This window comes from Chryseobacterium sp. 2VB (genome assembly GCF_005503635.1).
Taxonomy (GTDB): domain Bacteria; phylum Bacteroidota; class Bacteroidia; order Flavobacteriales; family Weeksellaceae; genus Chryseobacterium; species Chryseobacterium cupriresistens.
Genome location: NZ_SCNC01000013.1, coordinates 1 through 115,343 on the forward strand (window position 1 = coordinate 1; position 115,343 = coordinate 115,343).

A 115,343-nucleotide genomic window follows, 5' to 3' on the forward strand; every position below is an offset into this window, starting at 1 on the left:
CATACGATCTGCTCATGAGTCTCGTGGGCTCGGTGATGTGTATAAGACACAGGTATATCCCAGTGATATTGATGTTTTGTTATGAAATAACATTAACTATCCCAATACCGTAAATGCTATGAAAAACTTGACCACAATCAGGCTGATGCCCTTTGAACAACCGGACACTAACCTTATATTATGCAATCTATTCCAAACCAATAGATCATTGAATAATTGCCAAAAAACGATTCAATTCGTTAACGATCTAACAAAAACCAATTTTATTATATCATAATGATAAGCAATTGCCTTATTACCGAAAGGCAAAGCATGTTGTTATGAATCTCTGCTATCATTCAATAATTATCACGCCATGAAAAACTTAACCATTATTGGACTGACGCCTTTTGAAAAGCCGGACGTTACTCTTATATCCAGATTACACCAGGCGGGTGCATTCCCCGTTTTAAGTTTAGGAAATGAGATAACGGCTGCACAGGAAGCGTTACATCAACTTGATCAGATAGACGTACCATCTTATGGTATTTATTTTTCTGCAGACAACTTCGTCTCTCTTCAAATTCCTGAAAAGGTAAGATTTGCGATCCTTCCATTCGGAATGTCTAAGCCCTCTGCGCTGCCTGCAGTTTATCAGGTAACGAGTCTGGAAGAAGCAAGACAGGCTGAACAGGCGGGAGCAGAAGGAATCATTATCAAAGGAAATGAAGCAGGCGGATGGGTAGGCTATGAATCCACGTTTGTATTATTCCAGCGTGTGATCAAAGAAATCCAGAGCATTCCGGTGTGGGTACAGGGAGGAATAGGTCTCCATACCGCAGCGGCAACAAAAGCTTTGGGAGCAACAGGAATTGTACTGGACAGCCAGCTAGCGTTGTTCCCCGAAAGTGCAGTTCCTCAGGATCTGAAAGAAATATGCTCAAAACTGAATGGTACAGAAACTAAGGTGATTGCCAACCATCGCGTATTGGTGAGACCCAACTCACCTTCCTTACCCGAGAATGCAACTGCCGGAGATTTGAAACAATATTTTACAGGCCTGGATCTCAGCACTTGTTACATTCCAATGGGACAGGACATTTCGCTGGCCACAGATCTGTATGAAGATTTCAAAACACTGAAAAAACTTATTTTCGGTTTCAAAGAAGCCATGTATGGACATCTGAAGCAGGCAAAAGCACTCAAAGTAATTGATAAAGGAAACTCTTTAGCTCAGGAACTGGGACTGCAATACCCTATTGCTCAGGGTCCGATGACCCGTGTGAGTGACGTTCCTTCATTTGCCAACGCAGTAGCAGATGCCGGAGCTTTACCTTTTGTTGCTTTATCCTTATTAAAAGGAGAAGCTGCAAAGTCTCTGGTAATGGACACCCAAAAGCTGGCCGGAGAAAAAACATGGGGAGTAGGAATTTTAGGATTTGCCCCTCAGGAATTAAGAGATGAGCAAACCTCTTATATACTGGAAGCAAAACCTCCGGTAGTTTTAATTGCAGGGGGAAGACCCGCACAGGCCAAAGTATTTGAGAAAGCGGGAATAAAATCATTCTTACATGTTCCTTCCCCTGCTCTTCTGGATATTTTCCTTAAAGAAGGAGCTAAAAACTTTATTTTTGAAGGACGTGAATGCGGAGGCCACGTAGGTCCGCTGTCCAGTACGGTTCTTTGGGAAAAACAAATTGAACGTATTTTAAAAGAAGAGCATCCTGAAAACATCAGTGTATTTTTTGCAGGGGGAATTCATAACGCCTTTTCAACAGCATTTGTTTCCATCATGACAGCCCCTTTAGCTGCAAGAGGAGTAAAAATCGGGGTATTGATGGGTACAGCCTATCTGTATACTCATGAAGCTGTACAGACAGGAGCCATTCAGGAAGAATTTCAGTCCCAGGCTATGCAGGCAAAAGATACGGTCTTGCTGGAAACAGCTCCAGGACACGAAACCCGTTGTTTAAATACAGCATTTGCCCACCATTTCAATACCGAAAAAGCAAAACTTCTTGCTGCCGGAATGGATAAAAAACAAGTCTGGGAACAGCTTGAAAAATTAAATGTAGGCCGTTTACGTATTGCTGCTAAAGGCATAGAACGTCAGGGCGATAAGCTTGTCAATATTCCTAAAGAGGATCAGCTGGATTTGGGAATGTATATGATCGGACAGGTTGCCACCATGCAGAATCGTGTGATCTCATTGGCAGCACTTCATCAAAGCGTTGTAGACAATTACGAACATATTCAGAAGGCGGCATTACCGGAAGAACCCGTTTCTACGGAAAAACCGCTGGACATCGCCATCGTGGGAATGGAATGTATTTTCCCGGGAGCTAAAAACCTTGATGAGTACTGGAGAAACATCATTCTTGGAAAAGACAGTGTCACTGAAGTACCCGACGAAAGATGGAATAAGGAATTATACTACCATCCGGATTCTGACGGACCGGATGTATCCCACTCCAAATGGGGAGGATTTATTCCCAAAATTGATTTCGATCCGCTGGCATTCGGTATTCCACCACAATCTCTTGCCGCTATTGAACCTACTCAACTGTTAACTTTATTGGTTGCCAAGCGTGCCATGGAAGATGCAGGATATGGAGAAAAACACATCAACAGAGAAAACATTTCTGTCATTATAGGCGCTGAAGGAGGAAATGATCTTGCCAACAGCTATAGTTTCAGAGGATATTATAAGCAGGTTTTCGGAGAACTTCATGAAGAAGTAAAAGAAGCCTTCCCACATACTACTGAAGATTCTTTCCCGGGTATTCTGGCAAATGTAATCGCAGGTAGGATTACGAACAGATTAGACCTTGGTGGAAGAAACTTTACGGTAGATGCAGCATGTGCTTCTTCTTTGGCAGCCATTGATCTGGCATGTCAGGAACTTGTATTAGGAAAATCTGATATGGTTCTTGCCGGAGGTGCAGACTTACACAATGGAATTAACGATTATCTGATGTTCTCCAGCACGCATGCCCTATCCAGAAAAGGAAGATGTGCTACATTTGACAGCGATGCAGACGGTATTGCTCTTGGAGAAGGTATTGCTATCCTTGTTTTAAAAAGATATGAGGATGCCGTACGTGATGGAGATCGTATTTATTCAGTGATTAAAGGAGTTGGAGGATCCAGTGACGGAAAAGCATTGGGCTTGACTGCTCCAAGACAGATAGGTCAGGTAAGAGCATTAGAACGTGCTTACACCCAGGCAGGTATAAGCCCTGCATCTGTTGGATTAGTGGAAGCTCACGGTACAGGAACGGTGGTAGGTGATAAAACCGAATTAAGTGCACTGACTAATTTATTCAGCCGTTCAGGGGCATTACCCGGGCAGACTCATTTAGGATCTGTAAAAACACAGATTGGTCATACAAAATGTGCAGCAGGATTAGCAGGATTAATCAAAGCTTCTCTTGCAGTATATCACGGTGTAAAGCCACCTACCCTTCACCTTCAGCAGCCTAACGCGTATTACAATGCAGAAACCAGTCCGTTTGCATTCCATGCAGAAAGTGGATTATGGGCAGAGAAAAACCGTTATGCAGGAATCAGTGCTTTCGGATTTGGAGGAACAAACTTCCATACCGTTATTGCAAACCATCCAAAGCAGGATGATTCAATTGCCATGCAGTCATGGCCTTCAGAACTGTTTGTTTTCCGTGGAGATACGTATGAAGAAGCGAAAGAACAGTCCGGTCAGATTAAAACTTTATTAGAAATTAATGATGGTATTCCGTTACAGGATATTGCCTACAGCTTAAGCATCAGTTCAGAAAAGCCTATACAGTTCAGCATTGTGGCTGATACGGTTGAAGATCTGATGATGAAGGTTGAGCTGGTATTGCTAGGAATTGAGACTAAAGATACATTTACCGTGAATAAAAAAGAAGGTAAAGTAGCGTTCACATTCCCCGGACAAGGCAGCCAGAGAATCAATATGGCCCGTGACTTATTTGTCGTTTTCCCGGCCATGCGTAAGATTATTGATCATTATCCTGAGCTTGAAAAAGTGGTTTTCCCATCCAAAACGTTTAATGAGGCTGACTTAAAACAACAGAAAGAAACCATTAAAGATACCCGTTTGGCACAACCACTTTTAGGAATTGTAGACCTTGCATTGGCTCAATTCTTAGAATCATTGGGTATTATTCCAGATATGCTGGCAGGCCACAGCTACGGTGAAATTCCGGCTTTATGCTTTGCAGGAGTATTTGATGAAAATAAACTGGTAGATTTAAGTGTTCAGAGAGCTCAGTCTATTTTAAATTCTGTGGAAGGAGGAGATCCGGGTTCAATGCTGGCAGCAAGCGCTACAGCGGAACGTTTGCAACCGATTATTGCGAAAATAGAAGGATGTTATCCTGTCAACTTCAATGCGCCAACACAATGTGTGATCGCCGGAAATACGGATGCGATCAATAAACTGCTTGAGACACTTAAACAGGAAGGGATTTCTGCTAAAAAACTGGAAGTCGCCTGTGCATTCCACAGTCCGTTGTTAGCAAAATCCAAGGAATTATATGCTGAGGTATTGAAAGATATTCCTTTTGGGGAAATGCAGATTCCAGTGTGGTCCAATACCACAGCAGAAGTATATCCGGCAGATCCGGCAGAAATAAAAGAAAGACTTACTGATCACCTGGTACAGCCTGTAAGATTTGTAGAACAGCTGCAGGCCATGTACAATGACGGAGCAAGAATCTTCATTGAAGTAGGACCGGGAAAAGTTCTTACCGGATTAACCAAGTCCTGTCTGGAAAAAGATCAGCTGACCTTATATGTTGAAGACAACAGCCACAATAAATTCAGTCACCTGCTTTGTATGCTGGCACAATATTTAGGAACCGGCCGAAGCTTTAATATTGAAAAACTTTTTGATGGCCGAAACGTGAAGGTTATTGATCTAAACCAACCTGAGCTTTATAAGAAAAGTCCAGCCATCTGGCGTGTTAACGGGCAGACTGCCCATCCAACTCATGGTAATCTGCCATCTAATGGTGCATTACCACTCATAAACCCTATTCCCATGAACAATTTTACTACGAATCATCAGGCACCGGCAGCTGAAGCACAATCTACCGCTGAACGTATGCTGCAGGAATATTTAAACAGTATGAAATTAATGATACAGGCACAACGGGATGTGATGCTTTCCTTTATGGGACAGAACCCTCAGGCTTTTCCTGCTCCTGTATACCATTCACCAGCACCGGCTGCTGCACACCAACCTATATCTACGATTCCGGTTCAGCCAGTTCATCAGCAACCTGTAGCTGTAACTCCTGTAAAACAAGCTCCGTCAAGGGATATTAAATACCTATTACTACAGGTAGTAAGTGACAAAACAGGATATCCTCAGGAAATGCTGGGTATGGAAATGGATCTGGAAGCGGATTTAAGTATAGATTCTATTAAAAGAGTTGAAATCATCGGAACACTTCGTAACGAACTGGGAACTCTGGGCAACGGAAACACTAGCGAAGACACCGTTATGGAGCAGCTGGCAGGTATAAAAACATTAAGCGGATTAGTTTCATGGCTTACTGAATTCTCAGGTGCTGAAACAACTGCTGCCACAGAAAAAAATGGATCTGCGGCCGAATCAACAGCTTCAAAACCACAGGCTCAGCCGGCATTTTCTCTGGAAGACCTTCAAAATGCTATTTTGAATATCGTGAGCGAAAAAACAGGATATCCAAAAGAAATGCTGGGTCTGGATCTTGATCTGGAAGCAGATTTGAGTATAGACTCCATTAAACGTATGGAAATTATTGGTGATCTTAAAACCAAAATCGGTTTCGGTCAAAACCTGGAACAGGCAGATGATTTAATGGAAAAACTGGCAGCTATTAAAACACTTCGCGGTCTGGCAAGCTGGATCAGTGAAATGAATGGGGAAACCAACGAAGCAACTCAGGAAGTGAAAACAGAAAATACAGCAGAACCAGCTCAAAATGTATTGTCACGTCTTCGTTTTGACATCACGCCTACTGATCCTTCTTTAGTGCAAAACACAGAAGTATTGCAGGGAAAACGTTTTGCCATTACCCAGGATAACAGCACTCATACCTCCGCAATCAAAGAAGCTCTGGAAAAACACGGAGCCATCGTAGAAGTGGCAGATACAGAAAAAGATCTTTCCAACATTGACGGATTAATTATGCTGGACCTGTTCTCAGCAGCAGATAAACCAAGCATTATCGATCATGTAGATCTGATCAAGAAACTGGATTTTGATAAAGCAAAATGGGTATATCTTATTTCTGATATTCCTGCACATATTCAGGAAATCACAGATGTAAGTGTATTGCGCCATCATCAGGGATATCCGGGACTTTTCAAAAGTTTAGCCAGAGAATTTGACAATACAGCCTGCAGACTGATCAGCCTTAGCACGCCTCAGGAAGTGGATCAGATTGCTGAAATCACCTTAAAGGAAATCCTTACGAATGATAAACCAGCTGAAATCATTTACAAAAATGATCAGAGACATAAAATAGACATCATTCCTTCTCCATTATCAACAAGCTTACATGAAGCGCATATACAATTAGATCAGAAATCTGTGGTATTGGTACTCGGAGGTGCACAGGGGATCACCGCCGAACTGGTAAAACATATGTCTCAGGCTTATCCTTGCACCTATATTCTGGTAGGAAGATCGGCAGACCCGAGAAATGAGCTTTCGGCTAAAGACTTTGAGGGAATGAAAACCAAAGAAGAAATCAGAGGATTTCTGATCAGATCCGGACAATTCACTTCTCCGGCAGAGATTGAAAAAGAAACAACGAAAATTTTCAAAAACAATCAGATTCTTCGTACTATCCGTGATATGGAAGAACTTGGAAATACGATCATTTACCAATCGCTGGATCTTTGTGACGAAGAAGGTTTGAGCAGATTAATCAGCAATATCTATGAAAAATACGACCGCCTGGATGGAGTCATCCACGGAGCAGGTCTTTTAGAAGATAAATTATTCAAGCAAAAAACGACAAGCTCTTTCGGACGTGTATTTGATACCAAAGTAAAACCCCTACGTGTATTGGCAGAACAGCTTCGTTCAGATTGTCAGTTTGTAGTATTATTCTCAAGTATTGCTTCAGTATACGGTAACAAAGGTCAGACAGATTATGCGGCAGCCAACAGTGTACTGGATGATTACGCGAATGCTTTAAACAAAAGATTAAAAGGAAAAGTAATCTCTATCAACTGGGGACCATGGAAAGGAGCCGGAATGGTTTCTTCCACTCTGGAATCTGAGTACGAGCGCAGAGGTATTTCTATGATCCCGTTGGATGAAGGAAAAGAAATCTTCCTTAACGAAATTAAATACGGAACAGAAAGCCAGGTGCTGATCATGTCAGGAAATAATTGGTAAAACACTGTATAAACAAAGTATGAAAAAAACAGATGTTGCTGTAATTGGTTTATCCTGTGTCTTTCCCGGGGCACAGGATGCCAACACTTTCTGGCAGAATATTATCAATAAAGTTGATTCTACCGAACTCGCTCCGGCGGATCGGATAGATCCTGTTCATTTCAGTGATGCCACAAGTCCCGTTGACCGTTTTTACTGTCAGCGTGGAGGGTTTATCCCTGATTATACTTTCGATCCTACCGCATTTGGTATTTTGCCATTAGCCGTTGAAGGAACGGAACCTGACCATTTGCTTACCCTTGATCTGGTACAGAAAGCACTGGAAGATGCAGGTATATTTCAAAAGAATGCTTCTCTTGACAAAGCAGGAATTATCATTGGGAAAGGAAACTATACCGGTCCGGGAGCAACCCGTGCTATCGAAATTGTAAGAACCGGAGAACAGATTTCTTCATTACTGCAGGAATTGCTGCCTCACGTTTCTTCTTCCGATATTGAAAAGGTAAAGTATGCATTTCAGGAACGTAAAGGCCGTTTTGCAGCAGATACTGCGATGGGATTAATTCCCAATCTTGTTGCTTCACTTGTCGCCAACCGTTTCAATCTGGGAGGTGCTGCATTCACTGTAGATGCCGCTTGTGCATCCGCTTTAATTGCTGTAGACCATGCCGTACAGGAACTTCAGAGAGGCCGTTCCGACATCATGATCGCAGGAGGTGTACACACAGGACAGAACGCTGCCTTCTGGAGTATTTTTGCCCAGCTGGGAGCCATGTCCCGCCAGCAGCAGATCAAGCCGTTCAGTAGTGATGCTGATGGGTTGCTGATTGGTGAAGGCTGTGGTTTCGTTGTGTTAAAAAGACTGGAAGATGCCGTTCGCGATCAGGATAAGATTTATGCGGTCATTAAAGGCGTTGGCGTAAGCAGTGATGGTACCGGAACCAGCGTAATGAGTCCGTCCGTAAAAGGTCAGCTGAAAGCGTTGGAACAGGCATGGATCAATGCTGATTTAGATAAAAATAAAGTGGGATATCTTGAGGCTCACGGCACAGGAACACCGCTTGGAGATAAAACAGAACTTCAGACCTTGGCTCAATTCTTTGGAAAAGAAGAAACTGCTCCGGCTGCAGGTATCGGATCTGTGAAATCCAATATCGGGCATGCGATGCCGGCTGCAGGCATTGCAGGATTAATTAAAACCTGTCTTGCCTTACATCACGATACTTTACCACCAACCCTATATTGCGAAAATCCGACTTCGGAGATGCAGAACACAAGATTCGAACCGGTACAGGAAGCCAGAAACTGGTCAAAAACAGGGCTTCCAAAAGTAGCTGCGGTGAATGCTTTCGGATTCGGAGGAATCAATGCACACGTTGTTCTGGAAGGCTATGATATGCCGAAAAAAGATAAGGTGCTAATTCTGGCAAGACCAACACACGAAGAATTGCTTTCCGCATTACAAAATAATGAAACAACCATTGGTGAAGGAAATTTCAGGGTTGCGATATTTGATCCTACGCCTGCAAGACTGGAAAAAGCCATTAAAATTGTTTCCAAAAATATCATCTGGAAAAACAAACAGGATATCTGGTACACTTCTGCCCCATTATTAAAAGATGGCGGTAAAGTAGCCTTTGTATTCCCAGGATTAGATGGTCTGGCAAAAGGTGAGGTAGAAACGGTAAGCCGTTATTTCGGGTTATCAGCACCTATCGAAACAGAAGGTGAAGGGCTTCTAACCGATGCCTTAAACATTTTCAACAACTGCAGTATCCTTGATAATTCACTGAAAAAACTGGGAATTATTCCGGATATGAATGCAGGGCACAGTTTAGGAGAATGGCTGGCCGGTTACTCTTCGGAATTAGCGGAAGCCAATTCTGTAAAAGCCTTAATTGATGTACTGAATCCTGAAACTTTTGAATTAAAAGATTCCAGATTCATCGCTATAGGTGCCGGAATTGAGGTAGTACAGCCTTTTATTTCAGAAATTTCAGACTTATATATTTCCAATGACAACTGCCCTAATCAGGTGATTCTTTGCGGAAGCAATACTGCTCTGGATGAGTTGGTTCCCTTGTTAAAAGCAAAACAGATCTTCCATCAGGTTCTGCCGTTCCAGTCTGGATTCCACTCTCCTTTTATTGCAGATAAGCTGGATGTGATCCTTGCGGGAATGGAAAAAGCACAGTTCCAGCAGACGAAAATCCCATTGTGGTCTGCCACCACTTTAGAACCTTATCCTGCAGATCAGGCAGCGATCAGAAAACTGAGTGCCGAACATTTGGTAGAACCTGTCCGTTTCCGTGAACTGACAGACAAATTATACGAAGAAGGCGCAAGAGTCTTCATTCAGGTCGGTACAGGAGGACTGATCGGGTTTATTGATGATACGTTAAAAGGAAAAGCATTCAGTACGATTGCTTCCAGCGTTCCTACCCGTTCTGCATTGGCTCAATTACAAAGAGTAGTTGCTTCATTATTTGTAGAAGGAAAAACAATTGCCCTTGACTTTTTAGAGATTCAAAATCATTCGAAAAGACCGTCAGGAAAAGGTATTAAACTGGAATTAGGTTCACCTATCATCCGTAATTTTAAAGAGGTGAAAGCGTTGGCTCAGTCTTTTGACACGCCAAAACAATATGCCGCAACAGCTTCAGCTATTGCCACAAAAAGCGGACATCCTCTGGTACAGGCATTCCAGGATAACGTTGCCGATATGATCCGTATGCAGGAAGAAGTATTGACTTTATTCCAGAACCGTCCGGAAATCACTATCCAAAGACCTGCACCTGTAGTTCAGGCTGCTCCACAACCCGTAAGAAGTACAAATTTTACAAAAGATTTATATGTAACGCTGGAAAGTCATCCTTACCTGATCGACCACAGCTTATTGAGACAGCCTAAAGGATGGGCTCATGTAGCAGATATGGAACCGGTAATCCCGATGACGATGATCTTTGAACAGCTTGCAGAAATTGCAGAAGCAGAAATTCCGGGAACATTGGTTCATAAAATCATGAATGTAAGTGTATTCCAATGGATGAATGTTGCCAAACCATTCGAAAAAACCGTAAAAGGAGAATGGCGTTCACCGAATCATGCCTATCTTGACATTGAAAACTTTGCCAACGCAGAAGTAGTCTTAAAATCGGGTCCTGTTCCAACACCTGACTTCAATCTTTCCATCGGTAATCTTTTACCTATCGAAAGAACCCCTGAAGAAATCTACGACATGCACATGTTCCATGGAGACCAATATCAGGGAATTACAGAAGTTTCTGCCGTAGGAGATAAAGGAATCATCGGGAAGATAAAAGGAAACGGAGGTAAAGGTTCATTGCTTGACAATGCAGGACAGCTGTTCGGACTTTGGCTGCAGCTTACTTTGGTGAAAGACCGTATTGCATTCCCTGTAAAAATCAGAGATATTGAATTCTTCGGAGATATGCATGATCAGGAAGGTATTTTTGAATGTACCTGCATGCTGACTGAATTGAATGATGAATTCGCCATCGCAGACATTATCCTGAAAAGAGACGGAAAAATATGGTGCGCGATTACCGGATGGCAAAACAGAAGACTGGAAATTGATGCCGCTTTATGGAATGTTTCCATGTCACCACTGCACAACCGCCTTTCGGAAGAAATTGCTCCTGATGTATTCTTCTTCCACCAAGCCTATACCAGAGTTGCTTCATGGGATTTTATCCTGAAAAGATATTTCAACCAAACGGAAAAACAACATCATCAGCAATTGTTACCTAACAAAAAGAAAAATTGGATGGTAAGCCGTGTGGCGGTGAAAGATGCCGTAAGAAATCTTCTTCGAAAAGAAAAAAATCATGCCTGCTTCCCGATCACGTTTGAAATCCGTTCCGATGAAGTGGGGAAACCTCACCTTATCAGTGATTTTACAGATAACATCCATATTTCTCTGGCTCATAAAGGAAAAGAAGCTGTTGGGATCGCGAGATATGGAAAATCTGTAGGAATTGATATGGAACTGATGGAAGAACGCAGTTCAGGATTCTACGACATGGTATTTACCGACAAAGAATTAACCTTATTAAAAGACCGAGATCAGGCAGAATGGACCACCCGTTTCTGGGTAGCCAAAGAAGCTTATGGAAAGTTCCTGGGAACAGGACTGAAAGGAAATCCTAAAGCCTTCGAAGTCGAAGAAATAAAAGACGATCACCTGTGGATCAACAATATTGAAATCAAAACTATTAAACATAAAAATTATATTATCGGATGGACACTGTAAACGCAACATTAAAAATGAACCACGAAGAACTTTTTACTTTATTAAAAGGTTTTATTACTGAAGTGATAGGTGCTGAATTTGTAGAAGAGATGGATATTACTCCTGAAAGTTCATTCACCAAAGATCTTGAAATGGACAGTATTGAAATTGTCTCTTTCTCTGAAAAGATCAAGGCACATTTTGGCGATCAGATCGACTTTACAGGTTGGTTATCCTCTATGGATCTTGACCAGCTGATCAATCTTGACCTTAGTATGATCATCAATTATATCTACGAATGCCAATAATCACTGTCAATAACAGACAAGTTCATATACAGGAACTCAACAAAGGAGCCGAACAAACCGTGGTACTCATCCACGGTATGTTCAGTAACCTGTCCATTTATTATTTTAATATTGCCCCAATTCTGGCAAAACATTTCCATGTGGTGATGTACGATCTGAAAAGCCACGGTATGAGTGAGCGTTTTCTGGATGGCTACGACCTTGATAACATGTCTTCCGATCTGATAGGTTTAATAGATCATCTTCAACTGGAAAAAGTACACCTTGTCGGATACAGCTTCGGAGGTCTTATCGCTTTAAAAACAGCTTTGGAATATCCTGACCGCGTGAATCAGCTTGTGGTGATGGAAGCTCCGGATCCTCAGGATGAAAAAGCGCGTAACATCATTGATGAATACAGCAAAGAGTTTCTTGAGCATTACGTGGCCAATTTTACAGATACCACCAAAGTACAGATGGGCAAAAGACAAATGGAGAAGAACCACCGTATGTATGAATTTCTGTTTAACCAGACCAGCATTAAAGCAGATATGATCAGGGAAAAACATTTCCTGGGTGAAACCGACTTCAGCAAACTGACAGCTTCTACTCTATTGCTTTATGGCGCTGATTCCAATTGCAGACCTACCGGTGAGTGGCTGCAATCTAAAATCAACCAGTCTGAACTTGAATTAATTCCGGGTGATCACAATATTCCTATCCAGGAACCTCAGCGCATTGCTGAAACGATCGCTCAATTTTTATTTAAAATTTTAACACAAAACCATGGCTAAATTTGCATTTATAGTTCCACCACTCACAGGTCATGTCAACCCTACTCTAAGCATCGGTGCTACTTTGCTGGAAAGAGGACATGAGGTAGCCTGGATCAGCCTTGACCCGACTTTAGAGGCTAAACTTCCCGAGGGAGGAAAATTATTACTGATCCAATACGATCAGACCGACGAAGAAAAAAAAGAAAGTGAACAATATCTAGATATTATTTCCAAAAAAGTAGTGTATGGTATAGACAGCGTTAAGTTTCTGTACGAAGAGGTTCTTATCCCGCTGAACAGACATTGTTATAATGGTATTGTTTCATTATTAAAAATAGAGCAGCCCGATTTGGTTATCGGAGATCATCAGTTATTTGCTGCCCCGGTTGCTGCAAAAATGCTTGGAATTCCTTGTGCCACTTCCGTTACCGCTCCGGCAGCCATCAAAATTATGAATGAGCTTCCAAAAGTACACGAATGGGAAGTGAATCAGATCATCGATCTGCAGAAAGAACTGGGTTTCCAGGAAGAACGTTCTCTGGCGACGTCAGACCTTCTGACCCTGGTTTTGACTTCCGGTTATTTCTTTGGGGAAATGGAAGATCTGCCGTCCCAATACCAGTTCACAGGTCCGGTTCTTACGGAAAGACGTGTTTCATGTGAATTCGACTGGGAGAGATTAAAAAGCAAAGGCAATAAAAAGATCCTGGTAAGTATTGGCACTACCTTCGATCACGATCATAAAAAAGCATTTTTCCAAAAGGTTATTGATGCCTTCAAAGATGAAGATTTAACCGTTGTAGTCGTTTCTGATCCACAGCTTTTCGAGCAGTGGCCAGATAACTTTATGGTATATCAACAGGTTCCTCAGCTGGATCTGCTGCCTCATCTGGATGGTGTAGTTTGCCATGGTGGTCATAATACCGTTTCTGAAACATTATCCAATGGTATTCCTTTGGTTGTGATTCCGATTGCCTATGATCAATCGCACGTTGCAGGACGTGTAGTGCGTACAGAAGCGGGTGAGCGTCTTAATTTTAACAGATTTAAAGCCAATCACCTGAGAGAAGCTGTACAACAGATTTTAAATACTCCAAGCTACCGTGAAGCAGCCCAGAAAGTAGGTCAGTCTTTTGTGGAAGCAGGAGGCTCAGCTACAGCAGCTACCTTATTGGAACAGGCTCTATCAAAGGCTTCAAAACCTGAAAAACCGTCTAAATTTTTATTCGTTGTTCCGCCGTTTTTCGGACATGTGAGCCCTACTTTAAGTGTGGGAGCAAGTCTGATTGCCCGCGGACATGAAGTAAAATGGTTCGGGATTACCCCTTTAGACAGCAAACATATTCCTGAAGGAGGTTCTTATTTCTATCCTGAAGAAGATCTTATCCCATATCAGGAAGAAATTGCCCGTATTTTGAAAAGACAGGATGACGGACCCGCATGCTCTGGACCTGAAGTAATGAAACTGGCACTGGAAGAAACCTATGTTCCTTTCGCTAAAATGATGATGCCGGGATTAACCAGACTGACAGAAAGCTGGATGCCGGATGTCATCGTGAACGACTGTATTACTTTCGGAGGCGCTCTTTTCGCTCATAAATATCATATTCCTTGTGTAACAACAACACCTGTTCCACCGGATGTGATGGGAGACACAGAAAAAAGTGCCCCTAAAATCTGGGAATGGCAGCAAAACCTCATCAAAGACCTTCAGAAAGAAGTAGGCATTCATGAGGAAGGAATTTACATCCATTCTCACAAACTGAATATGGTATTTACCTCCCAGGCTTTCGCCGGATTTGAAACCGTTCCGCCTCATATGAAATTTGTAGGGCCGGTAAAAGGCCGTCCGAATGATGCTCCGTTTGACTGGGATAAGCTGAATGCATCCACCACTCCAAAAATCTTTGTATCATTGGGAACGCTGCTGGTAGACATCAGAAAAGCTTTTTTTGAAAAAATCATTGCAGCATTTAAAGATCAGCCGGTGACCGTGATTGCTGCTACTCCACCGGAAATTTTTGAAGAATGGCCGGATAACTTTATCGTGAACAGCTTTGTGCCACAATCGGCCGTGATGCAGCGAATGGATATGGTGATCTGCCACGGTGGTTTCAATACGGTAAATGATACTTTCCGTAACGGATTGCCCATGCTGATCACACCTATTGCTTATGATCATTTCCATATTGCCAAACTGATCGAACAGGCAGGCTGCGGAATCAGCATCCGGTACAAAAGACTCCGCGTAGAGGCCCTTCGTGAAACCGTTTTTGAATTATTGGAAAATCCTAAATACAGAACTGCCGCTCAGGAAGTAAGAAATACATTCACCCTTGCCGGAGGAAATGACAAAGCGGTAGAGCTGTTAGAAAATTTTGTAAACGAACATTCAACATTAGCTTCTGTGTAGCCTATGAATCAACCTATGAAAAGAAGATTGCTATTTGGTGAGCGTATGTTACTGGGAGACGGAACAGAACCTTTTAACGCGGTCATTCCGTTCAGACTGAGAGGAACTTTTACCTTAAAAGAGATCCAGCAGGCTCTGGCCCGGATTCAAAACAAACACCCTTGGCTAAGAGCATTGATCAGCCATGATGAAAAAAATATTCCATGGTTTAATGTTCCTGAAAAAACGGTTTCTATTCCTGTAAGAATCGTCACCAGACAAAGTGAAGATCAGTGGCAGGAAGAATCCAGGAAAGAATGGAACACTATTTTTAATTACGAAAAATTACCCCTGATCCGGTTTGTCTGGATCAAAGGGGAAGACGTTTCTGACATGTTATTTGCGTTCCACCATTGTCTTTGTGATGGTGGTTCTGCAATGGCCTTCCTGAAAGAGTTTTTAATGGCTCTGGACAACACGGCTGCCGATATCGGGATAGAAAATCCTATTTTAGGAATTGAAGATGTGGTTCCTGCCCATATTCTGAACAGCCGCAGACAAAAACTGAAAGCCAGATTTATAGGTAGGCTGGCTGCTACCGCGATCAAATGGATTCCTACAGGCAAAAAAGCTGTAGAAAGACAGAGTGATTACCTCATCCATTGGAAGCTGAATGAAACGGTAAGCAAAGAATTAATCACTTACTGCAAATCCCGGGGGGTAACGGTAAATACATTTTTAAGTGCGGCGGTATTGCAGGCATTTAAAAAAGTAAGAGCAGAAAAGTCCTTCAATAAAGTTTCCTGTCCGGTAGACATCAGACGTTTTGCAGGACAGATCAAAGAAGATCATATTTTCGCTTTCGGGCTGATGATCGTCGTTTCTTCTGATGAAAACCTAAGCTTTGAGGATAATCTCCGTGTTATGCAGAAATCTGTGGAAAAAAAGACCTCAAAACTGAATCCCTATATCACCATGATGGTCATGGAATCCGGGCATGATGCCCTGAGTAATTTCACCAGGCTGTTGAAGAACGGAAAATCCTCCAACGATTGTATGTTTTCCAATCTGGGACGCATTCAGATTCCTCATGAGTACCAGGAGTTTACGGTAGATACGATTTTCAGTCCGTCAGTAATCGGACCGCTGGGAAATACAAGTACAATGGTAACCTCAACGTACCGGGGTGAAATGGATTTTTCATTCATGGGAAGCGAAGGATATTTACCTTACACAGATGCACTGGCAGTTCGTGAAGAGGTAATGCGGATCATTCATTCTCAACTAAAACAAATGGCAGTATCATGATCAAAAGACCCTTAATGATGGTGGAAAGGATCATGTATGTAGATCCGGAAACACCTTTAAATTGTATTTATACCGCAAGAATTAAGGGAGAAATTCCTGAAGAAAATTTTAAAGCGGCTTTAATAAGAATCCAGCAGAAGCATCCTATTCTAAGAACGAATATTGATCATAACATCGGAAACTATCCTTATTTTATGGGACAGAAAGATATTGAACCTATTCCGCTTCGCATTGTAGAACGTACAACAGACGATGACTGGTTCAAAGAATCCGAAAAACGATGGTTTAAACTTTTTGAAACACCCAAAAAACCATTGGCCGAAGTAGTATGGGTAAAAGGACAGGATACTTCCGAAATCCTTTGGGTCATGCCTCACTGCATATCCGATGGAACCACCGGAGTAACCTTACTGCGTGAACTCCTGAGTTTGCTGGACAATCCTTATGCTCCATTAATTCCTTATGTTGCTTTTGAATCTGTTGATGATTTTCTGCCTTCGGATTTTAATACAGCAATCAAAAAATATAAGGCCGGCCTTTACCTTCTGTTCGCCAGAATATTCTTTTCCATGCAGCGAAAAAGTAAAAAAAGAAACCAGGGAAAAAGCTATACCATTCACTGGAAAATGACTCAGGAAGAAACCAGGCTTATCACTGAAAAATGTAAAGCCAACCAGATTTCTGTGCATGCTTTGCTGTGTTCTTCCGTGATGCAGGCCTTCCGTGATGTTCAGGGAGACCGTGCCAAAGGTAAAGTGATCAGCCCGGTAGATGTGCGTCATTTTATTCCGGAAATTAAAGAAGATCATTTATTTGCTTTTGCCCCAACCGTGGAGCTTTCCATCAGGAAAAACAGCAATGATGTGATGGACAATGCCAGGCTGATCAAAAAAGACCTTACTGCGAAAATCAATAAGATGGAAGCCCGTGAGCTCCTGTGGATGGGAGAACATATGCATCCTGTTGTAGGGCGGATGATCAATATGCTGAAATCCAGCGAAGGCGGACATGACATTACATTATCCAATATGGGCAAGATCAATATCCCGAATAATTATAAAAACTTCAGCCTGGAAACGATTTTTAGTCCTACCGTGGCTTTCCCATGGCTGAACTCAAATACCTTAGTCACCAGTACGTACAACCAGCAGATGGACTTCACTTTCATGTCCAATGAAAATTTTCTTCCCAAAGAGGAAGCTCATCTGATAAAAGATAAAGCCATTGAGCTATTGACAACTTCTTTATGAAATTTAAAATAAAGCCTCCGAAGCCCAGACTGATAAAGAAAACCACCCTCAAACGCTTTCTCATAAAGCGTACGATTTATTACGTCCTTCCGAATGTGTTTTTTAATTTCATTATTGCTTACGCCAGTTTCAAGGAATTGGGCTACACCCATTTTTTTTCAGGAACCCAAAATCTTGCCCGTCTCACCCTGCCGATGGCCATCTTCCTTCCGGTGGTTCTTACCATAGACATCATCAAAAGAGTAACGAATGCTGCCAGCCAGGAAGCCATAGAGTTTACAGTAGACGAGCAGCTCAACATCAAAAAGCTGATGACCAGACTGAGCATCCTACATGGATTGATTACGGGATTATTGGTATTGTCGCTGCTGTTTATAGGACAGTATAATTTTTCAAAAGATTACAAACTGGATGCAACGGCAATGGCTGTTGTGGTGGGAACGCTGGCCGGAATTCTGTCTGTGGTTTTTGTATACTTACCCGTATGGAGGTTAAGAAAATGGATGTGCAAAGTAACATCAGTCCCAGCTGATTTAAACACATAATTTCCCAATACAAAACATACATCATTGTCTATCATTGAATTAACAATGAAAAAAAAATATAACAATACCCGGTTGATCAGACGGTCACCGGGTATTTTCATGGATGCTCAACTTAATTTTTTCCTTTAAAACTTACTATTTGGTAAATTTTTTATATTTATATAATAATTTACAAGAATTTTTCTTGAACAGAATGGTTAATAATGTATGTACAAAATCACGGATCAGTTAAAAAATATAGGATTCAGTATCAATCGTTTAGATTTTATTATCGCCCGAAATAACAACAAAAGAGAATTCAATACCCTGGAATATTTTTGTATTTATATTATTCTGGAAAATATCCAGCTAACGGTAGAGAATGTTCCATACCCTTTAAAAAGAGGAAGTATTGCCTTCGTAGGGCCGCAAAAGAAAATAGTTTTTGGTGAAACCAAAAGATCAGATGTGTATTCAATTGCTTTTTCATCCAGTTTTTATGAAAGATCAACCAAAGACAGTCTTTTTATCAATTCTCAGCTTTTTTATAATTATAATTCCGACATATTTATAGCACCTTTCCTGAATGTAGAACAGATGAGAGTGGTTTTTCTGGAGCGGATGGAAAGTTTTAGGAAAAAAGATGAAAGCTTATATATAGCGGCTGCCCATAATGCTATAGAACGACTGATGCTGGATGCCCTTCTGCATATTCCTACTGAAGAAATCAAAAAGGAAATCAAATTTGACTATATGTATTATGTCAACCGGTTCAAAGTTCTGCTGCAAAGAGATTACAAAAAGGCAAAGAAAGTAGCTTATTATGCGGAAGAACTTAATATCTCCTCAAGGAAACTGACTGAGATGACAGAGTATGTACTGGGCAAAACAGCTAAACACATCATCATTGAAAAGCTCATTATCGAATGCAAAAAAGCCCTGCGTTTCTCAAACTCCACCATCTCTGAAATATCTTATGATCTGGGTTTCAGCAATGAAGGAAACTTTACTAATTTTATTAAAAAACATACGGGAAAAAATCCCTCCGAAATGAAATAATTTGTATATTTACATAAGTAACCTTTTGGGGAAAAATATAGGTTATATGCTTGCAAAGTATATTTTATTCATTTTGCTTTATTTTGCTTTTACAAAATCATTTGCACAGGCAGCAGACGGTTTGAGGCTTAACGTTAGGCTTTATCCCGTACAGATGCTTGCTGTAGGCACAGGATTTTCGGACCAAGGGAACGAGTCTTCCTTCCGGGAAGTTCAGTCTGTAACCATCTCAAGTCCGTCCGGATTTCAGCTGAAAGCACAATATGATGAATATCGTGACGCCTCCGGTAATTCCGAAAGCAGCAGGGAAAGATCTGGTGATTACCCTCTTATCAGCCATCACAAAGGAGTGGTTCAGGAGAGATATATCATCGATCATGAGTTAGAAAATGCAATGGAAGATTTAAGCTCCAACAGCAGTGACGAGCAGAATTTTTTAACATTAACTCTAATTTCTCAGTAAAAAATAAAGCAAGGATTAAAAAAATTACTATGCAGAGAATAACAATTCTGCAATTTATTCATTCCCTATATATTAAGTAAAATTAATGTTTAAGATTAATTAAACATTCTTTTTACTTTATGGTGATTTTATCAGCATTTAAAAGATACTTTTTATGTAATTATTCATAAAAAGTATTGATCAGTGCGCGCTTATTTCTCCGTAAAAATTCACAAATAATAAGTATTTTTTCACAAAGATCCTGATGTTCTTTGTATTTACCTTTGCAACCGCAATTTTAAAAACAATTAATACAAAAAAACATCCTTAACCTTATGAAAAATTTGATCTTAGCTTCTTTTGCTATCCTAGGATTCTCAACATTACAAGCACAACAGAATGTAACGCTGAATGTAAGACTGAAGCCTATCCAAACTCTTGTTGTTAACAACGCTCAAAAAATCGTTAATTTAGACTACGTAACTAAAGATGACTATGCTGACGGTGTATCTTCTCTTAACGCAGATCACTTAAGCATTTACAGCACAGGAGGATTCCAGGTAAAAGTAAAAGGTGGAAATGATGTATTACAGCAGGGAGGTAAAAACATCCAGGCTAACACGATCCAGATTATTGCAAGCGCAGGCTCTGAAGCTGTAAACGGCGCTCAATATGCTCAGAATGTACATTTATCAGCTAACGAAGCTACTTTGGTAACTTCTTCTACCGGAGGGGTAGACAAAAAAATCAATATTGAATATAAAGGTGCAGGAGCTAATACTTACCTGGATAACTATATCGCAGGACAAGATCCTACCGTATACACTACTGAGCTGACGTATACGATTATTTCTCAATAATAGCTATCATTATGTAATGATAAAGTGTTGTACCTACCCCAGCACTTTATCAACATTTAAAAACTAATCTCCTTCATGAGCAGACTCTCTCTTTTCCTTTTCAGTCTTCTTTTCCTATCATCTTTTCATGGATACGCACAAACAGGAGTTTCGGTTTCACCGCCAAGACTGTATTTTGAATCGGGAAACGGAAACAGCAATACCCAGACAATAACGGTAACGAATGTAAGTGCCAAGAACTCTCTGGACCTTGCGGTAAGCCTTGGAGACTGGGAGTATGACAAAAAAGGTGAGAATGTAACGTATCCCGCCAATACCCTTCCCGCTTCCTGCGCAAGTTGGGTTTCGGTCAAAAAAGAAGATAATTACTTTACTTTGGCTCCGGGAGAAAAAAAAGATATTGAGATTACCATTACGGTTCCTAATGCACTTTCAGACCAACTGGCTGCCCATACGGCCGTTTTATATGTAAGCCAGATGAATCCGGTAGATGATGTGGATCATAAAGGCGCCAACATCAAGGTAAGCATCCGCTCAGGAATCAAATTATTCCACAAGCTGCCTGCCGCCAAAACGAAAAAACTTGAAATCCAGAATCTGGTATACGGAAAAACAACCAATACCATCAACCTCTTTTTTGAAAATCAGGGCGATGTATGGGGTGACGGAAAAATATACACTGACTTTGTGAATACCCAAACCGGAAAAAAAGTATCACTGGATCCCGTTATCTTTTACTCCATGCCCGGAAATAAAAGAGAAATGGATATCCCTCTTCCGGCAAGCCTTGAAAAAGGAAAGTATACCGCTTCGGTAATGATTGATTACGGAGACAACAACAATCTGGAATTAGGAGAATTAAGTTTCAGCTATGAATAGTAAAAAATTCTTCTGTTTCTTTCTGCTGATCTCTCTGAACTGCTTCTCACAGGTCAATTACAATTCCTGGATAAACAGCTACTTACAAATTAATTCCTACAGCGGAAATACCAATCCGGATGCCTACACCTTTACCCTGGCCGGTAATGGAGCATTTAATATTCCTTACTGGAAAATATCCATGAGGCTGAAACAGCCTATCACTTCTACAGACGGAAATTATACGATGCCTGCCAACAAGATATCATTTCAGCCGGTTTCCACTTCAGGACAGGCTTATCCGGGACCCGTACCCACCATTCCGCAGATCGGAATGCCGCTGAATACTTTTCTTCAGGCCAACCAGGAAGTCTTTTTAATTCCACAGTCCAATGCAGCACTGTACAATCAGCCGCCACAGCCCAACGGCTATTATAACCTGCAGGTAAAATATAGCCTGACCGTTATGGGAGGATCCTATCTTGGAAGCTACCCTTCCTGGACCAGATTCAATGTTCCGGTACAGTTTACGGCGTATGACCGGTACAACAATATTATTGGCAGGGCTGATCATAATTTTCAGATTCACATCGGACCGCTCAGCGGAACTCCGACCGATGTCCCTGAAATGTCGCTTCAGTTTTCAGCAAAAGCGGTCAACGGATCACTGGAATTCAAAAGTATGCCGGATTATGTCAACGGAGTAAGTGTCACTTATTCCAATGGACTGATTGTAAAAAGCAATACCAATTACCAGATCAAATTACGTTCTCTTCAGGGGCAGTTCAGCTCACCAACCGGAAACTACATTGCTTTAGGAACCGTAAAAATGAATCTCATCCCCGTTTCCGGAAACAATGGGAATGTATATCCTATCCTGCTGAGTGCTTCTCCACAGCTTATTGCGACAGGAGGCTCCACGGGAAACTCCAGCCTGTATTACGATATCCGATATTCCACCAAAGCCAATGATGAAAGACTGATTAATGCCAAATCGGAAGAATATTCCACCACCCTTCAATACGAGATTATCCCCCAATAACCATGCTTCAAGACCTGTTCAAAAAAATCTTTTTCATTTTTTTGATTTCGTTTCAGATATGGATTCCGGCGCAAAGCAGTTCCGGGATAAGTCTTGATATCCGTAATGAATCCAGAACAGATAAAACAGGCATTCTGGATCTGATCATTGTCCTTAACAATCAAAGCACAAATGATTTCAAAGGAAAAATAAACATTACGATTCCTCAAGGTTTCAGGAATATTTCGGGCAACAGTCTTCAGGTCGAAATGAAATCCGGTGAACATCTTTTCATTCCGGTAAAAATCGTAGTCAGCAATAATGCCGTTTCAGGAGAATCACGTCTGGGTTTCCGTCTTTCTGACCAGCAGAATAAAACAATGGCGGAAAAAGAAATACCTTACACCGTTACTGAAAATAATGCCATGCGCATCACGGCAGAAACCCCTCTGATTTATGTGAATAAAGCTACCGATTCGGTAGAAGTAAGGGCAAGAGTTTCCAATCTTGGGAACAGAAAACAGCATGTAACGGTTGTATTTAAAATTCCGGAAGCTGAACAGGGGAACGCTTTTATCGAGAAAACAGGAAGTATTGGCGTACAGAAAGATTCAGTCTTTGTGTTCCGTTTTCTGCCTTCCCGAATCAGATCCCGAAGCACTCAGATTTCCGTTAATATTGCAGGTTTCAGAGAGCCGGACAGAGAGATATTCGGCAACACTACGGTATCTGTGCAAAATGTTTCTTCGGTACAACGTTATGAAGATATGGAATCCACCGCTTTTTCCAACTTTACCAGGAATACCATCACAGCAAGTTACAGGCATGCCGGGGAAAACCTGGACATGTATCAATTGGTAGGTTCCGGAGGTTTCAACCTTCCTTCAGGATATATTTTCATCCGGGGGAATATCTATACCATGAAGAATCAGAGCGATCCTATTGTCAATAATACCTATCTGACCTATCACAGGGAAAACAGTGAATTCACGATCGGAAATATTAATAAATTACTGGAACTTTCCATGTTTGGAAGAGGGCTCGAATATGCCTACATTTCTCCTGATAAAGACAAAAAAATTGAAGCAGGTTTCGTAGACCAGACCTACAGCCTGATCGAAAGAAATTCTTTTCTGAAATATGGTTATGGATTTTATACCAGAGGAACCCTGGGAGCTCAAAACGCTTCCCGCAATATCTCAGGAACCTATATTTTCAGGGACGATCCTTATGAAAAAGCCAGACATCATGTAGCCGGAACAGACCTTCAGTATGCTTTCGGTAAAGACTGGAGAACCAATACCAAGGTGTATGGCGGACTGAGTTTCTACGAAAACAACCAGCCCACCAAGCCTTCTTTAGCTTTGGAATCCCAATATTCCGGAATGATCAAAAAGATCAATCTGAACGGAAATTATTTCTACAGCACAGATTATTATCCCGGAAACCGAAGAGGAATTTTGCAGATCCAGCAGAATTTCTCTACCATGATTTTCAAAGATCATTATGTGTATGCCAACATTACAGCTTCCCATTTTTCACCTAAGTTCTACTATTACGACAACACCCTGAATTCGAGCAATCTAAGACTGGATACGGGAATCAACTTCCCTAAAAAAGGGAATTTCGGGATGGGACTTGGCTACCAGTATCAGGAAGAAAACTCCAATTCTTATAATAATTTCTTCAATGCCCAGCCTTACGAGAACACAAAACAGCTTAAAGCCCAGCGTTTTACGGAATACCTTACCTGGCTGAGCCCTGATAAGCAACACTCCTCCATCTTAAGCATGGAAACAGGATTGGCACAATATCCGGACAACGACAAACAGCAGTTTCAGATGAAAGCAAGCGGAACTTACAGCTACAAATGGCTTACCGTGAACGGGATCTATCAGCATGGAAGTTATTTCCTCTCCGAATATGCTTTTTCAAAAATGATGAATCAGAGCACTCCCTACAAAAAGCTTTCCCTTTCTGCTTTTGTCAATAAAAATTTCTTCAACCGTCAGCTGAATGTCACCTCAGGGGTCTCTTATACGGATGATGTTCTGTACGGAAAATCGCCTTCCGGCTTTATGAACCTGAAGTATTCAAGGGAAAAGTACGCTCTATATCTGAACTCTTCCTACTTCAGTTATACTGCAGGAAGCTTCACCAATAATCTGTTGACCGTAGAAGCCGGTGTGACCGTCAACCTTAGAAACAGTACCCTTGATCCGGGTAAAAAAGGTGATATCAAAGCATTTGTTTATTATGACCTGAACGAAAACAATATCTATGATGAAGGCGACAAAGAAGCAGCAGGCTATCTCATTATGCTCAACAATATTTCATTTAAAACCGACCCGTCAGGTTCTATCAGCTACCGTTCTATCCCTTACGGAAAGTATGCCCTGAAACAGGTGATCCAGCAAGGCTGGTATTACGATGAAACCGAATTTACAGTAGACAAACACCACTACTCTTTTGAGATCCCTCTTCATCAAAACGGAACGACCCAGGGAAAAATAACCTATGATTTTGACACCAAAACAGCAGTAGATTTCACGCCCAAAGTCGGTGGTGTTCTCTTCAATATTTACCGCAACGAACAGTTAGTACATCATATCATCACCGACGACAACGGGGAATTTGCATCCTTCCTGCCCTCCGGAAATTACAGGATTGAACTGAACAAAAACTCTCTGCCATCCAATACCTATTGCGAACGCTCTACTGATACTTTCAAAGTAGAAGCCGGGAAAATAGTACAACTGGAGCCTTTTGTGATTAAGGTAAGGGAAAAGGTGATTAGGGTGAAGAAGTTTGGGAGTTAAAGCAATGAAATATAACTCATTACACCCCCTGCGTTATTAAGAAATATGTCTGAAGTACCTATTGAGTAGGAAAATAGTTTCAAAATATCAATCCGTTTTTCAAATAATTTTCTATCTTTGATAGTATCATATGATATTATCAAAGAGATGAAACCTCCCTATTCCATTACAGACAACATTTTATTCTTAGTGGCTTCTATATCTGAAAAAATAGGAGAAATCAATGCTTCCCATCTGTACAAACCTGTCACTGAATTAAGAAAGAAAAACAGAATTAAAACCATTCAGGCTTCATTGGAAATTGAAGGGAATACCATTACTGAAGAGCAGATAACTGCTTTATTGGAAAATAAAAGAGTCATTGCACCCCAAAAAGATATTCTCGAGGTTCAGAATGCGATAAAAGTTTATGAAGAAATCAATCAACTAAATCCTTATCACCTGAAAGACTTAGAAAAAGCGCATTCCATTCTGATGAAAGGACTGGTTGCCCATCCTGGTCAATTAAGAACCACTAATGTAGGCATCATTAAAGGTTCAAAAGTAGAACATATAGCACCGGGAGGCGCCATGGTAAAAGGATTGATGAAAGACCTCTTTGCTTATCTGAAAAAAGACAAAGACCTTATTTTAATTAAAAGCTGTGTCTTCCACTATGAGTTTGAATTTATACATCCTTTTACAGACGGCAATGGAAGAATGGGCAGACTCTGGCAGACCTTAATTCTGATGCAACAATATCCTGTATTTGAATATCTGCCTGTAGAAGCCCTCATCAAGCAAAAACAGACTGAATATTACAATACATTATCAGAATCTGATAAAAAAGGAAATTCTACCCCATTTATAGAATTTATGCTGAGTATTATTCTCGAATCTCTACAGGAACTTTTACAATCTCAAAATAAAACATTGTATACAGAAGACAGAATTTTATTATTTAAAGAGAAAGTAAAACAAAATACGTTCAGTAGGAAAGACTATATGCAAAACTTCAGAAATATTTCTGCCCCAACTGCAAGCAGAGACCTGAAATGGGCGATTGAACAGTGCATTTTATTAAAATCCGGAGAACAGAGGTTGACAGAATATTGGTTTAAAGAATAATGAAGCAAAATGAATTTAAACACTATAAATCCTCCAAACTCTTAAATATTGAGTATAAAATAATTGAAATTTTAACAGTAGAAAAATAGAAATTACTTGTCTTATTTCTTCGTTTGAGGAGCTCGGAATCTTATCTTTGCCGAACTAAACCAATAACAGAGAAAATTCCTAATGGCATTTAACGAAAATTCCAGAGTTAAAATTCCTGCCCTTCTTCATCTTATGAAGTTGGGTTATAAGTATATTCCATTTTCAGAACAGAATCGTAGAGATGAAACTAATATTTTTGAAGACATTTTTGTAGAAAGTCTTTTGCGCATCAATCCGGATGTGTCCAAAGAAGAGGTATTACGTATCCTTGATGAAATTACTTTAGAATTAGACTATGAAGATTTAGGAAGAAAGTTCTTTCAAAGACTTACTGCTAACTCTGGTATTAAACTGATAGACTTTAAAAATTTCAACAATAATAGTTTCCATGTAACAGCTGAACTAACAGCTAAAAATGGAGACGAAGAATTCAGACCGGATATTACGATTTTGATAAATGGGATGCCACTGGCTTTTGTTGAAGTAAAAAAACCACATAACAAGCAAGGTGTACTTGATGAAAGAACTCGTATAAATACTCGTTTCAAGAACAAGCACTTTAGACGTTTTGCCAATATTACCCAATTGATGGTCTTTTCCAATAACATGGAATATGAAGATGGTATTGTAGAACCTGTTTTTGGAGCTTTTTATGCAACAGCAGCTTATTCCGATTTGCACTTCAACTATTTCCGTGAAGATGAAGAATTTCCGGTTAAACAAAAGTTTGGAATAATTTCAGATTCTGAAGAGAATACCATTCTAAAAGACAATAATTTATTAGTCATAAAACATAGCCCTGAATTTAAAGTTAATAAGGAGCTTTATACGCCAACACATCGTATCCTCACCTCTTTATTTAGTAGAGAGCGTCTGGCTTTTATACTTCGCTATGCCATTGCTTATGTAGAAGAAGAAAGTGGTTTGCAAAAACATATTATGCGTTATCCGCAGATTTTTGCAACTATGGCGATTACTCAAAAATTAAGTGAAGGAAAAAACAAAGGAATTATCTGGCATACACAGGGTTCAGGAAAAACAGCATTGGCATTTTTTAATGTTAAACACCTGACTGATTATTACCAGAAACAAAATACTATCCCAAAGTTCTATTTTATTGTAGATAGAATTGATTTATTGATTCAGGCTTCTACAGAATTTTCTAATCGTGGATTAAAAGTTAATCAGGTTAATTCCCGTCAGGAATTTATTAAAGATTTGCAGGTTGTAGGTGCCATCCATAATGATAGTGGACAAGCAGAAATTACAGTAGTCAATATTCAGAAGTTTAGTGAAGATTCAACGATTATTAAACTACCGGATTATGATATCAATACTCAACGTGTCTATTTTTTGGATGAAGCTCACAGAAGTTACAATCCAAAAGGTAACTACCTTGCCAATCTTATCAATTCTGACAGAAATGCTGTAATTATAGCATTAACAGGAACTCCATTGCTAAGAGAAGTTACAAAGGAGTATGATTCTAAACTACTCTTTGGAAACTATATTCACAAATACTATTACAACCGTTCCATTGCAGACGGCTACACCTTACGTTTGATTCGTGAAGAAATCGAAGGAAGCTTTAAGATGGAAATGAAGGAAGTAATGGAGCAGATCAAATTGCTGAAAGGAGACATCAAAATATCGGATGTATATGCCGAAAGACCATTTGCACAAGGATTACTTAATTATATAACTAAAGATCTCATAGAATTCAGAGATCGCTGGAAAGATGAATCTTTGGGAGGAATGGTTGTTTGCGATTCTTCTAAACAGGCTAAAATGTTGTTCCAATTATTTGAAGAACAATATGGCAAACAGGAAACAGATGCAGATAAACTACCATTAGTTGCAGAAGCATCCGCTCCTTATGGTAAACGTAAAAAAGATAAACTAACCGCTGCATTGATTCTGCATGATGAAAATGATAAATCTACTCGTAAAGAATTGATAAAAGCATACAAAGGAGGAAAAGTAGATATCCTTTTTGTATACAATATGCTATTGACTGGTTTTGATGCCAAGAGATTAAAAAAACTTTATTTAGCGCGTGTTATTCAGGATCATAATTTATTGCAGACATTGACTCGGGTAAACCGCCCGTATAAAAACTATCAATATGGGTATGTAGTTGATTTTGCTGACATATCAAAAGCTTTTGACCGTACCAATCAACTGTATTTTAAAGAATTGCAGGATGAGCTTGGTGATGAAATGGAAATGTATTCTAATCTGTTCAAATCAGAAGAGGAAATCAGAGAGGAGATTGACAATATCAAAGAAACTCTTTTCCATTATGATACTGAAAACAGGGAAATATTCTCACAGCAAATAGCTCAGCTGACCGACAAAAAAGAATTGTTGCAGTTGGTAAAAGCCTTACGCACTGCAAAAGAATTAAAAAACCTGATAGCATTGCAAGATTTACAGGGACTGGGAGAACTCATAGACTTTGAAATTCTAAACCGCTTATTAATTGAAGCACAAAATCGCTTAGATAATCTCAATCTTCTTGAAAATCTTGCTAATGCTGAAGAAACTCAAAACCTTTTGAATATTGCATTGGAGGATATTGTTTTCCAATTTATTAAAGTAGGAGAAGAAGAACTAAAACTGGCAGATGAACTGAAAGATCAGCTTCGCAAAACACGTGAAGCCCTGCAAAATAATTTTGACCAGAACGATCCAGTTTTTGTAAGTTTAAGAGAAGAACTGGAACGTATTTTCAAGAAAAAAAATCTCACCGAAACAACGCAAGCCGAAATGGTAGAAAACTTACCTTTGCTTCGTAAAATATATGATGAAGCCAAAGAGCTGAACCGTAAAAATGCATTATTGAAAGCCAAGTATAACAACGATGAAAAATACGTCCGCATCCACAAACGCCTGACCGAAAAAGGCAAGCTTAATGCTAAAGAAATACAACTTCACAGGGCACTAATACAGATAAAAAATGAAGTAGATACCAGACTTGAAGGACAGGAGGATTATTTAAATAATGAAGCGCTATTCGAACGTTATTTGGTTCGATTGGTTGCTCAAAAATTCGTAATAGAAGAAAAATTAAATTTAGACACTGATACCAGGCAAAATATCAGTAACCTTATTGGAAAAGAATATTTTCAGCTGTATAACAACAGAATATAAAAATGACGCAGGATATAACATACAAAGCTAAAACCGAACAACTAATTGACAACCTAAAAAGTGTCTGTGCTAACTTTGGTCTTGGAAATGACGGTAACGAGTTCAAGATCATATCACAGATGTTTTTGTATAAATTTATAAATGATAAGTTCCATTACGAACTAAAAAAAAAGCAACAAGAACTAGGTAAAGATATTGATTCTGAACTATTAGTTGATTTGTTAGATGAAAATGTTGCTAGATTAAAACCCCATCAGTTAATTGCACATTTACATAATAATCAAAATAGTGATGATTTTGCTAAAACATTTGATGAAACATTAAGAGGTATTAGTATAGAGAATGCAGATATATATTCCATAAAATCATATTCCGGAGCTAAGGATTTGCTTTTTAATGATTTAAGCGAGTTTATCACTGACCGTTCAGAGCGTGATAACTTTTGTAGAGCCTTAATTAACAAATTATTTGAATTTAGTTTTGAAGAAAGTTTTGAAGACTATTTCAGTGAAAAATACGATTTCTTTAAAGACATATTTGAGTACCTAATCAAAGATTATAACTCTGATTCAGGAGGTAAGTATGCTGAATACTATACGCCAAATGCTGTTTCCCGTATTATTGCTAATATTTTGGTTCCAGAGCCCGTTAAGCAAGCAAAATGCTATGATCCAAGCGTAGGTTCAGGCTCTTTATTAATGTCTTTAGCTCATAAAATAGGAGAGAACAGATGTACTATTTATTCTGAAGATATTTCTCAGAAATCCAGTACTATGTTACGATTGAATCTAATTCTTAATGATCTCATACATAGTATACCTAATGTAATTAAAACCAATACCATATCTCAACCATTTTATTTGAATAAACTAAAATTTGATTACATTGTATCTAACCCGCCTTTTAAACTCGATTTTTCAGATTTCAGAGATGATTTGGAAAAAGATACTTTTAAAGAACGTTTTTTTGCAGGTATTCCTAATGTACCAAAAACAAAAAAGGAATCTATGGCTATCTATCTGTTGTTTATCCAACATATTATGCACAGTCTGAATGATAGAGGAAAGGCAGCTATTGTAGTTCCTACCGGATTTATTACAGCACAAAGTGGTATAGAAAAGAAAATACGTGAACGCTTAATAGATAAAGGCTGGTTAAGAGGCGTGGTAAGTATGCCTAGTAACATTTTTGCCAGCACAGGTACCAATGTATCGGTATTATTTATAGATAAAAAAGCCGATAGCAAACATATTGTCCTTATGGATGCCAGCAAGCTAGGTGATACTGTAAAAGAAGGCAAAAACCAACGTACCGTGCTAACACGTGAAGAAGAAGCGAACATAATAGAGACTTTTAACAACAAGGTACCTGTAGAAGACCTTTCTGTAATTGTAACCAAAGAACAGATAATAGAAAAAAATTATTCTTTCTCAGCGGGACAATATTTTGAAGTAAAGATTGAATATATAGATATTAGCCCAAAAGAATTTGCTAAAAAAATGAATGACTTTGAAAACCGATTGACCTCATTATTTAGACGAGGAAATGAATTAGATGTCGAAATTCAGAATCAGTTAAAAACATTGAAATATGAGTAATTGGAAACAGATTTCTATTGGAGAATTCATTGATTTTAATCCTCATGAATCTATAAAAAAAGGCTCCATTACAAGGAAAATTGGAATGGATAAGCTAGGTATATTTCAAAGAAAAATTAATGGATCTGAGAATCTAGAATATTCTACTGGACCAAAATTCCGTAACAAGGATACATTAGTCGCTAAAATTACACCCTGTCTTGAAAATGGAAAAACAGCGTATGTTGACAATTTAAACGAAGATGAAGTTGCATTCGGCTCTTCTGAGTTTATTGTACTAAGAGAAAATGAAAACTCTGATTCTAAATTCATTTATTATTTAGCAAGAAGTCCTTTATTTAGAGAACGTGCTATCAGCTGTATGGAAGGTACCTCTGGAAGAAAAAGAGTAAATGAAGGTGCTTTAAAAAGACAAGAGATATTAGTACCCACAACAAAAACAGAACAACAGAGAATTGCCTCTGTTTTATCTGCTCTAGATGATAAAATAGAGCTCAATAACATCATCAATACAGAACTGGAACAAATGGCCAAAACGTTATATGATTATTGGTTTTTACAATTTGATTTTCCTAATGAAGATGGAAAACCTTACAAATTTTCAGGCGGAAAAATGGTATATAATGAAGTATTGAAAAGGGAAATTCCAGAAGGTTGGAATGTCAAGAAGCTTGAGGAAATATCTAATATTATAAATGGTTACGCCTTTAAAAGTGAATGGTATGATATTAAAGGGGTTAAAATAATTAGAACCAAAAACTTTAATAATGGATATATTTTTTTAGACGATATAGTTTATATATCCGAAGAGAGGGCAAAAGAATTTTCAAAATATGAATTAAACAGCTTTGATTTTTTAATGGTAATGGTAGGCGCTTCAACTGGAAAGTTTTCTGTTGTTAATTCTAATATTCTTCCTGCCTTACAAAACCAAAATATGTGGAAATTTAAATCGAAGGATGGAAATCAGTTTTTTTTAAATTTATTATTACAAAACGTAATTACAGAACTTGAAAATACAACTAATGGTAGTGCACGAGGATTTTTTCAAAAAGATACATTCTTAAATAAATACATAATCTATCCTGATGAGAAATTTCTTACAAATTTTTCAAAAAAAGTATCAAACTTATATCTTAAAATTGATAATAATCTAAGGGAGAACCAAGAACTCGCTTCTTTACGAGACTGGCTATTACCTATGCTAATGAACGGACAAGTAAAAGTAGAAGATTAACAATACAAAAAAGCTCAACATTTCTGTTGAGCTTTTCAATTATAATATTGTAGGTTTATTTTTTCTCAATCAACCTCTCCAGTCTACCCATCATCTCATCCTTCTCCTTCAGCATCCTTTCATAAAGAGCAATCTTTTCATCATGCAACTGAACTATTTTTTCAATAGGGTGAAAATTAATTGTACCATAATTAAATGAATTACTGAAAGCGTGCTCTCCAAACGTATTAGAAATAATATTCACCGCCTGCTCCTCATCAAAATTCTGAAACGCTTCCACCGGAATTTTCAATACTTCAGAAATTCTTTTCAGTAGAGGGTCTTCAATAATTTCTTTCTGTTCCAGCAGAGAAATTTTCTTCTGGTTCCAGTCGTCGCCAAGATCAAGAGCCAGTGCTTCCTGCTTGATGCCCAGCATTTCTCTGAATCGTTTTACATTGCGTCCCTGATGTATTTTATGTTCCATGATAATTCAACATTTATGAGGTTTAAATATAGAAAAATATTTATAAAAACACCCCTTAAAAAACAGCTTAATTACAATCTCTGTTCTTTACAATGATGCTGTGAAACGGGCCTCCTCTCCTATTTCGTCATTTCCGTTTTTATGCCCGCTTTTTTTCATCAAAAAGTTAGAAAAAACAAACGCTGTTATCTGGTTTTCACTTTCTGACGAACATGCGTTAAAAATCTTACAATCCCCTGTTTTTCTATGCCTGGCACTCGCTATATTTGATCCTACAAACCAAAAAACACAATATTATGGCACTAGACAATTTAATCAGTTTAAGTTTTACCACTGAAGAACTAACCAAACTTGATCAGGCATTGCAAACTATCGATACGGTCTTATCAGGAAAAACCATCAATCTTACTCCCGAGGAAAGACAACAATACGGAAGTATTGCGGAACAGAACAAACTCTTCGTCAATAAAGCCAAAATCTACATGGAGCAATATCCCCAATATGTTCCCAACTTTTTAGATAAAGTGGAATTCGATAAGGATTATCTGGGAAGAGAACAGGTAGAACAACGCCTGCAAATCATGAGCTCATTAACAGAACAGCTGTCTGATACTAAAGTTTTGCTGGATCACGATAATTACCACAATGCCATCACCTTCTATAGAAACATGAAATTCCTTTCAGGAGAAAATGTTCCGGGAACGAATACCATTTATGAAGATCTGAAGCAGTTTTTCGTAACCACAACCCCTTCTACCCCTCCGGTAACTCCCTCTGATGACGTAAAGAACTAACAGCAATTGGTTATACAAATATCAACAGGCGGTTCTAAAGTTCAAACGCCCATTTCTACAAGTGTATGTACCCCCTTACCCAAGGGGGTATTATCATTTAAAAACTGTCTGCAGGTTATTAATGAAGTGTCTTCAGCTTATTCTGAAATGCCTGCAGACACTTAACCAACTTGTTGCCGTTATTTTAAGAACGGCTGTTGATATATGGACAACCTGTTGCAAGGGCTTATCTATCCGGTTGTGGATATTTAAAAAGTAACTGTGGATACTTGTATAAGTGCCTGTAGCAATAGGTGATAGTGGCTGGAAATATTTTTAAGTTTTCATATAATGTTATTAGAATAGATTTTACAGAAAAATTTACATTTTCCCGTAAGCGGAAACCGGAGATTTTTATTATTATTGCCAGTTGTAAACAAATGTTATGAAACCTGTCATCATTAAAACACTCAACTAATAATGAACACCTTTGGAAAAACGATACGTCTATTTCTGGTAGATGGTACTCCTAATAGTCTCACCACTGCAGAACTCAGTAACTGGACAGGCATAGGCATAAAAGTCCCACGTATTAAAGTAAGAGAATTCAGTACCCGCCCGGAATTTAGAAAGCCTGGTGTATATATACTGATTGGCAAAGGAGATAATAATGAAGACGCAGCCTATATTGGAGAAGCAGAAATAATTGCAGACCGCCTTGCTCACCATATTGCTAACAAAGATTTCTGGAATGAAGTTTTGTTTTTCGGTAGTAAAGATCAGTATTTAAATAAAGCCGGTGTTAAATATTTAGAAAACCGTCTTCATCAGTTGGCTTTAAGTGCGGAACGATATACAATTAATCAAAATACCCCTACCCGGCCAGAGCTGTCTGAAGCAGAGCAGGCGGAACTTGAGGAGTTTTTATCCAATATTAAAATACTTACCGCTGCTCTGGGACATAAAATATTTGAATCCTTGGAAGAAACAATGGAACAGGGCGAAAACAACCAATTGGTTTTATTTTGTAAAAATGGAGCTGGTGCATGGGCGAAGGGCAGCCCTTCCACAGAAGGTTTTATTGTATATAAAGATTCTCTTCTGATCATAGCAGAACAGCCATCACTACCTGATGGTATAGTATCTGAGCGAAGAAAAATGTTGGCTGAAGGAATAATAGAAACAGAAAACGGATTTTATAAGCTGACTAAAGACTATATCTTTACTTCTTCCTCAAGAGCTGCGGCTGCTACATTAGCAAGATCAGCAAGTGGCCCCCTGGAATGGAAAACGGAAGAAGGAATTCAATTAAAACATCTGGAAATATAAAATATAACCTTTGACTAAACCCATACAAATACTGTTTTTATAAGCAGTATTTTTTTATTTATGGATTTACGGAAACCCACAATTAAAATCAGATTTTAATATGTATTTTTAGAGCAAAATCCAATTTTCACTTATACTAAAATCATAAAAACAACACTTAAGCATGAAAATAAAAAATATTCAGCAATACCGAAGCATTTATAAAAATGAAGTAAGAAAAATGCCTGACAGGGACGAAAATTTTATTGGCAACTTCTTTACTGATCAGCATTCACGGAAAACAAAAGGATGGTTCGATTTATATTTTGGAGATACGGATGGCAGCAGTACCGCTCAAAATGGCGTAAAAAATAAGCTGAAATCATTTTTGGACATGGCAAAGGACGGCCAGGCCGTTTACGAATTTTTGCAAAATGCAGTAGATGCCGGTGGTACCCAATTTCTGATGTTTTACAAAAAGGATGAAGCTACCGATAATGATTATTTGCTGGTGATTAATAATGGAGAAATGTTTAATCCGGCAAGCATACGTTCTATCCTTAATATTGGTTCATCAACAAAAGCAAATACCTCAGATAAAATTGGACAATTCGGTATCGGTTTTAAACTCGCACACAGATTGGTGGGAAAAGATGATGCTCTGGATGAACTAGTCAATCATCTTAATGGACCCATTTTATACAGTTGGAAAAACAATGAAATACTTAACTTCCGTACAAATGTTATTGTTGAAGACCTTAAATATAATGTTGATGTTGCGGAAAATATTAATCTTGAAAATACTACCCCCTGGCTATTTAAAATTCTGTTAACTACTTTTCCTTGTGCCTACGGAGAAATCCCTACAATCTGGGAAGGACAAAAAGCTAATTTATCCCCTTTTGGACAAGAAGATTTATCAATCCTTAGTAACTGGCTTAAAGAAGAACATGTTTCCCGGTATTTAAAAAATAACTTTGAGGAAGGAGCTCTATTTTTAATGAAGCTTGGGGATGGAAAATTAAACGAACTGAGAGAAGAACCCAATCTTAATCTTGGTGTAAAATTTTCCTTAGCTGTGCTAAAACAAACCTCTAATGAAGGAAAGGCTTTACAGACAGCCGTAATCAATGGTGAAGAGGTACATCATCCGGATCTCCAGTTTCATAAGTTTACGATTACAAAAAATCCCGAGGATATTGATGATTATTCATTTATACGTTTCAAAAAGAACTTCTCAGAATTATCTGATAATGAAAAAGAGACCATTAATACCGAAAGTGAAATAGAAATTCTTTTTGGCTTCAGAAAATTTAATCAAATAGGAAATTATTTCAAAGGATCTCCAAGTTTCTATCTCTATTTCCCGGTAAGCCAGGAAGTACATAATTTCAATTTTATCTTCCATTCCAATGCTCTTTATAAAGGATCGAGCCGCGTATTTCTTCAGTCCGGAGGAGGAATTGGCCTAAATGAAAGATTATTTAGCAAAGTGATAGAACGTATTGAGATTGAACTAAAAACTCTTTTTGTTTCAAATCAAAAATATTTCTTCGACCTGTATGCTTCTTTTTTAACCTCAGGCGAAACACACAATAATGAAAGCAGATGGATTACAGAGTGTTTCACACAACCCCTCAACCAATTACTTAGTAAACTTGTTCCAGTTAAAAACTACAATGATGAAACCTGCCTTATTGACTTGTCTTCCAACAGAAATCAGCAGGTATATATACTGGACAGCAAAATAAGATTTGAAGGTAACCATCAGTATTTTTATTTTGATGATAATGAAGAAAATGGTGATATTGTTTATAAAGCAGTTGAAAAGCTTGCTCTCAAAAGATACAACATTTTTGATATTCTTCAAAATGACTCTTCTTATATAGAAATTAACCGATGGCTGGAAAAAGATGAAGACAGAATATCTGTTTTTTATCATGAAATTACACTAAAAACCAACGGCTTATCTGGTTTGAGTGAAGTTCAAAAAACTAATTTAATCCGGATAAAATGGATAAAATTTACAGATCATTTAATCCGCTCTATCGAAGAAATCGGAGACTATCCTTACATTTTATTAAATGACAGAACATACGAGGCTAAAGAGATTTTTAATAAGGCTGGTATCGTAACAAGTTCATCTAATATCGGCAGCTTTATCGAAAGATTCAGAACCAATTTTCAGCAAAATGAGCTTAAACAGTTTTTGTATACGAACCTTACAAAAAACTTCAGCAATCATGTTTCAGATGAAAAACTTGATTCATTAACTAACGAAGAAAAGTTTATGCTATTCGAAGTGTTCAGGAAATTGGACGATACACCGGGAGAAAGAATCAGGCATTTGAAGATTTATAAAAACAATCTTGGTATTTACCAGCCCTTTGGCAAAATGCTGAATCTGCAAGGAGGTCTGGCGGGTTTATTATCAATAGATACCAATCAGCTACAAGGGATTGAAAATATTAACATCCTTTTAAATTACCTGAAAACAGATCCTGCCAATCTTTATGAGAGAATTTACTACCCTCAATGGAGCGACGTATTGAACCACCTTTCAGTAAATACTATTCATGCAGAAAAGATAAAAGGAGAAATAGAGTATGCTTTTAAACATTCTAACTGGGATGAAAAGGAAAAAAAACTTTTATCAGATTATGATGAAATTATTTTCGGAAAGAAAATCATCCGTTCAAGGTATATTTTTATTCCCAAAAAGAAAATAGAAAATCTTCCTTTTTATCAGGAAAACTTATTGAAATATTTTGGAGCTTATATTCCTGATGAAGAAGCATCCTCTCTTTTTTCTTCTAATCTGCCATTTGGTTATAAATCAGAATTAAAAGATCCTGAATTGCTGCTGAATGATCTTTCCAAGGAAGAAATTATGAATATTCTTGAGCTTGCAAAAGTTCTGGAACTAGACTTCTTTGAGTATAATACAATCATATCCAATGGTAAGAATTATGATATTGTATCAGGCTATATTACACAACAGTTTTATAGTGAAAAAAATAAAATCATTGATTTTTTTAATCAGCAAAAAGATTCCTGCTACAGACAGCTACCTGAAGAGCTGAATTCATACAGCTCCCTGGTTCATTTAAAAGAACAAAAATTTAATACAGAGATTACTGATTTCTTTGTAAAACATAAAGATATAGATACGGTAGCTACAGAGGCAATGGATATTATAGTTTCATTTGATGAAGATTCAAGGGTAAAACTATTTGAGTCAATGCATAAAATTGAGCTTAATAGCTCTGTATCAGATGAAATAAACCAAAAGCATTTATTATTTCTGCAAAGTCTTAATAATCTTATTGATGTAGATTCTATGCAGAATAAAATTTATATTATTTCTGAGAGTCAACACATACCTTTAAAAGATGTATTGCCACAAATACCCAATCTTCTGATAAATTACAGGTTGATTACCTTTTCCGATATTTTTTCTGAAGAAATAGAGAACAATAAATCGGTAGGAATATTTTATGATAAGTTCATAAATGGTACGGCTAAAGATCAGTCATTCTTTAAGAAATTATTCAAATTAGATTCTATAGAAGATTTGACAAGTTTAAAACCTTTATTTCTGAATCAATTAAAAGATGAAAATGAAATCAATACGATCTATCAGCTTTATTTTTTACTGTTTTCAAATGTTTTTTCTGAAAAAGAAATATCATCTCTATATATTTTGAATGCAGATAATGAATACTCTTTTTTAGGTTCATCGTATTTCCAGTTCAGTGAAGAAAACAACAGATTTTTTATTCCCGGTAATTTGATTCACGAATCGTTCAATAATGAACCGCTTCTTTTACATGACATTATTACTACTTCATTGAATATTGAATTTACATTATCTTCAAAATTTCATCTCACCAAAAGTTCTGATTTTACTTTATTAAAAAAAGAGCTTCCGATCATCGAAAAAATAGCTTTTTTATATAATGCTTTCTTAAATACCACAGGAGATTTACAATATATAAATGAGGAGTTGGTGACTGATTATCTGGAAATAAGTTCAGAACAAAAATTATTAAATAGTTTGTCAACACACGAAAACAATGACTTTGTAAAAGCTATTCACTTCTGGAGTGCTGAAGATGATAATAAGCAGGATTTTCTGAAAAAAATAGGGTTTAGGTTTGATGATGATCCTACGGTACAATTAATCAACAGAATTAAAGCTAGTTCGAACAATTTTTCGGATATTAATGTATTTAGCTTTACTGAAGAGGAACTTAACTTACTGTATGGTTATCTTGTAAAAAATCAAATAAAGTTTGATCTTAATAATGAAAACGTTATAAAGATTGCAATGCAGCTACACTCTGCTTTTGCTCAAAATCTAAATAAAAAAATTGCTTTAATTTATTCTGGTTCAAAGCATATTATATTTGATGATACGGAAGATATTTGGCCTTTTAATTATGATATTATAGATCAGGTATTTGAAAATACAGATGATGATCTTTTGTCAACTTTTCTTACAGAGTATAAAATTATCTATAAAGAAATTGCCGATGATGTCTTAACAGATAATGAAATAGACATTTCTTATAATATTGTAGACGAGTCTACGGAAATTCTAAACGGCTACTTTTATACTGAATGGAAAAAAGACATAAAAAATATTGAAATCTATCAGGCCAATGAGTTAGAATATGCGATCAAAGTAAAGATCAATCATCAGACTGTAAAACTCTGTACTGTAAAATATACTAATAATACATGGCTAGAGCAAAAGGGAAATACATTGCATATTTATTACACTACGGATAAATCCTTAAAATATATAGTAGATTACTACAGTTCTGCTCAATATGACAGGTATGCAAATTATAATTTAAAAAGTGCACTTAAAAAGCTGGAAGAGAGCTACAACACAGTAAATGCTACAATATCAGAAGCTTTAAAAAATTTAGATCATATAGACATCAAAGAAATATTACAAACTCAAATAGAAAAAGAAGAGCGAAAGCTGGAAAGAGAAAGTATCATTACAGAGATTAAAGAAAATATCAAATATTCTAAAGACTGGTTCTTAAAATATCTGGAATATCTTAATACAGTTAATGAAAAAAACTCCTCTTCTGAGAATAAAACCTTACGCTTCAAGGAATTTAGCAAGACTACTAAAGCCAAATTTTACAAATTATCTGCATGTAATTCTGCAATCCCTGAAAATATAGATGAGTCTAAAGATGTTACTATAAAATTCTATTATGGAAAGAATACAAAAACAGCTAAAATAAGTAGTATTTCTCAAAAAAATCAGAGGGTACTTATTCACATTGATGAAGCTTTACCTAACGAAATATTTGCATCTTTCTTTATGGCTGAAATTACCTATCAACCCACTATCGATCTGTTGCAAAGGCTGCGTAATGCTTTCACACATTTAGATACCTGGGATAATATTGAAACAGAATTTCCTGCTATTCAATATATTTACGGTCCTCCGGGAACAGGAAAAACGACAACATTAAAGGATAAGATTAAAACGCTTTACAAGGAAAACCCGGATGTCAAAATACTTGTATTGGCTCCTACCAACAAAGCATGTGATGTTTTAGCAGAGAAGCTGTATGAAGATAAGTTCAGAAAATTTATCCGTTTATCCGGGCCTACTTCAGAAACCCTACCAGAGTCTTTTTATAGTAATGAATTAAATCGTGATGAGCTTTACAAAGGTAATGTCATTATTTCCACAATACACAGACATTCTTATTTCAAAATCAGCACAGAGCACTCATGGTTGTTTATGTATGACCTTGAAGAATTCTGGGATTACATCATTATTGATGAAGCATCAATGATTAATCTTCCGTATATAACTTTCAGCGCTATCATTACAAGCCAAAAGAATACCTCCTCTGAACTTATTATTGCCGGAGATCCTAAGCAGATCCCTCCTGTGCCTGAGCTAAGTGATAATGAAAGAGAAGAAATAGATATTGAAACAGAAAATATCTATTCCATGTTTGGCCTAAGAAGTTTCAATAAGGGTGATCAAAAAGAAGAAATCCGTGATATTGATACTGTAAAAAACTTAATGATTCAGTATAGAAGTGTCCCTGAAATAGGAAATCTCTTCAGTCAATTTTCTTATGAAGGAAGTGTTTCATCCGAAAGAACTTCAGAAAGCAAAAGAGAGCTACCTGCAAAAATAGCACAAATTCTAGATTCTCCGATTACTTTTCTTGATATTCCATTAGAAAAAGACAATCAGTTATTCAGTATCAACAAATTGATTTACAGCTCTTACCACTTATATTCCTGTATTTTAATCAATGAATTTATTCAATATTTTGATCGTTGTAATGATAAAAATGAAAAATGGACAATTGGAATTATTTCACCTTATAAAGCACAGGCCGTGTTATGTAATAGATTAAATGCCGGGCTCACTTTAAAAACAGACATTCAGGTAATTGCTGATACTGTACATGGGTTCCAGGGAGATGAATGTGATATTATTTTCTATATCTCAAATCCGAGCAGCTATCTACAGTCTCCTCATCCGAAATCATTACTGGCTAACGATTTTATTTATAATGTGGCTGTAAGTAGGGCGAGAGATTATTTGATTATTGTTAATCCTTTTAATACCTTACAACGTAATCATCACATTAACAAAATAAAAAGCATTGCAGCTGATTTTTTTATGGAACCGGTAAAGATTAAGAGTTCTTCAAATATTGAAAATATCCTATTTAACAACAGCTCTTATATTGATGATAATACTTTTATAACTAATCATGATGATGTAAATATATATGCAACAGATATTTATAAATATTTTATAAAGAAAAATTCAGTTTCTATTGATTTTCAGATTTCAACTAATTCAAAATAGAAATCAATATTGTAAAATCAGTGATAGAAATTTATATGATATTTTTATCACTGATTTTTATTTCTTTATCCATTCCAAACTCCTACGCCCCTCATAATACTTTAACACCCTTTATACCCTCTCCCCCGATAAATTTTCGTTCTTTTGCAAAAAGTTTTAATTTTTACCCAACCGCATGTCTAAGTTTGATGAAATCCGGTATTTCAATGATCAGGAAGTGAATGAGAGATTACAGAGCATCGCCCGTGATCCCATGATGAAAGCCTTTATGAATTTTACTTTTCCTGATACGGATGAGCAGGTTTGGCTGGAACAGTTTAAGAATGTTCATTCCATCAGTGACTTTCAGCATCAGTTTGTTGCCTTTGCCGTTCGCCAGATCCTTGCAAAAAGTTCTGACGGTTTAACGACTTCTGGCTTTGATAAGCTGGATAAAAGCACTTCTTACCTTTTCATCTCAAACCACAGGGATATCGTTCTGGATACTTCACTGCTTAATCTGGTATTGCTGGAAGGCGGTTATGTAATGACGGCTTCTGCCATCGGAGATAATCTTGTGCGTAAGAATTTCTTAAATGTACTGGCCAAGTTGAACCGTAACTTTCTGGTACAAAGAGGTCTACCGCTTCGTGAACAGTTGACAAGTTCACAGACGATGTCTGAGTATATTAAAGAGCTGCTCCTTCAGGAAAACCGTTCTGTATGGATTGCCCAGCGTGAAGGCCGTACCAAAAATGGTAACGATTCTACCCAGCAGGGTGTTTTGAAAATGCTTGCCATGGCAGCCGGAGATCAGCCACTGACAGAGTATTTTAAATCCTTAAAGATTGTTCCTATCTCTATCTCCTACGAGTATGATCCTACAGATTCGTTAAAAATGCCTCAGCTGCTTGCACAGCACAGGGATGAGGAATACATTAAAGGGAAAAATGAAGATTTCACCAATATCATCAGCGGAATTCTGGGCCAAAAGAAACGCATTCACCTTCATGCAGGTGATGTTCTGGATAAAGAACTGGATGAAATTGCAGCGACCATTGACAACAAAAACAAACAGCTGCAGGCCATTGCACAGGTAATCGACCGTTCTATCATCAGTAATTATAAGCTTTGGCCAACCAAGTACATTGCCTATGATCTGCTTCACAACACCAATACTTACGCTTCCGAATATACGGAGCAGGAAAAACAGTTATTTGTCCGCAGGCTTGAAATGCGTATTGATCCTTCAGATCCTGTTTCCAGAGAGTATTTCTTAGCGATGTATGCCAATCCTTTGGTAAATAAACTGAAGCTTGAAGAAGAATCTGAAAACTAGTTGAGGATAAAATAAAGATAAAAAACCACTGTATTGAGCAGTGGTTTTTGTTTTATCCTATCAGATTTTTATCTGGTTTGCGACATAGAGTCTACTTCCATAATTGCATCTGCAAATGCTTTTGGAGCTTCCTGCGGTAAATTATGTCCAATTCCGCCCGTTAAGGTATGATGTGCATATTTACCTGTATATTTTGAAGCATAACTTTCCGGTGCGGGAAATGCAGCTCCGTTGGCATCACCTTCCAGAGTAACCGTTGGAACTGTAATAGATGGAGATTTTGCCAGCCTGGCTTCAAGTGCATCATATTGTTTTTCTCCTTTTGCTAATCCCAGACGCCAGCGGTAATTGTGGATCACGATATCTACATGATCAGGATTGTCGAATGCTTTGGCAGAACGCTCGTAGGTCTGGTCATCAAAAACCCATTTTGGTGAAGCCGTTTTCCAGATCAGTTTATTAAAGGTTAAAGTATTGGCTTTATACCCCTTATATCCTCTTTCCGTTGAAAAATAATACTGATACCACCATAACAGCTCAGCGTTCGGAGGCAAAGGTTTTTCATTGGCCTTGGGACTTCCAATTAAATAGCCACTTACCGCTACCAGTCCGGTGCATCGTTCAGGCCACAGGGCAGCCATGATATCTGCAGTTCTGGCTCCCCAGTCGAAACCGCCAACGATAGCCTTATCGATTTTCAGAGCATCCATAAAAGCAATGATATCCAATGCAACAGCACTCTGCTGACCGTTGCGTTTTGTATCCGGTGAGATAAAGGTAGTGGTTCCATAGCCTCTTAAATAAGGGACTAAGACACGGTATCCTTTTTCAGCAAGTATAGCGGAGGACTCTTCAAAACTATGGATATCATAGGGCCATCCATGAAGAAGGATAACCGGTTTTCCATTGGCCGGACCTACTTCTGCATATCCAACGTTCAACAACCCGGCTCTGATGTTCTTTGTATTCTGAAATGCGGAGGTAACGGATGTTTCCAGATCTTTTTCACCCGTGGTATACGTCTGTGCATGTAAAGACAGTAATCCTGCTCCCATAAAAATAATCAGGGACAAAACGGATTGTATTTTTTTACTGAAGTTCAATGTAGTATTCATAATAGTGATGTTTTGTGATGGTAAAATTATGGTAAAGCCAAGCCGGAAGTAAGTGAAAATACGTTAACAAGGTCATATTAAACGGTGAGTCCTGAATTTCGGGCGGTAAACCGGACACGAGAAAAAACAACAGCGCTATATATTATGATGTTAATGGACAAAAACATTATTCATCACCATAATTTTTTTCTAAAAGCACTATCTTCGTATCTGAAAAAATTGACAAAATGAAGAAATTCCTATTGCTGGCTTCGGCTGTATTCGTTCTCCATTCATGTGTGGTAAGAACAGCTACTAAAGTGGTTTCCGGAGCGGTAAATTTAAGTTACAAAGCGGTAAAGGGAACCGTTAACGGAATCAGCTGGGCAGTGAGCAAAGCAAAGGGGAAAATTGATGAAGACCGTCTGGATGGTACCTGGAAAGTAGTGGGCGTTTACCGTGGTTCTTTTGAAGATTTTTCAAAAGATCAGAATCCTGACGGATCATTTACTTCGGAATGTACGGAAGGTTTTGATCAGATTGTTTTCAAGGCTAAGAAATCCAAATTCAAGCCCGTGCATTGCAGCACACAGGATGAAGATTGGGTAAAATATTCAATGGAATTCGGAAAAAATCCTTCAACGAAGGAAAAGGAGAATTATATCGAATACAATTCCAGTAATTATATTTCCGTTATCGATGTAACCAATAAAACAATGGTTCTGGAAGGCAATCTGATGCCTAAACTGGGATTTTCCGGTGGTAAGTTATATCTTCTTGAAAAAGTAAAATAGAACTAAGGGCTGCATTTTTGCAGCTGCAGTTTCTGTTCACTGTTTAAACCTTCAAAACGATGCATGATCTTACTCCTTTCTTCGAAACAGCAATATATCCTTTGTTTGATCTTACCGGTGAGGAAAAAGAAATACTCCTGGCTGAAGCAAAAATACAGCATTTGGAAAGCAACAGTTATGTCATACGGGAAAACTCAAAGGCTGACAGTCTTCTTTTTCTCCAAAAAGGCGTTGTCAGAAGCTTTTATGTGAAAGACCACCGGGAGATCAATACCGAATTTTTCTTTGAGCATGATTTTTTTACAGCACTGACAAGCTATCTGACCGGCGAAAAAACATCTCTTAATTTTCAATGTCTGGAAGCTTCAGAAATTATTGTTCTTCCCAAAATATTGACAGACAATCTTTTAAAAGATCCGAAATGGCATCAGTTCATGAATCAGATCCTCACGAAAGAGTTTATTAAAAAATGCCGCCGTGAAAGCTCTTTCCTGCTTCAGGATTCTTATGAACGGTATCTTTATTTTCTTGAACAGTTTCCGCATTCTGAAACCAGAATTCCTCTTTTCCATATTGCTTCTTATCTGGGGATGAGTCCTGAAACCTTAAGCAGGATCCGAAGTAAAAAAATAAAGCAAATTGATTTAAGTCAAGTAAACAGAATCTGATTTTCTTCACTTTTGTCTAAATATTTTAATAATGGACAAAAGAGTACAATTTGATTTTGAAGTGTATTTTACCAATGGGGGAAGCCTTAAAGGGGAAGAATTCAGACTTGACATTGCAGGAGATCATATTACAGACCAGGAACTGATTGATTATATTATTGATGATCTCCGGCTTCTTATGGCTGGTAAAGTCAATATCCTGAATAAGCAGATCATTAACGAACCCCATAAAAGAAAGACTGTACAACAAAAACCTCCTGTGGAACGGCTGATCGATCTGAGCCATACCATTGAGGAAGGACTTATTACTTATAAAGGGCTTCCCGCTCCTCACATCTGTGATTATCTGAGCAGAACGGAATCTCAGAAATTGTATGAGGAAGGAACTTCGTTTCAAATTGGTAAGATTGAAATGGTTACGAATACAGGAACTTATATCGACTGTCCTTTCCACAGGTTTGAAAACGGAAAGGATACCGCTGAGATGGAACTGGAAAAACTGGCTGAATTAGAGGCGGTAGTAATCCGGATTCCTTATACGGAAACATTGGAAATTACAGACCTGCATCTCAGAAACCGGGAAATCAGAAATAAAGCGGTACTTATCCATACGGGATGGGATAGCCATTGGAATACGGAGACGTATTACGAAAATCATCCTTACCTTACGCAAAGCGCGGCAGAATATCTTAAAGACTGCCAGGTAAAACTTGTAGGGATTGACTCTCATAATATTGATGACACAACAGGCAAAAACCGTCCCGTACACACCATTCTTCTGGGCGCTGAAATAGTAATTGCGGAGCATCTTTGTCGTTTGGAACAGCTTCCTGATGAAGGTTTTACCTTTACGGCTGCCCCTCCAAAATTCAAGGGAGCCGGAACTTTTCCGGTAAGGGCTTTTGCTTCAGTACAACAAAACTTATAAAGAGCTTACTTGAAAACAACTCAGGCAATTGACGATGAAAGTTATTTTAGAAACTGCTCAGCAATAAAATACCCGCTTCCCACCACCAGTAGTGGCAGTGCTATTGAAATCAGGATTAAAGGCCAGGCAAAAATTCTGAAATAGGTATATAAACCTACTGAGGAAGGATCCTCAGGATCGTAGATCACAGTCTCTGTTTCTCCAATGGCCCAGGCCGAGGGATTGGTTCCTTCCGCCAGTTCAAAAGTATGTTCCATATTATTTTGGGACCGGAAGGTAAAGACCGGACTGAATACGGTTCCCTCTGATTCATATTCCCTTAATGAGGTAACGGTTGCCGTTGCCTTTTCTGCTTTTTTTAAGAATGAAAGAGTATTTTTAAAGCTCATTAATGCTGCTGCAAACAGAATGATTCCTGCTGCAAGGATGATATAATATTGCCACATAGCTTTCGTTTTTTTTCTGTTCATCGTATTGCATCCTGAAAACAAATCTTTTGATTATCTTTCTTGTTTTCAGATTGATATCCCGAAGATACAAAGATTTATCACATCATTATTTAACCCTTAAAAAACAATCTGTTATCTGGTTTCAATATCTACAATTTTCTTTCCATCCTTACCCAGATAATGAAGAACCAACTTCTCATATACTTTATAACCGTCATCAATATTGGTAAAAATTATAATTCCCTTCCCTGAGCCGGGTATGATGATGGCAATACATTGTGTTCCCTGATCAGCTCCGCCGTGGGATAAGGCATAATCACCGTTTCCAAGGTCGTATATCTCGAACCCCAATCCAAAATATTTTTGATCTTTTACTTTGACCTGTTTTTTGATCATTTCCTGAAAAACATCCGGTTTCAGATTTTTCTTATTCATGACACTGACCATAAAGTTGCCGTAATCTTCAACCGTAGTATAAAGATCATCAGCCGCATTGGCCGTTTTGTTTTTTTCGGTTGGATAAGGTTTACCATCTTTATCATATCCTATAGCCAATCTTGATTCGTCGGTATTCTGATCCCAGATATAATGGGTATCATTCATCCCGAATGGCTGAAAAACAAGTTCTTTTGCCAGCTGATCCAGTGATTTTCCAAGCTTTTTTTCCAGTGCTTTCCGAAGGTATTCAAAACCTTCTCCTGAGTATTGGTATCTGGTGCCGGGATCAAACTGAAAGTTCAGTTTCTTATCTGCATTCATCCATCTCCAGTTCGGAAAACCTGTCTGGTGGCTCAGGATCATTCTGGTGGTTAATTTTTTATGCCTTGAATCGTTGGCAATATCTGGATCTGTCCAATAGGCATCAAGAGGTTCATCAAGCTTCCATTTCCCAAGACTTACCAATCGTAATACAACCATTGCCGTAACAGATTTTGTAAGTGATGCGACATTAAACAAGGCATTATCAGGTGCTGCAATCCCTTTCCTGATCTCACCGAAAACTTTCACCTGCTGCAACTTTCCTCCTTCTATAATTCCTAATCCCAGGGCAGGAATATTATTTTCTTTCAGCCAGCTTTGCATGGACTGATCGTTATCAAACATCGTTTCACTATCAGTAGTCTGCTTCGGATGATGATTAAAACTCAATGAATTTTTAAGCTTCCACTCACCATTTTCCAGTATCCATAAATGGGTAAATTTTGCTTCCCCAACCAGTTTTTCAGCATGATTTACTATCTTCTCATAAAAAAGGTGGTCTCCATTCTGAATGGCAGCGTAGATCTTTCCGTCTTTATACATGGGATAGATTTCTGTGCTTTTATTAATAAGCACTCTTTTTATCTGATAGGTCTCCGGGGATTTGCATAATCCGTTTTTAAAATCAATGATAAATTTTTCCCTGTCCTCAAAGCCGCCTTTATCGTGATAAAATTCAAACTTTTCGCTTAACAGGTTTTCCATCAGTTTAATGTTGCAGGTATTGTAGCCCACAGAAAAAAACAGGCTGTCTTTCGACATAATGGTTTTATACAGAGGATCTGTTTTTTCTGTTTGTGCCTGCGTGATATTCATCAACAGCATAAAAAAAGGAAGGATGAATTTTGAAGACTTTGTCATTGTTATTTTTTTTGACAAAGATTCTACTTCATTTTCTTTTTTGGGTAAAAAAGAACCCGACAAAAACCCGACAAAGTCCTGACAGGTTTTATATCATACTGAATTTCAGCCTGAAATAGAGTTTTTTATTCTTATCTATCTCGGCTGCATTCCGAAGGATAATAAATACATTGGAGAGAACAATCAGGATCATCAGGATCAGGGTAAACTGTTTTCCGAACTTTAAAAAGATGCCGAGCATAAAGGTAATAGGTGCCATCACTGTCCAGATCATCTGAACGGAAATAATCTGTCTGGCCAGACTGTTTCTCTGCTTCATACTATGCATGAGAATAAGCGGCACAAAAATATTCAGTGGCGGTAAAAGGGTAAACATTAACGAGGAAAGGTTAATGATTTTAATGTATGAATAATTGATTGGAGCTTCCTCTTCTTTTACTTCAATTTCAACCTCATCTGTTTCTGAAATTATTTGTGGTTGATCCTGCTGCAATTCAATCTCTTCTATTCCTAAAGCCTGTGCCAGTGCTCTGAGGGTATGTCCTTTGGGTTCTGTTCCCGATTCTATACGTTGAATGGTTCTCACAGAAATTTTTGATTGTTCTGACAGCTCTTCCTGGGTCAGGCTCTTTTGTTCTCTTATGGCTTTTAGCTTGGACATTGTTGAGGGTATTCGGAAAATATTTTAGCTAATTTACTGTTTTCATTATTAAAATCTTTTCTTACATCCGCTGATGTTTAAATTATTATTCATATAAAAAATAAGTGTATTTTTATTTAAAAATAACTTTCTATTTTTCAGTCATTTATAAACTTTAACACCAGATCAGTTTATGGAAAATACACTATCCAAATCCGAAATCAGGAAGAATATTGCCACTTATCTCATTCTTACCCTGCTTTTCTGTCTTCCTGTTTATTATATGTGTATCAGCACCGGAAAACTTGGCGGCGGAATAATCTCTTATGCAACCATTGTCATGTGGTGTCCCGCTATTGCTGCATTTCTTACCTGCCGTATCCGGAATATCCCCATTTCTTCTCTGGGATGGAAGTGGGAACCGACAAAGTACCAGATAATGGCCTATTGTATTCCCGTTCTTTATAGTTTGGTACCTTACCTCATCATCTGGATCAGTGGTGCCGGCGGCTTTTATAATCATGAGTTTGTAGCGGAAATTGGCAAAGGAATGGGCTGGAATCTTCCAGATGGTCTCACGATCATCCTGTATATTATTCTGATGAGCAGTTTTGGTATGGTACGTTCGGTAGGCTCTGCACTGGGAGAAGAGATAGGCTGGCGTGGTCTTCTGACGCCTCAATTGGCCAAGATCAATTCCTATACTGCTACTTCTCTCTGGATGGGTGTGATATGGTCGATCTATCATTATCCTCTTCTGCTTTTCTCCAATTATAATACAGGCGGCCCCAAATGGCTGGCTCTTACTTGTTTTACGGTAATGATATTTGCCGCTTGTTTCATCTTTACATGGTTAAGATTGAAATCCGGAAGTTTATGGACAGGTGTTATTTTACATGCCAGTCACAACCTTTTTATACAGTCTATTTTTACACCTCTTACTGTAGATACAGGAAACACCAACTATTATATTGATGAGTTTGGTATTGCCCTGCCCATTGCTACAGCTGTGGTTGCTTATTTCTTCTGGAGGAAGAGAAAAGAACTCGATGAAGATCATCCATTTTCAGCATAATATGTTTATTAAAAAGACAGCCTTTTATTGAAAGGGCTGTCTTTTAATATATTAATTCTGAAAAATCTATTCCGGATTAATTACTTCAATAAGGCGGATTCTGCTGAGCAAACTTTGAAATATTTCCTGAGTATCTCTGCTCTCACCTAACGAAATACTTAATCCTTCCCCTTCTTTATCTTCATTTTTAAGACCTATTCTACCTGCTTTTTGTCCTTCACTATTACTTATTTCTTCAACCAATATTTCGTTGTCTTCAAACCATGATTTAATTTTTGCTACCGCTGAATTAGTATTCTTTGATGTTCTTTGTAAAACTAACTGCTCCGGATTTCCTAAGAATCCTTTAGCGTTCTTATTCAATACAAACTGTACGAGAAATTTAAACTGATGCCTGTCAGGTCTCGCATACCATCTGGCCTGGCTGTATCCGCCCAAATGATGACGAACGGGTATCTCATTTGGTATATTATTGTTGGCAAATACTTTTGTATTCATTATTTCATGATTGAAAGTAAGATCAGTTTTTATATTTCCGCCCTCTGCCCTATATTTTTCTGCCCATTCACTTATTCCTTTAAACTCTGTTTCTCCCATTGTTCTGTAGAATGTCATCGTCTGGAGATCAGGACTGCCTTCTGTTCCATTTCTCAATAAACCAAGTCTTTGGTTCATAAATTCTTTACTTTTACTTCCGCTATCCCATCTTCTTTCATGAAATTTTTTGATAAAAAACAATTGCTGCATATCCCGATATACGGAAGCTGTAATGACCTTGGAATTCATAATGATATTAACTTCATATCTCTCCTTTTCACTGACATCCCCGTACTTTTCCTTTCTTTCCTTTTCATATTTGTCACTTTCCCATTGATCATGGTTGAATTTATAGTCTCCTTCAGATAGATAATCTGCATTATAAATATCAAGTACCAGAATGATATCTTTTATATCTCCTCCCATCAGTTCCAGGGTTTCCAGCATCTTTCTTTCGCTTTCCCTGTTTCCGATGAAATAGGTATTGAAAACTTCTTTCACAGTCATTATTTTTATCTGTCCGTTTTTCAGCCTGACTCCTATCCTGGCTTTTTCATTTGTTCCTTTTGCACTGAAAAACAAATTGTTGTATTTTTCTATAATGCTCATAATAGTTTTTATTTAAGGTTATTTATTTGATTTCTGGAGTTTACACCAATATTAATAACACAAATTTCCGCGGAAACATCGGGACTTACTAAAGGGGAAAAACCTATTTTCAAAAATTCAGGGTTTACCCGTATTCCCGGATGATGTATTTGTTTATTTAACTAAATAAACTCTGAACTATAATAAAGACTCTTGATTAAAAATTCACTCATAAGAGAATTCCCTTATTTTTTAAAATTCCGTTTTTTCCCTTAATGAAGATTTATTCTGATTACTGAAATTTGTATCAGACAAAAGAGATCAACAATCTCATAGTCAACATTTAGTTAAAAAAATAGTAACCCATTAAAACCAGAATATGGCAGAAACAGTAAACACCCAGACTACAGATGCAGTAACGCAGACTAACGTTACGGTACTTGGTGAGTCTCCAGCACAGGCTATGAGTATGCTTTACCAGATGGCCACCCATGCCAGTGGAATTTCCATTCAGAATTCTGTGACAAACCAGCAGAACTTGAACCAGCTCAACCCTGCGATTGTTGCAGATGCCATTAAAATTTTAAAAGGATAATTTAAAACCTTACCATCATGAGTGAAAACAACAGTGAAACCCAACAATCCCAGGCGGCCAATGCTACCACTCCGGCGGAGAAAGCTGTAGTATTTGTGAACAGTGAGGTACTGGCTCCGCCTAAAGCTTCTCCAGTGACCGGAGTAACCAAAGTAATGATAGAACAGTCTACAGGAATGATGGTTCAGGATTTACAGTCTTTTTTAAAAGGATTTGAGCAGGTAGGTCTTATTGCATTGAGCAGACTGGCCAATAATCTACTGACCTATGGAACCACTTTCGGGCCGGCGCCGGGGAGTAAAGAAACCTCTGTTCAAATGGCTGAAAATATTCAGGGCCAGGATGCAGGAAAAGGAAATGAAATGATGAAAGACTTATTCAAAATGGTAAGTGATTATGCTGAGGTAAAGGCAAAAATTTCCAATACGATCTATAATGTCAACGCGCTTCCTGTCTCAGAAGCACTTCCTTCTCCCCCATCCTATACGGAAGTTTCTGCAGAGACAGAAGATCCTGAAAAAAAAAACGGGTAGATCCGGTTCCGGAAGAGACCTCCTCAGAAAAAGAAAGTATGAGAAGAAGCTTTATAACGGCTGATCATGGGGGAAAATTAGTATTAAAGTCGGTTAAACTGACCCAGCCACTTGTAAAACCAGAGATCAAAGAAGCGGTAATTCCTTCGGTCGAAACTGAAGGTGATCCCAGGAAAAAAACAATAATAGCCCAGCTCATTGAAAAAATTAAAATAAATAAAAGATGAATTATTCCTCAGTAACCAAACCCGCCAAGATTTTAAATCTGGAAAGCTTAGATGATTTAAATGAAAGACTTTATCTGCTTAAAATCAATGAAATCAGTTATCTGGACACCAAAAGTTCAGAACCTAAAAAGACGGAGCACAATTCGGAACGATTTGTATTTAATCTTCAGACATCGGACATTAATATTCAGCCGTCTTTACGACTGGTTAACTGCATCGGCAGAGGAGGCAAAAGGTACAACCATTTTCAGTCTTTTGTAGTGGAACCTAAAGATAAATCAACAGGAATTGCCGTAATCATGGTCAAGCTGGATGATCCAAAGGTATTTTACTGCAATGTAAGAATCCTGCCTCTTACGACCCTGAACGAAATTGCAGTTCCTGATTATGATTCAAAACTTCTCACGATCAATCTGGAAAGATCAAAATGTGTACTGAAAGCAGATATTACGATCACACCTTCCAATACGGGTGAAGCTCAGTACTCCGTGCATGATGTGGATGTAAGTGCCATTTCCGAACTGGTTACCCAGGATGAGATGGTTGCCTTAAAAAGAGAACTGGAATTTCAGGCCTCCAAGCTCATTGCCCATTATTTTCAGGAAATCCTGAGTATCATAGTAAATGAAGCTCCATCCGGCAGTAAATCTCTGATTATTCCGGATGATTATACCCTGACCCTTCCTCCACATCAGTTAAAAGAAATGCTGACTGCCAGTGCTATTTCTGCATGTATTGCTTTAGAAATTACAGGTTATAACGTTGTTAAAGACCTCAACCGGGATTGGAAATCTGCGTCTGCATTTATTAACTATCTGCTGTAACAAGACATTTTCTTTTTTTACAGTAGTATAAAACAATAAGTATGCGTAAAAGAATCCGCAAGAAAGCTCCTGCTCCCCAACCTCCGGTACCTGTAACGGAACCTGAGATGGTGGAAAAAGAAATCATGCCTTTTGTTTTAAGACATGAAGATGAAATTATCAGTTATATCAGGGACAAAGCTGTCAAAGAGACCATGAAGTCTCTTGCACCTCTCCTGGAAAAACTGGAAGAAGCTGTAAAACAGCATGAAGCAGCTCCTGCTCCTGTTGCTGCTCCACCACCTGAAACCCCTGTCATGAATTATGAAGAACAGCTGAAAAAGCTGCAGGAAGCCTCTACAGCAAAGGTAAAGGAGAAAGAACTTAAAATAATGGAGCGGATGAATAAGCTGAATACAAGATTAGGTAATATCAAACCTTAGAACCACCAAAACGAATTAATATGAACGAAATTGATACAATCGTTACCGGAATGTCTACCGCAGTACCTCAGGCTATTTCCGCACAGGTAAGCGCACATTCCACAGGACAGATGCAAATCAATTCTGCATTGAATCAGCAACGGAATGCTATGACCGGGATCAGCCATTATGTGATGGGATTAAAAAAAATGAGTCCCAAAAATATAAAAATAAAGGAATTGGAGTCATTTAGAAAACAGCGTTTCTAATTCCTGTTCCACACAACTACGGATGCGGTTTATTCTTCTGCAAAGATGAAATCCGGTGCCCTCAGCATATATACAATCAGGTCAACATTTATTTTTGCACCGCCTTTCAGATGCTGTCAATGTACAAAAACAATCATTCAGAATCCATCGTTAGCCCAAAGGAATCCGGCATTGACGGTATACCTGCAGCAGGAATTTATTTTTAAGACAGATATTAAAAATAAGACCGCATCCTTTTTAGAAAAAATATGCTTTAAACTCGCGCAGATTTTACAGATAGGGGTTTCAGCCATTGTATTCAGAGCCACCCTTCAGAGCCAATTTATTCATAACCTGTCTATACCAATGTTTTTGAAACGCATTGATCTGCAGGATCTGTGGTGAGTTTAAAACCCCAGATATAAACTAGTTTACTTCAATAATTTATTAACCGAGATCCGATCTCAAAAAAAACAATTACAATTATGCCAGTTAATGAACAAATCACAGACGCAGTAACACAATCGAACGTAAAAGTAGTAGGAGAATCTCCTGCAATGGCACTAGCCAACGTGTATCAATCTGCAGCCCATTCTACAGGAATCATGTTTGAAAATGCGGTAAACACGCAAAATCAGCAGAATATTTTAGGTCAGGCGGCAACCACTCAGGGAATCCTGCAGATCTATAGCCTGGACACTGTAGCAGACGCAGTTTCTATGGCTAAGATTCTTAAGCCTTAATTTTTAAACTTTTTGATAAAAGTAATCATCTCAGCCGGAAAGCCCGGTTGTTTTTAACCTAATAAATCATCATCATTATGCCAGTTAATGAACAAATCACAGACGCAGTAACGCAATCCAACGTAAAAGTAGTGGCAGAATCTCCTGCAATGGCGTTAAGTAATGTGTATCAATCTGCTGCACATTCTACAGGAATTATGTTTGAAAATGCGACCAACGCTCAAAATCAGCATAATATTGTTACCCAGGCAGCTACTACACAGGGTGTAACTCAAATCTACAGCAAAGATACCATCGCTGATGCGCTTTCTATTGCTAAAATTCTTAAACCTTAATCAGATTTTGCCTACCGCAAAATAAATTAACCCGCCGGAAAACCCGGTAATTTTAACCCAAATAAACAATAATCATTATGCCAGTAAACGAAAAAATCACAGACGCAGTAACGCAATCCAACGTAAAAGTAGTAGCAGAATCTCCTGCAATGGCTCTAAGTAACGTATATCAGTCAGCAGCACATTCTACAGGAATCATGTTTGAAAATGCAATCAACACTCAAAACCAGCAGAATATTGTTACCCAGGCAGCCACTACACAGGGAGTCACTCAAATTTACAGTCTGGATACGATAGCCGATGCGGTTTCTATTGCTAAAATCCTTACTCCGTAATCACTTTTTACGAAACTATTATAATCAATTATCCGGACAGCCGGAAACTCCGGTTGTTTTTTAACCTCAATAAACAATAATCATTATGCCAGTAAACGAACAAATCACAGACGCGGTAACGCAATCCAACGTAAAAGTAGTAGCAGAATCTCCTGCAATGGCGATGGCCAACGTATACCAATCAGCAGCTCATTCTACGGGAATTCTTTTTGAAAATGCAGTGAATACCCAGAACCAGCAAAACATTGTTACTCAGGCGGCAACGACACAAGGTATTGCTCAGATTTACAGCCTGGATACTGTGGCAGATGCAGTTTCAATCGCTAAAATCCTTAATCCTTAATTTGTTTTTGCGAATAGCTTAAATACCATTATCCGAACAACCGGGAATTCCGGTTGTTTTTAACCCAAATAAACAATAATCATTATGCCAGTAAACGAACAAATCACAGACGCGGTAACGCAATCGAACGTAAAAGTAGTAGGAGAATCTCCTGCAATGGCACTAGCCAACGTGTATCAATCTGCAGCACATTCTACAGGAATTATGTTTGAAAATGCAGTGAATGCACAAAACCAGCAGAACATCTTAGGTCAGGCAGCCACTACACAGGGCGTTATCCAGATCTACAGCCTGGACACTGTGGCAGATGCAGTTTCTATTGCTAAAATATTACATCCTAAATTATAGTGTTTTTTTAGATTTCTTGTGATCAGGGAGTACTTTGAAGTGCTCCCTGATTCTTTTTGGATCAGACTATTTATCGAACAATATAATTTCATCCGGATCTATTACCTTATTCTGTACGGCATAAATAACAAGTCCGGCCATATTTTTCACGCCGGTTTTAATCATGAGATTAGTCTTGTGGGTTTCTACTGTTTTGGGTGAAATAAACAGAGAATCTGCAATTTCTTTGGTACTCAGCTGCTGGCAGACCAGTCTTAAAACATCAATTTCCCTGTCTGTCAGTTCATTTTTGGAGAACGCGTGAAACCCCGGCAGTTTATTGGAAAGCTGAGTTCTCATCACATCGATCTGATCATTGGAAAAGTAATGCCCTGTATGATAAACCGCCTTCATAACGGATAATAATTCTTCCAGTTCAATTTCTTTAGGCAAAAAAGCATGAGCTCCAAGCTTCAGCATCTGCCCCATGAATGAGCGGCGGTAGAAGCTGGTAAGAACAATAATTTTTGTTTCACTTTCTTTTTGGGCCAGTTCGGCCAGTACTTCAAGACCGTCACCGTTGGCCATCCTCAGATCCAGAATCAAGATATCTAAAGAAACAGAATCCTTTTCTTGAAGAAACTGATATCCTCCCGTTGAGGTAAGTACAACCTGATAATCTCCATTGTTTTCAATATAATTTTTCAAAAGCTGTACAAACAGCAGATCATCATCTACAATTCCGATTTTAATTTTTGAGTGTTCCATGTTTATTTTTTATTGTATTGCCATACAGGCAATGAATTTTGTGCCTTTTTCAGGCTGGGTTTTAAGTTTATAGATGGCTTTAATTTTTTGAGCTCTGGACTGAATATTCTTCAGCCCGATCCCTCCTGACTGGTTTTCAATAGCGAACCCACGGCCGTTATCCTCTATGGTTAATATTAAATAGTTCAGAGAGATTCTCAGTGAGACATCTACTCTGGTAGCTTCAGCATGTTTTAAAATATTGGTGATCAGTTCCTGAACAATTCTGAAAAGATTTAGTTTTACAGGGTTGCTGATCGGAGTTCTGATCGTCATATGACTGAAAACGACCTCTATATTTTTATTGATCTGATCAAGATAATCTGCAATTAAATCTACCAGGTCCACCTCATCAAGATCTGGCGGCGTGAGATTATGAGATAATTCCCGTATGAACTGCATGGATTTTTTTAAATCATGATTCAGTTCTTCCGGTTTTTTATCATTGATATTCAAACGGATAAGATTCAATTGTGAGATAATATTATCATGAAGTTCTTCTGCCAGCCTTTCTCTGTCATGTTCCTGTACCAGCAGCATATTTTCCCGATATTCTTTTTGGGTGTTCCGGACCAGCTTTGAGACTTTCTGTTTATTTTTCTTTATACTTTTCAAGTAATTAATTACCAATAATGTAATGAATAATGTTGTTAAAAAAAACAGTCCAATACCAATCCAAATCCATAGAACTATCTGATCCTGATTTTCCCAACGCCCCATCCCAGATTAATAAAAGCAAGATAAAAAGACAATAGCAGAATGCCTCTAAAAAGCCAGACAGGAGCTACCCAGTTCAGATGATTGCTGATTAAGAAATTAAAGGTAGTGGAGATGATACATTCTATAGAGAAAAACAGAAAAACGATGATGTTCACAATAAACAGATCTCTGTTTACCCTACCTTCCCTGATAATTTTCATAAAATAAGAGGCCGCATAACTACAAATAATAATACTGGTGATAATGTTGAAATAAAAAGTAACCTTTTTATCATTCTGAACATACAGCACATTGGTAATCAGCACCAGTACAGCATAACAGTAAATCATCCACCTTAATTGACGGGAAAGCCGGATATAATTGCTGTAAATCACAGTAAGGATCATCAAACCAAAAAACTGGCTCAATATATAATTATAAGTATTGAGTGTATTTAATTTCATCAGCCGGCCTGTTAAATCCGACAACTCCAGCATCAGTTCCCCTGAGAGAAGTATAATCACGGGAAGTTTTGTTTTGATCTCTTCCTTTATCAATACAATCAATCCGGTACATAGGACGAGATTAATTATAATTTGCAGATACAGGGATAAGCTGTTATACGAAAACACGGGTGCTTTGCTTCAGAAGTTGATAATCATTAAGAGTATCAATAATAGTAAAGGGAGGTCTTGGGGTGGAATAATTTTCAGCGGTCTCGCTCATATGATTTACCGCCAGGCTTTTCACAGTAATGATTTCGATATGATAAGGGAAATCAGAATCTTTTTTTTCCAGATCATCAGTAAGCCCGAAGAAGCTGGTGCAGGTCTGTCCTGCGGTAATTCCAATATTTTTATAATCTGAAAACGGAATGGAAATCAATTGAAAAATATCTTCTGTTTTCTGAGCCTGCAGCCAGGAAGTCCCGAACATATTCCATCTGAAGTTACGGTTAATGGCTGATTCAGCAGTAATGGGAGGAACATCTATCACCATATCATTGCTGCTTTCTATTTTTGATTCACTGAATTCTACTAAGAAATCTTTAACAAGAATGGTATTGAAATGAGCATCTTTATCACTTTTAGAATCGATCAGGAAAAATTTCAGCTTACCTTCATGAATACCCACATAGGCATGAATCATTTGGGTTTCCGTAGTTCCCAGATTTTTTTTCCATAGTTCAATGTCTTCGCCTGAAACGCTGAAGTGGGTTCCCTGATTCAAATAATTCAAAATTTCTGCTCCATTGGTATCAATTCCATTTTTGTAAGAATCAATAAGATTTTTCCATTTTCTGATAGCTTCAAAGATGTTTTCAGTAGTCATGATAATATTTATTTGTGAATGATAATTATTTTATGAGTTGAAATTTACAAAAAAAACAGACTGATCTATTTTTTAAATCACATTCAGGTGGAAAATAAAATATAATTTGAGAAAAAAATACTTTTTCTTCTATCTCTGATAAAATTAAACCGGAAACACCACTTATCTTTGTACCGGAAACCTTCTCTTTTTAAATAACAACTGTCATGATTCCATTCCACGAGCTACTATTTTTCATACTGGCTGCACTCATTTTAGTCATCAGCCCCGGTCCTAATATGATTTATCTGATATCAAAGTCGATAACACAGGGGAAAAAGTCCGGATTTATCTCATTAGCCGGAGTCGTATGTGGATTTTTATTCCATATCATCATGGTTTCATTTGGTCTTACCGCTGTTTTACTGGCTGTTCCACTCGCGTATACCGTTCTTAAAACCCTGGGAACGGTCTATCTTTTATATCTTGCTTATCAGGCTATTAAACCCAAAAGCAAAAATATTTTTGATGTTGACAAAAATGTTGCTCATGATAGTCCCAAAAAGCTTTTCACCATTGGTTTTTTAACGAATGTACTGAATCCGAAAGTGGCTGTTTTTTACCTGTCTTTCTTTCCTCAGTTCATCAAACCAGAGTATGGCTCAATATTGACCCAAAGTCTGGAACTAGGGATCATTCAGGTTCTGATCAGCTTCAGCATCAACTTTATCATTGTATTAACAGCTGCAAAAGTTGCTGTATTCTTTTCCAATAATCCGGTGTGGATAAAGGTCCAAAAATGGTTTATGGCCAGCGTATTAACGTATTTAGCCATAAAAATGGCATTTTCAAAAGCAAAATAAAATCCGGAACAGGTTTCCTTCTGTTCCGAATTCCGATGTATATTCATATAAAATCTGACGTAAAGAAAGCATTATGATTATGCACCGCGAATTTGAGATTAAAATCCGGGATGTAAAACCGTGAAAATACGTAATTTTGCTGTTCCGTATTATCCTCATCACAACAGGTTTAAAGATGAAACAGACCATTCCCACCTATGATTTAAATGGTATTACCCATCATCAGTTCCATATCAAAAGGATGGATAAACAGCCTTATGATTCTGGGGATATTCTTCTGGACAAAGGTATACACCGGGACAGTCATTATATTTTCACCTGTATGGAGAGCGGTCATGTGAGAATGATGGTTGACTTTAAAACTATTGAAGCGAAAGAATCCACTATTTTCTGTGTATTACCGGGACAGGTACATCAGGGACTTCTTATGAAAGAGGTGTGCGGATGGTTTGTAGCGGTAAAAGCAGAACTTGTTCCGGATACAGTTCGTTCTTTTTTTGATGAATCTTTGGGTGAAATACAGCCGCTGTCTGTGGATAAGAACCTTGTCAAAAACCTCAATACGACAGCCGGCTTACTTCATGTCTCATATACAAACGAAATGCTTTCCACTAAAGAAGGATTTCTCATTGTTCAATCACTTCTTAATGCCTTTCTCGGAATGTTTGCCCAGTTGTATTCTCAGAAAAATACTTATCCGGCTTCAGAGGAAAACCGTGCTTTACAATTAACCCGTGCATTCAGGGCTCTCATTCGGAAAAATTTCAAAACCATGAAAAGTCCATCAGAATATGCAGAAATTTTGAACATTACAAGAGGATATTTAACGGAAACGGTTCGTGAGGTCACAGGAAAGCCAGCACAACACTGGATTCATCAGGAAATTTTAATTGAAGCCAAAAGATTGCTGGTCTTTACCAATCTGAGTGTAAAAGAAGTAGCTTATGAACTGGGATACAGTGATCATACCTATTTCAGCCGTTTATTTTCCAAACTTGAAGATCAATCTCCATCAGAATTCCGAAATCAGCACCAATAAATATTCAACCACGAATAATCCAATTAATTCCCCGAAACCGCTATCGGTATTTTCTGATTTTGCAACGTCCTTTGCAATAAAAATGATTTATGCCGAGCCTACCAAAATGGATCAATGACACCGTAGAAAATGTCTGGTCCTCAAAATTCAAAGAATGCACCGTTAACCATATAGAACAGATCACCAATGATCTTCGACTGATACGCTTTGAAACAGAATTAGAGAATGTTCCTTATGAACCTGCCTATGCCATTGGAATAAGAATCAACGACAGGGATTTCAGGAATTATTCTCCTTTTAATTTTAACAAAGAAGCAGGAACTTTCGATGTTTTGTTTCATTTGCATGACATGTCTGCTGCAGGAAGTCATTTTGTAACCCAACTGAGAGAAGGAGATTCCATAAAACTTTTAATGCCCAGAGGAAAACAATTCTTTACTCCCGGTGCCCGGATTCATTTTTCTCTGGGAGATGAAACATCATTGGGAAGTTCTCTTTCGATCAAGGAAGCGGTGGAGGAATCGGGTTCTTTGTTCATTTGTCTTCATGAGCTTGATGATTGTTCTGCTCTTGAAAAGCTTAATTTATATGGCTATCACTGTCCTAAAAACAATACCATGAGAATGATTGAAGCTTTGAATGATTTTCTGCAAGAAGAAAAAGAATCCATCTCTGATGATGAGGTTATTTTTTATGTCACAGGAAACGGAGGACGAATGTCTCTGATCAGGAAATTCCTTAAAGCCAGAGGTGTTTCCCCGAAGTGCATCAAATCACAAGCCTACTGGATTGAAGGGAAAAAAGGACTGTAAAAATGGATCAACAAAAGTGTTTCTACTTTAATAATGAAACTTTATCTGCTAATAAAACACCATTATTACCAGATAAAGTTATCATTTTCCGTTACCAAAAAAATAAGGTGCAAATTATTTATACTTCTTTCCTAATTCCCTCACCTTACTAAGCCATTGAGACCGCTGCTCCTCTTTAGAATTCCTGATAATACCTACATAAGTCACTTTCACCGGTTTTACCCCACAGTATTCAAGTATGGATTTTTTAAGCTGATTGACACTGGGTCTGCCAAAAAACAGACGGTAATACCATCCAGGTTGGTCTAATGTGGTAATAATGTGGGCTGTTTTACCTTTTAAAAGCTTGTCCCACCACACAGAATTTTCACGATATTTATAGGCCATTCCCGGTAAAAAAAGACGGTCTATAAATCCTTTCATTATGGCAGGAAATCCTCCCCACCAAACCGGATGTACCCAAACGAGATGATCTGCCCACTGAATAATTTCCCAGGCTTTGATCAGATCCGGCTCAAGCTCCATTCTTTTCTGATATCCAAACTGTAAATTGGGATTAAAGTTGAGATCCCGTATTACGATTTCCCGCACTTCTGCTCCTGTTTCTGAGGCTCCCAACCTGTAAGCTTCTGTTACCCCAAAATTGAAGGAATCTTTATTGGGATGCCCATTGATAATGGCTATTTTTTTCATGATTTCACATTAATATTGATAGAATCGTAGGCATTAAGCTGTTCCATTAATGATAAAGGCTCATGCAGCTGATGGCTGAAATACACCTTGTTTTCATGAGGATTTCTCAACAGTTCTTCGGTGTGCAGAACAGCAGATAAAGCGGTTAATTCTGCCTGTCCTTTTTCACTCTGCAAACTCAGTCTCTTTTGTCCTGACGGATCATCGACTACAATTTCAAAGACCGCCTGATCTCCGTTACCACTGGATCCAAAAATCATTTTTCTTTCTTTTAAAGACAGAATATTGTAGATTCTTAGATATTGAAATGCTCCCAGCAGCCAGGTTATGAATTTTGAATTGTAGGTCATCTTCACACTCACATCGGAAATTCTTTCCACTTTGTTGAGAATATACAGATCCGGCACATCAAAATTATAGGCACTTCTCGGCCCGATTCCATAAGAAAAATTGAAGGTTTCCGTATTAAGAAAATGTCGTATAGAAACCGGTTTATCGTTCTTATAATGCACAAAAGGAACGGCTACATTTTCTGCCATAAAGTGAGCTGAACTCTCACCTGCAAGATCCTTTACGGAATAATAGACAAACAGTTTTACTTCATCAATATCTCCTGAGTCTGAAAGAATATTAGCCAATCCCGGGACAATCCCGCCCATCCAGCCTGAACTGAAAACAATTCTGCTGTTAACATCTGATTTACCGGCAATATCATAAGCCTTCACCAAAGCCGGAGTAGGTTTTGTAATATCAAGATAGTCTATGTGGTGATTAATCGCAAAACGAAGTACATGATCTTCTTTATCATTCACGGAAAGGATAATGAGTTGTATTTTTTTCTCAATGATCACTTTAAAAGAGGAAGGATCTGTAACATCGATTTTCAGGTCTTTATCTGTTTCCCCCCCTTTTCTTCCTCCGATAAAAACAGTAAGATGAGGATTTCTTGATTTCAGAATCCGGGAAATTGTTTTACCTACCAATCCATTTCCTCCAATTATCAGAATATTTTGCTCCATAACTTTTTTTGACAAAAGTAGAGCGCTGCTGTTTCAATAAGCAGGACAAATGTCTAAAAAGAAATTTCCTTTCTGATGCGGCTCAGGTGACGTTGCGTAATGCCGAGATAGGAAGCCAGGTACTGCAAAGGAATGTTTTGAATATAATCAGGATGATTCTTTAACAGTGTTTGATAGCGCTGGGCTGCGCTGTCTCTCTGCAGCTGAAAAAACCGTGATTCCAGTTCAAGATATTCCTGCTCTGCAATGATTTTTAAAAACTTTGTCCAGTTAAGACTGTTCTGAACCAGCTCATCTACCGCATCTTTTTTAAGAATAATCAACTCAGCATCAGTAATAGCCTGCATACTTTCTTTGCTTGGGCATCCGGAAACAAATGAGGAATAGGCAGCGATCATATGATTGGGAAACCTGAAGCAATATGTCATATCTTTTCCTTCATCAGAAGTGTAAAAGGAACGAAAGATACCAGACTTCACCAAGCCTACTTCCTTACAAAGCTCTCCTTCCTGTATGAAATAATCATTTTTGCTGATATGCCTGAATTCGGAATGCTTCAGAAATTCTTCAATTTCATTTTCTGAAAACAGATTAAAGCTTCGAAAATAGTCACGTTCCATGATATCAAATAAGTTTCAGCGAAAATAAATAAAATACTTCTTTGTAAACGCAGCATTTTCATTTTTATAAAATTCTATTTTAAGAAAGCAAAGACGGAGACTATCTCAAAAGTGAAATAATTTGGCTTTTGTCATTGACTATGTCGAATCTTCGACTTCTGACGAAGGAAAAATCTCATTAATAATCAGAATCGTGAGATTCTTCACTACATTCCTGAACTGCGTTCGCAGACTTTCAGTCTGTGTTCAGAATGACACTTTTAGACTTGGGATAGCCTCTTTTTAAGCGAATATATAGTCATACAGATTTCAATTGAAAACAAAAAAATCATCTCAGGACGAGATGATCTACCGTTTTGAATTTACTTGAGTTATTTATGAAGATATGAATGATGTTTGTTGTAACAAAGATAGGTGAACCTTATTTTTTATGCATCAGTGGAATCCCTGTAATTATATCCGTAAAAATACGGTTGTATAAAACGAAAAGCCCTGCAGGAAATACCTTACAGGACTTTTGGATTATCTAACAATATTCAGTTTAATGTTTATCATTCAAGGTTTAAAGTAATGATTGTCACCTGCTTTCACCTTTGAATCTTTATTAAAGAGGGCTTACCAGTTGAAGGAACCATTCTTTAACTTCTCCATCCAGGTGTGGAGCAAGCTTTTCTTCACAAGTTTTATGGTAGTCATTCAGCCATGCGATTTCGCTTTCTGAAAGGATTTCTTTTACCACTGTATCTTTGAAGAACGGGCAGAATGTTAATGTTTCAAATTCATAGAATGTTCCGTGAATTGTTTTTTCTGCTTCTTTTACTGCAATCAGGTTTTCATGACGAATTCCATAATGACCCTCCAGATAGTAACCCGGTTCATTTGAACAAACCATTCCCGGAAGAAGTTCCTGAGGGTTCAGATCTTTTCTGATGTTTTGCGGTCCTTCGTGTACATTCATGAAGCTTCCTACCCCATGTCCTGTACCGTGGTTGAAGTCTTTTCCTTCCATCCATAGCGGTAGTCTTGCAATAGCATCCAGGTGTACTCCTTTTGTTCCTTTCGGGAATTTCACCATAGATAAACGGATCAATCCCTGTAGCACCAATGTCGAATTTCTTTTAAACTCTTCCGAAGGGGTTCCTAAGGCAAAAGTTCTCGTAATATCTGTAGTTCCTTCAAGGTACTGGCCTCCTGAATCTACCAGGATTGTTTCCTCGTTGGTCACTTCTTTGCTTCCTTCTTTTTTGGCAGAATAGTGCATGATAGCACCGTTATCTTTATATCCTACGATAGAACCAAAGCTTTCTCCGACAAAGTTTTCACCTTCTGCACGGAATTCTCTCAGTTTTTGTCCGATAGAATACTCATTCATGGCTTCTTTTCCTGCGTTGTGCGTTAGCCAATAAAGGAATTTCACCATGGCTACTCCGTCTCTTACCATTACTGTTCTGAAACCTTCCAGCTCAGCCTCATTTTTCTGGGCTTTCATAAGATTCCCCGGAACCGGAGCTTTGATAAACTGATTGTCTGATTTTAATGTTTCAAAAATCTGTTGGTTGCTGTTCGGAGAAACCAGAACTTTTTCGTTTTTGAAAGTCTTCAGATAATTGTAAAATTCTTCGTAAGGCATCATTTTCACAAAGGAATCATCCATTTGTTTTCTCGCAGCCACTTCCATCTTTTCTAATCCTGTGAACAGAACAGCGTCGTTTTTAGTAATCACAATGTATCCTAAGAATACAGGATTACTTTCTACATCACTTCCTCTCAGGTTCAGTGTCCACGCTACATCATCAAGACTTGAGATAATGTGTACGGTAGCTTCCTGCTCTTCCATTTTCTGACGGATCGCAGCAATTTTATCGGATACTGATTTACCGGCTCTTTCTACCGGATGCACAAAAATCGGGTTAGCAGATGGAGTTCCTCTGTCTTTCCATACTTCTTTTAAAAGCGGAATATCTGACAGCGTAATATTTTTGGAGTTGAATTTTTGGGAAAGCAGTTCCCAGTTGGCATGAGAGGCTGCAACAGCATTTACTGCCACTTTACCACCTGAAGGAATTTCTGAAATAATCCAATCGATATAATTAGGAGTTCCTTCCATTCCATCTTTGAAAAGATCAATTCCGGAACCTTCCAGCTCTATAGCAGCTTGTGTAAAGTATCTTCCGTCCGTCCAAAGTCCGCCTTTATCTTTGGTAATCACCACAAAACCGGCAGAACCTAAGAAACCTGACAGCCAAGCTCTCTCCTGCCATTCTTCAGGAAGGTATTCGCTCATATGCGGATCTGCAGAATATACTATAAATGCATCAACATTATTTTTCTGCATTTCTTCACGAAGCGCAGCAACTTTTTCCTTTGAAGTCATTCTTTTTATTTTTAACCACCGAAAGTTACAAAAAATTTGATGTCTGAAAGGTAAATCTACCCGCTATTTTACTTTATAATTCTTTATTGTCAAAGAGGTCAGTAAAAAACCAACCACTAAATATATTTCATAAAATACATCATTTTTAAGTAAAAAAAACTACCACATTATCAAAATAATAAATTTTTGGAAAGATTATTGCTACATTTTATTGCATGAAACAGCAAAACTACAATAACCACAGGAAATTTTATCCGCCACATCATTTTATTTATCTTCCATTGCTTATGATATTGGAGATTTTAGGAATTTACAAAATCTGGGATGACCCCGGAAATCAGCTGATCTGGATACTGTTTTCTGTCGTGATTTTTTTGCTTTTTTATCTGGCACTGATGACAAGGCAGCATTATGCACTGGGACTTCAAAACCGGATGGTTATACTGGAGTTTAAACAGCGTTATTTCGAAATTTTCAATAAAAGGTCTGATGAAACTGCTGAAAAACTGAAATTCGATCAGATTGCTGCATTGAGATTTACGTATGATGATGAATTCAAAGAGCTTTTATACAGGGCGCTTCATGAAAACATCTCAGGAGATGAAATTAAAAGGTCTATCAAAAAATGGAGAGCTGACCGACTCAGAATTTAACACACCTACAAAATATATACCTATGAAAAAATGGAGCTTTTACAGTATTATACTGTTAAGTATACTGACATTAACAAGTTGTGAAGCCGTAGAAACAATTTTTAAGGCAGGAATGTGGTGGGGAATAATCTTAGTCTGTGTGATAGTAGGGATTATTTTACTGATTTTTTCGAAGGGTAAAAACTCTTAACCATGTTTTATGGAGAAGAATACAGATTTGGAGATCATTTCTCACCTTAAGCCTTCAAAAATTGTTAAAATAATGAAGGATCCGGAAGCTTCTGCAAAGGCGGTACATCTCGTATATACCACCGATGCGGAAACCGCCGGAATTACCCGTAAGAAAACCGGAAAGAAATATTCCTATTATAAAGACGGCGAAAAAATAAAGGATAAAGAAGAAATTACCCGGATCAATAAACTGGTGATTCCGCCTGCCTGGGAAAATGTATGGATCTGTGCTCTTGACAATGGCCATCTTCAGGCCACAGGTTTCGATGTAAAAAAAAGAAAACAATACCGCTACCATCCTCTGTGGAGTGCTTTAAGAAATCATACAAAATTTTACAGAATGCTTCAGTTCGGGTATGCATTACCGGACATCCGTCTGCATATAGAACAGGATCTTGCCCTGAGAAATTTTGAGAAGCGAAAAATCCTTGCCTTAATTGTAAGCCTTATGCAAAGAACCAATATCCGTATCGGGAATAATGTATATGAAAAATTATACGGTTCTTTTGGTCTGACCACATTAAAGGATAAGCATGTAAAGGTAAAAGGACAAAAAATTTCTTTTTCTTTTAAAGGAAAGAAAGGTATCATGCATCAAATCGATCTCAGGAGTCCAAGGTTGGCAAGGCTTATTCAGAAATGCAAGGATATTCCCGGGAAAGAGCTTTTTCAGTATTTTGATGATGAAGGAAACCGTCATTCTGTAGATTCCGGGATGGTGAATGAGTATATCAAAGAGATCAGTGGTGAAGATTTTACAGCAAAGGATTTCAGAACATGGTCCGGAACCGTAAGTGCTCTGATCGCTTTTAAAGAAATCGGGTATGCGGAAAATGACAGTGAATATAAAAAGAAGGTAAAAGAAGCCCTGGACATCGTGGCAGAAAACCTGGGAAATACATCGGCTGTCTGCAGAAAGTATTATGTTCATCCTTTGGTCATCAACCTTTATGAGAATAATACCATCAAAAAATATCTTGATGAACTGGAAGTGATAGAAGAAAATGACGGAAAAGCCGATCTTACAAAAGAGGAAAGACTGGTGCTGAAGATTCTGGAAAATGAAAAGATGTAAGGGAGACCAATCAATAGTGAATGGTAAATTTACTTCGCAGTGAATTTTTTATTCTGAACTTCAGCATCATTGACTATTCACTTACGCAGCAAAAATTGACCATTGACATTACACAAATTCGATTCTTTATATCAAACTGAAATCCTGCTGTTATTCAAAAACTGAATCCTGTATTCCTTTGGGGTAATTCCTGCAATTTTTTTGAAAAAGCTGGGTAAAATGGGATGCGGTATGAAAATTCAGTTCGTAGGCAATCTCTGCAATATCTTTACTGGAATGAAGTAATGCTTTGCTGTAATTGATATCAATCTCATTGATCCATTGTTTTGGAGATTTCTGAGTAACTCCTTTGACACATTTATTCAGATAACTTTCTGTAACAGACAATTTATCGGCATAGAAAGCCACTCTCTTTTCTCCGACATGGTATTTGAACAAAAGATCCCGGAACTGCAGGGACAGCTCCATGGGGCGTGTTGCAGATTTGTGATGGGTATCAGAATCCGTACTCAGCATTTTGATCAGAATCAGATGAAGTATTGTCACAGCGACATCATTCACATTGAGATTATTCAACCATAATTCCTGTTCCATTATCGGAAGAAGCTGTGTGATGGTTCCGTAGGTCAGGCTATCCAGATTAAGGAAAGGGGTCATGAAAAGATACTGCTTTTATGTTTTGGCAGTTCCTGTTCAGACAGAATATTATTTTCATAAGCAAGGAAGAAACCTTCAATATCTTCTGATAATTCAACAGTTGCGGTAATTGTTCCTTGCTTAATAAAGATCACGCCTCCTTTTTCCGCATGATATTCTTTATTTTCAAGATACTGTCTGATATGCCCATTGGTAACGAAAATAATAAAATTGAATGTGGTACGATACGGAATCACCGGCATCAGAATACCTTTAAGATAATTTCTCTCCAACTCTTTATTTTCAGTATCGCCCAGTCTGATTTTATCTCCGGCTGTAGGACCTAATATATTGGCGTATTGTTTTCTGTCTACGTGTAAGCTCATCTTAATGATTTTTAAAGTTTAACTCTTCAACTTTTGCAAGGCTTACTTTTTTCTGTTCTTCAGAATCTACCTGCCCATCGACAAGATTATTGAAGCCCATTGCTTTTTTGGTTCCTCCTATTTCTACCAATTCCACTTCTTTTTCTTCCCCCGGCTCAAAACGTACTGCAGTACTTGCTACAATATTCAGTCTCTTTCCGAAAGCTTTTTCGCGGTCAAAGCTCATCGCTTTATTAACTTCAAAAAAATGGAAGTGTGAACCTACCTGAATAGGCCTGTCTCCGGTATTGGTTACTTTTATTTTTACAGTTTCTCTGCCTTCATTGCAGATAATTGTTCCTTCTTTTACAAAAATTTCTCCTGGTATCATAATCAGTAGTATTAGCGGATTGGATTGTGTACGGTTACCAGTTTTGTCCCATCCGGGAAGGTTGCTTCAATCTGAACATCGTGGATCATTTCTGAAACGCCTGGCATCACATCTTCTTTGGTCAGAAGGTTGGCTCCTTCCTGCATCAGTTCGGCTACTTTTTTCCCGTCTCTTGCGCCTTCAAGCAGAAAGTGGCTGATCAGAGCGATGGATTCCGGGTAGTTTAATTTAAGGCCTCTTGCCTTTCTTTTCAGAGCGAGTTCGCCTGCCAGAAACAGCATAAGCTTTTCCGTTTCTCTCGGTGTTAAGTGCATAATATTTTTTATTTAAAATTGGACAAACAATATCCGTTTCACCTCTACGTAAAGGCAAACAGAAATGTTCAAAAATGTAAAATGGGAAATGATGTTTTCAGATCTGTATTGACATAAATACAAACCACAACGGATCATTAAAAATTAAGAAAAGGGATTAGCAGCCCGCTACCTGCAGACAGTGATACAGGATATATCTTGGTGACGTAATATAAACGCGGTTTTGAACAGCCGCAACCTGTGTATTGTAAGTGTAACCTGCAAAGAAATAGTGCAGCCAATGCTGTGCAAGTATTGAGTAATCAAATTTTACTTTCTCCCAGTCGTTGGAATCCTGCACATCCTGCACATCCTGCACATCTGAAAAACTATAGAGTTCAGGCTGAGTCTGCTGATCAGATTTCTGCTGTAAAAGATGAATTTTTGAAAGGATATGAGAATATGGCTGAGTTTTCCCTTTATGTGCAAAAAGACCTGCACACAACGCTGAGAAAAATATCACAAAAGAGAAAAATAAGACTATTTTTTCATACCTGATAATAATGATGTAAAATTAGAACAATCTGATCCTCCGGCTATCAAAAAATTATTTAAAATGTTCAAAATCGCAACAAAAGTGAATTTATATAATTTTAACATTGTAACATAAACTCTTTATTTACAGTCATTAACAGCAATTCTTAAACTATGACAAATGTTTTATTGTCTTAATTCCTATAATTATAACAAAATGGTGTATTTTTTTCTAAAACCTAAAGAATTCTGAAAATACATCAAGATTTAATAAAAATTTATCTCAGAAAAAGCATAAATAATAGTATCAGATCTGTTTTCTGGTTTATCTGACAAAAAAAGACGGCATTTTTTCTTTCCTTATAATTATCGTAAATTTGTATACACATCTTATTAATTTAATAAAATAATAAAACGTAATATGTCAAAAGCAATTTCGCAAGTACCATTAGCGGTAAACGAGCCTGTAAACTCATACGAACCGGGATCTCCGGAAGTTAAAAGCCTTATCGACACTTATAAAAAAATGTGGGCTGAAAAGGTAGAAATCCCAATGATTATCAATGGAAAAGAAGTAAAAACTGAAACAAAAGTACAGCTTCAGTCTCCACAGGATCATTCTCATGATTTTGGATTCTACTATCAGGGTGGTATGCAGCATGTGGATGACGCTATCAACGCGGCATTGGCAGCTAAAAAAGAGTGGAATGAACTAGGCTGGGAACAGCGTGCAGCAATTTTCTTAAAGGCAGCCGATCTTTTGGCAGGACCTTACAGAGATGTGATTAATGCAGCAACAATGATCGGGCAGTCTAAAAACGTACACCAGGCTGAAATTGATTCTGCTTGTGAGTTCATCGACTTCCTAAGATTCAACGTAGAGTTCATGACAGAAATGTATGCTGAGCAGCCGGTTTCTGATAACGGAATCTGGAACCGCGTTGAATACAGACCATTAGAAGGGTTCTGTTTTGCAGTAACTCCATTCAACTTTACAGCGATTTCCGGAAACCTTCCTACTTGTATGGCCATGTTAGGAAACGTAGTGGTTTGGAAACCTTCTGACAAGCAGGTATATTCTGCAAAAGTAATTATGGATGTATTAACAGAAGCGGGTCTTCCTGCAGGGGTTATCAACATGATCTTTACAGATGGAAAAGAAACTGCTGAAAAAGTATTGGCTCACCCGGATTTTGCAGGTCTTCACTTCACTGGTTCTACAAAAGTATTCCAGGGAATGTGGAAAATGATCGGTGATAATATCCACAACTACAGAACATATCCAAGAATCGTTGGAGAAACTGGTGGTAAAGACTTCGTTATTGCTCACCCGTCTGCTAACGTGGAAGCTGTAGCTACTGCATTGGTAAGAGGTGCTTTCGAATACCAGGGACAAAAATGTTCTGCAGCTTCAAGAGCTTATATCCCTAAGTCTCTTTGGGCTGATGTGAAAAAAGTAATGGAAGTTCAGATGAGCACTATCAAAATCGGTTCGCCGGAAGATACTTCTAACTTTGTCAACGCTGTAATCGACAAGAATTCTTTCGAAAAATGTAAAGGATATATCGACAGAGCGAACGCTTCAGGTGAAGCTACTGTTGCAATCGGTGGGAAATATGATGATTCTAAAGGATGGTTCGTACACCCAACAGTAATTGAAACTACAAATCCTCATTACGAAAGTATGGTTGAAGAGATCTTCGGACCAATCTTATCGATCTACGTATATGAAGATCAGGACTGGAAAGAGACCCTTAAACTTGTAGATTCAACATCTCCTTATTCATTGACCGGTTCTGTGTTCTCACAAGACCGTTACGCAATCGCTGAAGCTTACAAAGCTTTAGAAAACGCATCAGGTAACTTCTACATCAATGATAAACCAACGGGTGCCGTAGTAGGACAGCAGCCTTTCGGTGGCGGTAGAGCTTCAGGAACAAATGATAAAGCAGGTTCTAAAATGAACCTTCTAAGATGGGTTTCTGTAAGAAGCGTAAAAGAAACTTTTGTTTCTCCTAAAAACTACAAATATCCATACCTGGGATAATTAATAAATAATGAGTAATGGCCAATGAGTAATTTGTTGTCTGTTCCTTGAATACAGCCCCGGAATTTCGGTTTCGGGGCTTTTTTGTGGTGATAGGCGGATGCGAGGTTCGGGAAGCGAGTTGCGGGGATTAGAGTTCAAGGTTTAAAGTTATGGGGATCCAGAAATACACTTTTACTCCTCCGATACTCAATACTCGATATTCAATACTCAATTCCCCACAACTCTCCAACACTCTAACTCCTAATACCTAACTCCTCATCCCTACAATCCGCTACCTGCTACCTAACATCTTTTAACAAACTTTACCTATATTTTACGATTTTCAATGTCCTGTTAGGAATAATTATTGATTTTCTGTTATTATACACCCCAAAATAAAATAATATGAAAAAGTTATTGCTAACAGCTGTCGGAATAGGAATATTTGCAGTGAGCTGTGGAACCAAAGAATCGACAATGTCAACAAGTAGCAGAGATTCAGCAACAGTAGACAGTACCCAAAAAAGTATACCGCCTACAACTACTGATACGATGACTACAAAAAGGACGAATCCTGATACAATCATGATCAAAAGGGATTCTATGGCAACGTCTCCTGTCAAATAACATGTATATACGTTTAATTTAAAATGGAAAATCTGCAGATGAAAGCGCTGCAGATTTTTTTATTGGATAACCATAAATATTGGATATTGAAATTTTGGCTTGAAAAGACGTTTATTCCAGGTTTTTGACTACAGCCGGTGATTATATATTATTTCTAACGGCGGGCTAAGCCCACCTCTATTGAATCCGGAATTTAAAGAACATCTTTTATCTTTTATCTTTTATCTTTTATCTTTTAATCCTTATATTTGATTAACATCAACAATCAAAATTAACTATTATGAGAAAATTATGGATAGGAGCAGTTCTTGGACTTCTTTTCCTTGGAAGCTGTGCTCAAAACAAAGAAAAAAGAGAGGAATATAAAGATGCTCACAATAAAGATTCCTTAAGAAACAGAATGGGAGATTCTGCTGTAGCGAATTCAATCCCTTCCCCGGATTCTTCAAAAGTAAAAACCGACAGTACGAAAGTTAAATAAAATCACAAATCCACAGACGTCTGTGGATTTGCACTTAAAAAAACTTGACTGAAAAAAAACCGGGCAATCAACCCCGATTATAGGATATGGCAGATATTCTGGTCAGAATATTTCCTTAAAAAGTTTAAAAAATGGGAATGGCAGTTTCTCTTATAATGATCTTAGTTCAAAAATGAAATAAAAGTGATAAGCTGTAACAGAATTGTTGTATACTTTGAAACTGCCACAAAGATATAATAGCAAAGGGTTCCTTTAAAATAATAGGTTGTTCATTTTCGTGAAAATAGCAATATAGAATTGAATAAAATGCCCGTTTTTAATCATTTTCGGGAAAATGACTATTTTTTATCTGACCGGGTTTCACTATCCAGATATTTAATGTAAGCTGATGGAGAATAATCTGTGACCGCCTTGAAGACTGCAGCAAATTTGCTGTGGGAAGAAAATCCGCATTCATCAGCAAGGATACTTATTTTATACTGTCTGTACTTCTCATCATTGATCAGTTTGTCTACAATATAGTTGATTCTTAAACGATTGATATACGTTTTAAAATCTGCATTTTTATGCTGATTGATCACGTAAGAAAGATATTTTGTATTGGTGTTCAATTCTCCGGCGAGAAAAGATAGGGACATGCCTTTATTGTTATAGAGATTACCTTTTTCAAAATCCTCAAGCAGTTCCAGCAGTTTTGATTCTGTTTCCGGGGTCATCAGAGAGTCATTTCTTCTTCGGTCTGTCTCGGAGTCTTTTTCATCAATTTCTTCCACAAAAATATTGGAAAACTCAAAATCACCAGATTGTTGTAAAGGATAGTGTGTCCTGTTACCGATCATGTTCAACTGGGTTCTGATAATATTTCTAAGCTTTGACCGCTGTTTTTTCTGTTTTCTCCTAATAAAAAGAAACAGCCCAACCAATGAAAGGGACAGAATGACAATAGCTGCATTCTTCACTCCATTCATCTGCGTATTTTTTTTCGTAGCTTTTCCTTTGGGATTTTCAAAATCTTTTATGGCAAAACTCTGGTTGCGCGCTGCAATACTGTCATAGGCACGTACATATTTTACCGCATATAAAGAAGCCTTGAAATTGTCCCCAACTCCTTCATAATAATCATTAATATTGGAATAAACTGCTTTTTTAAGTTTAAGACTTCGGGAAGTATCGGCAATTTTTTCTGCTTTTTTAAGATACAGTTCAGCATCTTTCCAGTTTTTCTGCTTCAAACGGATTCCTCCCAGGCCATTATAAACTAATCCCAGCGTACAGCTTCCTTTCTTTAGCAATCCTTCCGCTTTTCGATAGTAATCTTCAGAGACAGAATAATTATTGAGCTTGAAATAGACATCTCCCAATAGTTGATAAGATGCCGCTGCGGTTCTGTTTTCATTATAACTATTGATCTTTTCAAAATATTTCAGGGAGGATTCGATATGTTGTATAGCGTTAGGATAATTCCCCATCTCCATTTCATAAAAAGCCATTTCCTGATTCAGCAGTCCTGCGGCTTCATTACTTTTCTGAAAATCGGTGATCCGGGCTGAAGCCTGCAGTCCTTTTATAATATATTTTTTGGATCTTTCGTATAACCCTACCTGTCTATATTGTCTCGCAAGTAATCGGGTTACTACAGCCATCCATTCAGGATCATTAGTCAGATTGATTACCGAATGGGCATTTTCACTGTAACAGATTGCTTTTTTAAGTTCACCGGCATGATGGTACAGCTCTGAAGAAAGGATAAGACATTTTATTTTCTCTGATGGCTTTTGTGCCTTCATATAGAGGGAATCTGCTGTTTTGATGGCTTTGGGTAAATCTTTATAGGCTGTAACAGAAGAAGTCCTTTCACAGATAAGATCAAAGCTATTTTTTTTCTGGGCAAATATGGGAATTGCTGTTGCCAGCAAAAACAAAAATTTCAAAAGACTTTTAGGCATAGAAAAACAAATTATTATTTTCATTTTATAATAATTCATCATTGATTTCACGGAGTGTCTTTTTGTTTTTTACAAAACTAGTGATATTTTATTTTTTATTAAAACATTATATTGAAATTTAATCATTTAACCAAAAACACCAATTTACATTAATTTTAATAATAAGACAGAAATAATATATGGTTTTCTTTAATATAAACTGATTTCTGTTTTAAAACCAAAATTCCTGTATAATTATTTTTAATATGGACGGCTCAGGTGTCTTCATATTTATTACATTTGCAGGGAATAAAAAGTTTTTATGAAAAAAATAGCCATACTTTCCTCAATCTTTATAGGAGTCCTTGCATGGGCACAGGGAATTAAATTTGAAGAAGGCAATTTTGCCTCCATTCTTGCCAAAGCAAAAAAAGAAAAAAAACTGGTCTTCATTGATGCATATGCTTCATGGTGCGGACCTTGTAAACTGATGGTTAAAAATATTTTCCCGCTTCAGTCTGTAGGCGATTACTATAATTCCCACTTTATCAATGCGAAAATTGATATGGAAAAAGGAGAAGGAATTGAGCTGGCCAAAAAATATAATGTAAAAGCATTTCCTACTTACCTGTTTATCGACGGAAACGGTGAAGCTGTGCACAGAACTTTAGGATATGTGGAAGAAAAAGACTTTATCCAGTTTGCGAAAGACGCTGAAGATCCCAATAAAAGACTAACCTCTTTGAAGCAGCAGTTTGAAAAGGGAGAAAAAAATCCTGAGTTTTTAAAGAATCTTGCCGGACTTACCATGTATAATGACGCCGAGTTTGCCGGAAAAGTTCTTAACCGTTACTTTCAGCAGAAAACAATTTTAGATCAGGAAGATATCCAAATGCTTCTTTCAGGAGTACAGACTACAGACAGTCCTTTATACAAAATTTTCCAGGATAAAAAAGCTGATATCGTTAAGTTCTTCCCGGAAGATAAATATGAAAAGTTTGAGAAAAATATCAAGCTGAATACTATTTCTAAAAAAGCTTATAATCCGGATACTAAAAAATGGGATGACAGCTATTTTATGGCCGAAGCACAGAAATTTCTAAGCAAAGAAGAGGCTGACAAGATCTTAAAAAGAATGAAAGCTAACAGAGCTTTAAAGAATAAAGATATTCCTGAGTATGAAAAGCTGATCCTTGATATCTACAAAGATTATTCTGCAGCAGGTTCTGAAGAACTGAACTCTCTTGCATGGAACTTCTTTGAGAATGTGAGCAATAAAGCTTCTCTGGAAAAAGCCATTGCATGGGCACAGGAATCTGTAAAGAAAGACCAGAACTTTGCCAATACAGATACTTTAGCCAATCTTTACAATAAGGTAGGTGATAAGAAAAATGCAAAAATATGGGCTGAAAAGTCTATTGAACTGGCCAAAAGTACAGGACAGGATTCTACAGACACGGAAAAATTACTGAAAAGTCTTTAATTGATTAAGGTCTATCATAAAAAACGCAGAACAGAGTTCTGCGTTTTTTTATGATGTATAAAACCACCCCGTCAAAAATCCTTTGAATTTCCGCCCCCTTCCAAAATATAGAAATTGAGCACTTGAGTTGTGGTATAATTGAAAATAAAGCTTCTCTTAGTATTCAAACAGAACACTGCCCCAGGTAAATCCGCTTCCGAAAGCAGAAAGAAGGACAAGGTCGCCTCTTTTTATTTTTCCCTGCTCAATTGCTTCGCTTAAAGCAATCGGAATAGAAGCTGCTGTTGTGTTTCCGTATCTCTGGATGTTGTTGAAGACTTTCTCATCCGGTAATCCGAATTTTTCCTGTACAAACTGGGCAATTCTCAGATTCGCCTGGTGCGGAATAAACATATCAAGATCTTCAACCGTCTTTCCGGCTTTGTTCAAAGCTTCCATCATGGTTTCGGGGAATCTTGTTACCGCATGCTTGAATACGAAGTTTCCGTTCATGATCGGATATACTTCTTTGTTCGTTACATTTTCAGGATCTTTTCTCATTCTGTCGCTCCATCCGAATTTTGAACCCGGGAACTGGGTACAAAGATCGTCAGCATATTTTCCTTCAGAATGCATATTCATCGCTAAAATATCTCCTGCATTTTCATCTTCTGATGCAGAAAGAACAATGGCTCCTGCCCCGTCTCCAAAAATAACAGACACACCTCTTCCCTCATCAGAAAAGTCCAATCCGAAAGAATGAACTTCTGCTCCTACCACAAGAATATTTTTATAAGTACCGGATTTGATGAATGCATTAGCCACACTCATAGAATATACAAATCCTGAACATTGATTTCTTACATCCAATGCTCCGATCGTATCACATCCCAGCATGTCCTGAAGCAGGACACCACATCCCGGAAAATAATAATCCGGTGAAAGCGTTGCAAAAACAATGTAATCAATATCTTTTGAGGTAAGACCAGCATTGAGGATGGCTTTTTCTGCAGCTTTAAAACCTAGATAAGCGCTGGTTTCCTGAGAGTCATATCTGTTTTTTCTGTGTCTTCTTTCCTTGATACCTGTTCTTTCCGTAATCCATTCGTCATTGGTAGTCATTAGTTTTGCTAAATCATCATTGGTAACAACGTTATCTGGAACATAAAATCCCACCCCTTTTATGGTACTTTTAATCATATAGTTTTTTAATTTTGGCAAAGATAAAACTTATTTAACACATAGTTTTTCAAAATATTAGTATTTTTACTTTATGCCAATTGATACGATATACAGAACCTCCCAGTGCGAATGGGTAGATGTAGAGGCTCCTACTTTAGAAGACCTGAAATTTCTTCATGAAAGATATGAAATCAACAACCTTCTTCTGGAAGATACGATGGACCCTAATCACCTTCCGAAATATGAAGAAGACGGGAATGTAAAATTCTTTTTACTCCGTGAAAGTACAGAGCTGGAAAGAAAGAATTTGAATACCATCAGTGATATCAGTACCAAGATTGGGATTTTTCTGGTTGAAAATACCATTATTACCATCCACAGGATGAAAACCAGAAGTATCACAGAGACCAAGAAAAAAGTCTCCCTGATTCAGGAAGATGTTACTCCTCAGCAAATCACCCTGATGATTGCTATCCTGATTATGAAAAGTTTTGATGATGAATCTTTAAGTCTGTTCGAAACGATGGACAATATAGAGAATGAAATTTTTCTTAAAAACACGAATCATACGAGCCAGATCCGCCGTCTCTACAAACTGAAACGAAAATCGGGCTTGAATTCCCGCGTGCTGGTAATCTCTACGGATGCTATTGATAAATTTAAACTACTGAATTTACAGGACTCAGAAATTGTCGATTTAAAAGATAAGCATAAGGATGTCGTTGCCGATTTTGATCATTTAAACATTCAGATTACCAACCTTATTTCCATGTTCCTGGCACTTTCGGACCAAAAAGCCAACCAGGTGATGAAGGTGTTGGCCATTTATTCTGTTTACTTTTTACCGATCACTTTCATTGCCGGGGTATATGGGATGAATTTCGATAATATGCCTGAGCTTCATCATAAGTATGGATATTTTGTAACATTGGGAGCGATGGCTACGGTTGTGATCAGTACATTTATTTATGTAAGGCGAAAACAGTGGTGATTCATTTTTATATCAATACAAAGGCACAAAGATTTTGATCATCTAATTGATGATCTTTGTCTTTTACCGGCACATCCTCAAAACAAAATACCATGACTACCGAAAACCTCAACAAAATTCTGGAAGATCCCTCTCTTTCACAGGCATCCAAAGATAAATTGCTTGCCTTACACGGGAATATAGCTGCCAAAGAATTCTCTGATCTTCTGGATCAGTCCGGTAATCAGTATATAGAGTTTGTACAGGAAGGTGGCGGTGTATGGGGAAGCGCATTGGTAGGCTATCTTTATGGTCTGGAAATATTCGGGATCCGTTTTCTGAAAGTAGCAGGAACGAGTGCCGGAGCTATTAACACCATGCTTATCGCAGCCTGCAAAACCAAAGAAGAGCCTAAAAGTGAGCTGATTAAGGATATTCTTTTCAGCTGGAATTTTGCAGATTTTATGGATGGGAAAACGTATGTAAAGACGACCCTTCATGCAATGCTGAACAACAAAGATTTTTTTAAGATCAATGCCATCATTGCGGTCATTCTTTTCATTATTCTGCTGAGCATTCCTTTTCTGGCTCCTCCCACAACCATACTGAACGCCAAACTAATGTTCCTGATTCCATTGATTCCGGCTGTCATTCTCTTTTTCTGTATTAAAAAGCTTTATAATAATTTCAGAAAGGAAAACAGCGGACTGAATCCCGGAAATGTTTTTCAGAATACCATGCAGAATGCGCTGGCCCAATTTGGAATACAAACAGTTGCCGATCTCAATAAAAAATTCATTCAGAAAGAAAAAGGCCTCAATCTCAGCTACCGTTATGGGAACGGGCAGGAATATTATCAGATAGCTTTGCAAAGCATCGAAAAGATTAGAATAAAAAATCAGGAACACATTGACCAGACCCGATACAGAATTTTCTATGAAAGTGCCGTCAATAATGATTATTATAAAAACAATCCGTTTTATCTTCTTACCTCAGAATATGTGGTTATTACCACTGATATCAATGCTAAAATTAAGGTAGAACTTCCTACGATGGCCAATCTCTACTGGTCCGAAGAGGAACTGAAACACATCAGTCCGGCTGAATTTGCAAGAGCCTCTATGGCGGTACCCTTTTTCTTTGAACCTTTCCAGAAACAAATTAACACAAACGATGATTCTGTAAAATATGCCTGGAGGTATTGGATGAATACCCAACCTGAAAATATAAACCCAGCAGGAGTTTTCATTGATGGCGGCAGTATCTCCAACTTCCCTATTGACCTTTTTCACGCTGATGAAGTTTTTTATCCGAGAATGCCTCTTTTTGGGGTACAGCTAACCAGTGATTCTGCCATTCTTTCTGAAAAGGGAAAAACCAGTGAAGAAATCCTTACAACACCGTTCAGCTACGCAGGAAATATCATCAGCACTCTGAAAGGGTTTAACGATAAGACATTCCTTACCAAACATACTTTTTATAAGCTATACAGTATACAAACCGTTAACTGCGGCACCAGCAGTTGGCTGAACTTCTTTATGAAAAGAGAAGAAAAGGAAGAACTCTTCAACAGAGGTTTTCAGGCTGCCCTTGATTTTCTCAACACATTTGATTGGGAAAAGTACAAATATGAAAGAATGATGCTTACGATGAAGGAGAAAAAAATACTCAAAGAAGAGGATACTCCTACGGTGGGGTAAAGATTTTAGCTTTTTAAATTTAATCAACATTATAAATAAAATACAATGATGAAATACATCTGCCAATGCTGCGGAGAAGAGAAAGAAGACTGGCCTGCGATAGCCTATAATGCTCCTTATTTCTATTACTGCTTATCGGAAAAGGAGTTAAAAAATACTGAACTTACCTCAGATTTATGTGTTGTTGAAGATCCTGAAGATACCCATAGATTTATCCGTACTGTTCTGGTACAGGAAGTCACAGATGACTGTAGAGATCTGGATTATGGAATCTGGGTTTCACTGAGTGAAAAGAGCTTCAATGAATATGTTGAAAACTATAATAACAAGGAATTTGAAGCTGAATATTTCGGATGGCTTTCCACCTATCTTCCTGATTATGAGTTTGAGGAAAGTATTCCTACAACTGTAGTAGTAAATAATTCTATCGGGCGTCCTTTTGTTTATCCTCACCAAAGCTATGAGCATCCGTTTGTATACGACTTTTATAATGGCATTACAAAAGAAGAAGCAAAGAAAAGAATAAACAGGGTTTTAAATAAAGAATAAATGAACTGGATTATCAGAAGTACAAAAAAGGTAAAATTCCATACCAATCTTCATGAGGTTTTGAAACCTATATGGAATGATCTTACCATTTATAAATGGATTTTGACGGATTTAGATTTTATATCTGATCAGACTCTTCCCATTAATTTTGATGAAGATTATTTTGTGTTGGATCATCCGGAATTTGGACAGCTCTATCAAAGCAATACTCAGATCATTTGGGGGATCATTTCAGCCGTTCCAAATACTATTGAACCCGATACTTCAGCCTTTTCTATCTTATCTGTTGAAGATACAAGTGTTTGGGAACCTGATCATTTTTTAATTCAGGAAAGCATTTTAGAAATTATTGCTTTTGACAGTGGATATACCCTTGTGAAATTTAAAGATATAAATCTTTCAGATACATTTAAAAAATATTTCCAGGAGCAGGCAATAGATCTGCAGAAGTTCAACAAGAAATATAGAACTGGAGCATGAAAAAATTGATCTCAGAAAAGTTTCACATTATTATTTTGATAGCCACTGTAATTTTTATCATATTTTGTTTAATTAGTGCCCATTTAGGAATAAACAATATACTCAAAAGCCCAAAATACACCATTGGAGAAGCTATATCAGACTGGCATCACAAAAATAATAATGGTGTAGGAATAGATTACAAATATGATGTTAATGGTATTATCTATTCTAAAACAGCCAATTTTTCTTATAAGAAAGGAGATAAATTTCTGATCATTTTTGATTCTATAAAACCCGATAATTCAGCGATACTTGACATCTATTCTATTGAAAACTACCTTATAGATGTAAAAGTTCCTTCAAAAGGCTGGAAATATCAGGATGTTCCCTTTAATATTGACAGTAATACCATAAAAAAATATGTACAGGACTGGAATGTGGAGCCTTTTGAATACATACAAAAGTAAGCTGAACCTGTTTTAATTCAAGTTCAACTTTACTTTCATTCAGTTATAAATTGTCCAGAAACTCCAGATACATCGGAACACTTCTGTTGATCCATTCATCGGAAGAATCTCTTTCAATTCCATAATACACGAATGGTTCTTTATAATCGGCTTTTATATAATCGAAAGTCAGTTCATAAGGTCGGAAAAGTTCATTCATCGTGTATTTATATTCCCCTGTTTCAGAATATCCATCTTCATCTATTCCTGCGGTAACAGCCAGTGTCATTTTCTTTCCGGCCAGTTTGAAACCGCTGTTGCTTCCATACGCCCAGCCGTATAAAACCACTTCATCCAGCCATTGTTTTAAAAGCGGCGGGCTGCTGAACCAGTAAAAAGGAAACTGAAATACAATCTTGTCATACGATTCCATCAGCTTCTGCTCTTCTGCCACATTGATTTTTCCATCAGGATAAGCTTCGTACAGTTGATGAACCACATATTTTTCAGGATATTTTTTTAACTCGTCGATCCATTTTTTATTGATCACTGATTTTTCAATATCAGGATGCGTCACAATCACTAATGTTTTCATTATGTCTAAATTTCTATCACAAAATTACAACACGTTACTTACATTTCGTACATTAGCAACCTATTGTATGGTACTATAAAAAATGTAAGTAATGACTAAAATAAAGGAAACCTCAACCAATTTTGCCAATAAAAAAGCACTTGCTGATGAATGTCCGGAAATCTATGCTTCCAATATTATCGGAGGGCAGTGGGCATTAGCCATATGCTGTTATCTGATCAATGGAAAAATGAGATTTGGAGAACTTAGAAAAAAGCTTCAGAACATTACCGAGCGTATGCTCACCCTTCAGCTTCGCAGGCTGGAAGAGGATAAAATCATTACCAGAACAGTCTATGCAGAAGTTCCTCCAAGGGTAGAATATGAGCTTACAGAAATCGGTTATAAGCTGAAGCCCATCATTCTTGAGTTTGAAAAATGGGGTAACGAACATAAACAGATTATGGAAAAGAAATAAAAAGGTTGGGTTAAAAGGTTTTGCAAAGATCTTACACTCAACGGAGACAGGCACATAAAAATGATCTGATCAATTCAATAGAAATGGGCTTGAGCCAGAACTTGAAATCCTAGCAACCAGCTGACATATAAAATGGACTTTCTTTTTCTATTCTTAATTTTCGGAAGCTGGATTCCTACGGAATGACACAGTGTATACATAATATCAAACAGTTCTATAGGTCATTCCGTAGGAATCCAGGCTTATTAATTGAAAGAATAATCGTGTACTACTTTCCCTCAGTCTCTTTCCACAAAGGCTTTTGAGCCAATACTTTCGAGTGTACAGGACAGGTTTCATGATGGGCTCCTTTCAGATATCCGGTACTCATAAGAAATTCGTTGACAATTTCTCCACCTGTAAATTTGAATGTTTTTTTGAATAATTTCATCCATTCCTGCAATGTCATAGGATGATGGTGCTCCAGCCATTTTTCAAAGGAACCAAATTCTTTTTGTAATTCAATGATTGTTTTCGCATTTTCAATGGCAGCATTGACCTTTAATTTATTTCTGATAATTCCAGGGTCACTCAACAGCCTTTCACGGTCTTCTTCTGTATAAGCTGCTATTTTCTGAATATCAAATTGGTCATAAGCTTTTCTGAAACTGTCTTCTTTTTTCAGAACCGTTTCCCAGCTTAGTCCTGCCTGATTAATTTCCAGAATCAGTCTTCCGAACAATTCATTATCATCGTGAATGGGAAACCCATAATAGTTGTCATGATAATTTTTGTGCAGTTCTTTTCTGCTTTCAGGCTGCATTCCTTCTATTGCTAAACAGTAACTCATTTCAGTATATTTTCTATTTTGTAAAACTTTCAGACTGTAAAGATAAAGCGGGATTGTGACAACTGTCCGTCAGTAGTGTTTTTTATTTTTAAATTTTAATAGCACAAATTTTTTTTTAAGAGAATCCATTATTAATTAAAAGTCTGCTGATACATATTGAAATAAAGCGTAGTTTTGTAATTATGCCCAGTTCAGGACTTCATATGAAAACTTATAAAGGTGTCATTACGATGCTTATATTGGTGTTTTCGTTGTCTCCGTGCTCAGTCAAAAGAAATGTCCTTGATATTTTTGACATTCAGTACATCAGCGGGCTTAATAAGGTAAAAACAACCTCCTCGCTCTCTTTCAGCTGTGATACAGCTTTTGCTTCTTCAGAAACTGCAGTTTCAAAAACCAAAATTCAAAACCATTACCATAAGTTTTTATCTGGTTTTAATTCAGCTGCAGCCAATCTTTTTGAAGAAAAATCTTTTCTCAATAACTATTCCAGACATTCTGCCGGGAACAGCCCTCCGAAATATATTCTGTTTAAAAGACTTAGACTTCATCTGGTTTAAACTTTTTTTAGTCAGATTATAAAAAACAGTTTTTTACAATACAATATTAATTTCAATGAAACATACCTTAAACAGCCAGTCTTCAGACATGGCCGGATTATATACTTTATCCCTCCGTATGGTTATCGGATGGACCTACTTTTCAGCGTTCTGGCGCCGTCTCATCCTTGAAAACAAACTTATTCCCGACGAAAAAGGATATATCGGGGAAAAATTCAACCATTTTTTACCCAATGCACTTGGAATAAAACCTGTTATTGAATATCTGGTGACTCATCCTGATGCTTTACAACGCTCCATGATGATTTTTACGATTATTGAGGCAATTGTCGGATTATTCATCATCCTCGGTTTATTTACCCGGCTGATGAGTATTGGCATTTTCAGCCTTGCTCTCGGGATTTTATTAGGTTCCGGCTGGCTGGGAACAACCTGCCTTGATGAGTGGCAGATTGGTGTACTGGGCGTAGCCGGTGGATTTGTTATGTTTCTCACAGGAAGTGGTCATTATTCTCTGGATCATTATTTTATGAAAAACAACAAAAAATTCACTCAAAAAAAATGGTTTCAATGGCTTGGCTCAGGAAATTTTCCTGTGTCAGATCCAAAGAGTTTTGTATTGGCGGGCTCACTCATCATATTGGGGTTAACTCTTTTTACCAATCAGTACTTTCATGGAGGTGTGTGGGGAACACTTCACAATAAATCGGTAAGACCCAAGCTGGAAATTTCAAAAATCTCTCATCAGCACTCAAAGTTAACGTTCGAAGTTTACAGGACGGAAGGTGCTGATGTGTATGGTTCTTTTCTGATAGGCATTCATATCCTCGACAAAAACGGAAAGATTTTAAAGGAACTGGATCATAAAGAACTTGCCGGAATTCCTAAAGAGGATATTCAGAATCATCATGTTGCCAAAGTGAAACCAGGAAAACACAGTCTGGTAATTCCCTTAGGAGCAAAAGCTGATGTGACACTGAATATTGATGATATTTTTCAAAAAAATGATATCCACAGTCTGAAACTGATTGATGTGAGTGGTATTGAATGGATAGAAAAGATTGATTAGCGATGCGGGGTGCGAGACACGGGTTTCATGTTTAGGCTGAAACCTATCCTTGATTTAGTATACAGAAAGCGGACTAAGGTCCGCTCTTATTGAATTTCCAGGTACTATTTATGTTGGAAGCTATTTCTCAGAAACTATGACATGATAGGTGCACTTGCTGTCCGGATCAAGTCTGAGTACTTTTATATCCAATAAAACATCCAGCCCCATGGTGTCGCAAACGCCCTGTATAAAAGGTTTTATGACTGGCCAATTCAACAGACCTGCAATTTGCAGGCTATTTGTGATTTTGTGGTAACGGTCTACTCCTTTAATAAGCAATTCGCATTTGTAGTCATTTAATTCTTTAAATTCAAAATTGTATTCGGGACTGGATGTAAAAACTGCTCCTATCAATATTTTTGCAACGGCCGGAATTCCAGGCTGCAGATTGGGTTTTGTTTCAAGATTCCTCAGTGTCATTCTTGATCCCAGATCATACATAAAAGTACTGGAAATCTGTTCAATAGCTTCAGGTCCGTAAAGTTTCCCGATCTGTTTGAGCATACCTCCGTAAAAAGCCCCTGTAATATCAGAGAGGCGCTGGGTAAGCTCTGTGAAAGTTCCGGGAAAGAAATCTGCAATAATCTGAGCCTGATTCATTTCAGGGAGATAGATATCATTTTTTCTGAAATCTGATAATGCCGCGTAAGTTTCCGGCAGTTGAATTTGATTCATATATAATAAGTTATTAGTGACTTGAAATCATGATTTAGCTAAATAAAAACGGAATACAATACTTCACACCGTTTTCGGATATTGGGAAATTGCCTTTAAGAAATATAAAAGCAAAGTGAAAGACAGCCAGATCTTTCAGTTCAATAACCGGAAATCAGATAAAGTGTGATACAGCATTCCGGCGAATCCTTTTTGAATGGATTATTAAAAGGTGAGGGAATCTATTCATATTTTTTTCATTTGGTAATGTAAAGCTAGAAAAAATAAATAAACTCTCCAATAAGTGATATTATTTTTTATTTAACAGAATGAAAACAGAAAGTATTGTTTATTATCATGTTAAGGCAGATACAATAAAAAAAGACCTTCGAAATTCAGAAGGTCTTTTTTAAAATCTAGTGCATGGCTTCACTCAAATCTATTTTTTCTTTGCTCTTTCTTTCTTTTACCAGTAAGATAAACGGAATACATATCAGGAATACGATTCCGAGGTAAAGAAATACATCCATATAAGATAAAACAGTGGCCTGTTTTGTTACGGATAAGTCGAGCATTTTATATGCGGCATTCATTGCTGCATCAGGAGTCATCCCTTTCGCTATGAAATTGGCCTTCAATGCTGCCAGTCTTTGCTGAACATCAAAACTGTTTTCGTCCAGGTGGGAAATTAAGTTATTTCTGTACTTCTGTCCTGCATTGGCAATAAAGGTCGTGATCGCCGCAATCCCAAAAGATCCTCCCAGCTGTCTCATCATCCCTGTAAAGGCTGCTCCCTGACCAATCTCCTGCCCTTTTAGTGTACTTAATGACAAAGAGGTAATAGGAATAAATAATAATCCCAGACCTGCTCCTCTTACAATCAGCATCCAGAAGAAGGCATCTTTACTGGTATCCGGTGTCAGAATTTTGTATCCCCAGAAACTGTAAACGAAGAAGATAAAGAGCCCTAATGAAACCAGGATCTGCTGTTTTGCTCCTTTTGCCAGTAGTCTCCCGATGATAGGCATCATAAAGGCTGTCGTTAATGCGGCCGGAATCATCAACGCACCTGACTGAAGGGCTGTCCATCCCAAAATACTCTGGGTATACAAAGGAACAATGAATGTAGAACCATACAATCCGAATCCAAGAACGAATGACATCATAGTCCCGATCCTCAGGTTGCTGTTTTTAAGCACTCTGAGCTCAACAATCGGGTACTTGAAGGTAAGTTCCCGCCAAAGGAAGAGTATAAATCCTAAAATTGCTGCTACAGTAAAGGCCACGATCATTCCACTTTCAAACCAGTCTTCTTCATGTCCTCTTTCCAGAATAAACTGTAATGAGCCTACTGTAACTGCCAGCAGAGCAATTCCAAGCCAGTCAACATCTGAAGCTTTACGTTTTTCTGCATATTTCGGGCTTCTTACAAACTGAAGCGTCATCAGCGTTGCCGCAATTCCAATCGGAATATTAATATAGAAAATATAGGGCCAGCTGAAGTTATCAACAATATATCCTCCAAGAGGCGGCCCTAGTGTAGGACCGATAATTACCCCAAGGCCGTAAATAGCCTGAGCCATACTTCTTTTTTCAATCGGATACGATTCCGTAATAATCGTTTGTGATGTTACCAGTAAGGCTCCACCCCCGATTCCCTGCATCAATCTGAAGAACACGAGTTCCCAGATATTGGTCGCATTTCCACATAAGAATGAAAATACGGTGAATATAATGATGGATGCCGCAAAGTAATTTCTACGCCCAAACTGCTGTGAAAGCCAGCTCGTCATCGGAACTATGATAACGTTCCCGATGGCATACGCTGTAATCACCCACCCTACTTCTGAAAGCGTAGCTCCAAGATTCCCCTTCATTTCATTCAAGGCAACATTGACAATCGTGGAGTCTACAATTTCAAGAAGGGCACAAAGGATGGCTGTAATCGTAATGATTACTCTCCGCGCTCCATATTCTACTAATGAATCTTGCATAAGTTTTTTTCGATGTGAAAAATCAATGGTGAATTTTGCTTCGCAGGTGAATAGTGAATTGTAAAGCCTGCCGTTTAATTGACAGCAAAGCTGATTCACTATTGACAACGAAGTTCATTGACTTTTAACAATTTTAAATGTTATTTCAAAGCAACTTCTGCCTTCACGTTCATTCCTGTTCTTAATCTTTTGGCAATATTCTTGTCAAGATTTACAAAATCAATTTTTACAGGAAGTCTCTGAACTACTTTTACGAAGTTACCACTCGCATTATCCGGAGGAAGAATAGAGAAAGTAGCTCCTGTAGCGGGAGAGAATGAGCTTACCACTCCTTCAAATTCCTGATCAGGAAAAGCATCAATCTCAATTTTTACTTTCTGGCCTTCTACCATTTTGTCTACCTGTGTTTCTTTAAAGTTGGCCACCACCCATTTCTGGTCGTTTTTAACCAAAGCAAACAACTGAGCTCCTGCCTGCAGATACTGACCTGCCTGTGTAGGTACTTTTCCAACGTATCCGTCTTCAGGGGCAAGGATTACCGTATATGACAAATTCAGTTTTGCATTTTCTACATCTACTTCTCTTTGTTTAGCAACAGAACCTGCCACGCTGATTTGTTGTGAGCTGGCAGCCGTCTGAGAAGAAGCGATGTGAGTTTGCTGAGCAATTTGGTTTCTCTGATCCACTAAAACCTGCAACTGTCTGTCTGCAGATTGTTTTGCTGCCAAAGCCTGCTCATACTGCTGTTCCGTAATAGAGTGGTCTTTTACAAGATTAGCATATCTCTTCAGATCCTGAGAAGTTTTCCATACATTTACTTTTGCAGCTTCAATCTGAGCATTAGCCGTTACTACTGCTGCTTCTGAAGAACCTATATTTTTTGAAGTTGCTGTTGTAGTAGCTTCTGCATTTGAAATATTGCTTCTGGCTGTAGATAAAGCTGCCTGAGCCTGTTCCAGAGCCATTTTCTGATCCCTGTTATCCAAAATCACCAAGGTATCTCCTTTCTTCACAAACTGGTTGTCTTTTACTTTTACCTGAGCTACATATCCGGAGATTTTAGAAATTACCGGTGCCATATTGGAAGCAATCTGAGCATCATCAGTCTCTTCGTGATACTGTCCGTAAGTAAAGGCTCTGTAACCGTAAATCCCTCCTCCGATTACTACTGCCGCTAAAATGATAGGAAAAACTAAACTTTTTTTCTTTTTAGGTTCAGCTGCCTGTGTATTATTATTTTCCATTTTGGTTTCGATCTGATTATTTAATTGTTAAAGTTCCTGTTGTCTGTAATAGTTTTCTGTATGCCAGTGCAGCATCTGCCTTAGCATTGATCACGCCAACATTGGCCGCAATCTGAGCTGCGTCTGCATCCAGCAATTCAGTCATGGTTGCCAAACCGTTGTCGTATTTATTTTTGGTAATTCTGTAATTTTCATTAGCCTGTTCCGCCGATTTTTCAAAAACAGCAATTCTCTTTTTCGAATAGTCTGTGTTCTGATATTCTCTGTTGACATCAAGCTTAATGTTATCATTCAGTAATTCATCAGTAGCGGCAAGCTGCTTTTCTCTCGCCTGCGATTGTCTCAATGAAGAATTTTCTTTCCAAAGATTGGACAGGTTATAAGAAACCCCGATTCCTACATTGATGGCATTGTATACGGTAAGAAACTTAGGGATATCAGCTGCTACATAACCTCCTGTAAATGCAATGGAAGGAAGATTTTCTGCTTTTGCTGCCTTCGAACCTAATTCCGCCGCTTTTCTCTGTTGTGCCAGAGCCTGTAAATCTTTACGGTTTTCTCTGGCTTCATTAACATAATAATCAACAGGTTTTACATCTGTTCCTTCTTCAATATAATTTTCATCTACTGCCAGTTCCGTCGTTTCAGGAAGACCAAGCAGTAAATCCATATTGATGTTGGCAATATTGTAGTTATTTTTGGCTTCCAACAGCTGAAGTTCAATATTTGAAGTCTGAAGATTTGCCTTTAATCTGTCATTTCTTGCAATCAAACCATTGTTTTCCATTTTAAGGAAGGTTTCATCTCTTTTTTGAGAAGCGGCAAGATTTTCTTCAAAAACCTTGATGGACTGGTTGGCTTTAAACAGGTTATTATAAGCCTGGGCAACGTTATAAGCAATGGCAATTTTATCATTCTCAGTGCTTAATTTAGAAGCTTCTACCAGATATTTTGCTGACTGAATTCCATATTTGATTCTTCCACCGCTGTAAATGGGAACGCTAAGATTAGCAGAACCGTAAACTACCTGATGTATTTCAGGTCCGCCAGCTCCTCCTGCAAGACCAGGAAGTTTGATATCAACATTCGGTTTTATCGGAAGGTACATATAGCTACCTGACACCTTCAATTCCGGCAGTTGTCTGTTTTTAGCCTCCAAAAGATCAGCTGTAGCCTCTTCGATCTTGGCTGCATCGATCTTGAGATTCTTGCTGTTCTGGATTCCCAGCTGCACGGCCTCGTCAAGAGTAAGTGTTCTTTTCTCCTGAGCATTTGCATTTGCTATTCCTACGAATAGTGATAATGCAATCACTAAGTTATTTATTCTCTTCATAACCTAAAAGGTCTTTTAGTAAATATTTAATATGTTTATTAAGTTCTGTGTAGTATTTTTCATCAAAAGCTTCTTCATCTTCTGTTTCATTCAGAAACTCTTTATACATTTCTTTTGCATTGAATGCATAAAACAAGGTTCCGCTTACGGTAGAATGAAGGAGATAAATAGGTGGATTTTTGGTGAAAATTCCATTTTTAAGACCACTTTCCAATATTTGCGAATACATAGAAAGGAATCCCATTTTGGTCTGCTTCAAAAATTCTATAATCTGAGGATTCTTGGTATGCAGCTGCTCTCTCTGCATAATCCTGTAGAAGCATTTTTGAGTCCGGATCTTGTGAGAAAACTGATCGATGACTCTTTCAATCTTTTGCCAATCGTTGATGTCAGTTCTTCCCAAAAGGTCTTTTGAGAAAAACTGACCTTCATTCATTCTGTATTCCACTAATTTCTCATAAAGTTTTTCCTTAGAGCCAAAATAATATGAGATCATAGAGATGTTTACATTCGCCGCCTTTGCAATTTCCCGGGTGGAAGTTCCTTCGAATCCCTGTTCTGCAAAGAGCTTCTCGGCAGCGAATAATATATTTTCTTCTTTTGAAATCATGTTAGTGTTCATTTTTCAGGGCGCAAATGTACACAAGTTTTCATTCAAATCAAACGATTGATTGATTTTTTAATATAGATTTAATTTATTGCAAAGAAAAGACGGTTTCTATAATATATGCTGAAAGCGCAGGAAAGGTACTTTTTAATTTAAAAGAGTTTATTTTGAATTAATATTCGGGAAAACCTGAACAATAATTTTAATATTTTCAGAATGCATTCAATTGAAGTAAACGTAAAAATATAAGGAAAATAGAGCTGAAATAATAATCTGTTCAGGACAAAAACAAAAACTCCGGGATTTACCGGAGTTTATTTATGTGCTTTTATGAATATATCTTGATAATTTTATTCCCAGGTCGGTCCAGACGATTTTGGGGTTTCCGTTTCTGGTCAGGTGGAGATCAGCAGTATTAATTTCTTCTAAAATACTCTCAATATTGGCTCCGCTGATAAATTTTGAAAAACCGGCCCAATTGAAACCGTTCGCATTGATCTTTTTATAAACCAGATTTTCAGATTGATAGTTCTGAAGCAATGCCAGTCTGAAAATCTCAGAACAGTAATTAAGAAAGTTTTTTTGCTTTTCTCTGTTCCACCCTGCAATTTCCCTTGCCCATAAAATAATACTTCTGAGATATTCCGGTTTCTTTTTTACCATAAATGCATCTCTTACCCATTGTACAAAAAGCTTTTCAAACTCATTGCTTTTGTCTCCTGAGTTCAGAAGCTTAATGGCGTCATTGAGGTCTCCCTGTGCCTCATGAACAATTTCTCTTACCTTATCTTCGGAAACAGAAAAGTTCTTTTTAAGGTAGTTTTCAATATCCTCATCATTAATTCTCGGGATCTCTACAATCTGTGTCCTGGAAAGAATGGTAGGAAGAATATCATTGGTACTTTCGGCCGTAAGCAGAATGACCGTTTTTGCGGGTGGTTCCTCTAAAAATTTCAAAAATTTATTGGAAGCTGCGATATTCATTTTATCTGCTCTCCAGACAATAAGAATTTTGGTTCCGCCTTCAAAACTTTTTAAAGAAAATTTCTGGTTCTGATCATCCACTTCATCCGCAGAAATAAATAACTGTTTATTTTCTGATTCTAAAAAAGCGGTCCAGTCGTCGTAGCTTGCATAAGGAGAAGCCAGGATCATTTCTCTGAATTCGTCAAATTTATTTTTGCTTAACGAGTTTTTATTATCCGTAAAAACCGGAAAGCTGAAATGCAGATCCAGGTGATTGAGGTGCTCAACCTTCGCAGCAGCATGTTCATTTTCCTGGCTGAAAATTTCCCTTGCATAGGCTAATACCATAGGCAATGTTCCGTATCCTTCTTTTCCTACAAAAAGTTGGGCATGGCTCACTCTGTTTTCAGCAATGCTTTCTCTAAGAAGTTTTTTCAGATTCGTCTGTCCGGCGATGTTCTCCCAATTCATGTTTCAAAGATAAAAAATCTTATTTCATTTCATAAAATTAAGTCTGCTTAAAATGTATGAATGCAGATTAAAATTATGAAAGGGCTTTATATCTGATTGTATTATAGGTGATATCAATAATATGATGAGAGTTAAATTTAAAATTGGATTTTACAATTTAATGTCAGGCGATACATTTACAAAGTGTATTTTTATTGCTGAAAATTTGCATTTTTCTTTTAAAGGAAAGCCCTTAACAAACTTTAACCACATATAATTTTTACAATTCATTAATATTTAAGATATTTGCGCATTGTTTTAAAAATCAAGAATGAAAAAAATCTTTGTAGTATCATTCATATCAGTTGGATATTTTCTGAACGCACAGAGTCTAAGCAACTCTCCTTATGCAACTTATGGAATTGGAGATGTGAAATATGATAATACGATCGAAACTGCTTCTATGGGAGGTATATCTACTGCTTTTATAAGTGATTTTACCAGTAGTTTCAATTTTGCCAACCCGGCAAACAACGCCAATTTTGAACTTACGAGTATCAGACTGGAAGCTACCAACGAAAACAATTATTTCAAATCGAACTATAACGATATGAAATCTACAAAGCATTCTACGTACCTTTCCAATATTTCGATTGCATTTCCATTATCTTCAAAAGTGAAAATGGGGATCTCTTATCAGCCTTACAGTTCTAAAAGCTACGATATCGTAACGGAACAGTTTACAGAAGATAAAACTCCTCTTTACAAAAACAGCTTTAAAGGAAGCGGAACTTTAAATACAGCTCAGCTTGCTGTATCTTATAAGATCAATCAGGAATTATCCGTAGGGGCAAAAGCCAATCTTTATTTCGGAGACCTTAACGACCTTAATGAATTCCGTGCTTACAACAGTAACCTTGGGACTTATGTAGGTGAATATGTTAATGGTTATGAAACTAAAAACAGGGTCAGAAACTTTAATTTTACACTGGGTACAAGCTACCAGACTTTAAATACACGTACTGATAAGAAGTTCACATTGGGAGCTACTGCTACTTTTGGGAATACCAGTAATATGACGACACAGTACGTCAACAGTACCTACAGATACTCTGATGCTCAGGAAACCACCAAGCTTAGCGGATCGGAAACCATTATTGAGCAAAAAGAAACAAAATCCAAAAACCTTCTTCCGTTACAGGCTTCATTAGGGGTGGGATATGGTAGTGAAAACCATTGGTTCGTATCAGGACAGCTTGACTATAAAAAAGGAGAAGACATCTCTTATTTCGGTAAAACTTTTGATTTCCAGGACACTTACAGAATTTCTGCCGGTGGATGGTATCTTCCTAACTATAATAACTTCAGAAACTACTTCTCAAGGGTGATCTACCGATATGGAGCGTTCTATGAGAGAGGAAACCTTAAGCTGGAAGGAAACAGCATTAATAAATTCGGTATTTCTGCCGGGGTAATGTTACCGTTCAAGAACAGCAGTATCACAAGAATGAGTGGTCTTGAAATCGGATTGGAAGTGGGTAAGAGAGGAACTCTTAAAAACAACCTGATCAACCAGAATTTCGTCAACCTGAGAATCGGCTTTAACTTCGCTGATAAATGGTTCAGAAAGACTCTTTATAACTAAAATGAATTTTTCAGAAAAAATATCATATAAAAATATAGCATGCCTTTTTAGTTGTGCTATATTTTTTATATTGACATCCTGTGAGGAGGACCTTACCAAAAGAAATGGCAACCAAAGCAAAAACTTCCCTTCACAGATCATCAACAACGCCAATATTATACAGCGTGACTCCGGCTTTGTGACTTTAAAAGCCAAAGCACCCATCATTGAAAAATACGAACTGATCGACAGCCCCTATGTGGTAGCCAGAAAAGGAATTGACATTGAGTTTTTTGATAAAAAGAAACCTAAGGTTCCGGGAAGAATTACCGCTAAATATGCCCGTATTTTCGAATATAAAAAGTTCTACGAAGCCAAAGGTGATGTAAGGATAAAAACGAATGAAGGACAGAGATTTGCCATGCAGAGTATTTATTGGGATCAGAAAAGAAACAGAATCTACACCAAAGATACGGTTTATGTTACCATGGAAGACGGTTCTACACTAGTAGGTGCCAATGGAATGACAGCCAAAGATGACTTTTCCGAATATACATTCTATAACAATTCCGGAGATTTCAGTTCCAAAAGAATTTCTGAAAATAAAAAATAAATCCAAAAAGAATGAAAGCTGTGGCTATTGGACTGATGTCCGGGACTAGTCTGGATGGTCTGGATATCTGTCTTGCTGAATTTGAAAAGCAGGACACATGGACTTTTAAAATCCTGAAAGCCGAAACACTCTCCTATTCTGAGGATTGGGAAACCCAACTTAGAAACTCCATTCATCTTTCTTCTGAAGATTTGCTGGAACTGCATTCAGCGTATGGCTTTTATCTCGGGCAGCAGGTTAAAGCATTTATTCATCAGCATCAGCTTGAAAATATCGACCTGATTGCCTCTCATGGGCATACCGTTTTTCATCAGCCTAAAAGAAAATTCACCCTGCAGATCGGTGACGGCAGAGCCATAAAGCTGGAAACCGGGTTACCTGTTATCTATGATTTCCGAAGCCAGGATGTGTTGATGAAAGGAAACGGAGCTCCTCTGGTTCCTATAGGTGATGCATTACTTTTTTCCAAATACAGCGCCTGCCTGAATTTAGGTGGATTTTCCAATATTTCTTTACAATGCGATGGGAAAAGGATCGCTTTTGATATTGCTCCCGTGAATATTGTTTTGAACCATCTGGCCCAGCAGCTGCATAAAAATTTTGATGAAAACGGAGCACTGGCCGCACAAGGAAAGATAGATGAGACTTTACTGAATCAGCTTAACAGCCTGGATTTCTACCAGATTTCGCATCCAAAATCTTTGGGAATAGAATGGTGCCATCAACATATATTTCCACTTCTTGAAAATACTGAAGCCTTAGATGCTCTGGCCACTTTTACAGAACATGCTGCCCAGCAGATTGCCAACGTCATCAATGAATATAGTATAAAAGACATCCTTATCACCGGAGGAGGCGCTTACAACACTTTTTTAATAGAAAAAATAAGAGCGAAAACAAAGGCAGAAGTGATCATCCCTGAAAAAGAGATCATCGATTATAAAGAAGCCCTGATTTTTGCCTTCATGGGCGTTTTAAAAATGAATAACGAGATCAATGTATTGTCTTCTGCCACGGGAAGTACAGCGGATCATTGTTCGGGAGTTATTGCTTAGATATTTTCATACTTTTATTTCACCGATCAGCTCAGCCAGAGAAATGTCAAGTGCACAGGCTATAACTGAAATAGTGAAAATACTGGAAGTAACCTTTCCTTTTTCTATTTTATAGAGATACTGTCTATCCTTCCCTATCATCATAGCAAGTTCCGTTTGTGAAAGTTTTTTCTTTTCACGAAATATTCTTATACGATTACCTATTTCGACAGGTATTCTTTGCTTTAGTTCTAAGATTTTATGTTCTTCAATATATTTCACTTATACAAAGTGAAATATAAAATACTACATTTTTGTAATCTTATATTACTACATTTTTTATATTTGTAAAGCTTATCAATAAATGTTTGAAAAGATAAAAACACGACATCTTTTGTCGCTATGCATATATAGCTTTGTCTGTATAGATAAATTGAAAACAATATATTAAGAAAAATTAATGAAAATATGGGGTTTTTACGGAGTATATATTCCCCTATTAATAATAATTTTAACAAGTTAATAACACAAGCCTATGAAAAAAAATTACTTAAGTGCATTCACTTTATGCACATTCCTGAGCCTATCTGCCCAGGAAACTCTCTGGCAAAAGGATTTCAGGTCCGGTACGCAGGACTTTTTAAGCCAGATTACAACAACTATTGATCAACAATACCTTATCACCGGAAGTTCTATACAGTCTAAAAGCCAACAGCAAGGAGCCAGCGGCCAAAAGCAGAATAACGGCTACGATTTTCACTTGATTAAACTTGACCAGCAAGGGAAAGAATCCTGGGAGAAATATTTCTCAGGACAAAACCACGATTATCTGTCTGCTACTGTTACCACGCAAGATGGCGGATTTCTTTTAGCCGGAACTTCTTATTCAGGAAAAGGACTGGATAAAAAAGACGATTCCAAAGGAGGTTCAGATATCTGGCTGATCAGAATCAATGAATTTGGAGACGAACTTTGGCAGAAAACCTTAGGAAGTTCTTCTGATGAAGAAGCCAGAGCTGTGATTCAAACGACAGATTTAGGATTCTTTGTGGCCGGTAATGTTCAAAACTCATCCAAAGGCTATGGTTCCAAAGATGTTCTGATCACAAAACTGGATAAAGACGGAAAAGAACTCTCCCAATTAATTTTAGGAGGAAAAGGGTTAGACGAAGTAGAGAAGATGATTCCAACGAGAGACGGAGGAGCTTTATTAGGAATTTATTCGAGGAGTTCCGAGGTCCGTGTTTCGGGATCTGACAAAGGTTCCGGGGTGCGAGATGCGGGTTCCGTATCAGAAGTTCAAAGCCCGAACCCCGTATCCCGTACCTCGAAACAAACTGAAAATTTCGGTGAAGGCGATTACTGGATTGTTAAGCTGGACAAAAACGGAAAAATTGAATGGGAAAAGAACTTTGGAGGGAAAGGAGATGATCATATCAGAACGCTGGCATTAACTTCAACTGGCTTTATCATTGGCGGAGAATCCAGATCAGAAAGGTCAGGAAATAAAACCGTTGGATTACAAGAAGGAACAGACCTTTGGCTGATTGCTTTAAACGAAAGAGGCGATGAACAGTGGCAGAAATCTTACAATTTCAAAAACAGAGACATTTTAATGGGAATGAGTGTTCTCCACTCTGCAGATGACAAATCATCCAAAGGGATTTTATTAGGTGGTTATACTCAGGCAGAAGGAAGAATAGAAACTGATGATGAAACCTTCTGGATGCTCTATCTTGATCCAAATGGAAACGAGCAGTGGAGAAAACATGTCAAAGGTGAATCCAAAAAGAAGGAAGAAAGACTTTCCGATTTAAAGCTGAACAGAGACGGTTCTATTGTTCTGGCCGGAACCAGTGCGGAAGAGTTGGGCAAAGAAAACTGGAAGATCGTAAAGCTTGGCGACAAGCAGGTTGATCAGCTGATTGAAAAATATGATATCAAGATCTATCCAAACCCAGTGTCTGATTATGCTTATGTGGAAATAGGATTCAATGATCTCAAAGAAGCAGATATACTTTTGTATGATATGAGCGGAAGACAGCTTCAGAATATAAAAACCAAGAATAAAGTAACTAAGATTAATACCCAGGCTTTGGTGCAGGGAGCTTATCTGGTGACTGTAAAAACGGATAACAATAAAACGGCGAATGCCAAATTAATCAAGAAATAACACAAATTATGAGAAAAATAATCATTTGTGCTGGATTATTATTAGCTAATACTACTTTTGCACAAGGAACTACACCCCCCAATGAAGTAGGTAAAAACGTACCAGCCATTTTCCCACCGACACCGGAATCCTTTAAATTTGGAACCTTTGGGAATATCCCGACAGGATTATTTACCGGGAGTACCAATATTGACGTTCCTCTTACTTCACTTTCATCAGGAAGTAATACGCTGCCTGTTTCGTTAAATTATTCATCCAACGGAATTAAAGTTGATGATACCAATGGCTCTGTGGGACTGGGCTGGAGATTCATAAGCGCTGGTGTGATTACAAGAGTAATAAGAGATCTTCCTGATGAGTTAAACACACAAGGAAATATTGAAACACCCAATATTGATGCATTAGGTCTGAATGATCCTGCTGTAGTAAATTATCTGACTTTATGTAAAAACGATGATTTTGATTCAGAACCTGATTTATATATGGCAAATTTTTCAGGAAAGAATTTAAAATTCATCATTAAAAAGAATGGTGAAATCGTACAGCTAGAAAAGTCAGGATGTAAAATAGACAGGGCCAATGGTGGATTTGTAATAAAAACCGAGGACGGAACAGAGTACACTTTTAATAGTATTGAAAAGGTCCGGAACTTTATGACCGATACAGGAGAACACCCTGGTGGTGCATTAACAAATGTAAGTTCATGGTACTTGTCTAAAGTAAAAAGTATTGAGAATAGAGAAATCAATATTGATTATTACGATGTTAATTTTACTGCTGTAACCGGAAAATCACAGTCGATGATTTTCACCAAGGGGAATGGTTCCTCAAAATATGGTTCTCCAACAACAAATCCAAACCAGGTATCATGTCCCGTATTTTGTAATGAAGTTCTATATTCTCTTCCTCCAAGCATGGGGCTGGTTTCGGAATCTAACCAGTCTGTTTGGGGAAAACAAATCAAAAAAATATACGATCAGGACGGTAATTATATTTTTTTTGAATATCAACAGCGAAACGAGGATTATTATTTGTTGAAGACGATTAAAAAATATGCCTCATTACAGCTGATAGAAAGTTTTGATTTAAATTATGATATTACAGCAAATGACCGGGTATTTTTAAAAAGCGTCAATGAAATCAAATCTGGCAGGAAATATTCTTTCGAGTATAATAATAGTAATAGTTTCCCTGACAAGCTCAATTTTGGCAGGGATATGTGGGGGTATTATAACGGGACTATGAACACCAGTCTGATTCCTCAGATTTATAAAGATAATGATCCATTTAAGGTTAATTATAGCGGAGCAGACCAACGTGTAAATGCATCACTCGGACAGTTAGGACTATTAAAAAAAATAATATATCCTACAGGAGGATCTACAAGTATCACCTATGAGAACCATAAAATGAGAGAACTTGTCACGATTCCTGCCCAACAGGGATCAACAGGAACAGAAACCTTTAACGACAGAAATACTTATTCAAGTTCGTCCCAAATTACAATAACCCCTGCAGTAGACGGAGTGATTCAAATAAGTGGCGGTAATGCTCTCTATGGTGAAGGTAATTGCTTTAATTCTCCTATATTAAGCAGCCAAAAACAGGCGGCTGACATCACAGTGTATGATTCGAACGGGATTGTGCTTAGAAGTGAGAGTTATTCTACGGACTCCGGAGGTGTATTTACAATAGACGGACAAAAGAATAAACCTATAACCCTCAAAGCAACAGCAAGATTTGCATGTTCTTTCGCATCTGTACATGCTACTTATTATATTTCAGAGCCTACGCAAGGCTATCAGGATCAGCTATTGGGAGGATATCGTGTTGCATCAACGACAGATGAGTCTGAGGGAAGTACTCCGGTAACTAAAACCTATGATTATGTAAATGCTGATGGATCATACTCAACTATTCAGGCGTATCAGCCGTATTTTCTGGAAGACAGAAGCAGTATTTCAGTTTGTACGGGGAGTAATTGCTTACCTCCGTTATCCTATAGCTACAGTATTTTAACTTCTACAAATGTTAACCAGTATAATTCGTTTAATCCTAATATCTTTTATAGCAGAGTGGTTGAAAACTTAGGAGCAAGGGGAAAAATTGTTCATGAATTTGATACAGGTATAGACGAGTATGGGAGTATCAGCGGTGATGTGATTTCTGGAACAGCCCATTCAAACACTGCATGGAAAAGCGGAAAAGAACTTTCTCTCACTTATTTGGACGGAAATGGAAATCTGATTAAAAAAGTCGAAAATAAATATGCAGAAGATAATACAGGGATAAATACAACATTTTCTTTGGCTACAAGGAAGAAATTCGAGCTCATCGGAGGCGGTTCAGGCGGTATAGGAGAGTTTGATAATCTGGATTTTGTATTGTATAAAAATATATCTCGTTTTTCATATTTGCAAAACCAGAAAACAACCGACTACCTGAATGGAAATGCAATGAAAACTGAAGTAAACTATTTCTATAACAATCCAAACCATTACCAGTTAACATCATCTAAAACCGAGTATCCTGATCATTCTATCTCTGAAACCACCTACAGCTACGCCCACGAGAAAAACAACCAGCTGATGATTGGTAAAAATATGGTGGGTATTCCACTGGAAACCAAAACACAGCAAACAGCGGATAATATCACCAAAGTAACTTCCCGTGAAGAAACGGTCTATCCCACTGCCCTGCCTCATGCGGTTACCGGAAACTTAGTGCTTCCCTTATCTGTAAACTCTTATGATAATTTGAGCCCTGCTGTTTCCTCTAAAGAAGTCACCTATGAGAAATACGATGAAAAGGGGAATATCCTTCAGTACAGGGAGAAAGACGGTACACCTGTAAGTATTGTCTGGGGTTACAACAAGACCAAACCAATAGCTAAGGTTGTGGGAGCATTATACAGCCAGATCGAAGGCCAGATCGGTACTATCGTAGCGAAATCCAATGAAGATGCTGCCGATCCAACCAAAGAAGCTGAACTCTTGTTGGCCCTTGATGCCTTCCAGCCAGCAGGAATGGTAACCAAATATACCTATGATCCTTTGGTGGGAGTCACTACCATTACTCCACCTTCAGGAGTCAGGGAACTTTATGTCTATGATACTGCCAACCGTCTGAAACAGGTTCAGGTAAGGGAAAGAGACAACACAGGAACCTACAGCTATAAAGTAGTAAAAGAATTCAAGTATAACTATAAGCCGTAAACACAATGAAAAAAATACAATTCTTAGGTCTGCTGTTTACAGCGATGCTGACCTATGCACAAAGCACAACCGAAAACTATATACAGTCCAAAACCTGCCTGAGTGGTGATTGCAGCAAGAAAGCGGAAACCATCACCTATTTTGACGGATTAGGACGGCCCAAACAGATCATTAGCGTAAAAGCAACTACTACCGGAAAGGACCTGGTAACCCCAATTACCTATGATGGATTTGGAAGACAGGCTAAAGATATCCTTCCCGTTCCGGCCAGTTCGCTCAATTCGGCCATCCATAGCGGGATTGTGAATGAGAGTACGGCTAATACTTATTACAACACAGCCAATGCCTACACGGAAAAGCAGATAGAAAATTCTCCATTGGACAGGGTGCTGCAAGTGGCCCAGCCGGGTGATCCATGGAAGATGAGCGGCGGACACACCCAGAAATTTAAATATGAAACAAACCTGGGGAGTGAGGTAAAGAAATTTGTCACCAATACAGTAACTACAACGGTTGGAACAGACAAAAAAACAACTTCTTCTGTATCTGTAGTGCCAGGCAGTGAGTTTTATACCGCAGGAACCTTATACAAAAATACCGTTACTGATGAAGATGGAACTCCGGTTATTCAGTTTCAGAACGGACGTGGTGAAACGGTGCTGGTACGCCGGACAGATGGAACACAAAACATTGATACGTATTATGTCTACAATGAATATGGACAAAAGGCCTTTGTGATTCCTGCACTGGCGGTAAAGAAAATTGAACAGAATAACAATGTGGTTACAACGGATATTGTCAATAGCCTTTGTTACCAGTACCGATACGACGGTTTAGACCGGCAGGTGGAAAAAAGACTGCCCGGAAGAGACGATTGGGAATCTGTGGTGTATGATGCTGCCGACCGCCCCGTGCTCACCCAGGATGTAAACCTGAAAAATAAAGGACAATGGCTGCTCACCAAGTATGATGCTTTAGGCCGTATTGCTTATACGGGACTTGTTTCGGGTGGGGACAGAGCCTCAATGCAATCCCAGCTTGCCACACAGGTGGTAAGTGAAACGCCTTCTGATACAGGATTTAGTAAAAATGGCATTATGGTATATTATACCAACAATTTCCTGTCCGGTTTTACTACGGTGCTTACGGTTAATTACTATGATGCTTATCCAAGGGATACCAGAGAATTTCCGCCGGCAAAAATCCTTGAGCAATATGTTATCAATGAGGACAGAGCCATTAACGGAGGAGTATCTACAAAAGGTCTGCCCACAGCTTCCTATGTAAAAAATATTGAGGACGATAACTGGACGAAAAGCTATTTCTATTACAATACCAAAGGGGAAAAAGTAAGTGAAAAAAGCTGGAACCACCTGGGCGGATATACCAAAAAGGAATTCAAGCTTGATTTTTCAGGTGCGGTAGATGAAAGCTATACCTACCACAAAAAAGGAAGTGCAGATACTGAAGTTTTTATCAAAGAGAGATTTGTATACGATGAACAGAAAAGACTGCTGAAGCACTATCATAAGGTGAACAGCCAGACAGAAGAACTTTTGGTAGAAAACACCTACAATGACCTGGGACAGCTTACTAATAAAAAGACAGGAAATACAACGGGTACGCCGTTACAGTCTATAGACCAGACCTACAATATCAGAGGATGGATTACGAAAGTGAATGATCCTGCCAACCTGAACGGGAAGCTTTTTGCCTATGAGATGAAATACCATAATCCTGTATATTCCACCGTTTCTACAGGGAAGTACAATGGGAATATTGCGGAGATAGACTGGTCAAGTGCGGATAATGGTACCTTCAGAAGGTATAACTACCAGTACGATGGATTAGACAGATTAAAAAATGGCATTTATTCTGAGCCTAATGCCGCGGTTCCGATGAATAATTATTATAATGAAGCCCTTACCTATGATGTCAACGGGAATATCCAAAGTCTGAAAAGAAACAGGTTATTGCAGAATTTCGGAGCAGAGCAGATTGATGACCTCACTTATACCTACAATGGAAACAGGCTTACCACAGTAAGTGATGCTACAAGTAATTATGCAGGCTATCCAGCTTCTGTATCAACCGCAATTCCGTACGATGGTAATGGAAATATGATCACTCATGAAGATAGAGGAATATTGCAGATAGACTATAATTATCTCAATCTTCCCAACTACATAAAATTTAGCAGATTATATAATACTCATGACTTTGGAAGCATTTTTAACGTTAATACAAAATATCTGTATAATGCTGCCGGAGCCAAACTGAGAAAAATCTACACGTATGGAACAGGTAGAAGCCAGCTGGAAACAATCAGCAAAACAGACTATCTGGATGGATTTCAATATACCGATGATGTATTAAGTTTCGTTCCTACCTCAGAAGGCTACTATGATTTCGTTCAGAATAAGTATATTTACAATTATACCGATCAGGTAGGGAACATCAGACTGACGTATTATAAAGATGCTTCCGGTATCCTGAAAATTGACAGGACCAACCATTACTATCCTTTCGGGCTTGAATTTGGAGGGGATTTAAATATTAATGGTACCATAACTCCAAGCTATAGATACTCTACACAGGGACAGGAAAACCAGATTGATACCAAATGGAGTTCTTACCGATGGAGGAACTATGATGCTGCAATGGGAAGGTTCTTCAATGTTGACCCATTAAGTGAGAAATATGCTTATCAGTCACACTATAATTTCTCGGAAAATAAAGTTATATCCCATAGAGAATTAGAGGGCTTAGAAGCAATAGATGCTAATAAAATTAGAGAAACTTTTGATAATGGAAAAAAAGGGAAAAGCTATCAATTAGTTATTCATGTAGACCAACCAGGGAAAGGAGGAGATAGAACTGTATATCAAATTAGTCCAAATAGAGATTCAGGACATGCATTTATAACATTAAATAGGAAAAATACGGATGGTACAACAGATTCTAAAACTTTTGGCTTTTATCCTTATCCACCTAGTGTCAATCCTATAGCATCAGAGGCATCAGGAAAAATAAAAGATAATTTTGGTCATGAACAAGAAGTAGTACAAACAAGGTCTATTAACGAAAAAAACTTTAATGATATTTTAGATTTTGTAGAATCAGATCAAAATACAAAATATGATCTAAATACCAATAATTGCGCTGACTTTGTTATAAACACTGCAGCAGCAGGAGGTATCAAATTACCAAAAACTACGAGTTCATATGGTGGATTCAAAGGACATAATCCGGGTGATTTAGGTGAAGATATAAGAGAACAAAATAATAATATTCGCAAGGGAAAGACCCTTGAAGGTAATTCAAAAACACCAAAAAATAAAAATAATGAGAGTGATAACGATAGAGTTAAAGGTATTGGTTTGTAGTTTAGCAGTTGTTTTTTTCTGCTTTTGCTGTTCAAAACCAAAACAACAGTATAGTAACCCGGTTTTTGCTACTTTTTTTACTGAATTAAGTAGTGAGAGTGCAGAAAAATTTTATGACTCTTACTATAAAGATAAACCAAAAGACTATAAGGAGGGCTATATTCAAGTATTAAAGGAATTTAAAAAATATAATTGTGAATTTACTATTACAGATTACAACTCTTATAAAAGTAAAAAGCCTAATTTAGATGGCATAACTGAAGGTGTTTATATTCTAGAAAACAAACATCTAAAAGAACCATTTTTTATTAAAATTGAGAACAATAAAGTACAATATTTACTTTCAATAGGCAAAGGTAAAGAAGATATTATTGGTTGGCTTTAAATCGGTTCTATTAGAAATTAATTAGGAATTCTGGAAGTATTAAGATTTACAAATTGAAAACAGATCACTAATAAATTATTTAAAATGAAGTATTACGTTTTTATATTATTAGTTTTACTTTTTAGTTGTGAGCAGAAGGTATCTAATAAAGGAGAAAAGATTCTAACAGATAAAGAAATCGCAATTTCCATAGCTGAAAAGAAATGGAAGCAAGTTTATGGTAACTCAGCAATAAATAAACAAAAACCATTTGTTGCAGAAAGAAAAAGTGATAGTATTTGGACTGTGCATGGAAACTTTCCTAAACCGCCGGTAATAGGAGGTGTTGCTTATGCAGAAGTAAATGTAAAAACTAAGAAAGTGATTAAATATACACACGGAGAGTAAAGTCGCAAGCTTAACAACAAGCAATCTAAATGGTTGCTTGTTTTATTCTCAGAAGAAAATAATATTTACAATTATACCGATCAGGTAGGAAACATCAGACTGGCGTATTATAAAGATGCTTCCGGTATCCTGAAAATTGACAGGACCAACCATTACTATCCTTTCGGGCTTGAATTTGGAGGGGATTTAAATATTAATGGTACAGTATCTCCAGCCTATAGATACTCTTCTCAGGGACAGGAAAACCAGATTGATACCAAATGGAGCTCTTACCGATGGAGGAACTATGATGTTGCAATGGGAAGGTTCTTCAATGTTGACCCATTAAGTGAAAAATATGCTTATCAGTCGCATTATAATTTCTCTGAAAACAGGGTTGTTGATGGTAAGGAATTAGAAGGGCTCGAATGGGCTGGAGTACACTATAAAAATTTAGACGGAAGTCAGCAAATACAATATAATATAGACTTTAAAGTTCTTAATAGCAGTAAAATTATGACTGCAGAAGATGTGAAAATAAGAACAGCAGAAATCGTTAGAACAGTTGAAAAAGTATATTCAGGGACAGATAATGAAGGTATTTATACAAATACAAAAGTAAATAATATTAGTTTTGTTGACAAAGTTGAAAAAGGCGATTATTATATAGATTTTGTTGACAAAATAGAAGGTGGAAGTAGTCCTTTTGTTGTAGGAAAAGTGAATACTATGGGTAATTCTCAATCAAACAGGATTCAAATTAAATCTATCTTAGGAAGTAGCTCAGGAGAAGTTACTAGTCATGAGTTAGGTCATACCGTTGGGTTAAAACATGAGACAGATCCATCAAATCCTTCAACAGTAAAGCAAAGTATGAAATTTGATAATCTGATGAATTCTGAAACAAGTGGTGAAACTATAACAAAGGAACAACTAAGCGAAATTAAAAAGTATGTTCCTGTAACGACTAAAGTGGAAGTAGAAAATAATCAATTTGTATCACCTTTTAATCCATAATACCTATGAAAAAAATTATTTTGTTTTTAATTATATCCTTTTTTTGCCAATGTCAACAAAGATATAATTACACAGTAAATCAAGAAAATATAAATCCCAACTTGACAGAATTGCAAAAAAAACTGGACATAAAAGGAAATTTTCTTAATATTTTTTTTGAAGATTATTTTGATAACGAAAAGGTTTCTATGAAATGTGATTCTAAAGAGATCTTTAGTAAAAATATAACAACTGATAATACTATAAATTTAGCAGATTACTATTCGCAGAAATCAACTTGTGAAAAATTACAAATTAACATAGGACTTCAAAAAATTATTTTGGAAAAAAAAGATATTGAGAATCATAAGTATCTTTATATTAAAAAAAAGAGTGATAGTCTCAATTTAACTTTGTCTAATACACCAAGAACATATTATTGATAATTGACTAAGTTATATTTCATGAAGTTTATCCCTTTATCATTACATGAAAAGTGACCATGTTTCACATTGTTTTCTTATAAGTAAAAATAGCAATACTATTTAAAAATAGTGATTAAAACAGACAGTCTCATTGGCTGTCTGCTTTATTCTTTTTTGAAAAACCAACATTTACAATTATACCGATCAGGTAGGAAACATCAGACTGGCGTATTATAAAGATGCTTCCGGAAGCCTGAAAATAGACAGAACCAACCATTACTATCCTTTCGGGCTTGAATTTGGCGGAGATCTGAATATTAACAATACAATATCTCCAAGCTATAGATACTCTACACAGGGACAGGAAAACCAGATTGATACCAAATGGAGTTCTTACCGATGGAGAAACTATGATGCCGGGATGGCGAGGTTTTTTAATGTAGACCCATTAAGTGAACAATACGACTATCAGTCACATTATAATTTCTCGGAAAACAGAGTAGTTGATGCAAGAGAGCTCGAAGGCTTGGAGGCTAAAAAGGTAAATGAGGTTAGCCTTCCTGGTGATCCTGTAGAGTTTGCGGAATTTATTGGTGGAGGGATTAATAGCGTAAGAGCTGCTGTAGCTAATTCAGTGGCAAGAACTGTTAACGTTCTAACCAATGATGCTGTAAGAAATAAGTATGTAGTTGATGATGACGGTGGTTTAACTTTACTAACGGGAGTTCCAAAAGAATCCTTCAAAGAAAAAGTTGTAAACGGTTCTTTTGATCTGGCTACAATAGGAATGGCAGCAGTTGGAGGTGTTGAAGGAGCTTTAACGGCACAAGGAGGGAAAATTCCAGCCTTGAAAGGTGTTGAAGAAATTAAAAAGACAGTGAATATGACTGTTGTTAAAAAAGGAACTCAAGAATGGAAGGATGCAGTTCAATCAATTAAGAATAGTAAAAAATCTGATCTTTTAACAAATAATGCTTCTGATGCAAAAAGTTTGTTAAAAGATGCAAAAGGAAATATGAATAGATATAAGAATTATACAACCAAACAATATAAAAAAGGATATGAAGTTCATAATGATCAAAACACGAGAGAGTTAGGAGTGGGAAATGATAAGCAACATTTAAAGTGGAAAGATGGTAAATCTTCTGGTCATATATTTTATAAAAAACCTAATTAAATGAGTGAAACAATAATTACAAAAACATTTTATAGCGAATATTTTGATGAAGCTATTGAGGATATTTATCTATTAGAAAAAGAAACAGCATCCAAATTGTGGGAGTTAAAAATAGATTCTAAATCAAATAATTTTTTTAAATTGAGCAATGATAATATTATCATTCTTAATTCTAAGAATATTGGAGATTGGAGAAATTATTATGATAAAGATGATATTTTAGGTTTGCAATCATTTCTAAATTTAAATATCAAATGGAAAAGTGATAATATAGTACTCTTTTGTATAAATAAAGAAACTATTATTAAAACAAATTATGGTATTTTTCTAAATAATATATTTAATTTTTTAGAGTTATATGATGATTGTCCTATTTTATTAAATGAAAATGGAGAATGCATGTATTTTGCACCTCTAGGTAATATTTTTCATTCGTTATATAAAATTTAGCATGCAAATAGGGTCATGTTTCAAATATGTTGGTTTCCATTAATAATGAAACAATTGCAATAAATTAATTCTAAAGAGGCAACCTTCTAGATTGCCTCTTTTGCATTTCAGCAACTATACAGATCATTGTTATAAGGCTAAACCTTTTCCTAATTTGGTTCCTACTTCTGATTATCTTCCCAAACCTGTTTTAGATGACGGCTTAAAGTCAATAGAAGCTATGCGGCAAAATCGAGAACAGATACCATTAATAGACCGAAAACAACTACCACGTCACCAATAAATAATTAAAAAAATGAAATATTATACTTTTATATTGCTAGCTTCCCTTTGCTGTTGTGAGCAAAGAATATCTAACAAAAAAGAAAATAACATTACTGATAAAGAGATTGCAATTTCTGTAGCTGAGGAAAAATGGAAAGAGGTTTATGGAAAATCCGCAGTAAATAAACAAAAACCATTTGTTGCAGAAAAGAAAAATGACAGCATTTGGATTGTGCATGGAAACTTTCCTAAACCGCCGGTAATAGGAGGTGTTGCTTATGCAGAAGTAAATGTAAAAACTAAGAAAGTGATTAAATATACACACGGAGAGTAAAGTCGCAAGCTTAACAACAAGCAATCTAAATGGTTGCTTGTTTTATTCTCAGAAGAAAATAATATTTACAATTATACCGATCAGGTAGGAAACATCAGACTGGCGTATTATAAAGATGCTTCCGGAAACCTGAAAATAGACAGGACAACAAACTATTATCCGTTTGGGTTGGAGTTTGGCGGAGAATTAAGTACTGCTAATTCTATTACTCCCAATTACAAGTATTCTACCCACGGAAAAGAGAAACAGCAGGAGACGGGATGGAGTGATTTTGGAACCAGAATGTATATGTCGGATATCGGACGATGGGGAGTACCGGATCCATTAAGTGAAAAATTTACTGGAGTTTCATCTTATAATTATGTGTTAAATAACCCACTTCGATATGTTGATCCTGATGGTAATGCACCGGTTGATTGGATCAGGCAAACCGTTAATGGAAAATCAACTTGGAGCTATAATGCAAATATAAAAATAACATCCCAGGCTTTAGCTGCTGGTTATAAAAATGTTGAAGGAGTTTATTCTTCTGCTAGAATTTCTAGCAACGGTTTTCAAGGTTCAGGATATGGTGGTTACGTCTTCACATTGAATTCAAACGGTTCAGTCACTAATCTTTTAAGTGGGACAAATGTTTATAATACCTTTGTTACAGATGCTGGTACAACTGTCAATGCTCCAGAATTTACATATATTGGACAATGGAATAAGGATTTTACAGAAACTTTAGCGGGGTCGGATAATTTTTTTGCAAAGCTTGGCTATAATATGGTCAATGATGCATATGTTACTGCTCAAGTTTTTGATGGAGGGCTATTGGAACGACCTGAATGGGAAAATCCTTTGGGTGGAAACTATGGAAATTTGGATGGAACTCCAAATTATAATCAGGCAAATGGATTTGCAAATACCCTTGCTACAGCTTTTTCTTTTGCTAGAGGAGCAAAACCTGTAACTGAAGCTGTGACTCAAAGCTTGAATTTTGGGAAATTAAATGCAGCACAATTTTCCAGTACCTTCAAAGGAACTATTGTCTCAAGGGCTGCCCCAGCTACAAGAGGATTATTAAATAGATATTTAAATAAAGGAACAGGATTATTAAACGGACAAATGAAAAGCGGAACAAATGCGGCTACAGCAGTAAAAGTTGTTGGCGGTTTGTTTAAACCAGAAGAAGAAAAAAAATCAAATTAATATGGAAATATTTGAAATTTTAATTAAAGGAATAATTATCAATTTTTTCGGTGTAAATACTAGATATTATTTCTTTAAGTTTTTTAATAAGGATTTAAAGAAGAAAGATTTTGAGAATAATCAAGAAGATATAGGAGGTGCTTTTTCTCAAGGATTTTATAATTTTTTTGTAGGTATCATAGTAAGTGGTATTTTCTTTTTTAGTATAGCTTATATCATGTATAAGTTAGAAATTTTATAAAAAAAAGATTATACTTCAGATTTGGTCATGTTTCAAAAATGTTGGTTTCCACTATTATTGGAATTTGGCAAAGAAAACTGTAAATAATATAATTAAAAAACAGGTAATCAATAGGTTGTCTGTTTTTTAAATTTTACAGTTATTCCGATCAGGTAGGAAACATCAGACTGGCGTATTACAAGATGAACTGCTATTGCAATAGTAGCTCCAGCTACAAGAGGAGCAATAAATAGATATTTAAACAAAGGAATAAATCTGGTTAATAACTTTGGAATGTTTAAGTTAGGTACAACAAGTTTAATAAAACCCTTATCAGAGGACAAACACAAAAACTAAAAATGGGAATTTTTGAATTCATATTTCAACAAATACTTATCAATGTAATTGGTAATGGTGTCTATTTTTTATTCCGTAAACTTATTGGGGATAGAAGAAATTATAAAGAAATACAAGATCAGACAGCAGGGTATATAAAATTTTTTACAGGCGTTGCATTTATTTTTGTAATTATAGTTTTAATGAAGAAGTTTATTAGGTAGAGAGAACGATATTGTATTTGGTTATAAAATTTGGTCATGTTTCAATAATATTGGTTTCCACTATTATTGGACTTTGACAAAGAAAATTATAATAATTGACTTATGCTTTTAATTAATACTCGGATTGATGATTAACAACGGTTTTCTTATTGGGAACCCTTCGACAGGCTCAGGGTGACAGGTCGCAAAACATCCGAAATTTTTAAACGTTGTCAGGCTGAGCCTGTCGAAGCCGTTATTATTGACAGAGATAGGTTAATAATTTAAAAACAGGTATTTATTGGTTACCTGTTTTATTTTCGCCAACTTTCATGTAAAATAAAAAAACCTTCAGAAATGAAGGTTTCTATTATTTATAAGCTTCGATTTTATCCGTAAGCGTATTGATAAAGTTCTGTAGAGGCTTTTCTACCATCATTTTGATGAATGGATTGAATTTCCCTTCAAATAACATCTGAACTTCAGTCTGGTTTTCACTGATCGGGTTCAATGTAGCTGTTAATGAGAAGTCCAGACTTGAACTTGCAGATCTTAAAACAGCTTTCTGATCATCCACTTCATCTATTTTTAAAGCGATTTCAGGCATTCCCTGTAATCCAAATTTAAATCCGTTATCTCTTGTTTCAAATTTCTGAAGACCGTCCGGCATAAAATCTTTATAATTTTCAGGTGATTTCAGCAACTCTGTAAGTTCTTTAGATGATTTATTGACAATAATCTTTCGTCCTTCTAAATTCATTTTTTATTTTTGTATTTAAATTCTTAACTATTACAAATGTATAAAGTTTTTGTCAACGAAAAAAAATTATTACTATCTAAGCATCCTGAAGAACTTGAAAAAAAGCTTGGGTACGAAAATTATACCACTTTAGAGATCGCCCTGGATCTTCTGGAGAATACTTCTGTGCAGGAACTTAATGTGTATGGAGAGAATTTGGATGAAATATGGCAGGAGTTTCAAAAGCTTTTCAGAATTATAGAGGCTGCAGGAGGTCTTGTTAATAATCCTGAAGGTAAGATTCTTTTCATCAGAAGATTAGGCAAATGGGATCTTCCAAAGGGTAAAATGGAAAAAGGAGAATCCAGAGAAGAGTCTGCCGTACGTGAAATAGAGGAAGAAACAGGGTTGAGTGATGTTGAGCTTGTACAATTCATCAACACGACTTATCATATCTATGTAGAAAGAAACGGGGAGAAAATCTTAAAATGCACCCATTGGTTTGAAATGAACTTTGACGGCGAAGATACTTCCAAACCGCAGATAGAAGAAGGTATTACCGAAGTAGCCTGGAAAACGACCTCAGAAATTGAAAATGAAGTATTCCCAAGTACTTTTAAAAATATCAAACTGATCGTAAAAGAATTCTGGGATTCGAAGAAATCTTAAAAGCCGGAAGCTGGAAGAATGAAGCCGGAAGTTACTATCCGGCCAATTACTTCTTTAAGTGTTTATTGATCAATGAAACTTTATAAAGCTGAAGAAATAAGAGAACGGTCTTCAATTTCCTTCATGAACTCTCCTCTCCCAGCGCCCAGCTTCCTTACTTTAAATAAAGTCGATCACTTTCTCCAGAGCAATTCCTCTGGAACCTTTCAACAATATATTGTCAGACTGAATGGTATTCTGCTTCAGGTATTCTGCTAATTCGGCCGTATTTTCAAAAGCAAACTCTGAATCATTAACCGCTTTAAAATGTTTTCCGACAGTAATGATCTCATCGAAATGAAGATCCTGAGCCAGTTTTAAGATGTTCTGATGCTCTTTCTCACTTTCATCACCCAATTCCAGCATATCTCCGATGATAATGGTTTTGCTGCCTTCAAAACTGATAAAGTTATTTAAAGAAGCCGTCATAGAGCTTGGATTGGCATTGTAAGTATCAAGCACCAAAGTCCTGCCCTCTTTTTTCACCACCTGAGATCTCATATTGGTGGGTGTATACAGCTCCAGAGCATGCTTTATTTTTTCAAAGCTGATTCCGAAATGAAGGCCAAGACTGGCAGCAGCACAGAGATTGGTAAAGTTATACTCTCCTGTCAGTTTTGAAACGGCTTTTACTCCCTGATAAGTCAATCCTACAAAATGTTCAGCGGAAAAAGATTCAAAATTGTAATCCGATGTTTCTTTCCCAAAAGTAATTTTAGGTGAATAGTTTTCAGTCTTTTCAGCCTGGATCGGATCGTTTTCATTCACAACAATCGTTCTGTTGTTATTTTTAAGATAATCATACAGCTCAGACTTTCCTTTGATTACTCCCTCAAAACCTCCGAAGCCTTCCAGATGAGCTTTCCCAAAGTTGGTAATATACCCCAAATCAGGTTGTGAAATGGTACACAGGAATTCAATCTCCTTTTGATGATTCGCTCCCATTTCAATCACAGCCATTTCATGTTCTGGCTTAATGGAAAGGATTGTCAACGGAACTCCGATATGGTTGTTCAGATTTCCTGATGTATACTGAACGTTAAATTTTTCCGAAAGAACAGCATGGATAAGCTCTTTTGTAGTCGTCTTTCCATTACTTCCCGTAAGCCCGATAAAAGGAATATGAAGCTGGCTTCTGTGATAGATTGCCAATTGCTGTAAAAATTCCAGCGTAGACGGAACATAGAAAATGTTTTTATCTCTGTTTTCAAATTCCGGAAGTTCAACAATCACTGCCAGAGCTCCGTCATCAATGGCTTTTTCTGCCAGCGTAGCTGCATTGAAATTCTCACCGGAAAAGGCAAAGAAAATATCATTCTCTGCTATTTTTCTGCTGTCAATGGTTACTTTTGCCGCCTGCAGAAATAAAGGATAAAACTGTTCTATATTCATGTGGAAATATATATATTTTTTTAAGAAGTGACATGCAACCGCCAAATCTACACGAGTATTTCAGGCTTTTCAGCCCAAGCGGTTTCATGGTTCAAAAATAAAAAAACCTTCCGAAAGTCCGGAAGGTTTTTTGTAAGTATTTTTTGATAAATATTATCTTCTAGTTCTACTCTTATCGCTGGCTTTAGCATCCTGTGCAACACGGAAACCTACCCAACCATAAGCTCTGTTTTGATTTTTATATCTTCTTTGTCCCGGATCCAGCCAGTATGCTGTATCCTGCCATGAACCTCCTTTTACTACTCTAACCTCGTTAGAGATTGCAGAAGTTCTGTCTTTGGTATCTTTTTGTAGTTTCACTCTACCGCTTCCATCTACAACGAAGCTTGTTTTAGGAGCGTTGTACATATCGAATCCGGCAGCAGAATCAGAAGCTCTGTAATATTCTAAAGAAGACTGTCTGTCACCATCTCTGTAGTTTCTGTAGTCAGCAATAGTTTGTCTTTCGAATTGTCCAGGAAGTCCTCTGTAAACTAATCTTCCATCTGCTAACGTATCATACTTGATGGTACCTTCGTCGATCATTTTATAAGTTCCGTCACCGTTTCTT

103 protein-coding genes (1 of these 103 running past the window's edge) are annotated in these 115,343 nt (G+C 37.4%); 70 read left to right on the plus strand and 33 right to left on the minus strand.

What is annotated here, in order from left to right; translation table 11 throughout:
* Nucleotides 1-355: 355 nt before the first annotated feature.
* From FFS26_RS13215 to FFS26_RS13300, 18 genes are all read left to right on the plus strand, one after another.
* On the plus strand, nt 356-7,378 hold the full coding sequence (locus FFS26_RS13215; RefSeq protein ID WP_137905218.1) for a type I polyketide synthase: 7,023 nt from the start codon (nt 356-358) through the stop codon (nt 7,376-7,378).
* A 19-nt stretch (nt 7,379-7,397) separates the two neighbouring features.
* Complete coding sequence (locus FFS26_RS13220) at nt 7,398-11,651, plus strand: type I polyketide synthase (protein WP_137905219.1); 4,254 nt, start codon at nt 7,398-7,400, stop codon at nt 11,649-11,651.
* On the plus strand, nt 11,639-11,938 hold the full coding sequence (locus tag FFS26_RS13225) for an acyl carrier protein (protein WP_002977699.1): 300 nt from the start codon (nt 11,639-11,641) through the stop codon (nt 11,936-11,938). The genes FFS26_RS13220 and FFS26_RS13225 overlap by 13 nt, the downstream gene beginning before the upstream one ends.
* A complete protein-coding gene (locus tag FFS26_RS13230; RefSeq protein ID WP_137905220.1) occupies nt 11,929-12,711 on the plus strand; it encodes an alpha/beta fold hydrolase in 783 nt (260 codons plus the stop codon). The genes FFS26_RS13225 and FFS26_RS13230 overlap by 10 nt, the downstream gene beginning before the upstream one ends.
* The gene (locus FFS26_RS13235; RefSeq protein WP_137905221.1) at nt 12,704-15,106 is read left to right on the plus strand and encodes a glycosyltransferase; all 2,403 of its coding nucleotides are present in this window, start codon (nt 12,704-12,706) and stop codon (nt 15,104-15,106) included. The genes FFS26_RS13230 and FFS26_RS13235 overlap by 8 nt, the downstream gene beginning before the upstream one ends.
* Before the next feature lie 15 nt (nt 15,107-15,121).
* The gene (locus FFS26_RS13240) at nt 15,122-16,393 is read left to right on the plus strand and encodes a condensation domain-containing protein (RefSeq protein ID WP_228449435.1); all 1,272 of its coding nucleotides are present in this window, start codon (nt 15,122-15,124) and stop codon (nt 16,391-16,393) included.
* Complete coding sequence (locus FFS26_RS13245) at nt 16,390-17,643, plus strand: condensation domain-containing protein (RefSeq protein WP_137905223.1); 1,254 nt, start codon at nt 16,390-16,392, stop codon at nt 17,641-17,643. Before FFS26_RS13240 ends, FFS26_RS13245 begins: the two co-directional genes overlap by 4 nt.
* The gene (locus tag FFS26_RS13250; protein ID WP_110010542.1) at nt 17,640-18,188 is read left to right on the plus strand and encodes a hypothetical protein; all 549 of its coding nucleotides are present in this window, start codon (nt 17,640-17,642) and stop codon (nt 18,186-18,188) included. The genes FFS26_RS13245 and FFS26_RS13250 overlap by 4 nt, the downstream gene beginning before the upstream one ends.
* A gap of 207 nt (nt 18,189-18,395) precedes the next feature.
* Nucleotides 18,396-19,226, plus strand: a complete 831-nt coding sequence (locus tag FFS26_RS13255) for a helix-turn-helix domain-containing protein (protein WP_110010541.1) — start codon at nt 18,396-18,398, stop codon at nt 19,224-19,226.
* A gap of 46 nt (nt 19,227-19,272) precedes the next feature.
* On the plus strand, nt 19,273-19,689 hold the full coding sequence (locus FFS26_RS13260; protein WP_137905224.1) for a hypothetical protein: 417 nt from the start codon (nt 19,273-19,275) through the stop codon (nt 19,687-19,689).
* A 314-nt stretch (nt 19,690-20,003) separates the two neighbouring features.
* Nucleotides 20,004-20,528 (plus strand): hypothetical protein, encoded by a 525-nt coding sequence (locus tag FFS26_RS13265; protein WP_110010539.1) that lies wholly within the window; start codon nt 20,004-20,006, stop codon nt 20,526-20,528.
* A gap of 75 nt (nt 20,529-20,603) precedes the next feature.
* The gene (locus FFS26_RS13270) at nt 20,604-21,407 is read left to right on the plus strand and encodes a molecular chaperone (protein ID WP_137905225.1); all 804 of its coding nucleotides are present in this window, start codon (nt 20,604-20,606) and stop codon (nt 21,405-21,407) included.
* Nucleotides 21,400-22,428 carry a hypothetical protein gene (locus tag FFS26_RS13275; RefSeq protein WP_137905226.1) on the plus strand — a complete coding sequence of 343 codons (1,029 nt, stop codon included), beginning with the start codon at nt 21,400-21,402 and terminating at the stop codon, nt 22,426-22,428. Before FFS26_RS13270 ends, FFS26_RS13275 begins: the two co-directional genes overlap by 8 nt.
* Nucleotides 22,429-22,469: 41 nt before the next feature.
* Entirely contained in the window at nt 22,470-25,226 is a 2,757-nt protein-coding gene (locus tag FFS26_RS13280) for a hypothetical protein (RefSeq protein WP_137905227.1), read from the plus strand.
* A 147-nt stretch (nt 25,227-25,373) separates the two neighbouring features.
* On the plus strand, nt 25,374-26,333 hold the full coding sequence (locus FFS26_RS13285) for a Fic family protein (protein WP_171006314.1): 960 nt from the start codon (nt 25,374-25,376) through the stop codon (nt 26,331-26,333).
* 171 nt (nt 26,334-26,504) lie between these two features.
* Nucleotides 26,505-29,576 (plus strand): type I restriction endonuclease subunit R, encoded by a 3,072-nt coding sequence (locus FFS26_RS13290; RefSeq protein ID WP_137905229.1) that lies wholly within the window; start codon nt 26,505-26,507, stop codon nt 29,574-29,576.
* A gap of 2 nt (nt 29,577-29,578) precedes the next feature.
* Nucleotides 29,579-31,174: a class I SAM-dependent DNA methyltransferase gene (locus FFS26_RS13295; RefSeq protein WP_137905230.1), complete on the plus strand. Its 1,596-nt coding sequence runs from the start codon at nt 29,579-29,581 to the stop codon at nt 31,172-31,174.
* Nucleotides 31,167-32,411, plus strand: coding sequence for a restriction endonuclease subunit S (locus FFS26_RS13300; protein WP_137905231.1), 1,245 nt, complete (start codon nt 31,167-31,169; stop codon nt 32,409-32,411). Before FFS26_RS13295 ends, FFS26_RS13300 begins: the two co-directional genes overlap by 8 nt.
* A gap of 55 nt (nt 32,412-32,466) precedes the next feature.
* Here FFS26_RS13300 and FFS26_RS13305 read toward each other — a convergent pair whose 3' ends face one another.
* The gene (locus FFS26_RS13305) at nt 32,467-32,877 is read right to left on the minus strand and encodes a helix-turn-helix domain-containing protein (RefSeq protein ID WP_137905232.1); all 411 of its coding nucleotides are present in this window, start codon (nt 32,875-32,877) and stop codon (nt 32,467-32,469) included.
* Nucleotides 32,878-33,173: 296 nt separating this feature from the next.
* Here FFS26_RS13305 and FFS26_RS13310 point away from each other — a divergent pair, with 296 nt between their 5' ends.
* The 4 genes from FFS26_RS13310 (at nt 33,174) to FFS26_RS13325 (ending at nt 43,147) form a co-directional block, all read left to right on the plus strand.
* Complete coding sequence (locus FFS26_RS13310) at nt 33,174-33,671, plus strand: hypothetical protein (protein ID WP_137905233.1); 498 nt, start codon at nt 33,174-33,176, stop codon at nt 33,669-33,671.
* A 459-nt stretch (nt 33,672-34,130) separates the two neighbouring features.
* Complete coding sequence (locus tag FFS26_RS13315) at nt 34,131-34,979, plus strand: GIY-YIG nuclease family protein (RefSeq protein ID WP_137905234.1); 849 nt, start codon at nt 34,131-34,133, stop codon at nt 34,977-34,979.
* Nucleotides 34,980-35,142: 163 nt separating this feature from the next.
* The gene (locus FFS26_RS13320) at nt 35,143-41,829 is read left to right on the plus strand and encodes an AAA domain-containing protein (RefSeq protein ID WP_137905235.1); all 6,687 of its coding nucleotides are present in this window, start codon (nt 35,143-35,145) and stop codon (nt 41,827-41,829) included.
* Nucleotides 41,830-42,004: 175 nt separating this feature from the next.
* Nucleotides 42,005-43,147, plus strand: coding sequence for a 1-acyl-sn-glycerol-3-phosphate acyltransferase (locus FFS26_RS13325; RefSeq protein ID WP_137905236.1), 1,143 nt, complete (start codon nt 42,005-42,007; stop codon nt 43,145-43,147).
* A gap of 68 nt (nt 43,148-43,215) precedes the next feature.
* Here the strand turns inward: FFS26_RS13325 and FFS26_RS13330 are convergent, their stop codons facing one another.
* Nucleotides 43,216-44,262, minus strand: a complete 1,047-nt coding sequence (locus FFS26_RS13330; protein ID WP_137905237.1) for an alpha/beta fold hydrolase — start codon at nt 44,260-44,262, stop codon at nt 43,216-43,218.
* A 227-nt stretch (nt 44,263-44,489) separates the two neighbouring features.
* Here FFS26_RS13330 and FFS26_RS13335 point away from each other — a divergent pair, with 227 nt between their 5' ends.
* The 3 genes from FFS26_RS13335 to FFS26_RS13345 are packed head-to-tail and all read left to right on the plus strand — an operon-like array spanning nt 44,490 to nt 46,631.
* Nucleotides 44,490-45,035 (plus strand): hypothetical protein, encoded by a 546-nt coding sequence (locus tag FFS26_RS13335; protein WP_110011395.1) that lies wholly within the window; start codon nt 44,490-44,492, stop codon nt 45,033-45,035.
* A 59-nt stretch (nt 45,036-45,094) separates the two neighbouring features.
* Nucleotides 45,095-45,703 carry a Crp/Fnr family transcriptional regulator gene (locus tag FFS26_RS13340; RefSeq protein WP_137905238.1) on the plus strand — a complete coding sequence of 203 codons (609 nt, stop codon included), beginning with the start codon at nt 45,095-45,097 and terminating at the stop codon, nt 45,701-45,703.
* Between the two features lie 31 nt (nt 45,704-45,734).
* Nucleotides 45,735-46,631 carry a cyclase family protein gene (locus FFS26_RS13345; protein WP_137905239.1) on the plus strand — a complete coding sequence of 299 codons (897 nt, stop codon included), beginning with the start codon at nt 45,735-45,737 and terminating at the stop codon, nt 46,629-46,631.
* 41 nt (nt 46,632-46,672) lie between these two features.
* Here FFS26_RS13345 and FFS26_RS13350 read toward each other — a convergent pair whose 3' ends face one another.
* The 3 genes from FFS26_RS13350 to FFS26_RS13360 form a co-directional block, all read right to left on the minus strand.
* Nucleotides 46,673-47,101: a DUF3592 domain-containing protein gene (locus FFS26_RS13350; RefSeq protein ID WP_137905240.1), complete on the minus strand. Its 429-nt coding sequence runs from the start codon at nt 47,099-47,101 to the stop codon at nt 46,673-46,675.
* A gap of 111 nt (nt 47,102-47,212) precedes the next feature.
* Entirely contained in the window at nt 47,213-48,700 is a 1,488-nt protein-coding gene (locus FFS26_RS13355) for a serine hydrolase (protein WP_137905241.1), read from the minus strand.
* An 88-nt stretch (nt 48,701-48,788) separates the two neighbouring features.
* A complete protein-coding gene (locus tag FFS26_RS13360) occupies nt 48,789-49,361 on the minus strand; it encodes a helix-turn-helix domain-containing protein (RefSeq protein WP_137905242.1) in 573 nt (190 codons plus the stop codon).
* 172 nt (nt 49,362-49,533) lie between these two features.
* Here FFS26_RS13360 and FFS26_RS13365 point away from each other — a divergent pair, with 172 nt between their 5' ends.
* Nucleotides 49,534-50,415: a CPBP family intramembrane glutamic endopeptidase gene (locus FFS26_RS13365; RefSeq protein WP_137905243.1), complete on the plus strand. Its 882-nt coding sequence runs from the start codon at nt 49,534-49,536 to the stop codon at nt 50,413-50,415.
* A 66-nt stretch (nt 50,416-50,481) separates the two neighbouring features.
* Here FFS26_RS13365 and FFS26_RS13370 read toward each other — a convergent pair whose 3' ends face one another.
* On the minus strand, nt 50,482-51,561 hold the full coding sequence (locus tag FFS26_RS13370; protein ID WP_137905244.1) for a hypothetical protein: 1,080 nt from the start codon (nt 51,559-51,561) through the stop codon (nt 50,482-50,484).
* 358 nt (nt 51,562-51,919) lie between these two features.
* On the opposite strand from FFS26_RS13370, the gene FFS26_RS13375 reads away from it, so the two are divergent.
* The 11 genes from FFS26_RS13375 (at nt 51,920) to FFS26_RS13425 (ending at nt 56,472) form a co-directional block, all read left to right on the plus strand.
* Entirely contained in the window at nt 51,920-52,135 is a 216-nt protein-coding gene (locus tag FFS26_RS13375) for a RebB family R body protein (protein ID WP_034697211.1), read from the plus strand.
* A gap of 17 nt (nt 52,136-52,152) precedes the next feature.
* Nucleotides 52,153-52,668, plus strand: a complete 516-nt coding sequence (locus FFS26_RS13380) for a hypothetical protein (RefSeq protein ID WP_137905245.1) — start codon at nt 52,153-52,155, stop codon at nt 52,666-52,668.
* 38 nt (nt 52,669-52,706) lie between these two features.
* Nucleotides 52,707-52,895 (plus strand): hypothetical protein, encoded by a 189-nt coding sequence (locus FFS26_RS13385; protein ID WP_137905246.1) that lies wholly within the window; start codon nt 52,707-52,709, stop codon nt 52,893-52,895.
* Nucleotides 52,892-53,719, plus strand: a complete 828-nt coding sequence (locus FFS26_RS13390; protein WP_137905247.1) for a hypothetical protein — start codon at nt 52,892-52,894, stop codon at nt 53,717-53,719. Before FFS26_RS13385 ends, FFS26_RS13390 begins: the two co-directional genes overlap by 4 nt.
* Before the next feature lie 41 nt (nt 53,720-53,760).
* Nucleotides 53,761-54,141 (plus strand): hypothetical protein, encoded by a 381-nt coding sequence (locus FFS26_RS13395; protein ID WP_110011406.1) that lies wholly within the window; start codon nt 53,761-53,763, stop codon nt 54,139-54,141.
* Nucleotides 54,142-54,161: 20 nt separating this feature from the next.
* Nucleotides 54,162-54,389, plus strand: coding sequence for a RebB family R body protein (locus tag FFS26_RS13400; protein ID WP_137905248.1), 228 nt, complete (start codon nt 54,162-54,164; stop codon nt 54,387-54,389).
* A 464-nt stretch (nt 54,390-54,853) separates the two neighbouring features.
* Nucleotides 54,854-55,111, plus strand: coding sequence for a RebB family R body protein (locus FFS26_RS13405; protein ID WP_110011409.1), 258 nt, complete (start codon nt 54,854-54,856; stop codon nt 55,109-55,111).
* 77 nt (nt 55,112-55,188) lie between these two features.
* Nucleotides 55,189-55,446, plus strand: a complete 258-nt coding sequence (locus FFS26_RS13410) for a RebB family R body protein (protein ID WP_034697223.1) — start codon at nt 55,189-55,191, stop codon at nt 55,444-55,446.
* A 77-nt stretch (nt 55,447-55,523) separates the two neighbouring features.
* Entirely contained in the window at nt 55,524-55,781 is a 258-nt protein-coding gene (locus FFS26_RS13415) for a RebB family R body protein (RefSeq protein ID WP_034697225.1), read from the plus strand.
* An 85-nt stretch (nt 55,782-55,866) separates the two neighbouring features.
* Nucleotides 55,867-56,124 carry a RebB family R body protein gene (locus FFS26_RS13420; RefSeq protein ID WP_034697227.1) on the plus strand — a complete coding sequence of 86 codons (258 nt, stop codon included), beginning with the start codon at nt 55,867-55,869 and terminating at the stop codon, nt 56,122-56,124.
* A gap of 84 nt (nt 56,125-56,208) precedes the next feature.
* Nucleotides 56,209-56,472: a RebB family R body protein gene (locus FFS26_RS13425; protein ID WP_034697228.1), complete on the plus strand. Its 264-nt coding sequence runs from the start codon at nt 56,209-56,211 to the stop codon at nt 56,470-56,472.
* Nucleotides 56,473-56,538: 66 nt separating this feature from the next.
* Here FFS26_RS13425 and FFS26_RS13430 read toward each other — a convergent pair whose 3' ends face one another.
* The 4 genes from FFS26_RS13430 to FFS26_RS13445 form a co-directional block, all read right to left on the minus strand.
* Nucleotides 56,539-57,219 carry a response regulator transcription factor gene (locus FFS26_RS13430; protein WP_137905249.1) on the minus strand — a complete coding sequence of 227 codons (681 nt, stop codon included), beginning with the start codon at nt 57,217-57,219 and terminating at the stop codon, nt 56,539-56,541.
* Between the two features lie 9 nt (nt 57,220-57,228).
* The gene (locus FFS26_RS13435) at nt 57,229-57,873 is read right to left on the minus strand and encodes a sensor histidine kinase (RefSeq protein WP_171006311.1); all 645 of its coding nucleotides are present in this window, start codon (nt 57,871-57,873) and stop codon (nt 57,229-57,231) included.
* A 74-nt stretch (nt 57,874-57,947) separates the two neighbouring features.
* Nucleotides 57,948-58,481 carry a hypothetical protein gene (locus FFS26_RS13440; RefSeq protein ID WP_137905251.1) on the minus strand — a complete coding sequence of 178 codons (534 nt, stop codon included), beginning with the start codon at nt 58,479-58,481 and terminating at the stop codon, nt 57,948-57,950.
* Between the two features lie 94 nt (nt 58,482-58,575).
* A complete protein-coding gene (locus tag FFS26_RS13445; RefSeq protein WP_137905252.1) occupies nt 58,576-59,289 on the minus strand; it encodes a hypothetical protein in 714 nt (237 codons plus the stop codon).
* A gap of 206 nt (nt 59,290-59,495) precedes the next feature.
* Here FFS26_RS13445 and FFS26_RS13450 point away from each other — a divergent pair, with 206 nt between their 5' ends.
* The 3 genes from FFS26_RS13450 to FFS26_RS13460 all read left to right on the plus strand — a co-directional run bounded on the left by FFS26_RS13450 (nt 59,496) and on the right by FFS26_RS13460 (nt 61,982).
* Nucleotides 59,496-60,131 (plus strand): LysE family translocator, encoded by a 636-nt coding sequence (locus FFS26_RS13450; protein ID WP_110011415.1) that lies wholly within the window; start codon nt 59,496-59,498, stop codon nt 60,129-60,131.
* 175 nt (nt 60,132-60,306) lie between these two features.
* Nucleotides 60,307-61,170, plus strand: coding sequence for a helix-turn-helix domain-containing protein (locus FFS26_RS13455; protein ID WP_137905253.1), 864 nt, complete (start codon nt 60,307-60,309; stop codon nt 61,168-61,170).
* An 89-nt stretch (nt 61,171-61,259) separates the two neighbouring features.
* Complete coding sequence (locus tag FFS26_RS13460; protein ID WP_110011417.1) at nt 61,260-61,982, plus strand: siderophore-interacting protein; 723 nt, start codon at nt 61,260-61,262, stop codon at nt 61,980-61,982.
* A 114-nt stretch (nt 61,983-62,096) separates the two neighbouring features.
* On the opposite strand, the gene FFS26_RS13465 is transcribed toward FFS26_RS13460, so the two are convergent.
* From FFS26_RS13465 to FFS26_RS13480, 4 genes are all read right to left on the minus strand, one after another.
* Entirely contained in the window at nt 62,097-62,675 is a 579-nt protein-coding gene (locus FFS26_RS13465) for an NAD(P)H-dependent oxidoreductase (RefSeq protein WP_110011418.1), read from the minus strand.
* Entirely contained in the window at nt 62,672-63,694 is a 1,023-nt protein-coding gene (locus FFS26_RS13470) for a saccharopine dehydrogenase (protein ID WP_137905254.1), read from the minus strand. Before FFS26_RS13470 ends, FFS26_RS13465 begins: the two co-directional genes overlap by 4 nt.
* 53 nt (nt 63,695-63,747) lie before the next feature.
* Complete coding sequence (locus FFS26_RS13475) at nt 63,748-64,314, minus strand: Crp/Fnr family transcriptional regulator (RefSeq protein WP_137905255.1); 567 nt, start codon at nt 64,312-64,314, stop codon at nt 63,748-63,750.
* Between the two features lie 604 nt (nt 64,315-64,918).
* Nucleotides 64,919-66,688: an aminopeptidase P family protein gene (locus FFS26_RS13480; RefSeq protein WP_110011421.1), complete on the minus strand. Its 1,770-nt coding sequence runs from the start codon at nt 66,686-66,688 to the stop codon at nt 64,919-64,921.
* 215 nt (nt 66,689-66,903) lie between these two features.
* Between FFS26_RS13480 and FFS26_RS13485 the strand changes: the two genes are divergently transcribed.
* Both FFS26_RS13485 and FFS26_RS13495 read left to right on the plus strand, forming a co-directional pair.
* Nucleotides 66,904-67,341 carry a DUF6526 family protein gene (locus FFS26_RS13485; protein ID WP_137905256.1) on the plus strand — a complete coding sequence of 146 codons (438 nt, stop codon included), beginning with the start codon at nt 66,904-66,906 and terminating at the stop codon, nt 67,339-67,341.
* A gap of 199 nt (nt 67,342-67,540) precedes the next feature.
* Nucleotides 67,541-68,647: a DNA topoisomerase IB gene (locus FFS26_RS13495; RefSeq protein ID WP_110011424.1), complete on the plus strand. Its 1,107-nt coding sequence runs from the start codon at nt 67,541-67,543 to the stop codon at nt 68,645-68,647.
* A 150-nt stretch (nt 68,648-68,797) separates the two neighbouring features.
* Here the strand turns inward: FFS26_RS13495 and FFS26_RS13500 are convergent, their stop codons facing one another.
* From FFS26_RS13500 to FFS26_RS13520, 5 genes are all read right to left on the minus strand, one after another.
* A complete protein-coding gene (locus FFS26_RS13500) occupies nt 68,798-69,304 on the minus strand; it encodes a helix-turn-helix domain-containing protein (protein ID WP_137905258.1) in 507 nt (168 codons plus the stop codon).
* Complete coding sequence (locus tag FFS26_RS13505; RefSeq protein ID WP_137905259.1) at nt 69,301-69,669, minus strand: hypothetical protein; 369 nt, start codon at nt 69,667-69,669, stop codon at nt 69,301-69,303. Before FFS26_RS13505 ends, FFS26_RS13500 begins: the two co-directional genes overlap by 4 nt.
* Nucleotide 69,670: 1 nt before the next feature.
* On the minus strand, nt 69,671-70,039 hold the full coding sequence (ureB, locus tag FFS26_RS13510; protein WP_034697259.1) for an urease subunit beta: 369 nt from the start codon (nt 70,037-70,039) through the stop codon (nt 69,671-69,673).
* Between the two features lie 11 nt (nt 70,040-70,050).
* The gene (gene ureA, locus FFS26_RS13515; protein ID WP_034697260.1) at nt 70,051-70,353 is read right to left on the minus strand and encodes an urease subunit gamma; all 303 of its coding nucleotides are present in this window, start codon (nt 70,351-70,353) and stop codon (nt 70,051-70,053) included.
* A 157-nt stretch (nt 70,354-70,510) separates the two neighbouring features.
* The gene (locus tag FFS26_RS13520; protein WP_137905260.1) at nt 70,511-70,855 is read right to left on the minus strand and encodes a hypothetical protein; all 345 of its coding nucleotides are present in this window, start codon (nt 70,853-70,855) and stop codon (nt 70,511-70,513) included.
* A 432-nt stretch (nt 70,856-71,287) separates the two neighbouring features.
* Between FFS26_RS13520 and pruA the strand changes: the two genes are divergently transcribed.
* The 3 genes from pruA to FFS26_RS13535 all read left to right on the plus strand — a co-directional run bounded on the left by pruA (nt 71,288) and on the right by FFS26_RS13535 (nt 74,003).
* Complete coding sequence (gene pruA, locus FFS26_RS13525) at nt 71,288-72,913, plus strand: L-glutamate gamma-semialdehyde dehydrogenase (RefSeq protein WP_137905261.1); 1,626 nt, start codon at nt 71,288-71,290, stop codon at nt 72,911-72,913.
* Nucleotides 72,914-73,300: 387 nt separating this feature from the next.
* Entirely contained in the window at nt 73,301-73,522 is a 222-nt protein-coding gene (locus tag FFS26_RS13530; protein ID WP_110011429.1) for a cytochrome C551, read from the plus strand.
* A gap of 280 nt (nt 73,523-73,802) precedes the next feature.
* The gene (locus tag FFS26_RS13535; protein ID WP_110011430.1) at nt 73,803-74,003 is read left to right on the plus strand and encodes a hypothetical protein; all 201 of its coding nucleotides are present in this window, start codon (nt 73,803-73,805) and stop codon (nt 74,001-74,003) included.
* Between the two features lie 338 nt (nt 74,004-74,341).
* Here the strand turns inward: FFS26_RS13535 and FFS26_RS13540 are convergent, their stop codons facing one another.
* A complete protein-coding gene (locus FFS26_RS13540; RefSeq protein WP_171006312.1) occupies nt 74,342-75,973 on the minus strand; it encodes an AraC family transcriptional regulator in 1,632 nt (543 codons plus the stop codon).
* 277 nt (nt 75,974-76,250) lie between these two features.
* On the opposite strand from FFS26_RS13540, the gene FFS26_RS13545 reads away from it, so the two are divergent.
* Nucleotides 76,251-77,411, plus strand: a complete 1,161-nt coding sequence (locus FFS26_RS13545; protein WP_110011432.1) for a thioredoxin family protein — start codon at nt 76,251-76,253, stop codon at nt 77,409-77,411.
* 156 nt (nt 77,412-77,567) lie between these two features.
* Here FFS26_RS13545 and FFS26_RS13550 read toward each other — a convergent pair whose 3' ends face one another.
* Complete coding sequence (locus FFS26_RS13550; protein ID WP_110011433.1) at nt 77,568-78,590, minus strand: 3-oxoacyl-ACP synthase III family protein; 1,023 nt, start codon at nt 78,588-78,590, stop codon at nt 77,568-77,570.
* A gap of 73 nt (nt 78,591-78,663) precedes the next feature.
* On the opposite strand from FFS26_RS13550, the gene FFS26_RS13555 reads away from it, so the two are divergent.
* From FFS26_RS13555 to FFS26_RS13575, 5 genes are all read left to right on the plus strand, one after another.
* Nucleotides 78,664-79,563 carry a CorA family divalent cation transporter gene (locus FFS26_RS13555; RefSeq protein ID WP_137905263.1) on the plus strand — a complete coding sequence of 300 codons (900 nt, stop codon included), beginning with the start codon at nt 78,664-78,666 and terminating at the stop codon, nt 79,561-79,563.
* A 92-nt stretch (nt 79,564-79,655) separates the two neighbouring features.
* Nucleotides 79,656-81,242 carry a patatin-like phospholipase family protein gene (locus tag FFS26_RS13560; protein WP_137905264.1) on the plus strand — a complete coding sequence of 529 codons (1,587 nt, stop codon included), beginning with the start codon at nt 79,656-79,658 and terminating at the stop codon, nt 81,240-81,242.
* 45 nt (nt 81,243-81,287) lie between these two features.
* Nucleotides 81,288-81,791 carry a DUF2199 domain-containing protein gene (locus FFS26_RS13565; RefSeq protein ID WP_137905265.1) on the plus strand — a complete coding sequence of 168 codons (504 nt, stop codon included), beginning with the start codon at nt 81,288-81,290 and terminating at the stop codon, nt 81,789-81,791.
* Nucleotides 81,792-82,271 carry a hypothetical protein gene (locus FFS26_RS13570; protein ID WP_137905266.1) on the plus strand — a complete coding sequence of 160 codons (480 nt, stop codon included), beginning with the start codon at nt 81,792-81,794 and terminating at the stop codon, nt 82,269-82,271.
* Complete coding sequence (locus FFS26_RS13575) at nt 82,268-82,720, plus strand: hypothetical protein (protein WP_137905267.1); 453 nt, start codon at nt 82,268-82,270, stop codon at nt 82,718-82,720. Before FFS26_RS13570 ends, FFS26_RS13575 begins: the two co-directional genes overlap by 4 nt.
* Nucleotides 82,721-82,763: 43 nt before the next feature.
* Here FFS26_RS13575 and FFS26_RS13580 read toward each other — a convergent pair whose 3' ends face one another.
* Nucleotides 82,764-83,294 (minus strand): NAD(P)H-dependent oxidoreductase, encoded by a 531-nt coding sequence (locus tag FFS26_RS13580; protein ID WP_110011436.1) that lies wholly within the window; start codon nt 83,292-83,294, stop codon nt 82,764-82,766.
* A gap of 91 nt (nt 83,295-83,385) precedes the next feature.
* On the opposite strand from FFS26_RS13580, the gene FFS26_RS13585 reads away from it, so the two are divergent.
* The gene (locus tag FFS26_RS13585) at nt 83,386-83,751 is read left to right on the plus strand and encodes a winged helix-turn-helix transcriptional regulator (RefSeq protein WP_110011437.1); all 366 of its coding nucleotides are present in this window, start codon (nt 83,386-83,388) and stop codon (nt 83,749-83,751) included.
* A gap of 268 nt (nt 83,752-84,019) precedes the next feature.
* Here FFS26_RS13585 and FFS26_RS13590 read toward each other — a convergent pair whose 3' ends face one another.
* Nucleotides 84,020-84,580 (minus strand): DNA-3-methyladenine glycosylase I, encoded by a 561-nt coding sequence (locus FFS26_RS13590; protein WP_110011438.1) that lies wholly within the window; start codon nt 84,578-84,580, stop codon nt 84,020-84,022.
* A gap of 182 nt (nt 84,581-84,762) precedes the next feature.
* Between FFS26_RS13590 and FFS26_RS13595 the strand changes: the two genes are divergently transcribed.
* Together FFS26_RS13595 and FFS26_RS13600 are read left to right on the plus strand one after the other, a co-directional pair.
* Nucleotides 84,763-85,140: a hypothetical protein gene (locus tag FFS26_RS13595; protein WP_137905268.1), complete on the plus strand. Its 378-nt coding sequence runs from the start codon at nt 84,763-84,765 to the stop codon at nt 85,138-85,140.
* A 55-nt stretch (nt 85,141-85,195) separates the two neighbouring features.
* Complete coding sequence (locus tag FFS26_RS13600) at nt 85,196-86,209, plus strand: TQO small subunit DoxD (RefSeq protein WP_137905269.1); 1,014 nt, start codon at nt 85,196-85,198, stop codon at nt 86,207-86,209.
* A 120-nt stretch (nt 86,210-86,329) separates the two neighbouring features.
* On the opposite strand, the gene FFS26_RS13605 is transcribed toward FFS26_RS13600, so the two are convergent.
* From FFS26_RS13605 to FFS26_RS13630, 6 genes are all read right to left on the minus strand, one after another.
* Nucleotides 86,330-86,926, minus strand: coding sequence for a hypothetical protein (locus tag FFS26_RS13605; RefSeq protein ID WP_137905270.1), 597 nt, complete (start codon nt 86,924-86,926; stop codon nt 86,330-86,332).
* Between the two features lie 395 nt (nt 86,927-87,321).
* Nucleotides 87,322-88,899: a DHA2 family efflux MFS transporter permease subunit gene (locus tag FFS26_RS13610; RefSeq protein WP_062674556.1), complete on the minus strand. Its 1,578-nt coding sequence runs from the start codon at nt 88,897-88,899 to the stop codon at nt 87,322-87,324.
* Nucleotides 88,900-89,039: 140 nt separating this feature from the next.
* The gene (locus tag FFS26_RS13615) at nt 89,040-90,143 is read right to left on the minus strand and encodes an HlyD family secretion protein (RefSeq protein ID WP_110011442.1); all 1,104 of its coding nucleotides are present in this window, start codon (nt 90,141-90,143) and stop codon (nt 89,040-89,042) included.
* Nucleotides 90,144-90,159: 16 nt separating this feature from the next.
* On the minus strand, nt 90,160-91,476 hold the full coding sequence (locus FFS26_RS13620) for a TolC family protein (protein ID WP_137905271.1): 1,317 nt from the start codon (nt 91,474-91,476) through the stop codon (nt 90,160-90,162).
* Entirely contained in the window at nt 91,460-92,086 is a 627-nt protein-coding gene (locus FFS26_RS13625) for a TetR/AcrR family transcriptional regulator (protein ID WP_228406572.1), read from the minus strand. Before FFS26_RS13625 ends, FFS26_RS13620 begins: the two co-directional genes overlap by 17 nt.
* A 315-nt stretch (nt 92,087-92,401) precedes the next feature.
* Entirely contained in the window at nt 92,402-93,520 is a 1,119-nt protein-coding gene (locus FFS26_RS13630) for an ATP-binding protein (RefSeq protein WP_110011445.1), read from the minus strand.
* 310 nt (nt 93,521-93,830) lie between these two features.
* Here FFS26_RS13630 and FFS26_RS13635 point away from each other — a divergent pair, with 310 nt between their 5' ends.
* From FFS26_RS13635 to FFS26_RS13645, 3 genes are read left to right on the plus strand one after another with little or no spacing between them, the layout of a single operon-like run.
* Nucleotides 93,831-95,144 (plus strand): hypothetical protein, encoded by a 1,314-nt coding sequence (locus tag FFS26_RS13635; protein ID WP_137905272.1) that lies wholly within the window; start codon nt 93,831-93,833, stop codon nt 95,142-95,144.
* A 1-nt stretch (nt 95,145) separates the two neighbouring features.
* Nucleotides 95,146-95,736, plus strand: coding sequence for an LPS export ABC transporter periplasmic protein LptC (lptC, locus tag FFS26_RS13640; protein WP_110011447.1), 591 nt, complete (start codon nt 95,146-95,148; stop codon nt 95,734-95,736).
* 11 nt (nt 95,737-95,747) lie between these two features.
* A complete protein-coding gene (locus tag FFS26_RS13645; RefSeq protein ID WP_110011448.1) occupies nt 95,748-96,791 on the plus strand; it encodes an anhydro-N-acetylmuramic acid kinase in 1,044 nt (347 codons plus the stop codon).
* Between the two features lie 6 nt (nt 96,792-96,797).
* On the opposite strand, the gene FFS26_RS13650 is transcribed toward FFS26_RS13645, so the two are convergent.
* On the minus strand, nt 96,798-97,052 hold the full coding sequence (locus tag FFS26_RS13650; protein ID WP_110011449.1) for a helix-turn-helix domain-containing protein: 255 nt from the start codon (nt 97,050-97,052) through the stop codon (nt 96,798-96,800).
* A gap of 253 nt (nt 97,053-97,305) precedes the next feature.
* Between FFS26_RS13650 and FFS26_RS13655 the strand changes: the two genes are divergently transcribed.
* From FFS26_RS13655 to FFS26_RS13710, 12 genes are all read left to right on the plus strand, one after another.
* Entirely contained in the window at nt 97,306-98,943 is a 1,638-nt protein-coding gene (locus tag FFS26_RS13655) for a T9SS type A sorting domain-containing protein (RefSeq protein WP_137905273.1), read from the plus strand.
* A gap of 8 nt (nt 98,944-98,951) precedes the next feature.
* Nucleotides 98,952-102,158, plus strand: a complete 3,207-nt coding sequence (locus FFS26_RS13660) for a hypothetical protein (protein WP_137905274.1) — start codon at nt 98,952-98,954, stop codon at nt 102,156-102,158.
* Between the two features lie 5 nt (nt 102,159-102,163).
* A complete protein-coding gene (locus FFS26_RS13665; RefSeq protein WP_137905275.1) occupies nt 102,164-105,544 on the plus strand; it encodes a DUF6443 domain-containing protein in 3,381 nt (1,126 codons plus the stop codon).
* Nucleotides 105,504-105,929: a hypothetical protein gene (locus tag FFS26_RS13670; RefSeq protein ID WP_110011794.1), complete on the plus strand. Its 426-nt coding sequence runs from the start codon at nt 105,504-105,506 to the stop codon at nt 105,927-105,929. Before FFS26_RS13665 ends, FFS26_RS13670 begins: the two co-directional genes overlap by 41 nt.
* A gap of 84 nt (nt 105,930-106,013) precedes the next feature.
* The gene (locus FFS26_RS13675) at nt 106,014-106,316 is read left to right on the plus strand and encodes an NTF2 fold immunity protein (RefSeq protein ID WP_137905276.1); all 303 of its coding nucleotides are present in this window, start codon (nt 106,014-106,016) and stop codon (nt 106,314-106,316) included.
* 33 nt (nt 106,317-106,349) lie between these two features.
* Entirely contained in the window at nt 106,350-107,312 is a 963-nt protein-coding gene (locus FFS26_RS13680; RefSeq protein WP_137905277.1) for a hypothetical protein, read from the plus strand.
* A gap of 5 nt (nt 107,313-107,317) precedes the next feature.
* Nucleotides 107,318-107,734: a hypothetical protein gene (locus FFS26_RS13685; protein ID WP_137905278.1), complete on the plus strand. Its 417-nt coding sequence runs from the start codon at nt 107,318-107,320 to the stop codon at nt 107,732-107,734.
* Between the two features lie 403 nt (nt 107,735-108,137).
* Nucleotides 108,138-108,893 carry a hypothetical protein gene (locus FFS26_RS22795; protein ID WP_228449436.1) on the plus strand — a complete coding sequence of 252 codons (756 nt, stop codon included), beginning with the start codon at nt 108,138-108,140 and terminating at the stop codon, nt 108,891-108,893.
* Complete coding sequence (locus tag FFS26_RS13695; protein WP_137905279.1) at nt 108,894-109,343, plus strand: DUF2947 family protein; 450 nt, start codon at nt 108,894-108,896, stop codon at nt 109,341-109,343.
* Between the two features lie 295 nt (nt 109,344-109,638).
* Nucleotides 109,639-109,941: an NTF2 fold immunity protein gene (locus FFS26_RS13700; protein ID WP_137905280.1), complete on the plus strand. Its 303-nt coding sequence runs from the start codon at nt 109,639-109,641 to the stop codon at nt 109,939-109,941.
* Between the two features lie 33 nt (nt 109,942-109,974).
* Nucleotides 109,975-111,135, plus strand: a complete 1,161-nt coding sequence (locus FFS26_RS13705) for an RHS repeat-associated core domain-containing protein (protein WP_137905281.1) — start codon at nt 109,975-109,977, stop codon at nt 111,133-111,135.
* 1 nt (nt 111,136) lies between these two features.
* Complete coding sequence (locus tag FFS26_RS13710) at nt 111,137-111,376, plus strand: hypothetical protein (RefSeq protein ID WP_137905282.1); 240 nt, start codon at nt 111,137-111,139, stop codon at nt 111,374-111,376.
* 888 nt (nt 111,377-112,264) lie between these two features.
* Here the strand turns inward: FFS26_RS13710 and FFS26_RS13715 are convergent.
* Nucleotides 112,265-112,654, minus strand: coding sequence for a hypothetical protein (locus FFS26_RS13715; RefSeq protein ID WP_034699917.1), 390 nt, complete (start codon nt 112,652-112,654; stop codon nt 112,265-112,267).
* A gap of 36 nt (nt 112,655-112,690) precedes the next feature.
* On the opposite strand from FFS26_RS13715, the gene FFS26_RS13720 reads away from it, so the two are divergent.
* Nucleotides 112,691-113,302: an NUDIX hydrolase gene (locus FFS26_RS13720; protein ID WP_137905283.1), complete on the plus strand. Its 612-nt coding sequence runs from the start codon at nt 112,691-112,693 to the stop codon at nt 113,300-113,302.
* Nucleotides 113,303-113,461: 159 nt separating this feature from the next.
* Here FFS26_RS13720 and FFS26_RS13725 read toward each other — a convergent pair whose 3' ends face one another.
* Both FFS26_RS13725 and gldJ read right to left on the minus strand, forming a co-directional pair.
* A complete protein-coding gene (locus FFS26_RS13725; protein ID WP_137905284.1) occupies nt 113,462-114,733 on the minus strand; it encodes a UDP-N-acetylmuramoyl-tripeptide--D-alanyl-D-alanine ligase in 1,272 nt (423 codons plus the stop codon).
* A gap of 153 nt (nt 114,734-114,886) precedes the next feature.
* A protein-coding gene (gene gldJ / locus FFS26_RS13730; RefSeq protein WP_110011788.1) for a gliding motility lipoprotein GldJ crosses the window boundary here: on the minus strand, nt 114,887-115,343 show its 3' end. The gene runs 1,145 nt beyond the window's last position; the window shows 457 of its 1,602 coding nt (coding positions 1,146-1,602); its start codon lies off the right edge, out of view — the gene reads right to left on this strand; the stop codon is at nt 114,887-114,889.

What these genes read in the sequence shown, in the direction of transcription:
- FFS26_RS13545 (WP_110011432.1), top strand. Translation starts at nt 76,251, where the DNA reads ATGAAAAAAATAGCCATACTTTCCTCAATCTTTATAGGAGTCCTTGCA.
- FFS26_RS13660 (WP_137905274.1), top strand. Translation starts at nt 98,952, where the DNA reads ATGAGAAAAATAATCATTTGTGCTGGATTATTATTAGCTAATACTACT.
- FFS26_RS13495 (WP_110011424.1), top strand. Translation starts at nt 67,541, where the DNA reads ATGGAGAAGAATACAGATTTGGAGATCATTTCTCACCTTAAGCCTTCA.
- FFS26_RS13615 (WP_110011442.1), bottom strand. Translation starts at nt 90,143, where the DNA reads ATGGAAAATAATAATACACAGGCAGCTGAACCTAAAAAGAAAAAAAGT.
- FFS26_RS13600 (WP_137905269.1), top strand. Translation starts at nt 85,196, where the DNA reads ATGAAACATACCTTAAACAGCCAGTCTTCAGACATGGCCGGATTATAT.
- FFS26_RS13375 (WP_034697211.1), top strand. Translation starts at nt 51,920, where the DNA reads ATGGCAGAAACAGTAAACACCCAGACTACAGATGCAGTAACGCAGACT.
- FFS26_RS13420 (WP_034697227.1), top strand. Translation starts at nt 55,867, where the DNA reads ATGCCAGTAAACGAACAAATCACAGACGCGGTAACGCAATCCAACGTA.
- FFS26_RS13605 (WP_137905270.1), bottom strand. Translation starts at nt 86,926, where the DNA reads ATGAATCAAATTCAACTGCCGGAAACTTACGCGGCATTATCAGATTTC.
- FFS26_RS13405 (WP_110011409.1), top strand. Translation starts at nt 54,854, where the DNA reads ATGCCAGTTAATGAACAAATCACAGACGCAGTAACACAATCGAACGTA.
- FFS26_RS13365 (WP_137905243.1), top strand. Translation starts at nt 49,534, where the DNA reads ATGGAAAATACACTATCCAAATCCGAAATCAGGAAGAATATTGCCACT.
- FFS26_RS13500 (WP_137905258.1), bottom strand. Translation starts at nt 69,304, where the DNA reads ATGACCCCTTTCCTTAATCTGGATAGCCTGACCTACGGAACCATCACA.
- FFS26_RS13415 (WP_034697225.1), top strand. Translation starts at nt 55,524, where the DNA reads ATGCCAGTAAACGAAAAAATCACAGACGCAGTAACGCAATCCAACGTA.
- FFS26_RS13635 (WP_137905272.1), top strand. Translation starts at nt 93,831, where the DNA reads ATGAAAAAAATCTTTGTAGTATCATTCATATCAGTTGGATATTTTCTG.
- FFS26_RS13585 (WP_110011437.1), top strand. Translation starts at nt 83,386, where the DNA reads ATGACTAAAATAAAGGAAACCTCAACCAATTTTGCCAATAAAAAAGCA.
- FFS26_RS13565 (WP_137905265.1), top strand. Translation starts at nt 81,288, where the DNA reads ATGATGAAATACATCTGCCAATGCTGCGGAGAAGAGAAAGAAGACTGG.
- FFS26_RS13385 (WP_137905246.1), top strand. Translation starts at nt 52,707, where the DNA reads ATGAGAAGAAGCTTTATAACGGCTGATCATGGGGGAAAATTAGTATTA.
- FFS26_RS13380 (WP_137905245.1), top strand. Translation starts at nt 52,153, where the DNA reads ATGAGTGAAAACAACAGTGAAACCCAACAATCCCAGGCGGCCAATGCT.
- FFS26_RS13335 (WP_110011395.1), top strand. Translation starts at nt 44,490, where the DNA reads ATGAAGAAATTCCTATTGCTGGCTTCGGCTGTATTCGTTCTCCATTCA.
- FFS26_RS13225 (WP_002977699.1), top strand. Translation starts at nt 11,639, where the DNA reads ATGGACACTGTAAACGCAACATTAAAAATGAACCACGAAGAACTTTTT.
- FFS26_RS13665 (WP_137905275.1), top strand. Translation starts at nt 102,164, where the DNA reads ATGAAAAAAATACAATTCTTAGGTCTGCTGTTTACAGCGATGCTGACC.
- FFS26_RS13240 (WP_228449435.1), top strand. Translation starts at nt 15,122, where the DNA reads ATGAAAAGAAGATTGCTATTTGGTGAGCGTATGTTACTGGGAGACGGA.
- FFS26_RS13285 (WP_171006314.1), top strand. Translation starts at nt 25,374, where the DNA reads ATGAAACCTCCCTATTCCATTACAGACAACATTTTATTCTTAGTGGCT.
- FFS26_RS13570 (WP_137905266.1), top strand. Translation starts at nt 81,792, where the DNA reads ATGAACTGGATTATCAGAAGTACAAAAAAGGTAAAATTCCATACCAAT.
- FFS26_RS13710 (WP_137905282.1), top strand. Translation starts at nt 111,137, where the DNA reads ATGGAAATATTTGAAATTTTAATTAAAGGAATAATTATCAATTTTTTC.
- FFS26_RS13580 (WP_110011436.1), bottom strand. Translation starts at nt 83,294, where the DNA reads ATGAAAACATTAGTGATTGTGACGCATCCTGATATTGAAAAATCAGTG.
- FFS26_RS13315 (WP_137905234.1), top strand. Translation starts at nt 34,131, where the DNA reads ATGAACACCTTTGGAAAAACGATACGTCTATTTCTGGTAGATGGTACT.
- FFS26_RS13220 (WP_137905219.1), top strand. Translation starts at nt 7,398, where the DNA reads ATGAAAAAAACAGATGTTGCTGTAATTGGTTTATCCTGTGTCTTTCCC.
- FFS26_RS13305 (WP_137905232.1), bottom strand. Translation starts at nt 32,877, where the DNA reads ATGGAACATAAAATACATCAGGGACGCAATGTAAAACGATTCAGAGAA.
- FFS26_RS13245 (WP_137905223.1), top strand. Translation starts at nt 16,390, where the DNA reads ATGATCAAAAGACCCTTAATGATGGTGGAAAGGATCATGTATGTAGAT.
- FFS26_RS13685 (WP_137905278.1), top strand. Translation starts at nt 107,318, where the DNA reads ATGAAAAAAATTATTTTGTTTTTAATTATATCCTTTTTTTGCCAATGT.
- FFS26_RS13485 (WP_137905256.1), top strand. Translation starts at nt 66,904, where the DNA reads ATGAAACAGCAAAACTACAATAACCACAGGAAATTTTATCCGCCACAT.
- FFS26_RS13275 (WP_137905226.1), top strand. Translation starts at nt 21,400, where the DNA reads ATGAATAGTAAAAAATTCTTCTGTTTCTTTCTGCTGATCTCTCTGAAC.
- FFS26_RS13445 (WP_137905252.1), bottom strand. Translation starts at nt 59,289, where the DNA reads ATGACTACTGAAAACATCTTTGAAGCTATCAGAAAATGGAAAAATCTT.
- FFS26_RS13700 (WP_137905280.1), top strand. Translation starts at nt 109,639, where the DNA reads ATGAAATATTATACTTTTATATTGCTAGCTTCCCTTTGCTGTTGTGAG.
- FFS26_RS13400 (WP_137905248.1), top strand. Translation starts at nt 54,162, where the DNA reads ATGAACGAAATTGATACAATCGTTACCGGAATGTCTACCGCAGTACCT.
- FFS26_RS13480 (WP_110011421.1), bottom strand. Translation starts at nt 66,688, where the DNA reads ATGACTTCAAAGGAAAAAGTTGCTGCGCTTCGTGAAGAAATGCAGAAA.
- FFS26_RS13395 (WP_110011406.1), top strand. Translation starts at nt 53,761, where the DNA reads ATGCGTAAAAGAATCCGCAAGAAAGCTCCTGCTCCCCAACCTCCGGTA.
- FFS26_RS13260 (WP_137905224.1), top strand. Translation starts at nt 19,273, where the DNA reads ATGCTTGCAAAGTATATTTTATTCATTTTGCTTTATTTTGCTTTTACA.
- lptC (WP_110011447.1), top strand. Translation starts at nt 95,146, where the DNA reads ATGAATTTTTCAGAAAAAATATCATATAAAAATATAGCATGCCTTTTT.
- FFS26_RS13540 (WP_171006312.1), bottom strand. Translation starts at nt 75,973, where the DNA reads ATGAAAATAATAATTTGTTTTTCTATGCCTAAAAGTCTTTTGAAATTT.
- FFS26_RS13620 (WP_137905271.1), bottom strand. Translation starts at nt 91,476, where the DNA reads ATGAAGAGAATAAATAACTTAGTGATTGCATTATCACTATTCGTAGGA.
- FFS26_RS13530 (WP_110011429.1), top strand. Translation starts at nt 73,301, where the DNA reads ATGAAAAAGTTATTGCTAACAGCTGTCGGAATAGGAATATTTGCAGTG.
- FFS26_RS13455 (WP_137905253.1), top strand. Translation starts at nt 60,307, where the DNA reads ATGAAACAGACCATTCCCACCTATGATTTAAATGGTATTACCCATCAT.
- FFS26_RS13715 (WP_034699917.1), bottom strand. Translation starts at nt 112,654, where the DNA reads ATGAATTTAGAAGGACGAAAGATTATTGTCAATAAATCATCTAAAGAA.
- FFS26_RS13625 (WP_228406572.1), bottom strand. Translation starts at nt 92,086, where the DNA reads ATGATTTCAAAAGAAGAAAATATATTATTCGCTGCCGAGAAGCTCTTT.
- FFS26_RS22795 (WP_228449436.1), top strand. Translation starts at nt 108,138, where the DNA reads ATGGCGAGGTTTTTTAATGTAGACCCATTAAGTGAACAATACGACTAT.
- FFS26_RS13355 (WP_137905241.1), bottom strand. Translation starts at nt 48,700, where the DNA reads ATGACAAAGTCTTCAAAATTCATCCTTCCTTTTTTTATGCTGTTGATG.
- FFS26_RS13360 (WP_137905242.1), bottom strand. Translation starts at nt 49,361, where the DNA reads ATGTCCAAGCTAAAAGCCATAAGAGAACAAAAGAGCCTGACCCAGGAA.
- FFS26_RS13695 (WP_137905279.1), top strand. Translation starts at nt 108,894, where the DNA reads ATGAGTGAAACAATAATTACAAAAACATTTTATAGCGAATATTTTGAT.
- FFS26_RS13460 (WP_110011417.1), top strand. Translation starts at nt 61,260, where the DNA reads ATGCCGAGCCTACCAAAATGGATCAATGACACCGTAGAAAATGTCTGG.
- FFS26_RS13645 (WP_110011448.1), top strand. Translation starts at nt 95,748, where the DNA reads ATGAAAGCTGTGGCTATTGGACTGATGTCCGGGACTAGTCTGGATGGT.
- FFS26_RS13505 (WP_137905259.1), bottom strand. Translation starts at nt 69,669, where the DNA reads ATGAGCTTACACGTAGACAGAAAACAATACGCCAATATATTAGGTCCT.
- FFS26_RS13235 (WP_137905221.1), top strand. Translation starts at nt 12,704, where the DNA reads ATGGCTAAATTTGCATTTATAGTTCCACCACTCACAGGTCATGTCAAC.
- FFS26_RS13720 (WP_137905283.1), top strand. Translation starts at nt 112,691, where the DNA reads ATGTATAAAGTTTTTGTCAACGAAAAAAAATTATTACTATCTAAGCAT.
- FFS26_RS13550 (WP_110011433.1), bottom strand. Translation starts at nt 78,590, where the DNA reads ATGATTAAAAGTACCATAAAAGGGGTGGGATTTTATGTTCCAGATAAC.
- pruA (WP_137905261.1), top strand. Translation starts at nt 71,288, where the DNA reads ATGTCAAAAGCAATTTCGCAAGTACCATTAGCGGTAAACGAGCCTGTA.
- FFS26_RS13390 (WP_137905247.1), top strand. Translation starts at nt 52,892, where the DNA reads ATGAATTATTCCTCAGTAACCAAACCCGCCAAGATTTTAAATCTGGAA.
- FFS26_RS13250 (WP_110010542.1), top strand. Translation starts at nt 17,640, where the DNA reads ATGAAATTTAAAATAAAGCCTCCGAAGCCCAGACTGATAAAGAAAACC.
- ureB (WP_034697259.1), bottom strand. Translation starts at nt 70,039, where the DNA reads ATGATACCAGGAGAAATTTTTGTAAAAGAAGGAACAATTATCTGCAAT.
- FFS26_RS13320 (WP_137905235.1), top strand. Translation starts at nt 35,143, where the DNA reads ATGAAAATAAAAAATATTCAGCAATACCGAAGCATTTATAAAAATGAA.
- FFS26_RS13555 (WP_137905263.1), top strand. Translation starts at nt 78,664, where the DNA reads ATGCCAATTGATACGATATACAGAACCTCCCAGTGCGAATGGGTAGAT.
- FFS26_RS13450 (WP_110011415.1), top strand. Translation starts at nt 59,496, where the DNA reads ATGATTCCATTCCACGAGCTACTATTTTTCATACTGGCTGCACTCATT.
- FFS26_RS13575 (WP_137905267.1), top strand. Translation starts at nt 82,268, where the DNA reads ATGAAAAAATTGATCTCAGAAAAGTTTCACATTATTATTTTGATAGCC.
- FFS26_RS13595 (WP_137905268.1), top strand. Translation starts at nt 84,763, where the DNA reads ATGCCCAGTTCAGGACTTCATATGAAAACTTATAAAGGTGTCATTACG.
- FFS26_RS13330 (WP_137905237.1), bottom strand. Translation starts at nt 44,262, where the DNA reads ATGAATACTACATTGAACTTCAGTAAAAAAATACAATCCGTTTTGTCC.
- FFS26_RS13470 (WP_137905254.1), bottom strand. Translation starts at nt 63,694, where the DNA reads ATGGAGCAAAATATTCTGATAATTGGAGGAAATGGATTGGTAGGTAAA.
- FFS26_RS13425 (WP_034697228.1), top strand. Translation starts at nt 56,209, where the DNA reads ATGCCAGTAAACGAACAAATCACAGACGCGGTAACGCAATCGAACGTA.
- FFS26_RS13350 (WP_137905240.1), bottom strand. Translation starts at nt 47,101, where the DNA reads ATGAACAGAAAAAAAACGAAAGCTATGTGGCAATATTATATCATCCTT.
- FFS26_RS13475 (WP_137905255.1), bottom strand. Translation starts at nt 64,314, where the DNA reads ATGGAACGTGACTATTTTCGAAGCTTTAATCTGTTTTCAGAAAATGAA.
- ureA (WP_034697260.1), bottom strand. Translation starts at nt 70,353, where the DNA reads ATGCACTTAACACCGAGAGAAACGGAAAAGCTTATGCTGTTTCTGGCA.
- FFS26_RS13325 (WP_137905236.1), top strand. Translation starts at nt 42,005, where the DNA reads ATGTCTAAGTTTGATGAAATCCGGTATTTCAATGATCAGGAAGTGAAT.
- FFS26_RS13290 (WP_137905229.1), top strand. Translation starts at nt 26,505, where the DNA reads ATGGCATTTAACGAAAATTCCAGAGTTAAAATTCCTGCCCTTCTTCAT.
- FFS26_RS13725 (WP_137905284.1), bottom strand. Translation starts at nt 114,733, where the DNA reads ATGAATATAGAACAGTTTTATCCTTTATTTCTGCAGGCGGCAAAAGTA.
- FFS26_RS13270 (WP_137905225.1), top strand. Translation starts at nt 20,604, where the DNA reads ATGAGCAGACTCTCTCTTTTCCTTTTCAGTCTTCTTTTCCTATCATCT.
- FFS26_RS13430 (WP_137905249.1), bottom strand. Translation starts at nt 57,219, where the DNA reads ATGGAACACTCAAAAATTAAAATCGGAATTGTAGATGATGATCTGCTG.
- FFS26_RS13535 (WP_110011430.1), top strand. Translation starts at nt 73,803, where the DNA reads ATGAGAAAATTATGGATAGGAGCAGTTCTTGGACTTCTTTTCCTTGGA.
- FFS26_RS13610 (WP_062674556.1), bottom strand. Translation starts at nt 88,899, where the DNA reads ATGCAAGATTCATTAGTAGAATATGGAGCGCGGAGAGTAATCATTACG.
- FFS26_RS13215 (WP_137905218.1), top strand. Translation starts at nt 356, where the DNA reads ATGAAAAACTTAACCATTATTGGACTGACGCCTTTTGAAAAGCCGGAC.
- FFS26_RS13265 (WP_110010539.1), top strand. Translation starts at nt 20,004, where the DNA reads ATGAAAAATTTGATCTTAGCTTCTTTTGCTATCCTAGGATTCTCAACA.
- FFS26_RS13310 (WP_137905233.1), top strand. Translation starts at nt 33,174, where the DNA reads ATGGCACTAGACAATTTAATCAGTTTAAGTTTTACCACTGAAGAACTA.
- FFS26_RS13670 (WP_110011794.1), top strand. Translation starts at nt 105,504, where the DNA reads ATGAGAGTGATAACGATAGAGTTAAAGGTATTGGTTTGTAGTTTAGCA.
- FFS26_RS13675 (WP_137905276.1), top strand. Translation starts at nt 106,014, where the DNA reads ATGAAGTATTACGTTTTTATATTATTAGTTTTACTTTTTAGTTGTGAG.
- FFS26_RS13345 (WP_137905239.1), top strand. Translation starts at nt 45,735, where the DNA reads ATGGACAAAAGAGTACAATTTGATTTTGAAGTGTATTTTACCAATGGG.
- FFS26_RS13370 (WP_137905244.1), bottom strand. Translation starts at nt 51,561, where the DNA reads ATGAGCATTATAGAAAAATACAACAATTTGTTTTTCAGTGCAAAAGGA.
- FFS26_RS13300 (WP_137905231.1), top strand. Translation starts at nt 31,167, where the DNA reads ATGAGTAATTGGAAACAGATTTCTATTGGAGAATTCATTGATTTTAAT.
- FFS26_RS13630 (WP_110011445.1), bottom strand. Translation starts at nt 93,520, where the DNA reads ATGAATTGGGAGAACATCGCCGGACAGACGAATCTGAAAAAACTTCTT.
- FFS26_RS13560 (WP_137905264.1), top strand. Translation starts at nt 79,656, where the DNA reads ATGACTACCGAAAACCTCAACAAAATTCTGGAAGATCCCTCTCTTTCA.
- FFS26_RS13465 (WP_110011418.1), bottom strand. Translation starts at nt 62,675, where the DNA reads ATGAAAAAAATAGCCATTATCAATGGGCATCCCAATAAAGATTCCTTC.
- FFS26_RS13230 (WP_137905220.1), top strand. Translation starts at nt 11,929, where the DNA reads ATGCCAATAATCACTGTCAATAACAGACAAGTTCATATACAGGAACTC.
- FFS26_RS13340 (WP_137905238.1), top strand. Translation starts at nt 45,095, where the DNA reads ATGCATGATCTTACTCCTTTCTTCGAAACAGCAATATATCCTTTGTTT.
- FFS26_RS13295 (WP_137905230.1), top strand. Translation starts at nt 29,579, where the DNA reads ATGACGCAGGATATAACATACAAAGCTAAAACCGAACAACTAATTGAC.
- FFS26_RS13590 (WP_110011438.1), bottom strand. Translation starts at nt 84,580, where the DNA reads ATGAGTTACTGTTTAGCAATAGAAGGAATGCAGCCTGAAAGCAGAAAA.
- FFS26_RS13255 (WP_110010541.1), top strand. Translation starts at nt 18,396, where the DNA reads ATGTACAAAATCACGGATCAGTTAAAAAATATAGGATTCAGTATCAAT.
- FFS26_RS13655 (WP_137905273.1), top strand. Translation starts at nt 97,306, where the DNA reads ATGAAAAAAAATTACTTAAGTGCATTCACTTTATGCACATTCCTGAGC.
- FFS26_RS13410 (WP_034697223.1), top strand. Translation starts at nt 55,189, where the DNA reads ATGCCAGTTAATGAACAAATCACAGACGCAGTAACGCAATCCAACGTA.